Consider the following 114,744-nt stretch of genomic DNA (forward strand, 5'->3'; position numbering starts at 1 on the left):
CTGGCCGTGGCCGCCGTCGTCCTCGCCTGGCGACGGCTCACGGACGTGTGACGGCCCGCGCCCGATGCCGGCCGTCGACACCAGGTGCGGACCGTCCGTCAGTCCATCTGCGTGGCCAGCTTGAGCCGCTCCATCCCCGGGGTCTCGTCCGGCCCGCCGAAGTCGAACGTGACCGATGTCAGCGTGCCGGTGAAGGGGAACAGGCCCCGGTCGGCGTAGTCCGCGCAGACCGGGGACACGCAGTCCATGCCGACGTCGAACGTCTCCGTGCCGCAGCGCATGGGGACCTGCCGGTCGATCCTGGTCCGGGCGACCTGCTCTCCGTCGACGGTGAGGGTGACCACGGCGGGTGCGCCTGGCGTCGGCGAGTCCGGCGCGAAGTCTACGACCACGGTGTGAGATCCGGGGCTCAGCGCCTGCTCGGCGACCGCGTCGTAACGCTCGATGCCGAAGTAGTTGTAGTGGTAGCGCACCCGGCCCTCCCACAGGAAGAGCGTGAACCCGGCGGCCTCGCCCCCCAGCGCACACAGCACGCCTTCTGCTCCCTGGTCCGGGACGACCAGCGGCACGGTGATCGTGTGGGGCACCCCGACCATCTTCGGAGCGGACCCCTCGGGCAGCCGCACCATCCCGGGGTGGAACACCACGTGCTGACGCCCGGCGAAGAAGCTTGGCCGCAGCGTCGTGTCGAGCCGCTCGGCGAACCGGTCGTCGAGCGGCAGCACGTTGTGCTTGGCCGCCTCGGCCATGAACCGGTCCTGCAGGTCGCGGAGCCGACCGGGCTCCTGCGCGGCGAGGTCGACCGCCTGGCTGTAGTCCTCGCTGAGGTGGTACAGCTCCCAGGTGTCGTCCTCGAACGAGTACGAGCCCGACGTCTCCCAGGGCAGCCGGCCGTGCCGGCACGAGGCCATCCATCCGTCGTGGTAGATCGCACGGTTGCCGAGCATCTCGAAGTACTGCGTCTGGTGCCGGCTCGGCTGGTCGGCGGCGTCGGCGCCGAAGCTGTACGCGAGGCTGGTGCCCTCGACCGGCTTCTGCACGTACCCGTTGACCGAGGTGGGCTCACGCACGCCGACGATCTCCAGCAGGGTCGGCACGATGTCCACCACATGGTGGAACTGGGTGCGCAGACCGCCCTGCTCGGTGATCCGCCGCGGCCACGAGACGATCATCCCGTTGCGGGTGCCGCCGAGGTGCGACGCGATCTGCTTGGTCCACTGGAACGGCGTGTCTCCCGCGTGCGCCCAGCCGACCGCGTAGTGCGGCGACGTACCGGGCATCCCCCAGCGGTCCAGGAAGCCCATCGCCTCGTCGATCGTCGGCTGCTGGCCGTTGAGGCTCATGATCTCGTTCGGTGTACCGACCAGCGACCCTTCGCCGGACGATCCGTTGTCGCCGAGGATGTAGATGACGATGGTGTTGTCCAGCTCGCCGATCTCCTCGAAGGCGTCGACCACCCGACCGACCTCGTGGTCCGTCGCCTCCAGGAAGTCCGCGAAGTTCTCGGCCTGCCGAGCGAACAGCGCCCGGTGCGGCTCCGGCTGGCTGTCCCACGACGGGATCTGCTCGGGTCGTTCGGTCAGAAGGCTGTCCTCGGGGACGATCCCCATCCGGCGCTGGTTCTCGTGCACGGTCCGGCGGTACTCGTCCCAGCCCATGTCGAAACGGCCCGCGTTGCGGCCTCGCCAGTCCAGGGGCGGCTGGTGCGGGGCGTGCGCGGCGCCCGGGGCGAAGTAGGTCAGGACCGGCCGGTCCGGCGCGATCGCCTTCTGCGAGCGCACCCAGGCGATCGCGTCGTCGGCCAGGTCGCTGGTCAGGTGGTATCCCTCCTCGGGCCGGCGCGGCGGCTCCACGGGGGTGGTGTTGCGGATCAGCGAGGGGTAGAACTGGTCGGTCTCGCCGGAGATGAACCCGTAGAAGTAGTCGAAGCCCTGGTTCGTGGGCCAGTTGTCGAACGGACCGGCCGGGCTCGTCTGGTTGTCGGGCACGTTGTGGTTCTTGCCCCACCAGCCGCACGCGTAGCCGGCGCGCTTGAGCAGGTCGGCCAGGGTGGCGCAGCTCTTGGGGATGATGCCGCAGTAGCCCGGGTACCCGGTCGCCATCTCCTGGATGACGCCGGTCGCCACGGTGTGGTGGTTGCGTCCCGTCAGCAGTGCCGCGCGTGTCGGTGAGCACAGGGCCGTCGTGTGGAACTGGTTGTAGAACAGGCCCCGCGCGTGCAGCCGCTCGGCAGTCGGCATCCGCACCAGTCCGCCGCTGACGCTCGGCCAGCCGAACCCCACGTCGTCCAGCAGCACGAGCAGGATGTTGGGCGAGCCCGGGGGCGCGGTGGTGGGCGGCGGGAAGTCCGGTGCGGACTCGGACGCGTACGTGTCGATGGTCGCGTTCGGGAAGTCCCACTCCGGTTCGGGCAGGTGGTACCGGTCCAGGTGGAGTGGGTAGGCATCGGGCTGACCTGCGGGCGCGTCGCTCATCCTGCTGCTCCTCCGGCTGGCTCGCACTGTTCCGGCGAGATGAGGCCAGCGTCGGAACCAGCGTCGCGCGCCACTTCACCCACAACGGGTGAGTGCGCCGCCCTGGCCGCCACGCACAGTGCACACCGGACAAAGGTGGCGAGGAACCGGAGGCGAGACATGGCTGTCCCTCGGCAGCAGGCGCAGGGCCCGTCGTGGAGCCCGGGCGGTGTCGACGCCCGGACGCTGTGGGCGGGGGGTGCGGCGACGGCGTTGGTCGTGGCGCTCATCGCGCTGGTGGGCGTCGTCGTCTTCCGGGGGGTGTTCGGCATACCGATCCTCGCGCCCGAGGGGGAGGGCATCTGGGGAGACGCCTCCACCACCTGGCTCGTGGTCGTCGCGGCCGTCTGCGCACTGGTCGCCACGGGCCTGGTGCACGTGCTGCTCGTCACCACACCGCGCGCCCTGTCCTTCTTCGGCTGGATCCTCGGCCTGGCCACCGTTGTGGGTGGTGTGGCGCCGTTCGCGAGCGACGCCGAGCTCGCCAGCAAGCTGGCGAGCGCCCTCGTCAACGTGGTCGTCGGTCTCGCGATCCTCGGTCTGGTCTCCGGCGTCGCGCGGACAGCCGTAGCCCGCGCCGGCCGGAACGGGTGACCCGTGGCCGGCCACACGACCGACGGACGCCCGGCAGCGCGGCGACGGGGGAGCCGCGCCGTCGCCACGCTCGGGGCGGCGTCGCTGCTCCTCCCGCTCGCGATCCTGACCGCCTCGCCCGCGGCGGCGGCCCAGTGGGGAATCAGCAAGACCGAGGTGAGCACCGGCCCGTACGAGCCCGGTGACAACGTGCAGTTCGTCATCACGGTCTCGTGCTCCGACCCGAACGCGGACCCCTGCGCGAACGCGCAGGTCGTGGACTCGCTGCCCGACGGGCTCGTCCTGGTCAGCGCGTCGATCCAGAGCGGTCCGGCCGGCGGCCAGATCGACGCGGACACCGGGACCGACACCGTGACGGCCACCTGGCCGAGCGTGCCGAACGGCGCCCAGGGCCAGATCCTCGTCACGGCGCAGGTGGACCCCGACCTCCCGTTCGCCGCGGACGGCGTGCCGATCACCAACACGGCCACGGTCACCGCCGACAACGCCCCGCAGGCCTCCTCGGAGGCCACGGTCACGCCGGAGGTGCCGCTCGTCCTGGCGTCCGAGACGACCAAGTCGATCGACCCGGCGAGCGCGATCGCCGCACCGGGGACGCCGGCGACGATGACGCTCACCGCGACGAACACCTCGAACGACCCGGTGGACGAGCTCGTCGTGCAGGACCCGGTCGATCCGACGGCCGCGCCCAGTCCGTTCACCTACCTCGGGTACACGGGGGCCGGAGACATCACTCTCCCGCCGAACGCGGACACCGTGACCCAGGAGTACTGGGACGGCACCCAGTGGCTGCCCCTCGGCGACGGCGTGGACCCGGCGACGGTGCAGGGTGTGCGCTACACGTTCAGCGGCGACATCCAGCCGGGGTCGACCGCGACGATCCCGGTCGAGGTGGAGCAGCGCGAGAACGTCACGGACCTCACCGACGCCACGACGGTGACCAACGACGTCTCCTCGTACGTGGTGCACGACGGCACGGAGTCCGAGCCCGTGACGGCCGAGGACACCTACCTCATCACCCCGCCCGACAACAGCGTGACCGCGAGCAAGTCTTTCGACCCGGCGACGGTGAGCGCCGGCGAGCCGACGACGGTCACGCTCGGGGCGACCAGCACCGGCGACCCCACGACGTCGCTGACCATCACCGAGCCGTCGCCGGGCACCCCGAGCCCGTTCGAGGGGGACGATCCGCTGACGTTCACCGGTTTCGGCCCGGAGGGCGACGGGACCGGCATCCAGTGGCCCGCCGACGCCGACACGGCGACCGTCACCTTCACCTGCGCCGACGGTTCCACACCCAGCCCGAGCACCACGACGGCGGGCACACTGCCCAACCCGCCGGCGGACTGCGTGGTGACCGGGTTCTCCGTCGAGTTCACCGGGACGATCGTCACCGGCGGCGAGGCGGCGGTGCCGTTCACCGCCGACACCGACCCCGACCAGGACGCGGACGACGTCACCCACCCCAACGAGATCACCGCGACGATCCCCAACGCGCAGGACACGGCGTCGGCCGACCTGGTGACCCTGAGCGACCGGCTGGCCACCCGGACGGACAAGACCATCTCGCCGTCCACCGTGCCCGCTGTCCCGGGGCAGAGCGTCGTGGTCCAGCTCCCCTCCCAGGTCCTGCCCTTCGGCCCGGACGGGTCGACGACGTCCGCGAACCAGGTGGTGATCCAGGACCCCACGGACCCCGCGGACCCGGGGGAGTTCTGGGACAACTTCACCGCCACCTCCGTGCGGACGACGGACGTGCCCTCCGGCGCCACGCTCACCGTCAGCTACTGGGACGGTGACGCCTGGTTGCCGGCACCGGGCTGTGGCCCGTGGACCGGCCCGCAGACCGTGAGCTGCGACCTGCCCGAGGGCGCACAGGGCGTCCGGTTCGTCTACGACTCCGAGGCCGGGTTCCCGCCCGGTGCCTCCTTCCAGCCCAACTTCACCGCCGCGTACGACGGCCCCGCGGACCGGGACGACCCGATCGCCAACTGTGCCGCCTCGAGCGCCTCGTCCACCACGGTCGCACCCACCGACCCGGCGGAGGGCTGCGCCACGGTCGACCCGTTCCCGGTCGACGGCACGGGCGACCTCGACGCCGTCGAGAAGTCGTTCCTCGGCGGCGACCCGCCGACGGTGCTGGCCCGGTCCGCGGACGACGTGACCGCGCAGATCACCTGGTCCACGGCTGGGTTCTCCGGCGTCGACCCGATGCTTCTCTCGGACATCGCGGACCCCGCGGGCACCGAGGTCGCCGACTCCTTCTACGACGCGTTCGACCTCCTCCGGATGGAGCCCGTGGACGAGTCGGTCGACCCGCTGATCGGGTACGACCAGGTCGAGAGCGTCGAGCTGTTCGTCGACGGAGCCTGGGTCGAGGCCGCGGGCGACCCCTGCCCGCAGGCCTGCGACGGCACGTTCCCCGGTTACACCCTGACCGCGGACGAACGTGCGTCCGCGACCTCCGTCCGGCTCACCTATGTCGAGTCCCCGTCCCGCGCTTTGGGCGGCGACCCGACCACGCCCCAGCCGGGTGAGGGCGTCGCCCGGTCGACGCTCGCCGACGGTCGGCACCTGCGGCTCACCTTCGAGGTGCGGGACGAGCGGCGCAGCGACGGGGAGCCGGTGCTCGGCTCGACGAACGGCACCCTCTACAACACCGCCGATCCCGGCCTCGTCAACGACACCGTCGAGGCGAACGCGACCTTCGAGGGCGGAACCTACACCGACGTGGACGACGCCGACGTGCTCGTCATCGACCGGCCGATCAACGTGAGCGTCGACAAGGAGTGGGCGGGCGGGCCGGTTTCCGTGCCGCCCGCCGACACCCCGGCGCGGTTCTACCCCTCGACGACCGTCACCGTCCGCGGCACGAACGAGTCGCTGGCCAGGGTCGACCAGCTCCGGCTCGTCGAACCGGGCCTGGAGGGCAGCGCCGAGGTGCAGACCGCCGACGGCACCTCCCCGTTCGACGCCTTCACCCTGCGGCAGATCGCGGTGACCCCGCCCGAGGGCACCGAGGCGACCACCGTCACGCTGACGTACGACGACGACACCACCGCAGACCTCACCGAGGCCCAGGCCGAGGCGCTGGCCGTCGACGAGCTCGCCGACGTCGTGGGCGTGGAGGTAGTCTTCGACGGCCGCGTCGTCGCCGGGGCCACCGGCACCCTGGACCTGACCCTTCAGCTGCGCGAGCTGGACCGGTACACGGGCGACCCCGTGACCGTGGCCGGCTACTCACCGGTGCCCGACGTCGCGGCCGCGCAGGTGACCGACCCTGGCGGAACCGCTGACGACGCCCCGCTGGCCTGGGACGACGCGCAGATGGTGCTGCAGGCCCCGGGCATCGGCGTCGATGTCGCCAAGTCGTTCGACCCGGACCAGGTGGTCGAACCCGGCACCGGCCCGGTCCGGATGACGCTCACGGGTACGCCGCAGGGCCTCTCCCGGGCGGTCGAGCTGGTGCTGACCGACGACGACCCACGGTTCTGGAACCAGTACGACTTCGTGGACTTCGCCGGGGCGACCCTCACCGCACCGATCCAGCAGGTGCAGGTCGACGCGTTCACCGGCGGCACCTTCACCGACACCGGCGACGGGGTTACCGTCACGGGCGGCGACTGGGTGACGGGGACGGCGTCGGGCACGTTCGCCCTGCCCGACGGCGTGGCGCCGGGTGACGTGCAGGGGCTGCGCCTCACCTTCACGCGGACCGACGGGTCGATCTGGGAGAACCCCGCGAGCCCCACCCAGAGCGTGCCGATCGACGTCGAGCGCCGCGAGGAGCTGCGCACCGGCGGCCCCGTGCTGCCCGACCTGGCCGCGAACCCGCCAGCGCCCGGCGAGAGCGAGCCGGGAGCGGCGACCAACGAGGTCGACGGGACGGCGACCGGGGCGGACCTCGTCGTCGACCCGGAGACCGGCGGCCTCGTCCCGGTGAGCGACGACGGCGACGCCCAGGCGCAGGTCACCTACGTGCACGCCGAGAACGGCGTGGAGGTCGTCAAGGACTTCGACGGCACCGTGTCCGGGGGCACCGAGGCGCCCGACGCCGTCTTCCCCATGAACATCGCGGTCACCAACACCGGCAACCGGCCCGTGTACGACCTGGTCGTCACCGACCCGATGCCGGTCGACACCGTGGGCACGCAGCTGCGGCTGGCCGACGTCGACGCACCGTTCACCTACGCGCTGGAGGGGGCGGTGCCCGACCCGGCGAACGGGCCGGCACTGCCGACCGACGCCGACGAGGTGACCGTGGACCAGACCGGCGACCTCGAGAGCCTGGAGTTCACCTTCCCGGAGGGCTCGGTGCTCGAGGTCGGGCAGACGTACACGATCACGGTGCTGGTCCGGTTCCGCGTGGGGCTGCCCGCACGGACGGTGGTGAACAACACCGTCGAGGTGGCGGGCGACCGCCCGTGGGACGAGTGCGCCGCCCGCCTGGACGCGGAGTCCGGGGCCTGCGAGGCGGACGCCGACGTGACGAGCATCCCGGCCGGCGTGCTGGCCGAGTCGAAGATGGTCAGGGCGACCGACGGCGACGAGCTGGACGTCGTCGTGGACCCGGCGGCCGGCCCGGGCACGGAGTGTGCGCCTGACGCGGACGGGTTCTACGCCTATCCGTGCACGCCCGTGGTCGCTCCAGGGCACGACGAGACGTGGCGGGTACGTATCGACAACGTGGGCAACCTTCCGATCACGAAGGTCGTCAGCTACGACCGCCTGCCCACCCCCGGCGACACGGGCTCGTACTCCCGGTCGGAGCGCGGGTCGCAGTGGAAGCCGATCCTCACCAACGACCCGCCGCCGACCCTCGTCAACGCGCCGGCCGGCGCGCAGGTCGCCTTCTTCTACACGACCGCCAGCGACTACTGCATGGACGACATCGAGGACCCCGGCGGCGAGCCGGTGTGCCCGACGGACGACGCCGAGGCCGGATGGGTCCAGCTCACCGGGGCCGAGAGCGAGGAGCTGTACGAGACGATCACGGCGCTGAAGGCCGTGCTGACGCTCACCGAGGAGAACCCGCTCCTGCCGGGCGAGTTCATCGCCTACGAGGGCACAACGACCACGCCACCCGCCGCGCCGGAGGCCGGGGACGGTGCCATCGCGTACAACTCCGCCGCCGCCTCGGGCGTGGTGCAGACGGGCCAGGGCAACCTGAACCTGCTGCCCACCGAGGGCACCAAGGTCGGCGTCGCCACGGCGACCGGGTCGCTCCGGGTGGTCAAGCGGGTCGCCGGCGACGGCGCCGCGTACGCGCCCGACTCGTTCGACCTGACCGTGGACTGCACTTCGGCGGTCGGCACCTGGGTCGAGGAGGAGCTCGACCCGATACCGGTCACCGTGTCGCCGGGTACCCCGGTGACGATCGACGACCTGCCCTACGGCGCCGAGTGCACCGTGACGGAAGATCCCGCCGGCGGTCAGACCGAGCTCGTGGTCGGGTCCGTGACGATCGGCCGGGAGCCGGAGGTCGTGACGATCACGGCCGTGAACCGCTACGACCTGGCGAGCCTCGTCCTGTCGAAGGAGGTCGTGACCGACGCCGTCGACCAGGCCGGCGAGCCCGTGCCGTTCGGCCCGTTCGAGGTCACCGTCGAGTGCACGTTCCTCGGTGAGCCGGTCTACGCGACGGGTCACGGACCGCTGCGGCCGATGGCCGTGACGATCGAGGACGGCGAGGAGGTCGTGCTCGCCGGCCTGCCGGTCGGTGCCGAGTGCACCGCTACCGAGACCGGGACAGGCGGCGCGGCCGCCGTCGAGGTCACGGTGACGCACGAGGACGAGGAGCCCGTCCTGACCGAGGGCACCGAGGCCACGACCATCGTGACCCCGGACTCGTCCGACGGGAGCACGAGCGAGGTCACCTTCACCAACCGGTTCGACGTCGGCTCCCTCGACCTCGTCAAGGTCGTCGACGGTGCGGGCGCCGAGGCCTACGGCGCCGGCCCCTTCACGCTCGCGGTGCGCTGCACCCTCGACGACACCGGAGACCGCCCGCGCGTCGTCTACGACGGCACCGTCACGCTCGGTGGTGCCGGGCCGCTGACGGCGCAGGTGCCCGACCTGCCGACCGGGGCAGTCTGCGCCGTCACCGAACCTCGCGACGGCGGGGCGACGACCACCACCGTCTCCCCGCGGCGCGTCGTCGTCGGGTCGGCCGACGCCGTCGAGGTGACGGCCACCAACACGTTCGACCTCGGCGCGCTCACCGTGGACAAGGCCGTGGAGGGCGACGGCGCGGAGCTCTACGGCGGCGGCCCGTTCGAGGTGACCCTCGCCTGCACCTTCGACGGCGCGCCGATCGGCATCCCGGGCGGGGCCACCCGGGACCTGGTGCCGAGTGACCCGGTCGTCTACGACCGGCTGCCCGTGGGCGCCGAGTGCGCCGTCACCGAGACCGCCACGGGCGGCGCCACCTCGACGACCGTGTCCGCCGGGGGCGGCGGCGCACCGGGTACGGCCGTCATCCCGGCCGGCGACCCGGCGGCGCTCACGGTGACGAACACGTTCGACGTCGGGCGGGTGGAGGTGGTCAAGGCCCTGTCCGGGGCGGACGCCGCCACGCACCAGGACGACGTCTTCACCGTCTCCCTGGCCTGCACGCGGAACGTCGACGGCGTGGCCGTGGACGTCGTGGTCCCGGGCGGCCCGACCCGCACGCTTTCCGCCGCCGACGACTGGACGGCGGTCTACGAGGACCTGCCGCAGGGCGCCACGTGCCAGGTCACCGAGACGGACGCCGGCAGCGCCGATGCCGTCACCATCGTGGTCGACGGGATCACCACCGACACGGACCCCGCCGAGGGCGACCCGCGGTCAGCGATGTTCGACCTGCCGGCCGGCGACGACGTCTGCCTGCCCGTCGAGGTGACCAACACGTGGGGCGCGTCGGCCGGCGGCCTGGCTGCGCCCACGCTCACGTCCCTGACCACGGCCTTCGCATCGGACGGCGGCGCGCCGCCCGTCGTCTGTGGCGGCACGGACGACGGCGCAGGAGGCGGTGGCGGCGCCGGGCCGGCTGGTCCGGGCACGCCGCCGGGCCGCCTGCCCTGGACGGGCGCGAGCCCGCTCCCGACGGCCCTGCTCGCCCTCCTGTTCCTCGTGGGCGGCGGCATGGTCGTCACGATCAGCCGCCGGATGCGGGGCCGCCCCGGAAACCACTGAAGCCGGTCGGCGACCGCCGGCCCGCGCCTGCCTGTTCTCGCACCTTGCCCTCTCTCCCTGGAGGTAGTCATGGAACCCTCGTTCGGACCCGTAGAGCTCGTCGCGCTCGCCTTCGACACCCCGCGCATCCCGCCGGCGGTCGCCCAGGCCGTGCTCGACGTCGGCGCGACCGGCGCCGTCACGCTGCTCGACCTCGCCGTGGTGCGCCGCGACCAGGACGGCAACATCGACATCCTGGAGGCGCACGAGCTGGGCGACGAGATCGACCTCGTCGCCGTGGAGCTGCCCGCGTCCGGCCTCACCGGCGACGAGGACCTGCGGGAGATCGCCGAGGCGGTCGACCCGGGCACCTCCGTGCTCGTCCTCGCGGTCGAGCACACCTGGTCGCGCGAGCTGGTCGCGGCGGCCGTCGCCGCGGAGGCCGACGTGATCCTGCACGAACGGGTGCCCGCCGTGACGGTCAACGAGATAGCCGCGTTGGCGGACACCGCGGCGTCCTCGCTCTGAGCGGCGACCCCGACCAGCACGAGCACCATCACGCGCACGAGTACCAGCACAGAACGGAGCATCGACATGGCACCCTTACGACGCTTTGGCCGGCCAGGCCTGATCGGCACGGCCGCGCGCACCGCCGTCATCGCCGGCACCGCCCAGGCCACCGCCGGCGCGGTCAGCCGGCGGCAGGCGGGCCGCGCCCAGCAGCAGTACGAGGCCCAGCAGTACGCGCCCCCGCAGTACGCACCCGCACAGCAGGCGCCCGCCGCGCCGGCAGCCGCGCCGCCGTCGGACGGCGCGAACGACGCGCTCCTGACCCAGCTCGCGCAGCTCGGCGAGCTGCACGGCAAGGGCGTGCTCACCGACGAGGAGTTCGCGGCCGCCAAAGCAAAGCTCCTGGGCTGAGAGAGGATCGACGTGAGGCGAACGACAGCGGTCACGGCAGCGATCACGGTGGGCCTGGTGGTCCTGGGCACCGCGGCGTGCTCCAACGACACGCCCGAGGAGAACACCGAGCAGGCGTGTGCCGCGGCGGAGCGGCTCAGCACCGCGCTGGACGACCTCGACACCACGGTGACGCCGGACGCCACCGTGGACGAGGTCGGCGCGGCGCGCGACGAGGTGCGGCAGGCGTGGCAGGAGCTGGACGACGCCACCACCGACGTGGCCGAGGACCGGCGCCAGGAGCTCGACGACGCGTGGGACGGCCTGCAACAGGCGGTCGACGGCGTCCAGGGGGACGAGACGGTGGCCGATGCCGCCGAGTCGATCCGGGACGAGGCCGCGAACGTCCAGGACGCGCGCCAGGCGATGGTGGAAGAGCTCGGCTGCTGACGTAGGTCACGACGTAGGGGGGCGCCATGAGCGAGCAGCAGCGACGGACCGTGTCCCGCTGGTCCGTCGAGAACGTCGCCGTGGCACTCCTCGCGATCACCGCGGTGCTCACCGCCTGGAGCGGTTTCGAGGCGAGCAAGTGGGGCGGAGAGATGTCCATCGCCTTCTCCCGGGCGTCCACCCAGCGCATCGAGGCCACCCGCCAGGCGACGACCGCCGAGGCGGCGCGGGCGATCGACCTGCAGACGTTCGGCATCTGGCTCCAGGCGACCGCCGAGGACGACCAGGTGCTGGCCGAGTTCACGCGGGAACGGTTCACGGAGCACTTCACGCCCGCCTTCGACGAGTGGCTCGCGGCGCGCCCCCTGAAGAACCCGGACGCGCCGCCGAGCCCCTTCGCGCTGGACACGTACGCCCCGCCAGGTCAGGTGGAGGCGCAGGAGGCCGACGCCCGCGCCGACGAGTACTTCGCCGATGCGCTGGTCGACAACCGCCGCGGCGACAACTACACGCTGCTCACCGTGCTGTTCGCGCTCGTCCTGTTCTTCGGGGCGCTCGCCAACCGGTTCGACTCGGTACGTAGGTCCTGGACCGTGCTGGCGGGCGCGGGCGTGCTCCTGCTGTTCGCTGTCAGCCTGCTCGCCGTCTTTCCCAAGATCGTCTAGGGCGGGGGCGTTCACCTGGTTCAGGTGAGGCCTCGTCCTGCCGCGCCCGCGGATGATCCGGAGGGCCAGACCTGCTACGAGGAGGACCGAGATGGCACGGGAGTTCCAGGGCAAGATCCAGCTCGACGTCCGCGACTCGCAGGGGGACTGGGAGGCGTTCCTCCCGCAGAAGGCGCCCCAGGGCGCGCCCAACGTGCTCGTCGTGCTGTACGACGACACCGGGCAGGCCGCCTGGTCGCCGTACGGCGGGCGCATCCGGATGCCCACCATGGAGCGCCTCGCGGCAGGGGGCCTGACGTACTCGCAGTGGCACACCACCGCGCTGTGCTCGCCCACCCGCTCGACGTTCCTGACCGGCCGCAACCATCACCTCAACGGGTTCGCGACCATCTCGGAGAGCTCCACGGGCTTTCCCGGCTACAGCTCGCACATCCCGCCGTCGAACGCGAGCATGGCGAGCGTGCTGCGCGAGGCCGGCTGGAGCACGTTCTGGGTGGGCAAGAACCACAACGTGCCGATCGACGAGTGGACCATGGGTGCCTCCAAGAAGCGCTGGCCGCTCGGGCAGGGGTTCGACCAGTTCTACGGGTTCATCGGCGGCGAGACCAACCAGTGGTTCCCGTCCCTGGCCGAGGGCAACCGGTACATCGACCAGCCCTACCTGCCCGAGGACGGCTACCACCTCTCCAAGGACCTCGCCGACCAGGCGCTGCGGATGATCCGGGACTCCAAGCAGACCGAGCCGGACAAGCCCTGGTACCTGTGGTTCTGCCCGGGTGCCAACCACGCCCCGCACCATGCGCCCCAGGAGTACATCGACAAGTACAAGGGCGTGTTCGACGACGGCTACGAGGCCTACCGCGAGTGGGTGCTGCCGCGGATGATCGAGCGCGGCATCCTGCCGGAGGGCACCGAGCTCACCGACCTCAACCCGATGCCCGACGGCACCTTCTCCGAGACCGACCGGGTGCGGCCCTGGGCCGAGCTGAACGACAAGGAGAAGGCGATGTTCTGCCGCATGGCGGAGGTGTTCGCCGGGATGTCGGAGTACACCGACGCCCAGGTGGGCCGCATCGTCGACTACCTGGAGGAGTCCGGCCAGCTGGAGAACACCCTGATCTTGTACTGCGCGGACAACGGGGCCTCGGGGGAGGGCAGCCCGAACGGTTCGGTCAACGAGGGCAAGGTCTTCGGCGGCTACCCGGACGAACTCGAGCAGAACCTCGCCATGGTGGACCTGCTCGGTACCCCTGACGCGTACAACCACTACCCGACCGGGTGGGCCGCCGCGTTCTCCACCCCGTACCGGATGTTCAAGCGCTACGTCTACCAGGGCGGCATCAGCGACCCCATGGTGATCCACTGGCCCGCCGGCATCAGCGCCCGCGGCGAGGTGCGTGACCAGTACCACCACTGCACCGACGTGGTCCCGACCATCCTGGAGGCCTGCGGGGTCGAGTTCCCCAAGGTGTTCGAGGGCGTCGAGCAGACGCCGTTGTCCGGCGTCTCGATGGTCTACTCCTTCGACGCGCCGCAGGCGCCGACCCGCAAGGAGACCCAGTACTACGAGATGTTCGGCAACCGCGGCATCTGGCACAAGGGCTGGAAGGCCGTCACCGAGCACGGCCCGGTCAGCGGCCGCGGCCGGTTCGAGGACGACGCCTGGCAGCTCTTCCACACGGACACCGACCGCGCCGAGGCCCGCGACGTGGCCGTAGAGCACCCGGACAAGGTCGAGGAGCTCAAAGCGCTCTGGTTGTCCGAGGCCGCGGCGAACCAGGTGCTGCCGCTGAACGACCTGCAGATCATCGGCAACCCGAAGGACTTCGAGACGTTCGTGAAGATGGAGTTCCACATCCCGGTCCCTCCGAGCGGCCAGTACACCTACTATCCGGGCACCTCCGAGATCCCCGAGCGCTCGGCGGCCAACGTGCACGGCGTCTCCTACAAGGTGCTGGCCGACCTCGACCTGACCGCGGACACGGCCGGCGTCGTCTTCGCGCACGGCTCGCGGTTCGGCGGCCACGCGCTGTTCGTCAAGGACGGTGTGGTGACCTACGCCTACAACTTCCTGGGCATCCCGCCCGAGGACCGGATCTCTGCCCCCGTACCGCGCGACGGCCGGCACGTCATCGGCGTGGACTTCGCCAAGGAACGGATGGGCGAGCACCGCGAGGGCATCGGCCCGCTGCGCCTCTGGATCGACGACGAGGTGGTCGCCGAGCAGGAGATCCGTACCGTCCTGGGCCACTTCTCCCTGTGCGGCGAGGGCCTGTGCATCGGCTACGACAGCGGCGACGCCGTCTCCGCCGAGTACGCCGGCTCCCGGTTCGAGTTCACCGGCGGCACCATTCACAAGGTCGTGTTCGACGTCGCCGACGACGCCTACGTGGACGCCGAGGCCCACTTCCGGGCGGCGATGGCCCGGGACTGACGACGCCGGCCGGACCGACCACCCGGAAGGTCCGGCCCGCGTGCGCCGTCACAGCAGGTGGAAGCTCCGCGCGACCTTGAGCGCCTCGCTGCGGCGGGACGACGCGAGCTTGGTGTAGAGGCTGGAGACGTGCGTCTTGACCGTGTTCTCCGAGACGAACAGCGCTGCGGCGATGTCCGCGTAGGTGGCGCCGCGGGCCAGCTCGTTGAGCACCTCTCGCTCGCGCGGGCTCAGCGCCGGTGGTTCCAGGGCGTTGCGCACCTCGTCGAGCTCGCGGGGCGTCGCGACCACCGACGCGTAGGTCGCGGTGAGGTCCGCACGTCCGGTGCCGGCCCGTGCGAGCTCGCGCAGCCATCGGGTGCCACCACGTCGCTCGGACAGGTTCTGCAGCAGCGTCGCGATCGGCGTGCCCTGGCGGGTCCAGCCGAGGAACGGCGCCGCGTTGCGGCGGGTCTCGGTCACCGCGACTGCCTCGCAGAGGCGTTGCTGCGCGCGCTCGGGTTCGGCCATCGCGTCCAGGAGCTGCGCCTCGCAGGCGAGCGCGAGCGCGCGGGTGGGCGGTTGGGAGTAGGTGGCATCGGCCGAGGCGGCCTCGAACGCGGCGGCGGCCGCCTGGCGGTTGCCGTCACGATCGGCTCGTAGTCCCTGGACCAGTGATGCCTCGCCGACAGCACCGAGACGCTCGAGGGCTCCGTGCAGTTCCTTGAGCGCGTCGCGGTCGCTGGCCAGCGCGGCGACGAACGCGCGCTCGACGAGCAGTGCCACCCGCAGGTGCTCGGGCAGCTGGTCGTCCGTCAGGCGGAGGCATTCTCCGGGGCCCGAGAGGAGCCGCTGTGCTTCCGCGACGTCGCCGGCGACCACCTTCAGGCGGGCGTCGCGGACGCGGAACCAGAAGCGGGTCGTGAGATCTCCTCGGTGGTACGACCGGTCGACCTGCGGGTCAACTTCGGGATCGGGATCGGGATCGGCCGTGAGGTCCGTCATGCCTGCGAGCTCTCGGGCCAGCGCTGCTCGAGCGACGACGTACCGCGACCAGCGCGCCCCGGACGCGTTCGTGGCGTCGAGGACCTCGGTTGCGAGCTCGGCACATGCGCTCTCCCGCCCCCGCATGTACTGCGTGAGCGCCAGGTGACTCAAGGCGCACGTTCCCAGGGAGGGCAGCCCTTGGTTGCGGGACAGCCCCACGGCCAGCGTCAGGCTGCCCTCGGCGTCGGTGAGCTCCCCGAGCCAGTTCTGCGCCACACCGAGCGCGTGTGCGAGGACGGGCAGGACGTCGGCGTTCGCATCCCGCACCGCGGGCCTCGTCTGGGACGCGACCACCACCCGCTTGGCATGTCCGACCGCCGCCCACGCCGGCTCGAGCCCGAGCGCGGCCCGCCACAGCCGCACGCACGCGGCCCGGGGGTCGAGGTTCTCGCCGACCGGCCAGGAGGGCGCCCGGTGCCGTGTCGCATCGAGCAGCCGGTCGCCCCAGTGGCGAGCACCTTCGACGTCGTCCCGGATCCAGCAGTCGAGGGCGACGGCGAACCAGACGTCCGGCCGCTGGTCGACGACGGCCGGCTCCGCTCGGACGAAGCCGGCGACCTCGTCGGACCGGCCCTGGTTCAGCACGATGCGCACGCCGTCCCGGGCGAGGAGGTCCGCCGACTCGGCCGGCGCGCCCACCCGGACGAGCCGACGGAAGGCGTTGGTGAGGTCGCCCCGCGCCATCTCGAGGCCGACCGCGCGGATGACGGTGGCGCGTGCTCGCGCAGCGTCGACACCTCCGTCCGCCAGGCGCTGGCGAACCAGCTCGACGAGGAGCGGATGGACGTCGTACCCGGCGGCGGACGTCTCGGTGCCGTCTCGCTCGGTGCGTGTCACGAGGAGGCCGGTGTCCTCCAGCTCGACCAGCGTCTCCGCCGCCCGCTGGTCGTGAGACAGGTGGGTGGCGGCTGAGGCGCTGACCGCGTCCTCGCCCGCGATGCACAGCAGCAGATGCCGCTGGCGGGGTGTGAGCGTGCTGAACACCTCACCTGCCACCTTGGCCGCGACGGGCGACGTGTCGTGGACGAGGAGGCGCGCCGCGAGCGCCGGGTCGGGAGCGGCCCCCAGGCCCCGGGCGACGAGGACCGTCGCGGAGCACCACCCGGCGGCCTGCCTGGTGACCACGTCGAGGATCGTGCTGTCGCGGGTGTGGGCATGCTCGGCGGCGAGACGTGTGCTCTCGGTGCGGCTGAGCCGGAGCAGGTCTCCCCGCAAGAACGTGAAGTGCCCCATGAGCTCCGGGATCAGTCGTGTCAGAGGGAGGCTCTCGCGGCTCAGCAGGAGCAGCCGCACCGAGTCCGGCGCGTTGCTGAGGCGATCGTCGACGAGGTGCAGGCTCGCGCCGGGCAGCAGGTGCGCGTCGTCGATCACCACGAGCCGCGGATCGGCCGGGCCGGCGGGCCGGGCCTCGTCGAGCGCGGCCCCCAACCGGTCCGGCGACCACGAGCTGTCGGCGTCGATCCAGATGGCGTCCCTCGCGCCGCTCGAGCTCGTCTGCCGCAACCAGCCGACGACGCCCAGCGTCTTACCCGTGCCCGCAGGTGCTGCAAGCAGCGTGACGGCACCCCGCGCTGCCTCGTCGAGCCGTTGCCACAGACGTCGTCGCGGCACGTAGATCCGCGGGAGCGGTGGCAGGCGACGCGCTTCCGCCCGAGGCTGGTCGGTGCCCGGCTCGGTGCCTGCGAGCGTCAGATCCGGCGGAGGTGGTTCAGGGGTACGGCTGCGTACGGCGGCGAGACTCGGCGTGAAGACCATCCGGGCGTCCTCCACTCAGGTGGTGAAGTGGCGGCCGAACCCGCGCCGCCTTGCGTGCGACAGACCTGCAGAGCTGAGACCCGGCCCGGAGAGCTCGACACAGGGGCGCAAGACTCACAATTCATTTCCACAGCAATGATGCATGTGAATTGTCGAGCCCGCCCGAGGGCTGAAACTATTCACCCGGTCGCGACGCATTCCGGGCCGGAGAAGATACAGAAAAACGTACAGTGACCAGGGGTAGCGCGCCGGGACGTCGCCGCTGTTTTGTAACCCATGTGCCGATAGGGCAGTAACAAAAGCTTTGCGGCTCTTGCCGCTCTTGCTCTTGCCACGATGACCGCGCTGGCATCTGCAACATATGCCCACATTGATCTGACACGTGAGAAAAGTGAGTTGTTCAGCCGTGCGGCGCGAGGACCGGCGCGTGGTGCCGGTCCTCGCGCGCTCGTCGGGCCGTCACTCCTCGCCGAAGACCTCGCGGAGCGCGGCCTCCTGGGCGGTGTCGAGGTTGGTGAAGATGAGCTCGGGCTGCTCCTGGCCGGCGAAGGCGTCGTGGATCTTGTCCACCACCGCGTCCGACGTCATGACGAACAGGGCCGACGTACCGGGGGTGATCTCGTCCCGGACGCGGTTGATGAAGCCGTCGTCGATCCCCACGTCCGTCAGGGCGCCGCTCAGGGCGCCGGTGGCGGCGCCGATCGCGGCGCCGAGCAGGGGGACGAAGAACAGCAGGCCGAAGAGCATCCCCCAGAACGTGCCGCCGAGCGCACCAGCACCCGTCGTCGAGGTGAGCTGGCGGGTCTTGGGCTTCTTCGCGCCCTCCTCCCAGCGCACGGTCGCCGCGTCGTGGACGGTGATGAGGTTCTCCCTCGCGAGCTGCTGGATCGTCTCCGACGCCGTCTGCGCGCCCTCCGGACTCTTGAACTTCCAGACGGTCAGCGTTGCCTGAGCCATGGGATGCTCCTTCGATGGGGTGAAAGGCTTGACGCGTTTACTCCAGCCGTCGGGCGATACCGGGGCCTCACCCGTTCCCGGTGAACCGTCAGCCGACCCCGTCCCCGGTGCGCTCCGCCGCCACGGCCTCGTCGAGGGTGGCGTACAGCGGCGGCTCGTCCTCCTGCCCGGCCCGCGCCAGGACGTCGCGGACCTGGCCGATGCCCTCGGCGAGCGCGAGGTCGCCGCCGATGGCCCGCAGGTCGGAACGGAGCTGCACGAGCATCGTGGTGGCGGTCACGTCGATGGACGGCATGGCACGTCCGTCCAGGACCACCAGCCGCAGGCCGTGCACGTCCGAGGCGAGCGTCCGGACCCGGGTCCGGACGTACTCGGCGTTCGCGAAGACCAGCGGACCCTCCACGCGCACGACCAGCACACCTGGCACGGTGGGGTAGTCGGGGTTGCGGCCGGAGTCGACCCAGGGGCGCCCCGGTTCGTCACCGACCGGCGCGAGGACCGCGACGCGGGGTCGGGAGGTGCGGGCCAGCAGCAGCACCAGCGACGCGGCGATACCGATGACGAGCCCCGGCAGGGTCTCGAAGAGGAGGACGCCGAGCAGGGCCGCGCCCGCGGCCATGAAGTCGGCGCGGGCCGTGACCTGGTAGGCGCGCGCCAGGCGTCCGGTGCGCACGCGCCACAGGCGGCGCAGCGAGCGGACGTCGACCAGCTCGACGACGGCCGCGATGACCACCGCCGCGAGCGTCGCCTGCGGCAGCTGCTCGAACACACCGGTCAGGAACAGGAGTGTGAGCACGGTCAGGGCGGCGGCGGTCAGGGGGGAGACCTGGGAGCGGGCACCGGCGCCCGCGTTGACCGCGGTCTTGGACAGGCTGCCGTTGACGACCATGCCGGACAGCAGACCGGCACCGAGGTTCGAGATCCCCAGCCCGGCCAGCTCGCGGTTCGGGTCGATGTCGTAGCCCTCCCGGGCGGCATAGGTCTTGGCGGCACCGAGTCCCTCGGCGAACCCGATGAGCATCACGCCCACCGCCCCGCCGAGCAGCTCGGCGAACTGCGGTCCCGTCACGTCGGGGATCCCGGCCCGCGGCAGACCCGCGTCGATGTGGCCGACGACCGCGAGCCCCCGGTCCTCCAGCCCGAGCAGCGCGGCCGCGCCGATCGCCAGGAGCACCACCACGAGCGAGCCGGGCAGCAGGGGCATCGTCCGGCGGATGACGACGAGCGCGGCCAGGCTGACCAGACCGACAACGAGGGTGAGCGGGTCGATGCCGCCCAGCTGGCCCAGCAGGGCCCAGGTCTTGGCGAAGAAGCTCCCGGAGCCACCCTCCACCCCGATCAGGTCGGGCACCTGGCCGATCATGATCGTGAGCGCGAGCCCGACGATGAAGCCCTTGAGGACCGGTTCGGAGATGAACGCCGCGAGGAAGCCCAGCCGCAGGAGGCCCGCGAGGAGGGCGGCGATCCCGGTCGCCAGGGCGAGCGCGGCGGTCAGGGCGACGGGATCGCCCCCGTCGCGGGCCACGTCCGCGACCAGGCTGGCCGAGAGCGCGGCCGTGGCGGACATGGGGGCCACGACGAGCTGCCGCGAGGTGCCCGCGAGGGCGTAGAGCGCAAGAGCGGGCACAGCCGCGTACAGGCCGACGACCGGCGGTACCCCGGCGATGGTCGCGTACGCGAGCGACTCGGGCACGAGCACCGCCCAGACCGCGAGCCCGGCGATGACGTCCCCGCGCAACCACGAGCGCCGGTACCCGGAGAAGGACGGTAAGAGAAAGCCGGTCATGGATTCCGCCTCCCCGGGCGCCGCACGCGGCCTGCCGGTGTCTGGTCGTGTGGACCGCGACGACGTTAGGTGCGGGTTCCGGGCCGTACGTCACCCGGAAGGGGTGACGGCTCGGTCCGCCGCGTGGGTCACGGTCCAGCCATGGGGGACCTCCTGGTGCAGCTCGCGCCCGAGTTCATCGGCCTGGCCATGACGCCGGCGGCGATCATCGCCTGCTTCCTCCTGCTCGGTTCGGACCGCCCGTACAGAAACGTGGCCGTCTTCGGCGGCACGGTCGTGATCGTCTATGCCGTGATCGGGGCGGCCGCTCTTGCCGCCGGGCGGGCAGCAGGGACGCACCAGACCGAGGAACCCGCGGCGATCAGGGGTTGGATCGGCCTGGGGGTCGGCCTGCTCTTCCTCGCCGGCGGCGTCGCCTCGGCCGTGCCGCGGCGGGCTGACCGCCCCCGGGAGTCCGGCGCGCCGGCACCGGACCTGGCAACGAGGCTGGCGCACCCGCGGCTGCCGACGCTCGTGGGGATCGCCACGGTGCTGGCGCTCCTGAACCCCAACGTCGCCATCTTCGCCTCCGGGGTGAGCACGGTCGTCACGGCCGACGTCACCCGTGGAGCGCAGGCCGCGGCCGTCGGCTTGCTCGTCCTGGCGAGCGTCCTGGACTACATCGTCCCCACCGTCCTGCACGCCGTGCTCGGTGTGCCGGGCCGGCGCCAGCTCGGCGAGATCCGGCAGTGGCTGGTGCGGCACGACCGGCCGATCGGGGCAGTGGTGCTGCTGGTCTTCGGGATCGTCTTCACCGTCCGTGGCCTCGTGCGGCTGCTCGCCGGTTCACCCTGATGCCGGTGGTGCGCCGTCATCGGCCGGACTGACCTGGTGGACCGTCTCGTGGGGGTCGCGGCCCGTGGTGGCTGCGAGCGCGGCCAGCGTGGACTCGCCCAGCCTCGGCGTAGCCGGCAGCACGCGGATTCCGGCGAGGCGCCGGATGACGCCGTCCCGCTCCCAACCACCGACGAGGGCCGGGTCGACGCCGGTGAGGTAGAGCATGCCGTGCGCCTCGTGGAGCAGGCGGGCGTAGTCGCCGGCCACCTTGAGGAACGTGGCGCCGAGCGTGGTGCGTCCGCGCAGGCGCAGGATCACGACGGGGCCTTCCGGGACGGGCGGTGCGGGCGTGGCCCCCGAGCCGGTCGGGGCGGGCACCGGGGTGGGCAGCTTGCGTTGCAGGGTGCGGGTCCCGGCGTAGAAGAGCGAGCCGTACGCGTCGAGGATGACGATGTCTCCGGCGGACACGGTGGTCGGCGGGGGAGTCTCGACGAGACCGCCGGTCGCGTCGGGCTTCAGGCGCACCACCTTCAGGTCCAGGGCTTCCTGGTTCAGCTGCATGATCAGCGACGCGATGACGCCGACGCCGACGGCCTGGGCGACCGGCAGCACGAGGACCGCCGCGAAGGTGCACCCCATGGCGAGCACCGAGATCCGGCCTGCCCTGGCCACCGTGACGAGCTCCAGGGGCTTGATCGCTCCGATCCCGGCGTAGATCAGGACAGCCGCCAGGGTGGGCATGACGACCAGGCCCACGAGGCCGGAGAAGGCCAGGAGGATGACCCCCATCCAGAGGCCGGACGCGATGGCCGCCCAGCGGCTCGCCGCACCGGCCGTGAGGTTCAGCGCGGTCTGTCCGACGGAGCCGCCGACCGGCTGGCCGCCGAAGAGGCCGGCCGCCACGTTCGCGACACCCTGCGCCGTGAAGTCGCGGGCGGTGGACGAGCGGGAGCCGTCGGTGTTGGGTACCGCCTCGGCCACGCCCGCCCCCTGGATGAGCACGAGTGCCGCGACCGCCGCGGCTCCTCCGACCAGCTCCATGCTGAACAGGCTCAGGTCGGGGAGCGCCGGTCCGGGCAGGCCCTGCGGCACGGTGCCCAGGTCGGCGACGTCGGCCACGGACGTGACGCCCAGGACCAGGACGCCGACAGTCGGCACGAGCAGCGCGACCAGGGAGCTCACGACGGACCAGCGCGTCAGCCCGAGGAGCACGAGCGTCCCGAGCGCGACGGCTCCGCAGGCGGCCGAGGCGAGGTCGGTCGTGCCCAGGTGGGTGATCACGTACCAGGCCTTGGTGACCGGCAGCGCGCCCTGGGCGTCGATCCCGAGGAGGTCCGGAAGCTGGCCGAGCACCATGTTGACGGCCACGCCGGACAAGAAGCCGAGCATCACCGAGTAGGAGACGAACCGGATGTACCGGCTCAACCGCAACAAGGCCGCGACGATCATCAGCCCGCCCGCCAGCAGGGTCAGGAGCACCATCGCGTCGGAACGCTCGGCCTGCTCGTACGACACGAGCGCGGAGCCGGCCGCCAGGGCCGCCGCACTGGTGGTGGTGACGACCATCAGGCGCGTGGAGCTCATGAGGCCGCCGGTCACCGGGCCGACGAACGACGCGTAGAGGCCGTGAGCGGGGTTGACCCCGGCCAGCACGCTGGCGGCCATGCCGTCGGGCACGCTGGAGATGGCGCCCGGAAGCCCCGCGACGATGTCCTTGCGGAGGTGCCGCCGTTCGGGCAGCACCTCCGTGGTCCGGCGCCGCAACCGGCGTCCGGCACGGCGTGCCGACTGACGCACCCGGGCGCGGAACAGCTCGCCGAAGCCGTCGTCCGTCGTCTGCTCTTCCGGCCTGTCGCCGGTCATGGGACGCTACCGGGTTCTGTGCGCGAGCGAGGCCGCCGCTGCCTCTCGCTCCAGGTCGAGGTGCTGCTCATCGCTGAAGGCCGCCCCACTGCGCGGAGCCGGCTGCCGGTGCAGCAGAACGGGGTCACGTCTCCCACCTCTTCCGTACGACGGCAGCCGGCCGACCGACCGATGCGAGCGACGGCGGTGCGGCGGTCGTGTCCCAGCGTCGAGGGCCCGGCCTCTCGGGCGGTCACCCTGTTCGGGTGACAGGCCGGGCCGTGGCGGTGCCTAGCGTCCGCTGCAACGCAAGTCGGAGTCGTCACGGTGGAGGTGGTCCGGGTGGGTGCCGCGATCGGTCAGTCGTTGCCCGTCGCCGTCGGAGTGCTGGTCAGCCCTCTGCCGATCGTCGCGGTGGTCTTGATGCTCGTCAGCGAGCGAGCCCGCGCCAACGCGCTCGCGTTCGTCGCCGCGTGGTTCCTGGCTGTTCTCGGGGTCGCCACTGCTACCGCGCTGCTCGCGAGCGCCGCGACACCTAGCGGCGAACCCGCGGCCTGGCGCGCGTGGGCGAAGATCGGCCTGGGAGTCCTGCTGCTGGTCCTGAGCGTGCGCCAGTGGCGCGGCCGGCCGCGTCGCGGCGTGAGCCCGCCGGCTCCGGGGTGGATGGCCGCCATCGAGGGCTTCACGCCCGCCAGGTCCGCCGGGCTCGCCGTGCTCCTCGGCGTCGTCAACCCGAAGAACCTGCTTCTGGTCGTCTCCGGTGGTGTCGCCATCGCCGCCGCCGCACCCGGGGACCCGGGCGCGGCGTTCGGCGCTGCCCTTGTGTTCGCCGTCATCGCGAGCACCGGCATCGCCGCACCCGTGGTCGTGTACTTCGCCATGGGCGACCGGGCCGCCCGGATGCTGGACGACCTGAAGGGCTGGATGATCCAGCACAACGCGCCGATCATGGCGGTGCTGCTGCTGGTCATCGGCGCGAAGATGCTGGGGGACGGCATCTCGGCGCTCTGACGGAGCTTGCCGACCGCGGCTTCGTCCACTGGGCTACAGACCAGTTGTCGGCCCCGCGGAAGCTCGGTGTTCCAGGGATCCGCGGGGGCGGTCGATCAGCGCACGAAGCTCGGCAACTCGTCCCGACCCATCCTGATCGACTACCGCTCCGAACCTTCTAGGTCCTGCTCAGGCGGCAGCTTGCCGCCAGCACAAAGGAGGATCGGTTGTGCGTACGTCAAGGATCGCTCTCTTCGCTGCCACGGCGGCCCCGGTGGGCCTGCCATTGGTCGCCGCGCCGGCCGGCGCGGCAGAGAGCAACGAGCTCTCGCTGAAGCCATGACAGAGGCAACTGAGAGCCCCGCGGCCCCTTCCGACGAGCGCTCTCCGGGCAGCGTGGGCTGGGCCGCGCTCGCGGGCGTGCTCGCCGGTGGCGCCGGGCTGGCCGTCGCGGAGCTCGTCGCCGCGGTCGTCGCACCCGGTGCCAGCACACTGTTCGCAGGTGGCGCCGCCGTGGTCGACGCCGTGCCCCCAGGGCTCAAGGATGTCGCCGTGGAGTGGTTCGGCACCAACGACAAGGCCGTGCTGCTCGCCACGATGGGCGTGGTGCTGGCCCTGGGGGCGGCGCTCGCGGGCTGGCTGGAGCTGCGCCGCCCGCCGGCGGGCGCGGTCCTGGTCGGCGTCGTCGGCGTCGTGGGGGTCGTGGTCGCGTTGCTGCGCCCGAGCGCGACGCCGCTGTGGGCATTGCCCAGCGCGATCGGGCTGGGCGCCGCGGTGCTCCTGCTGCGTGCCGCCGTGGCGCGGCTACGGCCCGTGCCAGGGCGGAGCGAGGCCTCGGCGGGCGAGACTCCGGCCGTCGCGGTGGACCGGCGTGGTTTCCTGACCGTGTCGGGCATCACCGTGGGTGTCGCGGTGCTCGCGCTGGCCGGCTCGCGTGTGCTGTCGATGGGCTCGACCGCGATCAGCGCCGTGCGGGAGATGCTTCGCCTGCCCGCTGCGCGCACGCCGGCGCCGCCTGTGCCCGCCGGGGCTGACCTGAAGCTCGACGACCTGGCGCCGTACGTCACCCCGAACGCGGACTTCTACCGCATCGACACCGCGCTGATCGTGCCGCAGCTGAACCCGCAGGACTGGTCGCTGGAGGTTCGTGGCCTGGTGGACGAGCCGTTCACGCTCACCTGGGACGAGCTCATGGAGCTGCCGATGGAGGAGCACTACGTCACTCTCTCGTGCGTGAGCAACGCCGTGGGCGGCGACCTGGTCGGCAACGCCCTGTGGCTCGGCTACCCGATCCGTGCGCTCCTGGAGCGCGCCAAGCCTCAGGCCGGCGCCGACATGGTGCTCTCCGGCAGCGACGACGGGTTCACCGCGGGCACGCCGCTGGAGGTGCTGCAGGACCCGGACCGCGAGAGCCTGCTGGCGATCGGCATGAACGGCGAGCCGCTGCCCGAGGAGCACGGCTTCCCGGCGCGGCTGGTGGTGCCCGGGCTGTACGGGTACGTCTCGGCCACCAAGTGGGTCACCTCGCTGGAGGTCACCACCTTCGACGCCGACGAGGGTTACTGGACGCCGCGCGGCTGGTCCGCCCTGGGGCCCATCAAGATCGCGTCGCGCATCGACGTGCCGCGCTTGTCCGCGCCCCCGTCGGCCGGCGCTGTCACCGTCGCGGGCGTCGCCTGGGCGCAGCACACCGGCATCAGCAAGGTCGAGGTCCGGGCCGACGGCGGGGACTGGGTCACCGCCGAGCTCGCCGAGACGGTGGGGCCGGACACCTGGCGCCAGTGGCACACGTCGATCGATCTGGAGCCCGGTTACCACAGCCTCGCAGTGCGCGCCACGGACGCCGACGGGCAGGTGCAGACCGAGACCAAGGCGCCGCCGGCCCCCGACGGCGCGTCGGGCTGGCAGACCATCTCGATCACCGTGAACTGACCCCGGGGGCGGAAGGGTCCCCCCGCGACCCTTCCGTCTGCCCGCGACCGGTGCGCGTGCCCCCCAGGAACCGTCCAGAGCAGTTCCTCTTTCAACGCGGCGAGCTCCAACACGGCGAGCCCCCGCTTGTCCGTGCCGAGCTCTTTCTTCAGATCTCCATGACGGAGAAGGGGCACGATCAGAGCAGGGCGCGCAGATCGTCGGCCACGTTCGTGGAGCTGAGCAGGCGGGAGCCGTCGGGCAGCATGATGAGGACGCCGGAGTGCGCTCGCGCGGCGACCTGTGCTCGTTCCCAGGTCAGCACGATCTGGAGAACTACCGCATCGTAGGCGTGGTGGGCGTCGGTTCCCCGGGGCTTCCCGAATCGGCGGCGGAGCTCCTTGTCCACCTCGTTCCGTGCCCGTTCGCGGCCCAGTCGGACGCCGGCGAACGTCGCCACGAACGTGGTGGCGGCGAGCGAGACGATTTCCTCGCCGAGCAACGCCTCGACACCAGGGTCGGAAAGGTCGGCCACGGGCGCCAGCACAGGTCCCCGGCCCGCGCTCCCGTCCCCGGTCGCCCGGGGCACCCTCCCACGGGCGTTGCTGCGGGCGGGACGGATCCTTGCTCGTTCGCGCTCATGCAGAATCAGGGCGGCCGCCTCCTCCGAGGGGCGCCGGGCGAGCGCCGCTAACCTACGCACCATGCGAACGCCGGCGACCCCTCGTCCGATGCTCGGCCGGGAGCCGGAGCTGCGACACCTGGACGAGCTGACCGGCGCGGCGCGGGACGGCCGGGGCGGGGCGCTCGTGCTGCGCGGCGAGGCGGGCATCGGCAAGAGCGCGCTGCTCGAGCACACCGAACGGGCGTCCGCGGGGTTTCGCGTGGTCCGTGCCTCCGGGGCGCAGCTCGAGGCCGAGCTGCCTTTCGCGGCACTGCACCAGCTGTGCCTCCCGCTGCTCGGGCATCTCGCCGAGCTCCCCGCCGCGCACCGTGAGGCACTCTCCGGCGCGTTCGGCCTGACCGCCGTGACACCGAACGTGTTCCATGTCGGGCTGGCCGCCCTGGGCCTGATGGCGACCGCTGCCAGGGACCGCCCCCTGCTGTGCCTGGTCGACGACGCCCAGTGGCTCGACGCGGACTCCTCCCGGGCGCTCGCCTTCCTCGCCCGGCGGGTCTCCGCCGAACCCGTCGCGATCGTTCTTGGGGTGCGTCTACCGCACGAAGCGGTCGAGCTGGACGCTCTGCCCGGCCTCGTCGTCGGTCCGCTCACGGATGCCCACGCGAGGACGCTGCTCGCGGGGCAGAGCCACGAGGTGCTCGACGAGCAGGTCCGGGACCGGCTCCTGGTCGAGGCCCGCGGGAACCCGCTCGCACTGCTCACCCTGCCCCGCGCCGGCGGATTCGCCCCGCCCGACACCGCCTCGGCCCCGAGCCGCGTCGAGCGCAGCTTCGCGGCCACCCTTGACCGCCTGCCCGACGACGCCCGCACCTTGCTCACGATCGCCGGCGCCGACCCGACCGGCGACCCCGCGCTGCTGTGGCCCGCCGCTCAGGCCCTCGGACTCGAGGTCGAGACCGCCGCGGAAGCCGCCACCGCCACCGGTCTGGTCGAGTTCGGCACCCGTGTCCGCTTCTACCACCCGCTGGCGCGGGCCGTGGCCTACGAGACAGCGGGGCCGGCCTGGCGCCGTCTGGCACACCGCCTGCTCGCCGATGTCACGGACCCCCGCACCGACCCGGACCGGCGCGCATGGCACGGGGCGCAGGCCGCGGCGGCGCCCGACGCCGACCTCGCCACAGCGCTGGAGGACTCCGCGTCGCGCGCCCGGGCGCGAGGCGGCGCCGCGGCAGCCGCGGCGTTTCTCGAGCGTGCCGCAGAGCTGACGCCCGACCCGGACCTGCGCGCAGCACGGACGCTGGCGGCGGTGGCAGCACAGCTCGACGCGGGCGCGGCCGACCGCGCCGCCGAGCTGCTCAGCGCCGTCGACGGCACGGGCCTCGACGAGCTCCGGCAGGCCGAGGCCGACCTGCTGCGCGGCCGCATCGCGTTCCTCCGCGTGGGCGACGACAACGGGCCGGCCCACATGTTGCGCGCCGCCTCCCGCCTCGCCACCGTCGACCCCGTGCGCTCGCGCGCGAGCTACCTCGACGCCCTGGAGATGAGCCTCCTGGTCGGCCGGGCCAGCGGCATGATGGACCGGGTCCTGCGCGAGGCGCGGACGGCATCGACGCCGCCCCGACAGGCCGACGTGCTGGACGCCCTGACTGTGCTGGCCACCGAGGGCCACCGTGCCGGGGTACCGCTGCTCCGCGAGGCGCTCGACGGCGCCGACGGCGCGATGTGGACCCGGCACCCGGCGCTGGCCGTCGTCCTGGCGTCCGAGCTGTGGGACCCCCGGCTGCACGCCACGATCGTCGAGTGGCTGCTCAAGAACGGCCGGGCGTCCGGATCGCCGCTCGTCCTGCGTCTGGGGCTTGCCCAGGTCACTTCCGCGGCCGCGCTGGCGGGGGACCTGGACCGGGCGACGTCGGCCGCGGCAGAGGAGGAAGCCATCGCGGACGCGACCGGCGGGCCTCCGATCATCTATCACCAGGTGCAGCTCGCCGCGATGCGCGGGCGGCGCGAGGAGGCGCTCGCCCTGTTCGAGACGGTGACCGCCACGGCGGGCAGCGGCGGCCAGCTCGTGGCCAACGTGCACTGGGCGAGCGCGGTGCTGCACAACGGCCTGGCCGACTACCGCACGGCGCTGGCCGAGGCACGGCGTGCCGTCGACCTGGACGACCTCTTCATCGCCGGGTTCTCCCTGCCCGAGCTGGTGGAGGCCGCCGTCCGGTGCGGCGACCGCACCGCGGCCACCGACGCACTGGACTCCCTGACCGAGCGGACCGAGGCGAGCGGCACGGCTACGGGGCTGGGTATCGCCGCCTACACCAGGGGACTGGTCACCGAGATGGAGGAGCATTACCGCGAGGCCGTCGACCTTCTCGCGGACAGCCGGCTGCTGCCGTACCGGGGGCGGGCCCACCTGCTCTACGGCGAATGGCTGCGGCGTGAGGGCCGCAGGCGCGACTGCCGCCCGCACCTGCGGTACGCACACGAGCTGTTCTCCGGCGCGGGGATCGAGGCGTTCGCCCGGCGCGCAGCCGACGAGCTGCGGGCCACCGGCGAGACGGCGCGTAGCCGGTCTGGCCACAGCCGGGACGAGCTCACGTCGCAGGAGCTGCACATCGCCCGGCTGGTCGCGACCGGGGCGACGTCGAACGAGGTCGCCGCCCGCCTGTACATCAGCCCTCGCACCGTCGAGGCGCACCTGCGCAACATCTTCCGCAAGCTCGGGATCAGCTCGCGCAGGCAGCTGCGGGACCGGGCCGACCTGGTCGGCGGCGCCGCCTCCGACTGAGGACGACCAGTACCTACGTAGTTCTTACCGACGCGATGACCTGGGCCGACACGAGAAGTTCCTCTCATGGAACGACGTACCGTCCTCAAGATCCTCGGAGTCGGCCTCGGCGGGGCGCTCGCCCTCGGCGGAGGCGGCCTGGGGACCTACTACGCGGCCGCCCGGCGGGACACCGCGGGAAAGATCGACCTCGACACCCCGCTGCGGATCCCGCCGCTTGCCGAGGCCACGGCCGTAGCCTCGGGGGCGCTGAGCTTCGCGCTCGGCATCCAGACGGGTGAGACCCAGCTCAAGGACGGGGCGCCTACCCGCACCTGGGGCATCAACGGCACCTATCTCGCCCCGACGATCCGCGCCCGCCGTGGCGAGACCGTCGAGATCGCCGTGCACAACGGTCTGGACCGGGAGACCTCGCTGCACTGGCACGGCATGCACCTGCCCGCCGCCATGGACGGCGGCCCGCACCAGCCCGTGGCAGCCGGGGAGACCTGGACGCCGCGGTGGACCGTCGACCAGCCGGCGGCCACGCTCTGGTACCACCCGCACGTGCACGGCGCGACGGCGGACCACACCTACCGCGGCCTGACCGGGCTGTTCATCGTCGACGACGAGGACACCGACGCGCTGGGCCTGCCGACCACGTACGGCGTCGACGACGTGCCGATGATCGTCCAGGACCGGGCGCTCGACGGCGACAACCAGTTCGTCGAACGGCTTCCGCTGGCGGGTTCGCTCGGCGTGATCGGCGACGAGATCCTCGTCAACGGCACGCTCGGACCGTACCTCGACGTCACGACCCGGCTCGTGCGGCTGCGGTTGCTCAACGCCTCCAACGCCCGGCTGTACAACTTCGGGTTCTCCGACGACCGCACGTTCGCCCTGATCGGCACGGACGGCGGCCTGCTGGCCGCACCATGGGAGACGAACCGGCTGTACCTCTCGCCGGGCGAGCGTGCGGAGATCGTCGTGGCGTTCGAGCCCGGCGAGACCGTCGACCTTCGCTCCTACCCGTCGCCGGACCTCGGCGGCGCGTCCGGGCGGCTCGACGGGTTCGCCGACCGCCTGGACATCTGCCGGTTCCGGGCCGCGGACACCCTCGCCGACGAGACCGCGCTGCCCGCGGCACTCGGAGAGGCGCCCGACCTGGCCGGCGCCGACGTGGCGGCCGAGCGCTCCTTCGTGCTCTCGTCGGACCAGATCAACGGCCGGTCGATGGCCATGGACCGCATCGACTTCGGCGTCCGCGAGGGCACCGTCGAGGTCTGGGAGGTGACCAACGACAACGGCTACATCCACAACTTCCACGTCCACGACGTCCAGTTCCAGGTGCTCACGGTCGACGACGCCGCGCCGCCACCCCACCTGAGCGGCTGGAAGGACACGGTCCTGCTCGTCCAGGGAAGCCGCTACCGGCTGGCGATGCGGTTCACCGACCACACCGACCCGAACGTGCCCTACATGTATCACTGCCACCTGCTGCAGCACGAGGACGACGGAATGATGGGCCAGTTCGTCGTCCTCGCCGAGGGTGAGCAGGTCGGCGCCGTCCCGGCCGGGCACGACCACTCCTGACGCCGGCCCGGCGCGACCGACACCGGCCGCTCCTCGCCGCCTCGCGCAACCGAACCAACCGACACCCACACCACCAGAGACCAAGGACAGTCATGACTTGCACCAGCAAGCCCCGTCGCACCGCCCGGGCCGCCGTCGCGCTCGCCACCACCCTCGGGACGGCCTTCGCCGTCACCGGGTGCACCGGATCGCACGAGGACGCCGCGGCACCGAGGGCGTCGGCAAGCGCGCCCGAGTCCTCGTCCGCCGAGCAGCCGATCGCGGCGGGTGAGCAGTGCGCCGGGACGACCATCAACCGCTCGGCGCCCATCACGAGCTCCGCCGACATCCTGATCGACGCGCCCGTCGATCAGGTCTGGGACGTCCACACCGACGTCGAGCGCTGGGACGACTGGCAGCCCACGGTCCTCACGATCGAGAGACTCGACGACGGCCCGTTCACGTCCGACTCGCAGTTCGAGTGGACCACCCCGGTGCCCGAGACCGCGTTCAGCCCCGCAGACACCATGACCGTCACCTCCAGCGTCCAGCAGCTGGAACCCGGCAAGTGCCTGCTCTGGGAAGGGCCGGGAACCGGCGAGTCGATCCGGATCGACAAGGGGATCCACCTGTGGACCTTCACGGAGACCGACGAGGGCACCCTCGTGCACACCGAGGAGTCCTGGGACGCCGAGCTGCTGGCCGCCCTCGACGAGGCCGACGCCAAGACCGCCGGCGAGCAGCTCGGCGGCGGGCTGGAGGTCTGGCTGGACCTGCTGAAGGCTGAGGTCGAGGCGAGCTGAGACTGCTCAGTCCGATGCCGTCGATGATGCCCTCGTCGCGCATGGCGACCACCTACGCGATCTGGTCGTCGAAGTCGACCTTCTGGTCGCGGCTGACGGGGACGGCTCCGTCAGCACCGCCGACCTCTACGACCAGCACGGCGAGGTGCTGCAGTCCGTCACCACCCAGTTCACGTCCTTCGGCGGGCGGGCAGGGTTCCACGGCCCGGCCCGTCCGGGGTGGACGCGAGGGCTGACACGGTCTCGTCGTTCAGGTCCGCTTCGGAGAGGCCGTCGCGCAGGAGGGCATCCTCGATGCCGATGTTCCGGGCCAGTCCGATCATCTGCCGGTCTTGCACTGCTACTCGGGCGGCCTGTGCGGGTGTGATCAGTCGCAGTGCTTCGCGGAAGTGGATCAGGGTGGGCAGCGCGTCGCTTGGTGTCGGGCACCATGTAGACGCGGAGTGGATCGTCGGCAAGCACGTCAGCAAGGGAAGGGACTGCTGCACGGACAGGTGACAGGCACCTCAGGCAGTGACCAGCCCGCCCGGTCAGCGGGTAACCCTCAGCTTGAGAGCTGGCGCTTGAGGGTCTCGATGTCCCAGACATTGGACATTTGCACGAACTTGCCGTTCTCGACCTTGTAGGTCGTGATCTCGTGCACTTCGATCGGCTTGCCGTTCGGCGCCACCCCGAGCCACTCCTGCACGGGCGTACCGCGGTGCACGGCATGGGTGCCGATGGTGTCGCCGGCGTACACGACCTGCTTCACCTCGACCGTGAGGTCGGGGATGGCGTCCGTGATGCTCGCGAAGTTCGCGATCCCCTGCTCGCGGGTCACGGGGACCCCGTGGGCCAGAACGGTGTCGGCCATGAACTCTCCCACGCGGTCCCACTGGTGCGCGTTGATGACGTCGACGTAGCGGCCGTAGAACTCTCTGATGTCGAACTCGGACACGGTGCTTCCTCTCTGCCCGTTCGACGGGCGGTTGACGCGGGCTTGTCCACCCGCGGCATCCACGCTAGGCCCACCCCCAGGTACGTTGAATAACTAGGAGTCTTCAATTCTTTACGTATCGTCCAGGCGGCGGCCTCTGTACGGCTCGCGTACCGCGCTGCGTCATACCGCGAGGGAAGTCCGCCTCTACCTGCCTTGCGTGGTGGGTTCCAGTGCGGTCGTGAACCGGCGCTGGTACGCGACCGGACTGGATGCAACCTTCCTGACGAAGACGCGGCGCATGCTCTCGTAGCTGGGGAACCCCGCGAGCTCCGCGGCCCGGGTCGCGGTGTGCCCCTGGTCGAGCAGAGCTCTGGCCAGGTCGAACCGGATGTTCTCGACGTACCGGCCTGGGGTGGTGGACAGCTCGTCGTGGAAGAGACGGGTCAGGTGCCGGGTGCTGACATTGAGGTGCTTCGCGAGGGCGCCCAGGGAGTACTGTCCGCCGGGGTTGGCGGTGACCAGGTCGGTGACCGTGCGCAGCGCCGGCGAGCGTGGTGGAGGGCCGTGCAGCGGTGCCGAGAACTGGGACTGGCCGCCGGCGCGTTGCATGTACACGACCAGGGCGCGGGCCACGTCGCGGGCCGTGTCGGGCCCGCGGTCCTCTTCGATGAGAGCGAGCGCCAGGTCGATGCCCGCGGTGATCCCGGCTGATGTGTAGGTGGTGCCGTCGCGGACGTAGATCGCGTCGGGCTCGACGGTGCAGGTCGGGCATCGGGTGGCGAGCTCGTGCGTCGCCTTCCAGTGGGTGGTCGCGCGCTTGCCGTCCAGGAGGCCGGCTGCGGCCAGGATGAACGCACCGGTACAGACCGACACGACTCGTCCGGCCACTGCCGCCGATCTCTGCGCGGCCTCTGCCAGGTCGCGGGGGACCGGTGTACGGGGATAGATGTCGGCGCCCGGGACCAGCAACGTGTCGAAACGCTGAGAGGTCGCCGCACCGTCGACGGCGATCCGGACGCCGATGTTCGATGTGACGTCGGCACCTGCTGGCGAGACCAGGGTGGTCCGGTAGTTCGCACCCAGCCTGTTCGCCTCGGTGAACGCCTGCGCGGGGCCGGCGAAGTCCAGCAGCGTCACCCCGTCGTGAACGAGGATCGCGACGTCGTGGGGCAGGGGTGTGGGCACCGTTCATTGGTAGCACACGGCCGGGGCTGAGCTCTGTCCGGATATCAGGGAGTCCTGGCCGGACGAGGGCGGCGCCGCGCGTCGTCCACCGGCAACCATGGAAACAGGACACCCGGTCCACGGACGACATCCTGAAAGCACGAGGCCATGTCACAGCTCAGCACCGGGCTGGAGATACCCGAGACGGCGGTGGTCGCTGAAGCGACCGTCCTCGTTCGGGAGATCACCAGCCCGTTGATCTATCACCACTCGCGGCGCGTCTTCCTCTTCGGCCTGGCGCATGCGCGCCGGCTCGGCGTCGATCCGGACCCCGAGCTGCTCTACATAGCGGCGATGTTTCACGACGTCGGACTGCTGACGCCCTTCTCCGACATCGAGCAGCGGTTCGAGGTCGACGGGGCCGACCATGCCCGCCAGTTCCTCCTGGAGAGGGGATTCTCGGCGAGCGCCGCGGAGACCGTATGGACGGCGATCGCGCTGCACACCACGCCGGGCATTCCGGGCCGGATGGCCCCTGTGGTCGCGATGGCACACCTCGGCGTCCTGACCGATGTACTCGGGCTCGGCCTGGACGACCTGGAGCACGACCAGGTCGAGGAGATCGTCGCTGCCCATCCACGAGGGGACTTCAAGAACGAGTTCCTGCGGTCGAACGTCGAGGGTCTCCGGCGCCGTCCCGAGACGGCGAACGGCACCGTGAACGCCGACATCCTCGAGCACTTCATCCCTGGGTTCCGGCGCACGACGACCGTCGAACGGATCATCGGCGCGCCGTGGCCGACCTGACAACGACTTTGAGACGTCGAGAGGAACGACCATGAGAGCGATCATCGTGCGAGACCGTGACGCAGGTCTGAGCGGTCTGACCGCTGCGGACATGCCTCATCCCCATGCCGCGGAGAACGACGTCATCGTGCGTGTGCATGCGGCAGGCTTCACGCCAGGCGAGCTCGACTGGCCGACGACGTGGGCCGACCGCGCCGGCCGCGACCGCACGCCCTCCATCCCGGGGCACGAGGTGTCCGGCGTCGTCGCCGAACTCGGCTACGGAACCACGGGGTTGACCGTGGGGCAACGCGTGTTCGGGCTGACCGACTGGGCCCGCAACGGAACCCTCGCCGAGTACGTCGCGGTCGAGGCCCGTAATCTCGCCCCGCTGCCGGCCGGCATCGATCACACCGTTGCCGCCGCGCTACCCATCTCCGGCCTGACCGCATGGCAAGGGCTGTTCGACCATGCCCGCCTCACGACCGGCCAGACAGTCCTCATCCACGGCGCCGCGGGCGGGGTCGGCTCGATCGCCGTCCAGCTCGCGCACGAGGCGGGCGCGCACGTGATCGGCACCGGCCGGGCGGACGACCGAGACATCATCCTCGGGCTGGGAGCCCATGTGTTCCTCGACCTGGCGACAGACGACCTGGCTCAGGTGGGCCTAGTCGATGTGGTGTTCGACGTGATCGGTGGTGACGTCCTCGATGCGTCGATCGCCCTGGTGCGCCCCGGTGGAATTCTCGTCACGATCGCGCATCCGCCCACCGTGCAGCCCGCGGACGGCAGAGCGGTCTTCTTCGTCGTCGAACCCGACCGCGTCCGTCTGGCTGACCTCGCCGAGCGCGTCCGAACCGGGCGGCTCAAGCCCGTCGTCGGCGCCGTACGGCCGCTGCCCGAGACCGCGGACGCGTTCGCACGCCGCCACCGCACCTCCGGCAAGACGATCATCCAGTTCATCGACGAGCACGGAGAAGCACATGTCTGAAACCATCGCCGGGATCACGATTCCGGACACCGAACTCGTCCGCGACGCGACCACCGTCGTGCGGCAGTCCACCGACGACACCCTGTTCCACCACTCCCGCAGAGTCTTCCTCTGGGGGATGCTCAAGGCGGCCGCGCAGGGACTGCAGACTGATCCGGAGCTCGCCTACGTCGGCGCGATGTTCCACGACCTTGGACTCACGTCGTCCTACCGCACCTCGGACCGTCGGTTCGAGATCGACGGTGCCGAGGCCGCCTACCGGTTCCTGCAGGAGCACGGCCGTTCGCACGACGAGGCGCGTGATGTCTGGCTCGGCATCGCGCTCCACACCACGCCCGAGGTCCCGCACCACTTGGCACCGGAGGTGGCAGTGGTCACGCTGGGCGTGGAGACCGATGTGCTCGGCATCGATCTCGACCAGATCACCGAGGCGCAGCGTCTAGAGGTCGTAGCGGCTCATCCCCGGCCCGACTTCAAGAACCGGATCCTGCACGCGTTCTACGACGGCATGGCAGACCGGCCACAGACGACCTTCGGCACCATGAACGACGACGTGCTCGCCCACTTCGACCCCGCCTTCCAACGACAGGACTTCGTGCAGACCATCCACGACAACGCCTGGCCCGAGTGACCACTGTTGTCTCGCTCCGGGCGTGACGGAAGCTCTCATTCCAGGAAAGGAAGCTGCCGCGACAGGACGCGACAGGACCCGAACCAACCTGGGTGCGGGGGAGAGGGCTCACCTGCGCTGGAGCGCTCGAAGTGGAGAGTGGTTCAAGTCTCAGAAACCCTTCAGGCCCGGGATCCGTTGGAATCCCGGGCCTGATGCGGTCGGGCTGACAGGATTTGAACCTGCGACCCCTTGACCCCCAGTCAAGTGCGCTACCAAGCTGCGCCACAGCCCGCGGTGTTCTTGAGCATGCCCAAGGCTACCGGGTTTGGCCCCTTGGGGCCGACGGAAATACTACCCCACCTCGGGGGCTGCGCCCGACCAGAGCGAGCACGCAGTCGCCCGTTGCCCGTTGCCCGCCGCCGGGCGTCCGACGTGCAACCGGCGGGGTACCCACCTACTCGCTCGGCGCATACCGCTCTTCCGGTTCGAACGTGACGCCGGCGTCCGGGTCCAGCTCCAGGTGGACGGCGCCTCGCAGGTCCGTGAGCACGATCATGCTGCTCCCGTCCCGGGGTACCCGGTTGGGCGAGGTCCGCATCCGGGCCGTGACGTCGTGCTGTCCGGCCGGCGAGTCGTAGGTGACGGTGACGTCGAGCTCGGGGTCGCTGTGCAGCCAGAAGCGCACGTCGCCGAGCACGAGGCGGCCGGCGTAGCGCTGCCCGTCGCGGCGGAGCCGGGCGATCGTCTCCTGACGGCGTCGGGCCAGGCGCAGGGCGCCCGGGAGCCGCACCGCCACGACGACACCCCAGAGCGCTGCCAGCACCGCGACGACCGCTGACACCAGGACGGCCTCGGTCCCCGGCACCCCGTCGAGCACCTGCTGCACCCGCTGGTCGGCGTCCAGTGCGAGATCCGCCCCGGCTGCCGCGCCCACGGTGACACCGGCGAGCAGCGGCGCCAGGTAGAACATCGACGCTGCCCGCCGCTGCCCGAGGTTCTCCTGCGCCCGCTCACTCAGGTCGACTGTGGCCAGGACGGCCAGGTAGCCGAGCACGAGCGCCCCGCCGATCAGCCAGCCCGGGCCGATGCCTGGCGTGCACCCGGCCGACGTCGCGCCGCACAGCACCGACGAGCCGGCCAGCGTCGCGGCAGCCCAGCCGACGAAGCACAGCAGTGCCGTCGCGTGCATGCGGGGCGTCACGCGACCGGGGGACCGGCCCGGCGCCAGCCAGGTGATCCGGGACCCCTTGTCGATCGTGGAGAACATCGGGCGGTGCTCCCACCCGTCCGTCGAGGCCGCGTCCCGTGGTGCCACAGCGTCCGTCATGGCTCTCCTCTCGCTCTGCACGTCCCGCGGCGACGGCCGAGCGGAGCTGTTCTGACCCTCGTCGGCCCGCGAACCTGCCTCATCTTTCCTCGTCAGCGCTGGGTTTGACCAGTACATTCGGCCCATGCCCGCCGCCGGCACCGACCGCCAGGACATCGAGGCCTCAGGCATGCCCGCGCTCGAGGCGGTCGCCGCCGTCGTGATCGCCCTCGGCGTCCCGGTCCTGGTGTTCAACTGGTTCACCGCGTACGGCTGCTGGTTGAGCTGCAGCAACCCCGTGCCCGCGAACCAGGTCACCTATACCGTCGTCGCCCTGATCGTCGTGCCGGCGGTCGTCTGGACCATGGTCAGCGCCTGGCGGCGGGAGGCGAGCTGGATCTACCTCTGGCACGGTCCGGCCGCCTTCGTCGCGCTCGCCGTCGTGATCCTGTGTGCGGTGCCGTCGTTCGAGGTGTCGAGTCCCGAGCAGCCCGAGCACACGCCGTGGACCGGCTGCGTCGAGTACTCGGGCGGAGGTAGCGACTGCCCGGGCGGCTGACCGCGCCCGAGCAGCCGGACACCGACGGCAGGATCAGGAACCGCCCACGGTCACCGCGTCGAGAAAGGCCAGCACCGCCCCGGCGAACTGCACCGGGCTCTCGATGTGGCCCAGGTGACCGGTCCCATCCAGCACCGCCAGCTGCGAACCGGGCACCGCCTCGTGGATCATCCGGGCCCACCGCACCCCGCAGATGAAGTCGTCGTCGCCCACCAGCACCAGGGTGGGCATCGACAGGGCGGGCAGTTCCTCTCGCACGTCGAAGGCGGGCCCCTCGCCCCACGCCGGGGCGGCGTACATGCGCAGCGCCTGGCGCCCGGCGGCGAAGGCGGCCTCGTGGCCCCAGTAGTCGTGGAAGTAGGCAGGGGAGATCCTGCGCAGCACCTCCGTCGCTCCCTCGTCGTCGGACGGCGCGGTCTCGCCGGTCAGGCCAGCGACGTAGGTCGCTACCTCGGGGTGGTCGGCGACGTGGCGTCGCGCGTACTTCTCCATGTTCTCGACCGCCGCCGACCAGAACACCGCACCGGTCACGGGCGAGGTGTCGTACAGGAGCAGCGAGGCGACGCGGTCCGGGTGGTCGAGCGCGTAGCGCTGGGCCACGAACCCGCCGTGGGAGTGCCCGAGCACCATGACCTCCGGCAGGTCCAGGTGCTCGACGATCGCGTGCAGGAAGTGGGTGTACAGCCCCAGGTTGTAGCCGCGCGGATCGGCGAGCCGGCCCGACACCCCGGTGCCGACGGGCTCGACGTACACCATCGTCATGCACCGTTCCAGGTCGGGCATGCGCAGGTAGTCCCAGCCGATCCCGGGTCCGCCCGGGTGGACGACGCACACGGGGCCGCTTCCGGCGACGTGGTAACGCTGGTCGATCACGGAGGAGCCGTGCGGGACGGAGATGGTGTGGGTGCCGAGGGAGAGGGCGATGTTCGAGGTCACGCCCCCATGACCGGGTACGGCTCAGCCCTGTGACATCGACACCGCCGCCGTCGACCCCCGCACCACCAGCCGGGTCGCGAGCTCCTCGCGCGGTGCCTCCCGCGGCACGTCCCCACCCAGCCGCAGCAGCATGCGCAGCGCCGCGCCGCCCATCTCCGCGATGGGCTGGTGCACCGTGGTCAGCGCCGGGCTGAGCCAGCGCGCCTCGGGCAGGTCGTCGAAGCCGACGACGCTCACGTCGTCGGGAATCCGCAGGCCCAGCGCGTCGGCGGCGTCGTACACGCCGAGCGCGATGGTGTCCGAGCACGCGAAGAGCGCCGTCGACGCCGGGGTGCCGCGCAGGAGGCCCAGGGCGCCCTCTGCCGCCTCTTCGCGCCGCCAGTCGGTGTGGGCCACGCGGTCGTCGGGCAGGTCGAGGCCCGCCTGCGTGACGGCGGAGCGGAATCCGTCGATCCGCGCCTGGCTGTAGAGGTGGTCACGCTGCCCGCCCAGGACGGCGAGGCGCCGGTGGCCGAGCCCCAGCAGGTGCTCGGCGGCGGTACGTCCGCCGGCCCAGTTGGCGGCCCCGACGCTCGCCACGGACGACGGCGGCTGGCGTAGCGGGTCGAGCAGCACCACCGGCACACGGGCGGCGGCGAGGGTCGCGAGCTGGTCGTCGGTCGTGTCCACGAGGGCAAGGACGGCGCCGCGCAGCCGCCGGGCGAGCAGCCGGGTGAGCCAGGCGTCGTCGGGCGGGCGGGCGACCGAGACGACCACCTCGATCCCCGCCTCCTCGGCGGCCTGCTCGACGCCGCTCAGTGCGCGGTTGGCCCAGGTGCCCTCGATACCACTGAGCACGAGGTCCACGAAGGGCCAGGTCTCCGGCCGCGACGGCGCGTTCCGGCCGGCGCGGCCGCGGTAGCCGAGCTCCGCGACGGCGTCCAGCACGCGGCCGCGGGTCGCGGCCGAGACGTCCGAGCGGCCGCCGAGCACCTTGGACACGGTGGGCACCGTGGTCCCGGCGGCCTTCGCGACGTCGGCGAGCGTGGTCCGACGTGGGTTCGGCATAGGACGACGGTAGTGACGGCAGCAGAAGTTGCGCAACTTATTGGGGGTTGATCCGGCAAAAGTACTCGGGTATCAAAGGTGTGCGGCATCCCATCGGGCCGCAGTTGCGCAACTTTCGGGAGCGGAGCCCATGACGACGACGTCGAACACCAAACGCGCGCTGGTCGTGCGCGGCGGCTGGACCGGGCACGAGCCGGTCGAGACCACCGACTCGTTCCTGCCGTTCCTCGCGGAGCACGGCTACGAGGTCCGGGTCGAGGACTCGACGGCGGTCTACGCCGACGCCGACTACCTGGCCGGCGTCGACGTCGTGGTCCAGACCGTCACCATGAGCACCATCGAGCCCACGGAGCTCAGCGGCCTGATCGCGGCCGTGGCCGCCGGGACGGGGCTGGCGGGCTGGCACGGCGGCATCGCCGACTCCTTCCGGAACAGCTCCGACTACCTGCAGCTCGTCGGCGGGCAGTTCGCCGCCCACCCGCCCAAGGCGCCGCGCGCGGAGCTGGCGGGGGAGGCCGCCGACAACTTCGTACGGCACACGATCGACATCGTGCCCGAGCGTGCCGACCACCCGATCGTCGCCGGGATCTCCGGCTTCGAGCTGACGACGGAGCAGTACTGGGTGCTGTCCGACGACTACAACGACGTGCTTGCGACCACCACGCTCGCCGCGCGGGAGTTCGACCCGTGGCACCGGCCCGTGACCTGCCCGGCGATCTGGACGCGGCAGTGGGGCGCGGGCCGCGTGTTCGTCTCGACGCCGGGCCACGAGCTCGCCGTCGTCGACCACCCGGACGTTCGCACCATCATCGAGAGGGGCATCCTGTGGGCCAGCCGCTGAGGGTCGGGATCGTCGGGGTCGGGGCGATCGCCGGCCAGTACCTGTCCACGTTCGAGCGGCTGGACGCCGTCCGCCTCGTCGCGGTGGCCGACCTCGACGCCGCGCGAGCTGAGGCCGTGGCCGCCGAGCAGGGTGCCCGTGCCCTCACGGTCGAGGAACTGACGACCGATCCCGAGGTCGACCTCGTCCTCAACCTGACGATCCCCGCCGCCCACGCCGAGATCGCCCTGCGTGCCATCGCGGGCGGCAAGGCCGTCTACGGCGAGAAGCCGCTCGCGGTCACCCTCGAGGACGCGCGCGCGATCCTGGACGCCGGTCAGGCCGCCGGGGTGCGCGTGGGCTGTGCCCCGGACACGGTGCTCGGCACGGGCGTGCAGACGGCGCGCAAGGCCATCGACGACGGGGCGATCGGTCAGCCGGTCGCCGCGACCGCGACCATGATGACGCCGGGCCACGAGCGCTGGCACCCGAACCCCGACTTCTACTACCAACCGGGCGGGGGCCCGCTGCTGGACATGGGGCCGTACTACGTGACCGCCCTGGTCACGCTGCTGGGCCCGGTCGAGTCGGTCGTCGGCGCGGCCAGCCACACCCGCACGACGCGCACGATCGGCTCCGGCCCACGGGCGGGGGAGACCGTCCCGGTCGACGTCGACACGCACGTGACCGGCGTGCTGCGGCACGTCTCCGGTGCGCTGTCGACGCTGGTGATGAGCTTCGACTCGGTCGCCACCCGCGCGTCGAACATCGAGGTGCACGGGCAGGCCGGGTCGCTGGTGGTCCCCGACCCGAACGGGTTCGACGGCGACGTGCTGCTGCACGAGCTCGGCGGCTCCTGGGAGACCCTGCCGCCGAGTGCGGGCTACCGCGGTGCGGGGCGCGGCTACGGCGTCGCCGACCTGGCGACGACGCCGTCCGGCGTGCCCGCGCGCGCGGACGGCGTGCTCGCCTACCACGTGCTGGAGGTCATGACGGCGCTGCTCGCGGCGGCCGACTCCGGGACGACGGTCGCCGTCGAGAGCCGGTGCGAGCGGCCGGCGGCGGTGCCGTTGTCGGACGGGCCGGTGCTGGGCTGACGGCGCGGGCCGTCAGCCCGTGCTCTCCCGCTCCACCAGCCGGTGCGGCGCGAGCACCCGTACCGGCTCGCTCTCGTCACCGCCGATCCGCCGCACCAGGGCGTCCATCGCGGCTCGTGCGATCGCCTGCTTGTCCGGCGAGATCGTGGTGAGGCTGGGGTTGCCGTACCGGCCGTCCTCGATGTCGTCGAAGCCGACCACGGCCACTTGCTCGGGCACGGCGATCCCGGCGTCGTGCAGGGCGCGCAGGGCACCGAGGGCGAGCAGGTCGGAGAAGCAGAACAGGGCGTCGGGCAGCGGGCCACCGCGCAGAAGGGCCCGGGTGGCGTCCGCGCCGCCCCGCCTCGTGAACGTGTCGACGTAGGCGACCTGCGCCGTGGCATTCGGCGCTGCGCCCATCGCCGCCTCGAACCCGCTCAGCCGCAGCGAGCTGGAGGAGCGCACCGTGCGCTGGGCGCCGACCGCGACCACGTGCCGCCGTCCGGCGCCCAGCAGGTGCTCGACCGCCTCGCGGGCGGCCACGAAGTTGTCGATGTGCACGTGGTCGAAGCCGGGGTGCGGCTCCTCGCCGAGGAGCACCACGGGCCGCTGGGTGCGCGCGGACCGGCTCAGGTCGTCGTCGGTCAGGCCGAGCGGGCTGACGATCAGGCCGTCGAAGATCGCCTTGGTGTCGGCGCGGGCGAGGAGCTCGCGCTCGCGGTCCCGGACGCCGTCGGTCTGCTCGATCATGAGCGTGTACCCGTGGCCCCGGGCGGCCTCGATGAGCTTGCGGGCCAGCTCCGCGAAGTAGGGGTTGTCGAGGTCGGGGACCACGAGCCCGGCGACGCCGGTGCGGCCGGAGCGCAGCATCCGGCCGATCTCGCTCGGCCGGTAGTCGAGCTCCTCGATGGCGGCGAGCACGCGCTCCCGGGTACCGGCCGCGACGTTGACGGTGCCGCTCACGACGTTCGACACGGTGCGGGCCGAGACGCCCGCGAGGCGTGCGACGTCCTCGCGTCGACCCACGTCGGCCTCCTCGCCTCGTACAGCTCGCCGCGCCGCACGTGCCGGACGGTGTCCTGCACGTGCGGCGACGCTGCTATTGCATCGCGGCAAGCCTACTGGACGGCGTCAGAACCCCGAGTTCCCGCCCTGCCGGTCCAGCACGAACCCCATGTCGTTCAGCAGTCCCGCCGTCCCCGACCCGGACACGGTCGTGTTCGCGAACGACGCCCGCCCCGCGGCGTGCAGCTCGATGCCGTAGGTGCCCGAGCCCGTGATCGCCACCCGGTCGAGGCTGACCTGCTGGATCGACTTCTGCCACGACATCAGCACGCCCGCGTAGGTGCTGTCCTGGATGATCATGTCGCGGATCACCACCGGCGCGTCGATGGCGTGCACGTCGGCGTAGATCCACAGCGCACCGAGCTCGGCGGGCCAGTTGGGCTCGCGGCTGCCGGTGCGGGTCAGCGTGTTGCGTGCCACCGTCGTCGTGCCCGTGAACGGCACCCCGAACCGCGTGCTGATCGCGATGCCCGCGGCCGCGTTGACGGTGTCGGCCACCAGGTTGTCCTCGACCCGGTTGCCGCCCCCGCCGCCGTACACGGCCAGACCGTTGGCCAGCGCCGGGGCCTGGACTGTGTTGAACGAGAACACGCTGCCGCTGACGGCGGCGCCGTCCGACCACATGGCCAGCGAGTCGTCGCCCGTGTTGCGGAACGTCGACTGGGTCACCTGGGCGTTGGTCACGCCCGAGCGCAGGTTCACGCCGTCGGCGTACGTGTCGCGCACGCGCAGCCCCACCGCGAGCAGGTCCCGGGAGCCGGGCCGCACCCACAGGCCCACCTTGGTGTGCTGCACCCAGATGTTCTGCAGCAGGGACTCAGCGGTGAAGTCGCCCTCGATCGCGGCCTGCCCCTCGGCGTCCTCCCGGACCGTGGCCGAGCCGAAGATCGCGACGTCCGCGATGGTGACGCCGCCGCCGGTCGCGTAGAACCCGCCCGCCCGGCCGGTGCCCACGATCACTGAGTGCCAGGGGCCCGCACCCAGCACGGAGACGCCCGAGACCCGGACCGCGTCGTTCACGTGGAAGGTGCCCGCGGGGATCCAGACCGGCACGCCCGCGGCCTTCGCCGCGGCGACCGCCGCCGTGATGGCGGCCGTGTCGTCACCCCCGCCCGACGTCGCACCGTGTGCCGTGATGGAGACGGCGCCCGCGGGCGCCGTGAGCGCGGCCGCGACCCGCTCCGCCTCGATCAGGTCGACGTCGATGTACGCCACGGCGCCCGAGTCCTTCCGCAGCGACAGCACCGTTCCGGCCGCCTGCTCCGGGATCTCGAAACGCAGCTCGTCGTAGAACCGGTGGGCCCCGCCGAGCGACGGGTCGTTGTGGAACGGGTACTCCCCGTACTGCCAGGCGTGCGCCGAGGTCAGCGTCACGTCCTTCAGCTTGGTCCCGTTCGCGTACACGCCCAGGGGCGACGTCTGCCCGGTCCCGGCCGCGTCGTCCGGGATCGAGTAGCGCACCACCACCCCGCTCGCCGGGGCGGTGAGGGTCACGTCCACCTTCTCGCCGACGGTGTCCAGCCGCACCGCGCTGCGCCCGCTCGACTCCGCCTGCACCATGCCGTAGGTGCGCGACGGCGTCAGCCGGGTGCCGGTCGTCGTCCCCGCCTCGGCCTCGTACTGCGTGTACGACGTCGACGCGCCGCGCGCCGCGAGGTCCGTCTCACCCGAGACGGCGATGCTGTCCAGCAGCACGTCGGCCCCGCCGCTCGCGGCCCGGACGCCCACCGTGTTCACGCCCGCCCGCACCGGCACGCTCGCCGTCGTGGTGCGCCACCCGCTGCCCGCGGCGAAGCTCACCTGACCCGTGACCCGGCCGTTGACCAGCAGGTCGAGGGTGCGTCCGCCCGCGGGCGTGCTGAACCGGAACGTGGCGGTCGCGGTGCCCGCCGAACCAGCCTGGACCGTGCGCAGCACGCGCGCGCCCGCCGTCGTGAAACCGCCCACGTAGCCCGTGCCCGTGAAGCCGCCGGTGGCGCTCGCGACGGCGGCGTTGCCGGACCGGTACGCGTTCTCGGCCTCGCCCGGCCCGGCGGGCTGCGGCGGCACGTTCGCCGAGACGTCGAGCTTGTCGATGTTCGCGTTGCCGTTGTCGCCGGAGGCGTAGGTCAGCCGCAGGTCGTGGTTGCCCGCGGTCAGCGTCGCGGTGTGCGTCACGGTGCCCCACGTGTCCCAGCTCGCGGTCGCGGGCAGCGTCAGCTGCGTCAGGCGCGTGCCGCCGTCGTACAGCGAGAGGGTCCGGGCCGAGCCGGTGCCGTTCGCGTACTGGACCGTGAGGTCCTTGGCTCCGGCGCCGGCGACCTGCACCTTGAACGTGACCGACGCCGAGCCGGCGTTGCCGTCCGTGAACCCGCCCACGAACCCGCTGCCGGAGAAGCCGGTGTGGTCCGTGGCGGTCACGGCGCCGCCCGCGAGGGTGGCAGCCTCCGCCTCGAACGTGGGCCCGGGGCCGTAGTCCGCCCCGGTGCTGCCGCCCGAGTCGCTGACGTCGAGGGCGTCGAGGTTCACGTTGCCGGAGTCGGCGGAGCCGAACCGGTACGCGATCGAGTGGCTGCCCGCGGACAGCGTGACGACCGTGCTCTGCGTCGCCCAGGTGGTCCAGCTCGCCGTCGCGGGCAGGGTGACCTGCTGGGCAGCGCCGTCCACCAGGAGGGTCAGGGTCTTGGCCGAACCGGTGCCGTTGGCGTACCGGAGGGCCAGCGTGTGCTGGCCCGACGCCGTGGCCGTCACGGCGAACGTGCTGGTCGCGGAGCCCTTGTTGCCGTCGGTGTAGCCGCCGACGAAGCCTGCGCCGGTGTAGCCGGCGTGCTCCGTGGCGACGACGGCACCGCCTGACAGGGCGGCCTGCTCGGCCTGGTACCGCGTGGTCGCGGCGCCCGCTGGGGCCGCGCCGGCCACGAGGGCGGAACCGGCGAGCGCGAGGGTCGCCAGCAGGGCGAGGCGTCTGTGCCAGGCGGGAAAGGTGCGGGTGGGGGTACTGCGCGGCATGGGATCTCCTTCGAACCGGATGCGCACTGTCTGTGTCGTCTCGTCTGCGAGGTCGTCTCGTCCACGAGTCGGAGGTTTAGCGGTAAACTTCCGTGGAGACGGTACGGCCACGCCGAGTTCCTGGTCAAGGTCCACCTAGGATGCGGCTGGAGCCGGATGCCGACGGGGGAGGTTCGCGTGACCACACGACTGAGCGACATCGCGGACGAGGCCGGTGTCAGCGTCATGACCGTCTCGAACGTGATGAACGGCAAGCGCGCCCGCGTCTCGCCCGCCACGATCGAGAAGGTCCTGGGCATCGCCGCCCGGCTCGGCTACGTGCCGAACATCCCCGCGCGCAGCCTCGCGGCGAACAGCTCGCACATCGTGGCCGCCCTGGTGCCGGTGGGGGAGAACAACAGCCTGCTGGTCAGCCCCCACACCGTCGCCGTCGTGGGCGGCATGGAGACCCACCTGCGCCATCACGGCTACCACGTGCTGCTGCGCGGCATCGAGCACGAGGACCAGGTGGCGCAGACGATCCGCGGCTGGTCGCTCGACGGCGTGGTGCTCGTCGAGTTCCCGGACGAGCAGATCGACCGGCTCCGCGTCGACACCGTGCCCCTGGTCGCCATCGACAGCTACTCCGCCAACCCGCGCACCATCGGCGTGCGCAGCGACGACCACGGCGGCGGCCGCCTCGCGGGCCGGCGTCTGGCCGACGCCGGGCACCGCAGCGTGCTGTTCGCCGGGCCGCCCTACCAGGGCATGGGCGTGGTCGGGCAGCGCTGGGCCGGCTTTCGCGAGGCCTGCCTGGAGGCAGGGCTCGACCCGGACGGCGTCGGCTCCGTCGAGGTGCTCACCTCGTTCGAGGACGGACGGCGCCTGGGCCTGCGGCTGCGCCGCGACCACCCCGGGGTGACGGCGGTGTTCGCCACGGCCGACCACCTCGCCGTCGGCATCATGGCGGGCATCGTGGAGGCGGGTGGCTCCGTGCCCGGCGACGTGTCCGTGATCGGCTTCGACGACCTCGACTTTGCCCGGTACACCACGCCGGGCCTGACCACGATCGCGCAGAACATGCCCGCGAAGGTCGCCGAGGCGTCGCGCATCATCCTGGACGAGATCGAGCGCGGGGCCGCGGCCGGCGACCGCGAGCCTGTCGCGCTCGACGTGCACCTGGTCGAGCGCGGTTCGGTCGGGCCTCCCCGCGAGTGACGCCGTCCTCGCCGTCGCCCTCCTCGCCGTCTGCCGGGGTGGGCGTCGGCCTCGGATATTGGTAACCCATGGGTTACCATTTCTGTGTGGACGTCTTCGGAGCCATCGCCGACCCGATCCGCCGTGAGCTGCTGCTGCGGCTCGCGGACGGCCCGGCGCGCGTGGTGGACCTCGCGGCAGAGCACGCGGTGTCACGCCCGGCGATCAGCAAGCACCTGCGGGTGCTGAGCGACGCGGGGCTGGTGCGGGGGACCGACGAGGGCCGCGAGCGGCGCTACGTGCTCGACCCCGCACCGCTCGCCGAGGTGCGCGAGCTCCTCGGCGCGCTCACCGCGCGTCGGGCGCCGGTCTCCGTCGCGAACCTCGACGCGCTCGGCACCGAGGTGCGCCGGGCCGCGCGGGACCGCCGTCGGGGGACGTCTGTCTCAGGCACCACCGCGAACAAGAACGCGAAGGAGCAGAGCGCATGAACCTGACCGGAACCCTGGAGGACGACGGGCGGACGCTGGTGCTGGTGCGCCGGTTCGGCGTCCCGATCGACGACGTGTGGGCGAGCGTGACCGAGTCGGACCGCCTGGCCCGCTGGTTCGGCACCTGGACCGGCGACCCGGCCAGCGGCACCGTGCTGGTGACCATGAACGCGGAGGCCGAGCCCGGCGCGCCGGCACCGTTCCGCGTCGACGCCTGCGAGCCGCCACGGCTGCTCGCGGTGAGCGCCGAGGACGAGTACGGCAGCTGGCGGCTGAGCGCCGAGCTCACGGAGGAGGACGGCGGCACCACGCTGACCCTGCGGCAGATGGACGCCGATCCGAAGACGCTGCCCGACACGGGCCCTGGCTGGGAGTGGTACCTGGACCGCCTGGTGGCCGCGGTCGAGGGCGGCGAGCCGCCGTCGCTCGCCGACTTCGACACGGACTACCTGCCGCTGGGCCCGGGCTACGCGGTGCTGGCTCAGTAGCCCCGTCACCTCACCGGGGGCCACTCACCAGTGGGTCGGGCCCGAGCCGTCGTCCCGGTGGGCGAGGGTGGCGAGCGCGTCCTTCCAGTGCCCCTCGGACGCCGTCGCGTGCTGCGCGGTGTCGATGTTCTCCTGGGTCACGGTGACGCGGGTGCCGCCGTCGTCGGGCGTGAGCTCGATACGGATCTCGTGGTAGTTCTCGGGGACGTCCGCGAGGCCGCTGAGCGGCGCGAAGTGCGTGAAGTGCAGCAGGCGCGGCCGGTCGACGGCGATGACCGTTCCCTTGTCGGCGAAGACGCGCCCGAAGAAGTGTCCCTCGAACGTGATCGGGCTGCCCGGCTGGTAGTCCGTCTCGACGTTCGCGCCCAGCATCCACCGCGCTCCCGGATGGGTCAGCTCGGCCCAGACCCGCTCGGGCGGCTCGGCGATGTGGGTGCTCGCCGTGGCGGTGTGACGCGGGGTCTCGATGCTCATCGCTGTCCTCCGTGGTGCTCGCGGGTGCTGGGGTAGCGTGCCGACAACCTTATGGTGCCCGTGAATCGGCAGGGCGCATGACGACGGTGAGCCTCGACGGTGGCGAGGGCGCCGGTTCAGTGGGGTCGCGCGGAGGTCCCGCTGTAGCGTCCGAACTCCGCGACGACCTCGTCGGAGGGCGCATCGAGGCCGTCGACACCGATCCTGATCGGTGTGCCGAACCGCTTGCCGGTTCCGTAGGCATCGTCGGCGTAGGCGGCGCGTACCTCGGGTTCGAGGCGGCGCAGAAACCTCTCGGGCCGATCGGCGTGGACGAGGATGAGCCGCTCGTCGACCTGGGACGGGCCGATGTAGTCGGGGTGGTCCTCCGGAACGTCGTCGTCATAGACCTCGTCGTGGTGGAAGACCTCCCAGGAGGTGACGTCGCGCCAGTCGACCCGGAGGCCGCCCCACGCCGTGAAGCCCTGGTCGTCGAGCACGAGTGCCGGAGACTCTTCGGTCTGGCCGCGGCGCCGCCGCCAGGCTGCTACCGGTGCGGCGATGCTGATCGTGATGAGAAGAGCGGCTACGACGTAGGCCATCACGAGCTGGACCGGCGTCAAGGAGGCGGGGCCGGCGGCGTCGAGCGAGGCCCAGATCACGACTCCGACACCGATCACGAGCATGCCTGAGCAGATGGCGGCCGCTCGTGCCGGGTGGGGCGGTACGGGGTGGGCCAGGTGGAACTCGCGGGATGACGACACAGGTCGAAGATAACGCTCTGACGAACCGACCGGATCACCTGGGACTTCATTCGCTACGCACTGCGTTATCGCGCCATCATGCGTCCCAAGGTCGCCCTCAGTTGTTGAGAGCCTTCTGGTGCTCCACCGAATCGTCCCGAACCTGCTCGACCGCCCCGGTGTTGCGCAGGAACACGATGATCCAGCTGAAGATGAGCACCGCCACGACGAGCTCGACCGCCGTCAGGTTGTAGTACCCGGTGACGAACAAGACCGCCAGGACCACGATGCAGGCGACGTAGATGTAACCGAGCAGCACGAACACCCGCGGCATCGACGGAAGCAGCCGGCGCATGCGCGCGACCAGCACGACGTAGATGATCACCATCCCCGTCGCGGAGAGGTTGTGCGCGATCAGGAAGTCGTCGACGGGGAAGATCCCCACGCACGCCAGCAGCACGCCGATGAGCACGAGCGCCAGGCGGACGCGGCGACGTCCGCGCACTTCCCGGGCCGTGGTGTGCGGGAGGTATGCGGTCGCGTAGTTCGCGATGATCGTGACCATCGCGCCGGCGATGACGAGCGTCAGGTTGAACGCCATCGAGGAGACGTCGTCGTTCATCCCGAGGGCGCTGAGGTTCTCCTGCCACCAGAGCGGATCGGTGGCGCTGAGCATGCTGGCGAAGACGCCCACGGTCAGGAACACGGCCAGGACCAGCGACAACATCATCGGGGTGAGGTTCACCGCGGAGAGGAACGCCACGTAGGCGGTCACGGCGAGGGCGACGCCGCCGAGCAGCGCGGCCGACGTCGGGTACGCCGTCGCGCCGATGAAGCTCCGGCTCACGACCGACGCGGCGCCGATCCAGCCCAGCAGCGCGATGACGGCGTGCGCCAGCGACAGGGCCGCGATGTCGAACCAGCGCAGCCGCGGACGGACATCGTCGTCCGCGGACTCGCGCCGGTTCCGGGTGCGTCGCAGGGCGCAGCCGAGGAGGAACGCGACGATGGTGACGAGCGCCCCGCCGATCGCGGCGAAGTCCCCGATCGAGCCTCGGCCGGCGATCGGCACGCCGCCGTCGCGGAACACGAAGAACCCCACCGCGGTCCCCACGACGAAGGCACCCGCGCCGACGAGCAGCGCTGAGGACTCGCGTGACTCGTTGTCGTCGACGGGGCGTCGGAAGATCCGGGGGAGGGGTGTCGGGTCGCTCATGTCGGTTCTCCTTGCCTACCCGCCGCGGGTACTCGCCGCAGGGTTCGGAACCAACATCGTCGATGGCCGGGGCGCCGACGTCACCCGAACAGGATGATCCGTCGGACCCGGGTCACCTCGTAGGCGCGAGCGCCCGCTCGAAGGCCTTGAGCACCGGCTGCCCAGGCCGCGTGTCGAGGATCGCGAAGGCGACCTGCTCGAACCACGGCCGGGAGGCGAGGGCCTCGGCGAAGGTGGTCGCGACCTCGTCCGGGTCGTTGCCGAACACCCCGCAGCCCCATGCCCCGAGCACGAGCCGCCGGCAGCCGTGGGCGGCGGCGACGTCGAGCACCCGGCCGGCGCGGCGGGCCAGCGTGGCGGAGACCTGGCTCGCCACTTCGGGCTGGTTGCGCTCGACGGCGGCACGGTTCGGCGCGGCCGACGTCAGGAAGGTGACGGAGTGGGGCTCGGCGAGCAGGGCGCCGTCGTCGTCCCGGATCACCGGCGTTCCGGGCGAGACGATGACCCGGTCCGTGTACAGCAGCGACGTCTCGCGCCGGTGGTGCTCGTAGAACTCGGGGACGGCGGTCTGGGTCGCGTACAGCGCCGAGCTGCGCGCGACCGCCTCCTCCTGGGCCTGGGCGCCGTTGAGGAAGCCCCCGCCGGGGTTGCGCGCCGAGGCGAAGACCAGGCAGGCAGCGCCCGGGCCGAGGCGCCGTGCGGCGACCAGGCTCGACTCGTGGCGCACCTCGACGGTGGTGGGGCCGGACCAGGGGGTGGCCTCCGGCAGCGGCGCGTCCGGGAGGATGAGGCGCGTGCCGGCGACGGCAGCGGTGACCTGCTCGGCGATGTCGACGCGCCGGCCGTGTGCGCTGTAGCTTCCGTCGCGGACGGCGTCCATGGTCTCTGCCGCGAGGGCGCGGAACCGGTCCCGGCTCCTGTTCGACGAGGTCACGGCAGCAATCCTGGCCGCTGGAAACGGAGCGAGTCAACGTGCCTGCGAGCTGTTGGGGCGGAGGTGAGGTGCGCTTCTACCCAGTCATTGGGCCCGGATATCAGCGTGGTTTCGGGCCCAATGGCTGGGTAGAAGCGCACTTTGCCGACCGCGGTCGTCGGCGTCGTCTGTCGCCGCCCGGCCCGTCCGACGCCCGTAGGCTGCCCTGAGATCGGGGCAGCACGACTGTTGACACCCTGCCCGACCCGCCCCTAATGTCCTCGCTCATACGTAGGAGCAGACCTCCGCATCGCCGCGGCCGATTGCTCATACGTATGAGCATCGCCTCACCAGCGATCGATCCACCTCGACGAAGCGGAAGGGATCTGGCATGGGACACGCACGATCGTTCGGGCGGCGCGTTTCAGCGCTGGTCGTCTCGCTCGTCCTGCTCACCTCGGCCTGCGCGGGCGGCTCGCCGTCCGGCGAAGGGACCGCCGGTGGGCGCGACGACACGATGATCTACGGCAAGACGGACGGCGGCACCACGTTCGTCCACAACTACAACGTGGTCGGCCCGGCGGTCGACAAGGCGCCCAACATGGAGCTGATCTACGAGCCGCTCATGCGCGTCGACTACAGCAACGGCGCCGTGGTCGAGCCCTGGCTCGCGGAGAGCTGGGAGTTCGACGACGCCGGCACCATGCTCACGGTCCACCTGCGCGACGGCGTCACCTTCTCCGACGGCGAGCCCTTCACGGCCGACGACGCCGTCTTCTCGCTGAACCTGCCGATCGAGCAGCCGGAGTTCTCGATCGCGGGCGTCACCTACGAGAAGGCCGAGAAGGTCGACGACCTGACGTTCACCGTCAGGTTCGCCGCGCCGTCGTTCGCCACGGTCAAGCAGTTCGCCAACATCCTGCTGCCGATGGTGCCCGAGCACGTCTGGCGCGACCAGGACCTCAACACCTGGACGAACCCCGAGCCCGTCGGCACCGGCCCGTTCACCCTCGCCGAGTTCAAGCCGCAGCAGGTCACCCTCACCGCGCGCGACGACTACTGGGGCGGCGAGCTGCCGATGTCGACGTACAAGATCATCCCGACCAGTGCTGACGCCGCCAAGGCGCAGCTGCTGCGCGGCGACATCGACATCGCGCAGGGCTCGTGGGCCAACGGCGAGCAGGAGTACACGGCCAAGGACCCTGAGCACAACCTGTACCAGCTCTACCCGAACGGCGGCGCCATGTCGGCGATGTTCAACGCCGGCAAGCCCCCGTTCGACGACGTCCACGTGCGTCGCGCGCTGGCCATGACGGTGGACCGCACCGCCATCACCACCACGCTGCAGCGTCCCGGCACCGAGTCCGGCCCGACCGGGCTGAACGCGACGGTCTACGCCGACTGGATCAACCCCGAGCTCGCCGACCCGTGGCCCGTCGACGCCGAGGCCGCCAAGGCCGAGCTGGCCGACGGCGGCTGGACCGTCGAGGACGGCGCCCTGGTCAAGGACGGCGAGAGCTACCGCCCCACCATCCTGTTCAACAACGACTGGGCCTGGGGCAGCTACGCCGACATCATGATCAACGGTTGGCGCGACACGCTCGGCATCGAGGTCGAGCCCGCCGGGCAGCCCACCGCCGGCTACTACGACGCGATGAACCTCGGCGACTTCGACATCACCGCGGCGTCCACGGGCGGGGCCGGCGTCTACGGCGTCTACGGGTTCCTGGACAGCGACTTCGTGGTGCCGGTCGGGGAGTCGGCCACGCTCAACCAGGGCCGGTGGTCCAACGCCGAGGCCGACGAGATCATCGCCGCGATGGAGAGCACCGACGACGAGGCCGAGCTCAAGGAGCTGGGCCTGCGCATGCAGGAGCTCGTGGTCGACGAGGTGCCGTTCAGCCCGCTGTACGACAACTTCTACTTCGTCGAGATCAACGCCAAGCGCTGGTCGGGCTGGCCCACGCCGGACGACTTCGACCACATCCCGTTCGTCGGCATGGGGCCGGACCTCATCCTGACGATGCTCGACCTCGAGCCCACGGAGGGCTGACCGTGACGACGACGGAGGCGCCGGCCCCGGCGCCGTCGGCCGCGACCGACCCGCCCGCCGCGGTGCGGGCCGTGCGCCGCTGGGGGTTCCTGCTGCGCAGGCTCGGCTTCTACGTCGCGGCCGCCGCCGCCGCGATCGTGCTCAACTTCCTGCTGCCGCGTCTCATGCCGGGCGACCCGTCGTCCGCCATCGTGGAGGAGCTGCAGCGCGTCAGCGGCCAGCAGGTGCCGCCGGAGACCCTGGAGAGCATCCGGGCGATCTTCGGCGACCCCGACCAGAACCTCGCCCAGCAGTTCGTCGGGTACCTGGGGCAGCTCGCGCGGTTCGACCTGGGCGTCTCCGTTGTCAACTTCCCCGTGCCGGTGAGCGAGCTCGTCCTCCAGGCGCTGCCCTGGACGCTGCTGCTGGTCGGCACCACCACCGTGCTCGCGTTCGTGCTCGGCACCGGCCTGGGCGTGATCGCCGGGTGGAAGGCCGGCAGCAGGCTCGACTCGGTCCTCACCCCGCTGACGGCGTTCCTGTCGTCCGTGCCGTACTTCTGGGTCGCGCTGCTGGCCCTGTGGGTGTTCGGGTTCGTGCTCGGCTGGTTCCCCCTGTCGGGCGGCTACGACGCCAACCTCGCCGAGGGCTTCAACCTGCCGTTCCTCGCCTCCGTGCTGCACTACGGGGCGCTGCCCGCCGCGACGATCGTGTTCTCCGCGTTCGGCGGCTGGCTGCTGGGCATGCGGAACATGACGGTCACGACCGTCCGGGAGGACTACGTGCTGCTCGCCCAGGCCAAGGGCCTCTCACGGGGTCGCGTGATCCTGCGCTACGCCGCCCGCAACGCGATGCTGCCGAGCTTCACCGGCTTCGCGATGGCGCTCGGCGGCGTCATCGGCGGGGCCCTGCTGACCGAGACCGTGTTCAGCTACCCCGGCATCGGCTACCTGCTGTTCGAGTCCCTCAACAAGCGCGACTACCCGATGATGCAGGGGGTCTTCCTGATCGTGACGCTCGCGACGCTGCTCGCCAACCTGCTGGCCGACTCCCTCTACGTGGTGCTCGACCCGCGCATCCGGGAACAGGGGTGAGTGCGATGAGAACCGGACTCCTCGGTGCAGGGCTTGTCAGAGGCTGGAAGGTCCGTGTCGGCCTGTCGGTCATCGGCTTCTTCGTCCTCCTGGCCCTCCTCGGGCCCTGGCTGACGGCGAGCATCCCCGGCCTCGACCCGCGCGCCAACGACCTCACCGCCATCGGCCAGCCGCCCAGCGCCACGCACTGGCTCGGCACCACCCAGTTCGGTCAGGACGTGCTGGCCCAGACCATCGAGGGCGCCCGCGGCTCCCTGTTCGTCGGGTTCCTCTCGGCCGTGATCGGCACGGCGCTCGCGATCCTCGTCGGGCTGCCCGCCGGGTACTTCGGCGGGCGCACCGACGCCTGGCTCAACTTCCTGTCCAACCTGTTCATCGTCATGCCCGTGCTGCCGCTCATCCTCATCGTGGCCGGCTACATGCAGGGCACGGGGCTGTGGGTCATCGCGTTGATCATCGGCTTCTTCGGCTGGTCGGGCGGCGCCCGCACCATCCGCGCGCAGGCCATGAGCGTGAGCAACCGCGACTTCGTGCTCGCCATGCGCACCCTCGGCGAACCGCACCACCGGCTCCTGTTCCACGAGGTGCTGCCGCACCTGACCGGCTGGATCGCCGCGATGTTCCTGTCGGGCGTCATCGGCGGCGTCATGACCGAGGCAGGTCTCGCGTTCCTCGGGATCTCCGACTCCGGCGCGATCAGCTGGGGCACCATGATCCAGGCCGCCCAGCAGCAGAGCGCCGTGCTGCGCGGCATGTGGTGGTGGTTCGTGCCGCCGGGCCTGTGCATCGCCCTGGTCGCGACGGCCGCGACGCTGGTGAACTTCGGCGTCGACGAGCTGGCCAACCCCAAGCTGCGCGCGGTGCGGCGCTCCGTGGTGCGCCGCACCCAGGGCCGTGCCGCCGAGACCACCGTAGGGAGCGATGTGTGATGGTCGCCCAGTTCGTGCCTGACACCGACCGGTCCGACGCCGGGACCACCTCCGCACGGGAAGCCGGGGGCGACGTCCTGCATGTCTCCGGCCTGACCGTCGAGTACGTGACCGGCGGCGACCCGGTGCGCGCCTGTGCCGACGTCACCTTCACCCTGCGCCGGGGTGAGATCCTGGGTGTCGCGGGCGAGTCCGGCTCCGGCAAGTCCACGCTCATCACCGCCCTGACCCGGCTGCAGCGCCCGCCCGCCGTCACCACCGCGGGCAGCATCGTGTTCCACCCGCGCGACGGCGGCCCCGCCGTCGACCTCGTCACCGCCAGCCCGAAGACGCTGCGGGCGTTGCGCTGGACGTCCCTGTCCATCGTGCTGCAGAGCGCCATGGACGCCCTCAACCCGGTCATGCGGCTCGGCGCGCAGTTCGCCGACGCGCTGCGCACCCACGACCGGACGCTGAGCAAGGACGACGCCTGGGCGCGCGCCGCCGAGCTGCTCGCCACGGTCGGCATCTCGGGGGACCGGGCGCGCAGCTACCCGCACGAGCTGTCCGGCGGCATGCGGCAGCGCGCCAGCATCGCGCTCGCGCTCGCGTGCGGCCCGGAGCTGGTGGTCATGGACGAGCCGACGACGGCGGTCGACGTCGTCATGCAGCGGCAGATCCTGGCCCAGGTGCTGCGGCTGCGCCGCACGCTGGGGTTCGCCGTCGTCTTCGTGACGCACGACCTGTCCCTGCTGCTGGAGCTCGCCGACCGCATCGCCATCATGTACGCCGGCCGCATCGTGGAGCTCGGCACGGCCCGCGAGCTCTACGACGACCCGCTCCACCCCTACACGCGCGGCCTGCGCGACTCGTTCCCGCCGCTGCATGCGCCCCTGACGCGGCTCACGGGCATCCCGGGCACACCGCCCGACCTGCGTCGTCCGCCCTCCGGGTGCCCGTTCCACCCACGGTGCCCCCGGCGCTTCGAGGGGTGCGACGCGCACCTGCCGGAGCTGGTCACCTCAGGACGGTCCGACGTCGGCGGGCACGCCGTCGCCTGCCGGCTGCACGACCCGACCGTCAGACCCGAGACCACCGCAGGAGGACCGGCATGACCGCGACCACCGTCCCCGCGCCGTCCGCCCCGGGAGCCGCCGAACCCGAGGTCCCCGTGCTGCGGGCCACCGACGTGACCCGGCACTTCACGGTGCGCTCCGCCGTCGGCGCCCGCTCCGTGGTGCGCGCCGTCGAGGGTGCGACGATCGACCTGCACCGCGGCCGCGTCGTGGCGCTGGTGGGGGAGTCGGGCAGCGGCAAGACGACGCTCGCGCGGCTGCTCGCCGGGTTCTACGCACCCACGAGCGGGGAGATCGTGCTGGAGGGCGTGCCGGTGCGGCAGCGCCGCGGGCGGGTGGAGCGCGGCTACCACAAGGACGTCCAGCTCATCTTCCAGGACCCCTTCGGCTCGCTGAACCCGCTGCACCGCGTGCGGCACAACCTGGAGCGGCCCCTCAAGCTGCACCACGGGGTGCGCGGCAAGGCCGAGCTGGACCGGCGGGTGCGGGAGCTGCTGGAGCGCGTGGCCCTGACCCCCGCCGAGCAGTACGCCGACAAGTTTCCCCACGAGCTCTCGGGCGGGCAGCGCCAGCGCGTCGTCATCGCCCGCGCCCTGGCTGTGGAGCCCAAGGTGCTGCTCGGCGACGAACCCATCTCGATGCTGGACGTCTCCATCCGCCTGGAGATGCTCAACCTGCTCGACCGCCTGCGCACCGAGGACGGCCTGGCCCTGCTCTACATCACGCACGACATCGCCAGCGCCCGCTACCTCTGCGACGACGTCGTGGTGATGTACGCCGGGGAGATGGTCGAGGGCGGGCCCAAGGAGCAGGTCATCGCAGACCCGCAGCACCCGTACACCCGGCTGCTGGTGGAGTCCTCGCCCGACCCGGGCCGCGGCGCACGCGACCGGGAGGCCCTGTTCGACGCCGACGCCGACGGCCTGGGCGAGCCGCCCAGCCTGATCGACCCACCGCCCGGCTGCCGGTTCCACCCGCGCTGCCCGTTCGCGATGGACGTGTGCCGCACACAGGCCCCGCCGCGCGCCGACCTGGGCGACGGCCGCTGGGCCCGCTGCTGGCTGCACGCCACCGACCCGACCCTTCCGGAACCCGCCCCGGACCCCGCACAGGAGAACCAGTGACCACCACCCCGCGGCGCGCCCGGGCGCCCCGCCAGTCCGACGTCGCCCGGCTGGCCGGCGTCTCGCAGTCCGCCGTGTCCCGCGTGATCGGCGGCGACACGGACGCGGCCCGCATCCCCGAGGCCACGGTCCGGCGCATCCAGGACGCGATCAAGGAGCTGGGCTATGTGCCCAACCCGACGGCCCGCAAGCTGCGCACCGGCCGCAACCGCCTGCTCGGCGTGCACACCTTCGAGGCCGTGTTCCCGCGGGCACGCGAGGACTTCTACTTCGAGTTCCTGCTCGGCATCGAGGAGCGCGCCGAGGAGATCGACCACGACCTGGTGCTGTTCACCTCCACGGGCGGCAGCGACGGGCGCCGCCGCGTCTACCGCGACGGCGTCAACCGCCTCAACGTGGCCGACGGCGCGGTGCTCCTCGGCGTCGCCGCCGACCGGGCCGAGCTGGCCCGGCTGGAGGCCGACGGCTACCCGTTCGTGCACATCGGCCGCCGCGAGGTGCCCGGCACGCGCATCACCTGCGTCGTGCCCGACTACGAGTCGGCCGCCGCCGCCATCGTCGACCGGCTGGCCGACCTGGGGCACGAGCGGATCGGCTACCTGAGCAGCGGGATCGACGAGGAGTCGTACGCCGACCGGCGGCGCGGGTACGAGTCGGCCGTCGCACGGCGCGGGCTGCGGGACGTCTCGCCGGCGAGCCCGGGTTCGGCCGACGGTGATCCCGCCTGGCTCGACGCCGTGGCCGACGGCGCGGTCACCGCCGTCGTCGCCGACGCCGAGTGGCTGGCCAGCCCGCTGGCCGAGCGGCTCGCCGAGCGCGGGCTGATCGTGCCGCGCGACGTGTCCGTCGCCGTCCTGGAGGGTGTGGGACCCGACGCTCCGGTGCGCTGGGACTGCCTGCAGATCCCGCGCCGCGAGGTGGGCCGCCTCGCCATCGACACGCTCGTCGGCATGCTCGACGAGGCCGGGCAGCCCGTGACGGACGTGCTCGTGCCGTGCGTCGTCGTCGCGGGCGAGACCGTGGCCGGCCCGAAGAAGGGGAGTGCCGAATGAGCAGGGGTATGACCGAACGCAAGACCGACGTCCTGATCGTGGGCGGCGGCATGGGCGGCGTGGCCGCCGCCCTCACCGCGGCCCGGCTGGGCCGGCGCGCGGTGCTGACCGAGCCCACCGACTGGCTCGGCGGCCAGCTCACCGCGCAGGCCGTGCCGCCCGACGAGCACACCTGGATCGAGGACCGCTACGCCCCGCCCGGGTACGCCGAGCTGCGCCGTCGCGTGCGCGACTACTACCGGCGCAACTACCCGCTCACACCGCTCGCCGCCGCGGACCCGCTGCTCGACCCCGGCCTCGGCATCGTCAGCCACCTGTGCCACGAGCCGCGCGTCGCGGCCGCCGTCCTGGAGGAGATGATCGCGCCCTGGCGCGCCGGCGGGCAGATCGAGCTGCTGCTGTGCCACGAGCCCGTCGCCGCCCACACCTCCGGCGACGAGGTCGACGCCGTCACCCTGCGCGACACCCGCGACGGCACCGAGACCATCGTCCAGGCCGCCTACGTCGTCGACGCCACCGAGCTCGGCGACCTCCTGGAGCTCGCCGACGTCGAGCACGTCATCGGCGCCGAGGGGCGCGACGAGACCGGCGAGCCGCACGCCCCCGCCGTCGCCGACCCCCTGGACCAGCAGGCGATCTCCTGGTGCTTCGCGCTGGAGCACCGGCCCGGCGAGGACCACACCATCGGCCGCCCGGCCGGTTACGACCACTGGCGCACCGCCGTCGCCCCCTTCTGGCCCGGACCACAGCTCTCCTTCGACGACGTCGTGCCCATCACCCTGCAGCAGCGCACCTGGCGGCTCTTCGAGGCCGACCACGCCCTGGGCGCCCACTTCCCCCTGTGGACCTTCCGGCGCGTACTGGCCCGCGACAACTTCGCCGACGGCGCGGTCCGCGACGTCACGATCGTCAACTGGCCCCAGATCGACTACTGGGAGGCGCCCCTGCTCGGCCCCGGCGTCGACGACGCCGCCCGCGCGGCGGCGCTCGCGGGCGCGCGGGACCTGTCGTCCTCGTTCCTGCACTGGCTCCAGACGGAGGCGCCCCGGCCCGACGGCGGCACCGGCTACCCGGGCCTGCGCCTGCGCCCCGACGTGACCGGCACGCCCGACGGCCTGGCCAAGACCCCGTACATCCGCGAGGCCCGGCGCCTCCGGGCGGAGCTGACCGTGACCGAGCGGCACGTGGGCGTGCAGGCCCGGCCCGACGGCGCCGGCAGCGCGGTCTTCCCCGACACCGTGGGCCTGGGGCGCTACCGGATCGACCTGCACCCCAGCACCGCCGGGCGCTCCTACGTGGACATCGAGGCGTACCCGTTCCAGGTGCCGCTGGGGGCGCTCGTGCCCGTGCGGGTGGAGAACCTGCTGCCCGCGGGCAAGAACATCGGCACCACGCACATCACCAACGGCTGCTACCGGCTGCACCCCGTCGAGTGGGGCATCGGCGAGGCGGTCGGTGCGCTGGTCGCGTTCTGCCTCGACCGCGGACTGCCGCCGCGCAAGGTGCGCAACGACCCCGCACGGCTGGCCGACTACCAGCGCCTCCTGACCGACACGCTCGGCACCACGCTCGCGTGGCCCGACGACATCCGCACCCACCGCGAGTAAGGGGGAGGTGACCAGAGGCAACTGACCGAACTCACTGACTTCGGTCCGCTGCACCGAGACCGGTCAGTCGACCGACCGGTCTCAGGGCAGCCGACCGATCTCATTTGTGCCACCTCTTGTGCCATGCCTTGTGCCATGCCCTGCACCAGCTCGACCGCTCGTTCGACGAAGAACGGAGAACCATCGTGCTGCGAAAAATCCTCTTCAGGGGCCCCAGGCCCCGGCCCGCCCCAGCTCTTCACACCACCGCGCCCGACGACGTGCCGACCTCAGCCCGCGCCGACGTGCCGTCCACTGTTCCCGCCGTCTCCCGCCCGGCCGCGCGGCCGCCGCGGCGGGGACGGGCAGCGGGCCGGCACGCGGTCGCCGCGTCGGCGCTCGCGCTGGTCGTGGCGGCCCTGGGCCTCGCGGTCCCGGCGTCGGGTGCGCCCGACGCGGCCCCCGCCGCCGTCTCCCGCCTCGGCACCGCGGGCAACAAGATCGTCAACGCCGCCAGCACCCCCGTCCAGCTCCGGGGCGTGTCCGTCCTGGCGCCCCGCCACAACGCCGAGTGCCCCGAGTGCCACCCGAAGCCGATCTCCGACGTGATCGACATGACCGTGTCCGACGGCTGGCAGTCCGACGTCGTGCGCCTGCCCGTCACGGTCTGGGGCTCGCTCAGCGTCGAGGACAACGTGGCCCAGTACGTGGACCCCTACGTGCAGCAGGCCGTGGAGCTGGGCATCTACATCATCGTGGACCTGCACTACGTGTCCGACTACGGCAGCACCGGGGTGCCGCAGTCCACCGTGTCGGAGTTCTGGGACTACGTCGCGCCCCTGTACGCGGACGTGCCGAACGTGATCTACGAGGTCTTCAACGAGCCCGTCGCCCCGGCGAGCTGGGCCACGTGGAAGGCGTACATCCAACCGGTGGTGGACGACATCCGCGCCGTCGCGCCCGAGACGCTGCTGCTCATGGGCGGCCCCCAGTGGAGCACCTACGTCAACCAGGCCGCGGCCGACCCGATCGCGGGCAACGACATCGCGTACGTCTACCACCTGTACCCCAACCAGGGGGACGCCACGGCGGCCAACCTGGACGCCAAGTTCGGCAACGCGGCCCAGCAGATCCCCGTGATCCTCACCGAGTTCGGCTGGAACCCACCGGGCGAGTTCTCCGACCCGGTGGTCACCCAGGGCACGACGTCGGGGTGGGGCATCCCGCTGCGCCAGTACCTCGACGCCCGCCCGCACATCAGCTGGACCGCGTGGCTCTTCGACAACTACTGGAAGCCGCAGATGTTCGACCACGACTGGAACCTGCTCGGCGGCGAGCACCAGGGCGCAATGATCAAGGCGTGGCTCGCGGACCAGCCGTACGCGTCGCCGTGCGCCTCCCACGCGGCGGTGGGCGCGACGGCCGTCGCGTCGTCGTCCGGGAGCGCGACCAGCGGGGCGGACAAGGCGGTGGACGGCGACTGCACCAACGCCGGGCGCTGGCTCTCGGCCTCCGGCGACACCACGCCCACCCTGACGATCACGCTCGACGCACCCACCGTCGTCGACCAGGTCGACGTCTACAGCGGGTTCGTGGGCGGGGGCTCGGTCAACGTGCTGCGCGACTTCACGGTCGAGGTGCACACCTCCGCCGGGTGGCAGCGGGCCGCCGCCTTCGACGACAACACGCTCGGCCTGGTCAGCGCCCCGGGCCCGGCGGCCGCCGTCGACCAGGTGCGGCTGGTGATCACCGACCCGTCGAACTACACGCCGGACGTGGCCAGGGTGTTCGAGGTCGCGGTCCGCGCGGCCTAGCGGCACGTGTCAGACGTACAGGTCACCCGAATGACCTGTACGTCTGACACGGCGGCGGGCTGGACGGCGGTGCCGCCCGCCCGGGTGGCCGTCGGCGACCAGGCGCCGGTCCAGGGCGCTGCGGTTCCAGGAGACCTGGCGCACGTCGATGAATGCGCGGATGCACTCGGCGCAGCCGTCCAGGTGCCTCTCCAGTCGCCGGCGGCGGTGGGGGAGCAGCCGCCCGGCGAGGTAGTCGTGGATCGCGGCGCGGGTGGAGCGGCACTCCGGCCGTCGCCCGGCGCTCGCGCCGGCCGCGGGGCGGTTCCCCGGCGGGAGGTCCGGCAATCCGGACAGCGCGGTGCGGAGCCTGGCCACCTCGGCCTGGCGTGCACCCGTGATCGTCACGCGGAACTGCCCCCTCTGTGCAGAGTGTCCGGTCTGCCCGGCCGGGCAATAGTGCCACTGCCGACCAGGAGTTGCGCAAACGAGCACGTGATACCGCTGACAGCGAACCGGGAGCCGTGTCAGCGCCGTGTCAGCGTCGTGTCCGCGGGGCCGGACAGCATCCTCGGCATGGACAACAGAACCGGCCCCACGGCCTTCGTCGAGGACACGCGAACCAACCGCGTCGCCGAGCTGCTGCTCGCCGAGCGCCACTCCCTCCCGCTGTCGATCGCCCTGCACCTCGTGCCCGGCGTGCTGATCGTCGCCGTCTACCTGCTCGTGGCCCAGCCGCTGGTGCGGGCCATCGACTACCCGTCGTTCCTGGGCTGGGCGATCGCCCTGGTCATCGTGCTCTACCCGCTCCAGCTCGGGCTGCTCTGGCTCGGCCGCTACCGCACCGGCCGGTGGTCGCTGCGCGGTGTGCTGGGTTACCTGGACAAGCCGGTCCCGCGCGGCCGGCTCGTCGCCATGGTCGCGGGCCTGATCGTGTGGTTCGTGGCGGTCTCCTCCGCGCTCACCGTCCTGGACAGCGCCGTCTTCGAGGCCTTCTTCACGTGGCTCCCGTTCGACGACGTCGGCGCCAGCGCCACCACCTACCTGGAGGGCAACGACCGCACGGTCATGATCATCACGCTGGCCGCGTCCATCCCGTTCACCGGGTTCACGCTGCCGCTCATCGAGGAGTACTACTTCCGTGGGTTCCTGATGCCGCGCCTCGCCCACCTGGGCGCGTGGGCGCCGGTGCTCAGCACCGTGCTCTTCTCGCTCTACCACCTGTGGTCGCCCTGGGTGTTCCTGTCCCGCGTGATCTTCTTCTTCCCCGGCCCGTGGTTCGTCTGGAAGAAGCAGGACCTGCGGCTGTCCATCGGCATGCACGCCGGCACCACGCTGCTCATGGCCACCGGCGGCACCGTCGCCCTGATGCTGGGGGTCATGTGATGAGCGACCTCGCGATCGCGGTCTCGGGACTGCGCAAGACGTTCAAGGACAAGGTCGTGCTCGACGGCATCGACCTCGACGTCCGGGCCGGCACCATCTTCGCACTGCTCGGCCCCAACGGTGCCGGCAAGACGACGACGGTGAACCTCCTGACCACCCTGACCCGAGCCGACGGCGGTACCGCTCGCGTCGCCGGCCACGACCTGGCGGCCGAGGCGAAGGCCGTGCGCGCCGCGATCGGCGTGACCGGCCAGTTCGCCGCCGTCGACGAGCTCCTGACCGGGACCGAGAACCTGCAGCTCATGGTGGACCTGAGCGGCCGCGCCGCCGCCGGGCCGTCCGTCACCACGCTGCTGGAGCGGTTCGAGCTGACCGAGGCGGCCCACAAGCCGGCGTCGACCTACTCGGGCGGCATGCGCCGCAAGCTCGACCTGGCGATGACCCTGGTCGGTGCCCCGGAGATCATCTTCCTCGACGAGCCGACCACGGGCCTGGACCCGCGCAGCCGCCGCACGATGTGGTCGATCATCCGCGACCTGGTGGCCGACGGCGTGACGATCTTCCTCACCACGCAGTACCTGGAGGAGGCCGACCAGCTCGCCGACCGGGTCGCCGTCCTGGACCAGGGCCGCATCGTGGCCGAGGGCACGCCCGACGAGCTCAAGCGCCGCATCCCCGGCACCCACGTGCGGCTGCGGTTCGCCACCCTCGACCAGCTCGACGCCGCCGCGCGGGTCCTGACCGACGCCACGCGGGACGACGACGCGCTGAGCCTGCGGGTACCCGGCGACGGCGGCACCCGGTCGCTGCGGACCCTGCTGGACCGGCTCGACGAGTACTCCCTGAGCGCCGAGGAGCTGTCCGTGCACTCTCCCGACCTCGACGACGTCTTCCTCGCCCTGACGGGCCACGGCACCGAGAAGCAGGCAACAGAGAAGGAGGCCGCCCGATGAGCGCCCCGACCCACGCGCTGGTGATGCTGCGCCGCAACTTCAAGCACGTCGCCCGTAACCCGACCGCCGTGTTCAACGCGGTGCTGATGCCGATCATCATCCTGCTGATGTTCGTCTACATGTTCGGCGACGCCTTCGACGTGGGCGTCGACTACATCGACTACGCGACGCCCGGGCTGATCCTGCTGGCCGTCTGCTACGGCCTGGGCTCCACCGCCACCGCGGTGAACTCCGACATGACCAAGGGGATCATCAACCGGTTCAAGGTCATGGACGTCTCGCGCAGCGCGGTGCTGACGGGCCACGTCGTGGCCAGCCTGCTGACCAACGTCGTCGCCGTGACGGCCCTGCTCGGCGTGGCGTTCCTGCTCGGGTTCGGCCCGGCGGCGAGCGGCCTGGACTGGCTCGGCGTGGCCGGCATGGTCGTGCTGCTCGGTTTCGCGACCGGCTGGCTGACCGTCGCGCTCGGCCTGGCGGCGAGGTCGCCGGAGACGGCGGGCCTGGCATCCGTGCCGCTGGTCATGCTGCCGTTCTTCAGCAGCGCGATCGTCCCGGCCGACACGATGGGCCCCGGGCTGGCGCAGTTCGCGCGGTACCAGCCGTTCACGCCGATCATCGAGACCGTACGGGGCCTGCTCGCGGGCACGCCGGAGCTCGGCACCGCGCTGGTCGCCGTCGGCTGGTGCGTCGGCATCGCGCTGGTGGGCTACCTGTGGGCGGGCGCCACGTTCACGAAGCGAGCGTGACCGCGGCGAGCCGCTCCCAGTCCGGTGCGGGCATCGATTCCGATCCCGGCTCCCGCCCCACCCGAGCCGCCTCGGCGAACCCCGTGTCGCCGAGGCGGCTCCGTGCCGCGGCCTCGACCCGGATGATGTCCGGCATGGCGCGGTAGTCGCGCCGCTCGTGCACGGCAGCGCTCGCCCCGAGCAGCCGCGCGGCCTGCTCGGGCTCCCCGAGCCGCAGCGCCAGGTCCGCGACGCCCACCAGCGCGACCGCGACCATCGGCGCGTGCCCGGTCTCCACGGCCGCCCGGAGGGCCGCGGCGTGGTGGGCGCGCGCCTCGTCGATGTCGGGGGAGAGGTAGCCGAGCTGGTCGCGCAGGACGGCGCTGATGTGCGCCCCGTCGGTGTCCTCGCCCCAGATCTCCGCCGCGGCGGTCAGGTGCTCACGCGCCTCGTCGGCCGCTCCGCGCCAGCGGGCGAGCTCCGCCCGGGCCAGTTCCAGCGCGCCCAGCGTGCCCGGCCACGTGACCCGGCGCGCGTGCCGCTCGGCCTCGGCCATCGCGGCGGCGCTCGCGTCCTCGTCACCCAGCAGCCAGTGCAGGTGGGCCAGGCGCGACCTGATCAGGATGACGTCGTCGAGCGCGCCGATCTCGGTGACGACGACGGCCGCCTGCTCGTAGTGTGCGCACGCCGCGGCGAGGTCGCCGCGCGCCGCGAGCTGGTCGCCCAGCTCGGACAGCGCGAACGAGATGCCGAACCGTTCGCCGAGCGCGCGGAACTCCGCGAGCGCCTGGGCGAGGTCCGCCTCCGCCTCCTGCTCGTCCTGGCCGAGGAGGAGCCGCAGCTTGCCGAGGTGCAGGCGGGCCAGTGCGCGTACCCAGGGATCCGGGTCGTCGAGCACGTCGGTCCAGGCGGCCAGGCCCTCGTCGGGCGCCACGAGGAGGCGTTCGAGCGGGATGGTCAGCGGCAGCGCGGGGTGCCGCCCCTCGGCGTCCTGGCTGAACCGGTAGGCCTTGTGGATCCAGTCGGCGGCCGTGTGCTCGTCACCCAGGCCCACGCTCAGGAAGGCCGAGAGCAGGGCGTACACCCAGGCCCGGACGTCGTCGGGCACGTCGCCGGGCAGCCTGGTGGCGGCCAGCAGCAGGTCCATGCCCTCGGACTTGTGCCCGCTGAGCCACCAGTACCATCCGGAGCCGGCCGCCAGCCGCATCGCTTCCGGGGCCTCGCCGGCCGCGAGGGCACCGCGCATCGCGGCCGTGAGGTTGTCGTGCTCGACGGTGAGCGTGGCGAGCCAGTCGAGCTGCTCGGCGCGACGCAGGTACGGCTCGGCGGTCTCGGCGAGCTCGGTGCACCAGGCCAGGTGGGCGCGGCGGGTCTGCTCGGCCTCCCCGGCCTCCGCGAGGCGCTGCGCCGCGTACTCCTTGATGGTGCCGAGCATCCGGTAGCGGGGGGCGTGCGCGGTGCCGTCCGCGACCAGGAGCGACTTCTCGGTCAGCGCGGTGAGCAGGTCGAGCACGTCGTCCGGCGGCACGTCCGTCGCCGGGTCGGCGCAGACGTGCTCCGCGGCGTCCAGGCTCGCCCCACCACGGAACACGGACAGCCGGCGCAGGACGGTCCGCTCGGCGTCCGACAGCAGCTCCCAGCTCCAGTCGACCATGGCGCGCAGCGTGCGGTGCCGGGGCAGGGCGGTGCGGCTGCCGCCGGTCAGCAGCCGGAACCGGTCGTCGAGCCGCGCGGCGAGCTGGTCGATGGACATGGTGCGCAGGCGGGCGGCGGCCAGCTCGATGGCCAGGGGCATCCCGTCCAGGGCGCGGCAGACGCGGGCCATGGTCGCCAGGGTGCCGGCGTCGCCGGCCAGGCCCGCGCGCACCGCGCCCGCCCGGTCGAGCAGCAGCCGGACGGCGGGCGCGCACCCGATCTCGCCGGCGGCGGCCGCGGCGTCCGGCAGGGCAAGGGGCAGCACCTGCCACAGGGCCTCGCCCGGGATGCCGACGGCCTCGCGGCTCGTGGCCAGGATCCGCAGCCGCCGGCACTCGCCGAGCACCCGCTCGGCGAACCGCGCCACGGAGTCGATCACGTGCTCGCAGTTGTCCAGGACCAGCAGGGCCTCACGGTCGCGGACGGCGGCGACGAGCCGTTCGGTCGCGTCCAGGGTGGATCCCTCGCCGAGCAGGGCGTCGCGGAGCTCGAGCGCGGTGAGCACCGCCTGCGCCACGTCGTCGTCGGGCCCGAGCGGGGCGAGCTCGACCAGCCACGCCCCGTCGGGGAGGTCGGCGGCCAGGAGGCCCGCGGCCTCGGTGGCCAGCCGGGTCTTGCCCGCACCGCCCGGTCCGACCAGGGTTGCCAGCCGGTGGTCCGCGACGAGGCCACGCACGACGGCGAGGTCGGCGTCCCGGCCCACGAAGCTGGTCAGCGCGGCCCGCACGTTGGTCCGGCGGGTCGCCGCCCGCGGGGCCAGCTCGCCGCGCAGCAGTGCGACGTGCAGGGCCGACAGCTCCGGCGAGGGGTCCACGCCGAGCGCGTCGGCCAGTGCCTCGCGCGTGCGCTGGTAGACCTCCAGCGCCTCGGCGTCGCGCCCGGTCTCGGCCAGCGCGCGCATGAGCGTGGCGACCAGCCGCTCGCGCACGGGGTGCTCGGCGACCAGGTCGGTCAGCTCCGTGACGGCCTCGGCGCCGTGGCCGAGCCCGAGCTCGGCGTCGAACCGGTCCTCCAGGGCCGTCAGGCGGAGGCGGTCGAGGCGGGTGACCGCGACGCCGAGGTTCCCGCCCCCGACCTCACCGTCCGCCCCGCCGACGTCCTGCAGGGCGGGGCCCCGCCACAGCGCGAGGGCCTCGCGCAGCATCCGGACCCGGCCGGCGACGTCGGCGTCGCGCGCACGGGCGACGAGGCGCTCGAACCGCACGGCGTCGACGGCGTCGGGGTCCACGAGCAGCCGGTAGCCGTTCACCTGACCCTCCAGGACGCCGTCCGGCAGCACCTTGCGCAGCCGCGAGACCAGACGTTGCAGCGCGTTGGTCGCGTCGGACGGCGGGGCCTCGCCCCAGATGCGGTCGACCAGGGCGGACCGGGGGACGACCCTGCCGGGGTCGAGCGCCAGGGTGGCCAGCAGCGTACGCAGCCGCGCGCCGGGGACGTCGGCGGGCACGCCGTCGTCCCCGATGACCTCGAACGATCCCAGCATCCTGATCAGCACCGGCAGATCTTGGCACATGGTGCCGGTGCTGCGGGTGCCGTGGAACCATGACGCCATGAGCGCACGCGTCGGGATCATCTGGAACCCCAGCAAGACCACCCGGGAGAGCCTCGAGACGGCGCTGAGGAAGGCCGCCTCGGCCGGGCGCTCGGACGTCGACCAGCAGTGGTTCGAGACGACGCCGGACGACCCGGGCCAGGGCGCCGCGGCCCGCGCGATCGAGGCCGGCGCCGACGTGCTCGTCGCCGCGGGCGGGGACGGGACGGTCCGGGCCGTCGCGGAGCACCTCGCGGAGTCCGGGGCCGACGTCGACCTGGGCATCGTCCCGCTCGGCACGGGCAACCTGCTGGCCCGCAACCTGCGGGTCCCGCTGCTCAACCCGGCCGCGGCCTTCCGGCGGGCGCTCACCGGCGAGGCCCGGGCCCTGGACGTGGGCTGGCTGGAGATCGACCTCGAGGGCGGCACCGAGCGGCACGCGTTCGCCGTCATGGCCGGGTTCGGTCTCGACGCCCACATGATCACCGAGACCGACGACGACCTCAAGGACAAGGTGGGCTGGCTCGCCTACGTCGAGTCCCTCGGGCGGGCGCTGTCGGCCAGCGGCACCCTCGACGTCCGGATCACGGCTGATGGCCGGGAGCTCGACCGCAACAGCGCGCACACCCTGCTGGTCGGCAACTGCGGCATGCTCCAGGCCGGGATCACCCTGCTGCCCGACGCCGACCCCGGCGACGGCGAGCTGGACCTCCTGGTCCTGAGCGCCGACGGCGCCGCCGGGTGGGTCGACACGCTGCGGAACATGGTCTGGGACAACGGCATCAAGCGGGTCCTCGGCGGCGGGGCCTCGGCCGAGAGCAGCGAGAGCGCCACCCACGGCCGCGTGCGCAGCCTGCAGGTGGAGCTCGCGGAGCCCCGGGTCTTCGAGATCGACGGCGAGGACCTGGGCGAGACGACCCGGGTCTCCGTCACCGTGCAGGAGGGTGCGGTGCGGGTGCGCTGACCGGCTCCAGGAACGGCGCCAGCAGCCCCGGGACGGCGGCGTCGGCCAGGGCCAGGCCGTCCGCCTCGGCGGCGTCGCGCACGGCGTACGCGCCGGAGCCCGCCGCTGTGGTCGCGAGCACGGTGACGAGTCCGGCGCGGCGCTGGAACACGGACTGCCGCACGGTCCAGCCCACGATGCCGCGGCGCTGGAGCGCCACCGTGGCGCGGCGCACCGTGCCGCTGCGCGCCACCAGGTAGCGCTCGGTCAGGGCGTGGCCGAGCGCGCGGTACGCGTCCAGCGCCAGCAGCACCGCCACCGGTACGAGCACCAGCGCGCTGGACCACGCGATGTGCAGCAGCACGGGCGTGAGCAGCACGCCGAGCAGCACCAGGACGGTCTCGGTCGCGAGCACCGTGGCCAGCGCCCAGCGCAGCCGGCGCCCGCGCGCCGCGACCGGGTGCCCGCGCAGCGGAACGGCCGTGGGGGAGTCCGGCTCGCGCAGCACGTCCGCGGCGACCCGGTCGGCGAGCTCCTCGGGCGCGACCGGCAGCAGGATCTGGCTGTCGGTCTTGTCCTCCTCGCCCTGCGCGAGCCCCGTCGCGACGGCGTCGACCCGTGCGCCGCCCGCGAGGCGGGCGGCCAGGGGCTCGACGACCTCGACGCCGCGCAGCCGCGCCTCCTCCAGCGTGATGGACCGCGTGGTGAGCAGGCCCCGCCGCACGTGCAGCGTGCCGTCGGACTGGCGGTCCAGCGTGTGGTTCCACCAGGACTCGACCCACAGCGCCACGGTCGCCACGCCGCCGGCCACGAACAGGCCCACGCCCATGGCCACCGCGACGAGGACCGCTGGTGCCAGGCCGAACCACGACCCGATCGCCTCGAACAGCTCGTCCTGCAGGCCGAACCACTCGGACACCTGGATCAGGCCGCCCGCCGCGGCGGCGCCGAGTGCCGGCGTCAGGAAGGACAGCGGGGCGAACCGGATCCAGCGACGGTCGAACCGGACCAGGGTGCCGTCGGGACTCCCCTCCTCGCCGGCCGTCCCGGAGCCGGCCGCGGAGACCTCGGGCCGCGCCGCGTGCGCGAGCAGGGTGGCGCGCAGGGCCTCGGCGTCCGTCCGCCGCAGCGGCCACAGCGTGACCGACCCCTCCGTGCCGGCCTGCTCGCCGGTACCCACCCGCACGGTCGCGGCGCCGAGCACGCGCAGCACCGGGTCGGCGGTGAGGTCCACGGTGCGGATGCGCTCGCGCCGCAGCGCGAGGCGCTTGCGCACCACGACGCCGGTGTGCACGTGGAACCGTTCGTCGCCCACGCGGTACCGGGTGACGCGCCACATCCACTCGCCGGACGCGGCGCCCGCGAGCACGACGAGCACCACCGGGGGCAGCACCCAGGCGAGCGCGAACCCGATCCCGTTGCCCACGGCCAGCCAGTAGCCCGTGATGAGCGCGGCGCTCCCGGCGGGGACGAGCGTGTAGGCCGCGGCGGCCAGGACGGCGCGGCGGTCGAGGCGTGCCCAGCCGGCGTGCTCGGCGTCGGCTGCGGCGTCGACCTCCGGGCCCGGGCCGACGGCGCTCAGGTCGCGTCCTCGGGCGTGGCCTGGGTGGCTACGGTCAGGCCCGCGGCGAGGTCGGCGGCCGTCTCGGCGTCGAGCCCCTCGATCTTGACGGCGCCCCGGGCGGACGCCGTCGTCACGGTGAGCGTCGCGAGCCCGAACCGCTGCTCCAGGGGCCCGCGCGCGGTGTCGACGGTCTGGATCCGGGACAGCGGCGCGACCCGCCACTCCTGGAAGAACCAGCCGGTGCGCGTGTACACGGCCTCGTCGGTGACCTCCCAGCGGTGGTGGCGGAACCACAGCCGCGGCAGGGCGACCGCGGCGGCTGCGCCGAGCACCGCGATGATCCCGGCGGGCAGGAGGAGCCAGAAGCGGGCGGGCGCGATCAGCGCGCCCAGCACCACCAGGACCACGACCGGCACCGCGGTCAGCAGCACCCACTGGAGGGCCCACCAGCCCACGGCGCGCGGGTCCACTGCGTGTCGTGGGGGACGCAGCCGCACGGCCGCGCTCGGATTCTCGTCGGTCGTCGGCAATATCACCCGCCCATGGTCCCAAGCCCGGTGGCCTGCGGCAACGCTATTGGGCGTGGTCCGGGGCAGGGCGCGGCGGGAGGTGCCGATGAGTCCCGTACCCCACTCCGGTCTCTTCCTGCAGCACCGGTTGCATCCCCTCGACCAGAAGGAGCACGACCATGGACCCGACCGAAGGCCCGGCGGTGACCGAGCTCGATGTGCTTCGTCCCGGCGACAGCGGCTACGACAGCTCCCGCGCGGTCTGGAACGCGATGGTGGACCACAAGCCTGCCGTGGTGGTCCGCTGCCGCACGGCCGGCGACGTCGTCGCTGCGCTGGCCCTGGCCCGGCGCGACGGCCTGGAGGTGGGGGTGCGCTGCGGCGGCCACAGCGTCGTCGGGCACGGGGTGCCGGACGGCGGCCTGATGATCGACCTCACCCCGATGGGCGCCGTCCGCGTGGACCCGGAAAGCCGGCGGGCGTGGGTGCAGGGCGGTGCGCTGCTCGGCGCGCTCGACGCCGCCACGCAGCCGTTCGGCCTGGCCACCACGGCCGGCAACGTCTCGCACACCGGCGTCGGCGGCCTCACGCTGGGCGGCGGCATGGGCTGGCTCGCCCGCCGCTGCGGGCTGGCCTGCGACAACGTCGTCGCCTACGAGGTGGTGACGGCGGCCGGCGAGATCGTCCGCGCGTCCGCCGACGAGCGGCCCGACCTCTTCTGGGCGCTGCGCGGCGGGGGCGGCAACTTCGGCGTGGTCACCCAGTTCGAGTTCCGGCTGCACGACGTCGGCACGCGCGCCCTGGACGTCCAGCTCGACTTCCCGGCCGACGCCGCGGCGGCCGCGGCGTTCCGCTGGCGTGACCTCAGCGCCGACGCCCCGCGGGAGGCCACCTACACCGCGCACGTGCACGACGGTGTCGCGTCGTTCGGCTTCGTCTGGGTGGGTGACCCGGCCGAGGGTCGTGCCCACGCGGCGGTGCTCGACGCGCTGGGCACGCCTGGAGGTCGGCGGGTCACGGAGCTGTCCTACCTGGACCTGCAGACCCGCGAGGACGACACGGCGGGCCACGCCGTGCGCCGCTACTGGAAGGGCCACTACTTCAGCGACCTGCCCGACGCCGCCCTGGAGGCGCTGCTCGCCCACGGCCCGGACGTGCGGGCGGGCCTGCAGGCGTACGGCGGCGCCATCGCCGAGGTGCCGGACGACGAGGCCGCGTTCAGCCAGCGCGCCACGCGGTTCGAGTACGTCGTGGCCACGGGCTGGACCGACCCGGCCGAGGACGCGCGCCGCATCGCCGCCGCGCGCCACGACGCGGCCCTGCTGGAGCCGTACGCCAGTGGCGTCTACGTCAACGTGCTCGCGGACGACGGCGTCGCCGGCGTACGCCGGGCCTACCCGCCGGCCAAGCTGGCCCGCCTCGCGGCGGTCAAGCGGGAGTACGACCCGGAGAACGTGTTCCACCTCAACCAGAACATCCCGCCGGCGTGAGCGACGGGTGGTGGCGCGTCAGCTCCTGAGCCAGGTCAGAGCGCCCCGCCCGCCGCGCGCGGGGCCGCCGCCGACTCGCCCGAGTCGCCGATCGTCTCGCGGGCCACGTAGTTCTCCAGGTCGAACAGGTTGTCGCCGGCGCGCCTGGCCACGGTGACCAGGGTGTTGGCCGCGGCGACCTCCTCGACCTGCTCCTCGAGGAACCACAGCAGGAACTGCTCGCCCAGGGCGTCGCCCTCGGCGCGGGCCGCGTTGAAGATGGCCTCGATCTGCCGGGTGACCTGCTGCTCCTGGTCGAGCGCGAGCTGCAGGGGCTCCAGCACGTCCGTAAAGTCGTTGCGTACCTCGGGCGTGCCCGGGATCGCCACGGGCAGGGACCGGTCCAGGTGGTACTGGACGATCATCATGCCGTGGTTGCGCTCCTCCAGCGCCTGCCGGTAGAAGTGCGCGGCGAGCTGGGGCAGGTCGTGGCTGTCGAACCAGACCGCGATCGCCACGTACTGGAGGTGCGCCGCGAACTCGTGCCCCACCTGCTCGCCCAGCAGCCGCAGGTACTCGGAGTTCTCCTCGTGGGTCGTCATGGGGCCAACGCTAGGTCATCCACCGGGCGTCATCTCGCGGGCGTCGTCTCCCGGGGCGCGCGGCGGCACGTCAGAGCGCGGGGGCAAGGCTGCGCGCGGTGTCCAGCAGCGTGGTCTGCGCCGGGCGGAACGACATCCCCAGCAGCCGCCGGGCCTTGTCGTTGCTGATCGCCAGGGGCGACAGCTCGCCGACGGCGGGCTGCTCCACCGTCGTGATCTCCGCCCCGAGCTCGCGCCGCAGCAGCTCGATCACCCAGCCCCAGGTCACCACATCGCCGCTCGTGAGCAGGATGCGCTCGCCGACCGCGGCCGGCGTCGTCATCGCGCGCACGTGCGCCTCGGCGACGTCGCGCACGTCGACGACGCCGAACCGCATCCGGGGCAGCGTCGCCAGGTCGCCGGTCAGCATGGCGCCGACCGCGCCGACCGACGTGGACAGCCGCCCGCCCAGCACCGGACCGAAGATGCCGGTCGGATTGAGCACGGTCAGCCCGAGCGGCGTCCGCGCGCCGGTGTCCTGTTCGGCGACGAAGTCCCAGGCGGCCCGCTCGGCCAGCACCTTCGAGCGGATGTAGGGGTCGTTGGGGTGGTCGAGGTCGGTCCAGTCGCGCTCGTCGTACGGTCGCTCGTCGGGCCGTGCGGCGAGCGGGCCGTACCCGACCGCGGCGAACGACGACGTCAGCACGACCTGCGCCGCGCCGGCGTCCCGTGCGTGGCGCAGCACCCGGAGCGTGCCCTCGACGGCCGGCACGATGACCTCGTCGGCCCGCTCGGGCGGTACCGACAGGAACGGCGAGGCGACGTGGTGGACCACCGACACGCCGGCGAGGGCCTCGGCCCAGCCCGCGTCGACGTCCAGGGAGGTCACGACCGTCTCCAGACGGTCGCCGGGGTCGACGCCGGCCACACGCACCAGGTGCCCGACGGCGTCGGCGCGACCGGCGTCGCGTACGGTGGCGCGGACGCGATACCCGCGCTCCAGCAGGGTGGCGACAAGGTGGCCACCGACGTAGCCGGTGCCGCCGGTCACGAGGACCGGGTTCTCGGACGGCGCGGTTTCGGGCATGACAGGTCCAGGCATGGTGCTGCTCCTCGGATGGGTGCGGGTGTCTACGGAAGTACGGGGAGGGGCCGCGGGCTCAGAACCGCGACATCGCCGAGAGCGTCCGGTCGGTCGCCCGCCGCTCGGCGTCGGCGTCGCCGTCCACGCGGGCCTGCCACAGGTCGGCCTTGGCCCGCAGGTACTCCAGGCGTACGCCGAGGCGGGCGATCTCGGCCTCGACGCGGTCGGCGTGCGCGGCGAACAGGGCGGCCTCCTCGGCGGCGGCCGCCAGGTCGCCGGGGGCGAGCAGCGCCAGGTAGCGCCGCATCTCGCCGACGGGCACGCCGGCGCCGCGCAGGCAGGACAGCGCCTCCAGCGTCTCGACCACCTGCGGCCCGAACCGGCGGTGCCCGCTGTCCGGGTCGCGCTCCACGTGCGGGATCAGCCCGATCTGCTCGTAGTAGCGCAGCGTGGACGGGGCCAGCCCGGTGCGGCGGGCGACCTGCTGGATGGTGAGTGCCCGTTCCGGCGATGCTGCTGTGGTGGCCATGTCCCCAGCCTGCGACACCTCGAGCGCTTGAGGTCAACTGTGCCGCCGATCACGCCCATGCCGGGTTCGGCCTTGCTTTACCGGCGCGCGCACGGCAGAGTCGGCTGTGACGCACCTCACGACGGGGTGAGGCGCGTCACCACCTTCGCCGGTCCACGGCGAAGGCTGGGCGAACCATCGCGCGGCGCGGCGCCGGGACTAGGGTTCGGCGGCCGCCCGGACCGTGGCCCGCGCCAGCTCCTCCCGGACCGTGGCGACTCCGCCGAGGCCGAGCTCGAGGTGCTGGTCCAGGCACTCCTGCCAGGCGTCACGAGCCTCCGCCCAGCGGCCGACGTCGCCGAGCAGGGCGGCGCGCCGGCGCTCGGCCGCCACGAGGTCCTGCCGCATGTCGAACGCCCGGAACCGGACCGCGGCCTCCTGGTAGCAGGTGATCGCGCGCTCCGGGTCGCCGAGCCGCGCGTGAAGCAGGCCGAGCGTGTCCCACACGACCGCGCGGGTGGTGGGGTTGTCGGCGTCGTTCAGCAGGGCCAGCGCCTGCTCGGCGAGCGGCAGGGCGCGGACGAGGTCGCCGTCGTGCGCCAGCGCCCACGCCAGGATGTTCAGGGCGTGGGCCTCGTAGTAGGCCTCGCCCGTGCGGCGGCCGTGCACCAGGGCCTGCTCGGCCTGCCCGACGGCGTCGGCACTGCGGCCCCAGCGCACCAGGTCGCCCGCGTAGCCCTGGTGGGCCATCTGGAGCGCCCGGGGGTCGTCCAGGTCCGTGGCCAGGTCCACGGTGCGCCGGCGCAGGTCCTCGCCCTGCGCCGTCCGGCCCGCGACCGCCGCCATGGCCGCCAGGTAGCGCACGCACCACAGCTCGGCCGGGCGGTTCCCTGTACGCGTGGCGACGTCGCGCGCCGTGACCAGCCCCGCCCACAGCGCGTCGCGGAGGTCGGCGTGGTACGACAGCGTGCTGTAGAGCGCCCAGACCAGCGACACCGTCTCGGCGTCGAGCCCCTGGACGCGGGCGGCGGCGTCGACCACGGCGAGCAGGACCGCGCCCTCGGACCGGAACCAGGCGGCCGGCTCCTGGTCCGGGACGCGGACCGGGCCGGGATGGGTGACGAACGCCTGCGGGACGCGCGCCGGCCACCGGCGCCGGTCCATCTCCAGGGCCACGCCGAGGTACCAGCGCGTCAGGCGCCGCAGCGCCGCGTCCCGCCGCTCGGGTGGCTCGTCCAGGCGGGCACGCTCGCGCGCGTACTCCGCGACCAGGTCGTGCATCGCGTACCGGCCGGGTGCGTGCTCGGTCACGAGGTTGACGCGCACGAGCTCGGCCAGGGCGCCGTCGGCGGTGCCGGGTTCCCTCGCGAGAGCGCCGGTCGCCGCCCGCGAGACGTCGGGTCCGGGGTGGAGCCCGAGCAGCCGGAACAAATGCGCGCCGTCCGGGGACAGCGCCCGGTACGACGTCGCGAACACGCTGCGGACGTCGGCCATCGCGTCGTCGTCGCCCAGCGCGTCGAGCCGGGCGCCGCCGTCGGCCAGCTCATCGGCGACCGCGGAGAGTGGGAACGCGGGCCGGGCCAGCACCCGGGCCGCGGCGATCACGATCGCGAGCGGCAGGCCCGCGCACCGCGCGACGATCCGGCGCGCCGCCTCCGGCTCGGCGACCGTCCGCTCGGGCCCGACCCGCAGCGCGAGCAGGTCGAGCCCCTCGCCGGGCGTGAGCGTGCCCAGCGCGACCCGCCGCAGGTCCTGCACGGGGGCCAGGCCGCTCAGCGTGGCGCGGCTGGTCACCACGGTCACGCTCGCGCCCGGCCCCGGCAGGAGGGCCCTCACCTGGTCGGCGTCGCGAGCGTTGTCCAGCACCACGAGCAGGCGCCGGCCTGCCACGACGCCCCGGTACAGGGCGAGCTGGGCCTCCTCGGACGCCGGCACGCGGCCCTTGGCCACGCCCAGCGCGTCGAGGAATCCCCGCACCACCGTCGCCGCGGGCACCGGGGCCGACGCCGGGTCGAACCCGCGCAGGTTCGCGTAGAGCTGCCCGTCGGGGAACCGGTCGGCCACGCGGTGCGCCCAGTGCAGCGCGGTGGCCGTCTTGCCCACCCCGCCGGCGCCGTCGAGCAGCGCGACCCGCGGCGCGGCCTCGTCGTCCAGCAGACGGTCGAGCTCGGCCAGGGCGTCCGTGCGCCCGCTGAACGCGCGGGGGGCGAGGGGAAGCTGGCGGGGGACCAGGCCGGGCCGTGCTGCTTCGCCCTGTCTGAACTGGCCCTCCGTGATCTCGCGGCGCAGCCGCCGGACCGCCTCGCCGGGGCCGATGCCCAGCTCGTCGGCGAGGGTCCGCTCCAGCGCGGCGTAGGCGTCGAGCGCCTCGGCGCGCCGTCCACCCCGGACCAGAGCCGTCATGAGCAGGGCCCAGAAGCGCTCCTGGAGGGGGTACCGGCTCGTCAGGTCCCGGAGCTCGGCCACGTGCTGGTCGGTCCCGTCGCCCGCTCCGTCGTCCACCTCGTCCGCCATCGCCAGGTCCAGCTCGATCCGGCGGGCCAGCGCCGTCAGGCGCTGCTCGTCCAGCCGCGGCGCCTCGACCGCGTGCAGCGTCGCCGAGGCGACCCCGTCGAACGCCGGGCCGCGCCACAGCCGCAGCGCGGTCACGAGCCGCCGCCGCTCGACCGCGGGCGCGTCGCCCGGCCGGGCCCGCACGAGGTCCGTGAACGCCGCGACGTCGACCCGCTCCGCTGGCGTGGCGAGCCGGTAGCCGCCCGGGACGGTCTCCACGGCGGCTTCGCCCAGGGCGGTGCGGAGCCGGCGAACCAGCACCTGCAGCGACCGCTGTGGGGCGGCGGGCAGGTCCTCGCCCCACACCACGTCGACCAGGCGCTCCACGGTCACGGGCTCGCCCCGGCCCACGGCGAGCCCGGCCAGGAGGGAGCGGAGCCGGTCCGGCAGCCGCACCGGCTCGTCGTCGACCCAGACGGCGAACGGTCCCAGCAGGGCGACCGTGACCGCGGGCCGGTCGGCGTCGTCCGAGCCGTCCCCGTCGTCCCCGTCGTCCACCCGGCCATCCTGCCGGGTCCGGACCGGACAGGAAAGCGCAGGTCGGACCGGGTGCGCCTGAAAGCGGTCTGAAACCGGCGCCGAGTGGAATGGCTGGATGCTACGCATCCACTTCACCACGCAGGACCTGCTGCGGGTGCGGCTCGCCCCCGGGCCCGACCCGCTGTGGGAGGCGGTGCTGAGCGCGCACCAGGTCAACGTCGCGCACGGCCCGCTCGTCTTCGGGCAGTGGCGCTCGCAGGTCGTGTCCGGGCTCACCCGGGAGGCGCGCTCCTATCTGGGGCTGACGCCGCCGCGCGGTTACACGCCCGACTTCCTCACGCCCGCGGGCGGGTCCACCGACTTCGGCGAGGGCCTGGACACGATGCTGAGCACGCCGTCGGCGCGGTTCCGGAACGAGCTGGAGCTGCTGAGCCGACGCCGCGAGGTGCCCCGCTGGGCCGCCGACCTGCACCGTTCGACGGTGGCCCGGCAGCGGCTGGGTGTGGCCGCCAAGGCGTTCCACGACCAGGCGCTGGCGCCGCACTGGACGGCGGTCCGCGGCGCCGTCGAGGCCGACGTCGCCGCCCGCGTCCGCACCCTGACCAGCGGCGGCACGCAGGCGCTCCTGGCGTCGGTGCACCCGACGATCACCTGGCACGACCCGGTGCTGTGCGTCGACACCGCCGCCGACCGCGACGTGTACCTGGAGGGCCGGGGGCTCACCCTGCAGCCGGCGTTCTTCTGCTGGCGCGCCCCCATCTCGCTGGCCGACCCAGAGCTCCCGCCCGTGCTCGTCTATCCCGTGCCGCACGGGCTGTCCTGGCTCCAGCCGGCCGGCGGCGGGCACCGCGAGCGGGCGCTCGCCGCGCTGCTGGGGCGCACTCGGGCCGCGGCCCTGTCCGCCCTGGCCTACGGAGCCAGCACGAGCGAGCTGGCCCGGCACATCGGCGTGTCCGCGCCGTCGGCGTCCGAGCACGCGTCGGTGCTGCGTGACGCCGGGCTGATCGCGTCGCGGCGCGAGCGCAACAGCGTGTGGCACACGCTGACGCCGCTCGGTCAGGCGGTGCTGGACGGGGGCCGGGAGCTGGTCGCCGCGGGGACTCCGGATCGGACCGCCTCGGCGTCGCGGCGGGTGGTCGCCGCGCGGTGGGGCTCTCCTGCGGCGTCGTAGGCGGCGGCGAGCTTGTCGAGGGCCTCGGCGAGGCCGGTCTCGCGGCCGAGGGAGCGCAGGTCCTCGGTATAGGCGCGCAGGGTGTCGGCCGAGGCGCCGGGCTCGCCGCGGTCGCGCTGGATGTCGCCGATGAGCTCGCGGGTGTAGGCGCGGATCCAGAGGTCGTCGGCCTCGGTCAGGGTGTCGAACGCCCGCTGCGCGGCCGCCAGCGCGTCATCGAGCCTGCCCAGTCGGCGCAGGTACAGGCCGACCGCGGACTCCGTGCGGCCCTCGCCGACGCGGTCGCCCGACCGGCGGAAGAGGTCCAGCGCCTGCGTCGCCCGGTCCAGTGCCTCGTCGGTGCGGCCGAGCTCGGCGAGCACGGCCGCCATCGTGTTCAGCACCCAGGCGCGTGCGTCGTCGGCGCAGCTCTCGGCGAGGGGCAGGGTGGGCTCGATGGTGCGCCAGGCGTCGTCGAGCCGTCCGAGCCGCAGCAGCGCGTGCGTGATCCACCGGCGGCACGCGACCTGCTCCGGCAGGTCGCCGAGCGTCTCCAGGGCATCGAGCGCGAGGTGCCCCGTCTCCAGGAGCGTCGGGATCTGGCCGCGTGCCCACAGAAAGGCGCGCAGGCAGCGCGCGAGCCGCCACGTGTACTCGGGATTCCCGGTCGCGGCGGCGCGGCGGACCATGCCGACGAAGACCGGCCCCTCGTCGTCGAACAGGGCGAGCCCGGCGTCGTGGCCGGTCGGCGCGATGGTGCCGACGACGCCGTCCGGCACGGCCCCGAGCCTGTGCCGGTCCTCGGTGGGCGCCAGCGCCTCCTCGGCCTGGTGCGCCGCGCGCAGGTAGTGCTCGAGCATGCGCACCGTGGCGGCGCCGGTGTCCTGCGGTGGGTCGGCGGCGACGAGCTCGTTCGCGTAGTCCATGAGCAGCTCGTGCATGGTGAACCGCCCCGGCGCCAGCTCGATCAGGAGGCTCGCGCGCTCGAGCTCCGCGATCGCGGCGCGGGCGCGCTGCTCCGTGACGGCGCCGAGGCTCGCGACGCCCGGGACCGTGAGGTGCGGCCCGGGGTGCAGGCCGAGCAGGCGGAACACCCGTGCTGCGTCGTCACCCAGCGCGCGGTAGGACCACGAGAAGACGGAGCGGGCGGGCCGGTCGGCGTCGGCGGACAGGGCCGCGATCCGGGAGTCGTGCCGGTGCAGCTCGCGCACCACGGCCGCGAGCGGCGACCCGGGCCGTCCGGCCGCGCGCTCGGCCACGATCACGTGCGCCAGCGGCAGGCCTCCGCACAGGGCGAGCAGCTCGTCGCCCGCGGCCGGTTCGGCGGCGAGCCGGGCGGCGCCCAGCCGGGCGGCCAGCACGTCCTCGGCCTCGGACGGCGTCAGCGTACCCAGCGCGACGCGGGCCGCACCCTCGACCGCGACCAGCCCGCCCAGGCGGTTGCGGCTCGTGACGACGACGACGCAGCGCCGGCCGCCCGGGAGCAGGGGCCGCACCTGCTCGACGTCGCGCGCGTTGTCGAGCACCACCAGTACCCGGCGGTCGGCGAGCACCGAGCGGTACAGCGCGGTCTGGGCGTCGGCGTCGTCGGGGATGCGGCCCGCCGGGATGCCGAGGGCGTCGAGGAACGTGCGGACGGCGACCTCCGGGGCCAGCGGCGTGTTGGTCGGGAAGTAGCCGCGCAGGTTCACGAAGAGGGTGCCGTCGGGGAAGCGGTCGGCGGCGCGGTGCGCCCACTGCAGCACGGTCGTCGTCTTGCCGATGCCGCCGGGGCCGTCCACGACGGCGATCCCGGGAGCGTCGTCGAGCAGCGCGTCCAGGGCGGCGAGGGGCTCGGCGCGGCCGCGGAACGCGGCGTCCGGGGGCGGGAGCATGCGAGGTGGGCTCGGCTGGGCCGGATCGTCCGCGAGGAGGCCGCGGTGGACGGCCTGGGCCTCCTCGCCGGGCTGGGTGCCGAGCTCGTCGCGGAGCGTGCGGTACAGGTCCTGGTAGGCGGCCAGCGCGTCGGTGCGGCGGCCGGCTCGGTCGAGCACGGCCATGAGACGCACCCACAGGCCCTCGCGCAGGGGGTGGAGTCCAACCAGCTCGCGCAGGCCGGCGGCCAGCTCGTCGAGGTCGGGGGCGGGGGTGCTGGTCGTGGTGTCCGTTGCGGCTTGGCCGGGGTCGGACAGTGCGACGTCGGCGGCACGTTCCACGGCTTGGAGGGCGGTCTCCAGCAGGCGCGGGCGGTCGTCGGCGATCAGCACGTCCGAGTCGACGGCCTCGAAGGGGAGGCCTCGCCAGTGCCCCAGGGCCTCACGCAGGAGGCGGTATTCCTCGGTGCGTTCCTGCGCCGCGTTGCTCCGGGCGAGCACGGTCTCGAAGCGGTGCAGGTCCACGGCCTCGGGCGGGACGTCGAGGGCGTAGCCGCCGGGAGTGGTGCGGACGGCGTCGGCGCCCGTCGCCGCGCGCAGCCGGGTCACCAGCACCTGGATCGCCTTGCGGGTGTCGGCGGGGCGGTCCGTGCCCCAGACCGCGGCCGCGATGCGCTCGGTGGACACGGCGTGCCCGACGTCGAGGGCGAGGACCGCCAGGAGGGTGCGCAGGCGGGAGCTGAGGGGGAGGGGCGCGCCGTCGATCGTGACGACGAACGGGCCGAGCAGGCGCACCGACAGCGCACGGGTGCGCTCCGTGCCCGGCATGTTTGCTCCCTTGCGTGATCGTCCCCGTTCAGTATCGGGGGTCGGGGCGGCAGGGCCCTCGCAGCGTCGGCAGGGCCGGGGTGTGCAGGCGTCAGTTCATGCGGACGTGAACGGTAGCCGCCGGTCGAATCGAGCGTCGGGTGCCTGGAGCGGTGGCGTCAGGTGGAGTGTGTCCAGGAGAGGTCGGCGCGGCGGAGCCGGACTGGTGCTCGACCTGCCGTCCGGCGGGGTGATTGCTGTGCTGGGCGTGGTTGGCGGGGTGGTGGGCTCGGTCGGTAGGGGATCGTGCCGTGGGCCGGTGCGATCTGGCAGCCGATCGAGTAGCGGCTGCGTGGGATGCGACCGGGCGCGGGGCCGGTCATGCCGACCGCGGGGGTCCAGGGCGGGGTGGCGGTGCGGTCGCGGGTCGGGGTCGCGTCCGGAACGTCGTCGGGCTCGCCCGACGCCGACGCGGGAGGCACCGTTGCGGGGTCTTCGGCCGGGTCCGGGTCGAGGGCGGGACCCGACACAGCGCTTGCTGGCGCGCCGGTGGGCGCTTCGGCATCTGCGACGGGTGCCGGCCCGCCTGCTGCCATGCTGCCAAGCCCGGTCGAGCTCGCGATCGATTCCGCCTCACGCGCTGAGGCAGTGGCACGCACCGAGGGCGCGTCAGGAAGGGCGGACGCGTCACGCGCGGGTGCCGTGTCCCGGCCCGGTGTCGTGTCGCTGGTCCTTGCTGGGGCTGGTGGTGTGGGCGCGACTGAGACATAGGTGTGCCCGGTCGGGGTGATGGTCTCGACCGCATGCCGACCATCGAGCTGGGCGGTCTTCTGTCGCCAGCCGGGTGCCTGCTTCGCGTGATTACACCTCGCGCACAGGCCCTGACCGTTGTCGAGACTCGTCGGGCCGCCCTCGGCGTGCGGGGTGATGTGGTCGGTGTGCCGGACCGGGGCGTCGCACCACGTGGTGGCACAGATGCCCTGTTCCCTCGCCCGCAGCAGGCTCGACAACCCCGGTGGGTGGAACCGGGACGTGGACGTCGTGGCCAGCAGGCGCCCGTGGGGGTTGACGTAGATCGAGCGGAGCCAGGCGGTGTCGGTCTCGATCGCGTGCGCGGCCAGGTTGCGGGCCACCGGGGCCGGGACCACGCCCACACCCGCTGGGGCACCCTCGACCACCACGGCGGGCTGATCGCTACCGGCCAGGAGGGTGTCATCCGAGACCAGCAGGTTGATCGTGACCGGCACATCCGCCGCGTGACCCGGTTCGCGTCCGGTGGCGCGTTCGATGAGGGTGTCCGCCATGATCTGACCAGCGCCGCGCTCGTCACCCATGGCCTTCGCAGCCTCCGCACTGGTCTTGAGCTGAGCGTAGGCCTGCACGCCCTGCGCCATCGGCACCAGGGCCGTGAGGTAGACCATCAGATCCGGTGCCGGACGAATCGACACCCGGCGTTCCGAGACCGCCTTCGCGTTCCGGTTCACGCACGCGTGCACGTCGAGCCGGGCGGCGAGTTCCTTGATCCGGGCGACCAGTCGTCGGGTGCTCATCCGGGACAGCTCGGCTACGTGGGTGGGGCCGCAGATCTCCTCGTCGATCAGGGCCCGGTGCTCCAGGGACAGGTGGGACGTCTCCCGCACCAACAGGGTGGCCCGCCACTGGGACAGCACCCCGGTCTGCAGCGCGGTGAACGTGTGGGGCATCTGGGTGACCCAGATCCGGGAGGTGGACACGAACCCGGCCCCGGCGTGCGGGCTGACCCGCAGTGCCGCGCCGACCTGGTTCGGCACACCGCGCCCACGCCGCTCGGCACGGATGCTCTGCCGGGCTTCGTCGGCGCGGGTCGCCTCGTCCAACGCGACCGTCAGCCTGGCCTGGGTCGCGGTGACCGCGTTCTTCACGGCCTCGAGTTCACCGAGCAGGTCCACCCACTGGGCCTGCACCACTCCGGGTACGCCGGCGGGAGTGTCAGTGGCACCAGGCAGGATCATCTCTGCCAAGGCTTGTCGCACGGCCCGCACCGCCGTGCCATCGACGACATCGCCAGACACGGCCGCGCCGGACGTCTCGGTACCGCCGGGCAGCACCGGCCCGTTCCCGGGCAGCACCGATCGAGCAGCCTCCCTGCCTGCTCGTTCTGGCACCTCACCCGTTCGCGTCATGCCATCAACATATCGCACGCCTGTATGCACCGCTCGTCGAACCGGCCCCATCTGCCGAGAGCAGAACCCGGCCGCTCGTCTTGTGGAAACTGCTGGAACTCAGCAGTGAGGGGCTGCCAGGGCAGCCCTCGTTGTCGCTCGCGTCCCGGGCTCTTCCTGGGGAGGACATGCCCGCCCTTCGTGCAAGGCAGGGCCGGACGTGACCAACCTGACCCGACAGGATCGAGCGCCACGCAGCCCGGTCGTTCGAGCCTCCACCTCACCCCACCCGCCGTCGCATCCTCACCTCACCGCCGTCGCATCCTCACCCCAGCGAACCGGCCCCCGTCACTACCTCCAGGTGGTGCAGAGGCCCGCCCCAGGCTGCGTGGTCGGCATCGGGCAGCGCTGCCGCCAGCACCGGCTCGATCGAACCGCCCGACGAGACGATCGGCGCGGTCCCACCCTCCGGGAGGCGATCGAGGATCTGCCGCCGTCCGGACCGCCCTACAGCCAGTCGTGCTCCCGCGCGTACCGCGCCGCCTCGTGCCGCGTGCGGGTCTGCGTCTTCTGCATCGCGTTGGAGAGGTAGTTGCGCACCGTGCCCTCCGCGAGGTGGAGCTGGGCCGCGATCTCGGCCACCGAGTAGCCCTTGCCGGTCACCCGCAGGACGTCCACCTCACGCTCGGTCAGCGGGCAGTCGTCGATGACGGCGAGCGCCGAGACGTCCGGGTCGATCCACCGCTTGCCCTCGTGGAGTGCCGTGATGACCGTCGTGATGTGGGCCGGCTCCGCGGACTTGCTGACGAAGCCCTGGACGCCGAGCCGCAGCGCCTTGCGCAGCACCCCCGGCCGGGCGTGCCGGGTGAGCATGAGGATCACCTGGTCCGGCTGCGCGGCCCGGATCTCGCCGACGGCGGCCAGCCCGTCCACCCCGGGCATCTCCAGGTCGATGACCAGGACGTCGGGCCGGTGCTGCAGCGTGGCCTCGACGGCGGCCGCGCCGTCCTCCGCCTCGGCGAGCACCGTGATGTCGCCCTCCAGGGGCAGCAGCGCGGCGAGCGCCTTGCGGAGCAGCGCCTCGTCGTCGGCCAGTACCACCGTGGTCATCTGCTGCCCTCCAGAACTGTGGCGGACGGCGCCGCCGTCCCGCCAGTGATTGTCTCAGCGGCCCCGCGCCCGGCCCCGGTCCGGGCCCTGTTCCCGTACGACGCCGTCGTCCGGAACCGCCCCGCGTGCTGCTCCACGGTCAGCTCGCCGCCGTCCTCGGCGACGCGCTGCCGCAGGGCGGACAGCCCGCTGAGCTCGGGCGCCGGACCGGGCCGAGCACCGTCGTTGACGATGTCGATGCCCGTCCCGGTGAGGGTGATGCGCACCCAGGTCGCCTGGGCGTGCCGCAGGATGTTCGTCGTCGTCTCGCGCAGCACCTGGCCGAGCAGCTCGGCGGTGCGCGGGTCGGCCTCGGCCGGGCGGTCCACGCGGACGGCGATGCCCGCGGCCTCGAACAGGTTCTTCGCGTTCTCCAGCTCGACCGACAGGTTGAGCCGCCGCTGTGCGTGCGCCAGGTCCTTGGTCTGCGAGATCGTGTCGGCCACCAGGGTGTGGATCTCGCGCAGCTCCTCCTGGGCCCGCTCCGGGTCGCGGTGTACCAGCTTCTGCGCCAGCACCGTCTTCAGCTTCACGACGTGCAGCGTGTGGCCCTGGATGTCGTGCAGGTCGCCCGCGAACCGGATGCGCTCCTGGGCGACGGCCAGCTCCGCCTCGCGCTCGCGCGTCTCCTTCATGAGGTCGAGGTACCTCTGGTTGCCGTACAGCAGGGGCGTGGCCACGACGAAGGCGCCCGTCGGTATCAGCATGTAGGCGACCAGGTCGCCCACGACGTCGGCCTGCGACACCAGCAGGCGGCTCGCACCCGCGGCCGCGATGAAGGCCAGCAGCCCGAGCCCCGCGGCGATCCGGTGCCGCGGCAGCTGGGGCACCACGAGGGAACCCACGACGCCGATGCCGTAGAACGCCGTACTGCTGCCGGCCACCAGCGCCCCGAACAGCCACACGGCCGCGCTGACGGCCAGGCAGGGCAGGGCGACCCGCGCGAGGTCGTCCGCCGTCCACCGCTCCATCGCGACGATCGCCGCCAGCGTGCCTGCGACCAGGGCGGACGTGCCCCACCAGGTCTGGTGGTCGATCAGCACCAGCACCACACCCGCGAGGGCGATCGGCGGGACCTGCAGCACGAGGTTGAGCCGGCGCAGCCGGCCCTGGGAGGCCTCGTTGTGCTCGGACAGCGCGGTCCGCCGGGTCCTCACCACTCGGGGTCCATCGGCACTCCAGATCGGGTCGGGCGGCAGGTCGGGTGGGCAGGTCGGGTGGGCAGGCCGGTTCGGGCAGCTCAGGTTGGGCAGGTCCAGTATTCGTCCCCGGCCGTGCCCCCACCAGTGACACAGCGTCACGACCGGCCACGACGAATGTCATGCCGGGCCGATGACGCCTCCGCACTGTCGGGCGGGTGAAATCCGGGATGTGATCTAGCCGCAGCCGAGAACAGCCGCACCGAGAACTGCCGCACCCGAGAACCTGGAGGAGCACGTGAGAACACGCGCCACGGTCACGACCGTCTCAGCCCTCGCCGCCGTCGCCCTGACGGGAGCGATCGCGGTCCCGGTCGCGACGGCGACGTCGGACAGGGGGCAGGGCGGGAGCGCCGCCGCCGTCGCCACCGCCGACGATCCCGTCACGCACGAGGAGAACGACCGCGTCCCGGAGGGTGCCGCCTGGACCCAGCACTACTTCCCGTCCTCGGACGGGTCGGACGTCGAGCTGCACGCCGACGTCCTGCTCCCGGAGGGCCTGGAGAAGGACGAGCAGGTGCCGGTGATCCTGTCGGCCGGCTCGTACTTCGGGCACTCGGGCGAGATCTTCGACGAGGAGCACCCGCACACCGGCCCCTCGGACCGGTTCGGCGACCTGGTCGAGGGCCTCGACCTGTTCGACCGCGGCTACGCGCTGGTCCTGGTCGACACCCGCGGCTACGGGGGATCGACCGGCTGCATCGACTTCGCGGGACCCGGCGAGCAGGCCGACGTCGCCGCCGCGATCGACTGGGCCGCCGGCCAGTCGTGGTCGACCGGCTCGGTGGGCATGTACGGCAAGTCGTACGACGCCGTCACGGGCCTGATCGGCAACAACCTGGACCAGGACGCCCTCAAGGCCGTCGTCGCCCAGGAGCCCATCTGGGACATGTACGACCGGATCCGGTCGAACGGGATTCCGCGTCAGGAGGGCATCATCGCCCCGAACACGTACAACACGATCGCCACGCTGCCGCAGCTGCCGGACGACGACGAGCGCTACCTGAAGAACTCGAGGTACGAGGAGACGCACCCCGAGTGCGTGGCGGCCAACACCGCGAACAGCCTCATCGCGAACCCCGACACCGAGTACTGGAAGGACCGTGACCTGGCCGCGCACGCCGTCGGCACGGACACCCCGCTGTTCGTGACCCAGGGCTTCCTCGAGTGGAACACCCGGCCCGAGGGCATGGCGGAGTACCTCACCAACCACGAGGGGCCGCAGCGCGGCTGGCTGGGTCCGTGGGATCACGTGCGCGGCAACGACACCAACCCGGACGGCTCCCTGAAGATGGGGCGCGAGGGCTGGTTCGAGGAGATCGGTGCCTTCTACGACGAGCACCTCAAGGGCGTCGGGCCGACGACGGAGTACCCGGCGTTCGCGATCCAGGACAACACGGGTGCCTGGCGCGGTGAGGACACCTGGCCCGTGGTCGACCGGACCGCGAAGGTGCACCTCGGCGACGGCTCCTACACGGACGACGGAGGCGCCGAGGAGGGAGGCGACCCGGCCGTGGCGAGCTTCTTCGCCTGGTCGGCCCCGGTGCGGCAGGACACCCGCGTCGTGGGCACCCCGAAGGTCGCGCTGAACGCCCGGGGAACCGGCAACGTGCTGGTCGAGCTGCACGACGTAGCCCCTGACGGTACGGCCGTCCCGTTCGCCGAGCAGGCCGCGACGGTCGCCGACGGCAGGCTCTCGCTCGACGTCGAGTCGACGGACTGGACCCTGGCCGAGGGCCACCGGCTCGCGGTCGAGATCGGTACTGTCCAGGCGGGCTCCTGGGTGGACACGCCGTCCGGCCAGGTCATCACGGTCAGGGACGCCCGGCTGGACCTGTCGCTGGACGACCCGGCCGGCGACGCGCCCACCGAGGGCGGGCGCGCCACCTGGCTCGACACGTACCTGGCCGCCTACACGGCCGAGCTGACGCCGGGGAAGCCCGTGTTCGCGGTGCCTGCGCCGCGCGGTTGAGGCGAGCGTCGAGGCTGAGCGTCGAGGCTCAGTTGTCCCGGCTGCGCGTGTCGGTCGTCCCGGTCCGACGCGGCCGCCGGGTCAGCAGGGCGTCGTGCCCACGGGGCCGACCCACCGAGTGGACCACGTCGAACGCACGCCGCAGCGCGGCCTGCGTGACGCCGGTCTTCTCGTCGTCGGCGCGGAGCGCTGCCATGACCTGTTCGGCCGCCAGGCGGAGCGGCACGTCCACCTTCTGCGCTACCTCGGTCAGCATCTCGGCCGCCGCGTCCTCGTCGACACCACGCACCGCGACGATGATGCCCTTGACCTGCTCGATGACGGCCTGGCTGACGAACGCGCGGTGGACGGCGCCGTCGGCGAGCCGGTCCAGGGCCTCCTTCTGGACGGGCGTCACGTCGACGACGTAGCCGACCAGCTCGGGGGAGTGGTCGAGCGCGCTGTGCGTGCCCTCACCCGTGACGACGACGGAGCGGGTGCGGCCGTTGCGCGACACGATGCGGTGCGCGCAGGCGAAGGGGCGGCCCAGCCGCAGGGCCTCGCCGGCGGCGCGGACCACGCGGCCGCGGTCGTCGGGGTGCTTGCGCGAGCGCAGCGCGTCGAGGCCTGGCTCCACCTCGTCCCGCTTCCAGCCGTGCATCGCGTACACCTCGTCGGACCACCACCACGTTCCCGACGTGACCCCGACGCGGTAGGTGCCGACCACCAGGTTGGTGCCGAGTCCTAGCGTGCGCACGAGGTCCGCCGCCGAGAACTGGTGGGGGAGGGCGGAGGGGCCATCGGCATCGCTCGCTGCTGTCGTTCGCGGCTTCTCGGTCAAAGGCACATGAACCTCCCAGATCCAGATGGATCTGGAGCCGCTTCATGACTCCAAGCCAAATACAATACCCCAGTTCGGGCGATTCCGACAGTACGGACGTCAAAGTCGCTGGTGAGGCCGGAATTCGAGATTGCTTTTGCGCTGCGTATCCCTGCGCTTTTCCGGGACATTCCGCAATTCCGGTCCAGCGACGGGTCGCGGCTCGCGGGTCGGCCGGGTTGCGAGTCGGTGACGCGGGCCTACGTTGATGAGTGGTCATGAAGCGGCCAGTCCTGCACGCCTTGTCGCGCCAGCGCTCAAGCCAGAAGCCGAGCGAGAACGGGAGTCCGAGCATGAGCCATCGGGGCACGAGCCATCCGGACCACAGCCAGACCGATCACAGGCAGACGGACCCGAGGCACACGGACCAGAGCGTGGGCAGCCTGGTCGGCGAGATCAGCCGCGACGTCTCGACGCTGATGCGGCAGGAGGTCGCGCTCGCCAAGGCGGAGGTGGCGGATTCCGCCAAGCGGGCCGGGAAGGGCGTCGGCATGTTCGGCGGCGCCGGCGTCGCGGGCCACATGGTCCTGGTGTTCCTGTCCCTGGCCCTGTGGTGGGCCCTCGGCACGCTGGTGGGCGGCGGCTGGTCCGCGCTGCTCGTCGCGGCCGTCTGGGCGGTGATCGCCGGGGTGCTCGCGCTGCGCGGCCGCGCCGAGCTGCGGGCCGTCGAGGGCCTGCCGCGGACGACCGAGTCGGTGCGGAAGATTCCCGACGCGTTGCACGGGCACGACGGGCTGCACGGAGCTGACGGCTCGCACGGAACCGAAGCCGTACACGGACGGGAGAAGAACTCATGAGCGCCGGCGATCCCGAGGAGATCCGCGAGGAGATCGAGCGGACGCGCGACGAGCTGAGCAGGAACGTCGACGCGCTCCGCGACAAGGTGAGCCCGGGTCAGGTCGCCCGGCGTCAGGCGGAGCGTGTGCGCGCGGGAGTCGCCCGGGTCAAGGACCGGGTGCGGCACTCGGAGGACGAGACCGCGCCGGACGAGACCGCGCCGGACGAGGTAGCTCCGGACGAAGGCGTGCCGGACGAGGTCGCGCCGGACGAGACCGTGCCGCACCAGGTCGCGCCCGAAGCCCTGGCACGGGACCAGATGGCACGGGACGAGCACGCGTGGCGGACCGACCGCCGCACCGACTGACCACTGGGTCGATGAGGGGGCTGGCATGACTGACATCGACGACTCGTCGGCGCGGTCCGGCGCTCCGGCACCGGACGACGGGCGCAAGCCCGACTCCCCGCCCGACCTGCGCCGGGGAACGTGGAAGTACGTCGCACGCAACACCGTGCGCCAGTTCACCCGGGACGAGTGCCTGGACCTCGCCGCCGCGCTGACCTACTACGCGGTGCTGGCCGCGGCGCCGGCGCTGCTCGCGCTGGTCTCGGTGCTCGGACTGGTGGGGGACGGCGGGCAGGCGGTCGAGCGGGTGCTCGACACGGTCGGCGGAGTGGTGCCGCCCGACGCGCTGGCGATCGTCGAGCCGCTCGTCCAGAACGCCGCGTCGGGCGGCGGCCGGGCCGGGCTGACCCTCGTCGTCGGTGTGGTCCTGGCCCTGTGGTCGGCCTCCGGGTACATCGGGGCGTTCGGCCGGGCGATGAACCGGATCTACGGGATCGACGAGGGCCGGCCCGTGTGGAAGCTCCGCCCGGTGATGCTGCTGGTCACGCTCGTCGCGGTGGTGATCGCGGCGCTCGTCGTGGCCGCGCTCGTCCTGAGCGGCTCGCTGGCCCGCGCCGTGGGCGACGCCGTCGGCCTGGGCGACACGGCCGTCACGGTGTGGAACATCGCCAAGTGGCCGGTCGTGCTGGCGCTGGTCATCGTGCTGGTCGCGATTCTGTATCGGGTCACGCCCAACGTGCGCCAGCCCCGCATGCGGTGGATCAGCGTCGGCGCGTTCGTCGCGATCTTCTCGTGGGTGCTCGCGTCCGCAGCCTTCGGCTTCTACGTCGCGACCTTCTCCAGCTACGACGCCACCTACGGGTCGCTGGCCGGGATCATCGTGTTCCTCCTCTGGCTGTGGATCACCAACCTCGCGCTGCTGTTCGGTGCCGAGCTGGACGCCGAGCTGGAGCGGGGCCGGGAGCTGCAGGGCGGGATCGCCGCCGAGGAGACCGTCCAGCTCCCGCCCAAGGACGCCCGGGCGAGCGAGAAGCGCGAGGCCAAGCACCTGCGCGAGGTCGAGCGGGGCCGCGAGATCCGGGTCGCGGCGACGCGGGGCGGGGCAGGGGAAGAGGCCGCTGCGAAGAGCCCGGACGACGACAGCTAGCGCTCCCACGCCTCCGCGCTGGTCCGCACCCGGAAGGCCCGCTCCCGCGCCCAGGCGTGGAACCGGTCGAACAGCTCGACCTGCGCGCGCGCCTGGTCCAGGAGCTCGTCGAGCCGCCCGGCGTCCAGGCCGACGTCGTCGGTGTGCTCCCGCAGGGTCTGCCAGCCACCGATCTTCCCGAGCACCGCGGACCGCATGAGCTCGGCCTCCAGCACCGCCGTCATCGGCGACCGGTCGGTCAGGCGGCCGTTGAGCTTGAGCCGTCCCGCCTTCTCGCCGACCCACGCCGCGACCTGGCGGTGGCGGCGCCGCGGCACGCCGAGCGTGGCCAGCAGGTCGCGGTAGAGCTCCCGCTCGCCACGCAGCTGCTCGGTGGCCTCCGCCAGCTCCGCGTAGAACGGTGTGTCCGCGTAGGTGCGGGTCATCAGCTCCAGCCGCTCCAGGCCGGCCGTCGCGCCCGTGTAGTGGTCGGAGAGGTAGAGGCCGAAGAGGTAGTGGTCCATGGAGTCCGGGATGCGTGACTCCTCGCCCAGCCGGCGCGGCACGGGGACCACGGCCTCGCCCGGGGGCCGGGGGGTAGCCGGGCGCATCGGCGCCGACCCCGTGCCCTGGCCCACGGCCATCCCCGCCAGCAGGTCCTCCAGCGCTTCCGCCGCGGTCCTGCGCGGCGTCCACCCGAGTTCGGACCGGATCCGGGTCGCGTCCAGGACCGGCACCGCCATCGCCATGTCGAGCCAGCCCGGGTCGGTGCGCACCACGTGCCCCGCGTAGGCGGCCGCGAGCGCGCCCCGGACCACGGACGGCGACACCTCGAGCAGCCGGCCGTGGCCCGCGATCCGGGCGAGGTCCCGGCCGCTCAGCACGTCCCGGGCGGCCACGTTGAACGCCCCGCGGGCACGCTCCCTGACCACGCGCGCGTAGGCGTCGGCCACGTCGTCGGCGTGCACCGCCTGCAGGCGCAGCCCCGCGGGCAGCGGCAGCACGGGCGGCCGGCCGTGTCGCAGCAGGCCCACCGGGACGAGCGGGCCCAGGAAGTACCGCACGATCTCCTGGGCGGCGTCCGCCTGGAAGGTCAGCGCGGGGCGCAGCCGTGCCACCGCCACGTCAGGGTGCGCGCTCTCGAACTCGTCCAGCACGCTCTCCTGCGCGGCCTTGTCCACGCTGTAGTGCGACGTCCGCACACCCGACGTCGCCCAGTCCTCCCGCCGCGGCTCGTCATCGGTCACGGGGGAGTAGGCGCCCACCGAGGACGCGACCACGAGGTGCGGCACCCCGGCCCGCGCCACCGCCTCGGCCACGCGCCGGGTGCCCTCCACGTTGGTGCGGCGCAGCAGCTCGCGCTCCCGGTTGGGCTGGATCAGCCACGCCAGGTGGACCACGGCGTCCGCCCCGCGGAACTGCTCGGCGAGCCGTTCGACCACGGCCTCGTCCATCTCCTCCGACCCGACGTCGACAGCCGCCCATCCCGCGTGCGCGTACGGCTCGGCGCTGCGGTCCGGCAGCCGCCTGGCGATGCCCAGCAGGGACGTGACCTGCGGCTCGACGTGCAGGACGCGCAGCAGCGCGGTCCCGACATTTCCGGTGGCTCCGACCACGACGACCCGCATGGGTCAACCGTGGCACCGGGCCCGACCGCTCGCATCCCGCGATAGCCTGCGATCGATGAACAGGTCCCGCACCAGCGTCGGGCAGGCCCTGGCCCGGCTCGGCGTGCGCGCCGCCGACTACGCCTGGGCCGCCGACCGGCAGGCCCGCCACCTCCTCTGCCGCGCCACCGTGCCCAGCGCGCTGCCCACGGGACCCGGCGGGGCCGCGCCCGTCGTGCTGCTGCCCGGCATCTACGAGACCTGGGAGTTCCTCGGCCCTGTGGCGAGCGCGCTGGCCCGCGTCGGCCACCCGGTGCACGCCGTGCCCGCACTGCGGCACAACGCCCGACCCGTCCCCGAGTCCGCCGACGTCGTCGCGGCACACCTGGAGCGCGCCGACCTGTCCGGCGTCGTGCTCGTCGCGCACAGCAAGGGCGGACTCATCGGCAAGCGCGTCATGCTCTCGCCCACGGGTGCCCGCGTGCTCGGCATGGTCGCCGTCGCCACACCCTTCTCCGGCTCCAGCTGGGCGCGGTACATGCTCTCGCGGGCGCTGCGGTCGTTCGACCCACGCGACCCCGTGCTGCTGGCGCTCGCGGGCGAGCTGCTGGTCGACGACCGCATCACCGCCGTCTACCCGCGGTTCGACCCGCACATCCCCGAGACCGGCCGGCTGCCCGGTGCGCGCAACGTCGAGCTGCCGCTGGCGGGACACTTCCGGCCGCTCGGCCAGCGCCTGCTCGTCGAGACGGTGGTGCGCGAGGTCGCCCGGCTGGAGGCCGGGCGCTCGGTGGGGTGAGCGGTTGGGGTGAACCCCTCTCGGCGTGGTCCACTGGGATGTGCTCACCGTCCGCCACACCTCGCCGCGGCGGCTCGACGTCGGCCTGACGCTCGGCCCGCTCGGGCACGGTCCGGGCGACCCCACGTTCCACCGGGCCGCCGACGGGTCCGTGTGGCGCACCTCCCTGCTGCGCAGCGGGCCGGTGACGCAGCGGTTCGTCCCGGCCGGCCCGCACGACGTCGTCGTGCACCACTGGGGCGACGGCGCGCGGGAGGCGGCCGAGGCGCTCCCCGTGCTGCTCGGCGAGCACGACGACGCGGCCGGCTTCGAGCCGCCGCCGCAGGCCGCCCTCGCCCACCGCCGGGCGGCCGGGCTGCGCATGGTGCGCAGCGACCGGGTGCTGGAGGCGCTGGTGCCCGCCGTGCTGGAGCAGCGCGTGCAGACCGTCACGGCGCACCGGGCCTGGCGCTGGCTGGTCGCGCGGTACGGCGCCCCCGCGCCGGGGCCCGCCCCCGAGGCGCTGCGCGGCGGCCTGCGGGTGGTGCCCGACGCCGGGACCTGGACGCGGGTGCCCGTGTGGGACTGGCACCGCGCCGGCGTCGACCCGGGGCGGGCGCGCACCGTCGCGCGGTGCGCCGCGGTGGCCCCGCGGCTGGAGGAGGCGGCCAGGATGCCGCCCGCCGAGGCTCGCGCGCGGCTGGAGAAGGTGCAGGGTATCGGCGTGTGGACGTCGGCCGAGGTGGCGCAGCGCGCGTTCGGCGACGCCGACGCCGTCTCCGTCGGCGACTTCCACCTGCCGGCCGCCGTGGGCTGGGCGCTGACGGGCGAGCGCACCGACGACGACGGCATGCTCCGGTTGCTGGCGCCCTACGCCCCGCACCGACACCGGGTGGTGCGGCTGCTGTCGCTGTCGGGGCGCGCCCGGGCGCCGCGCCGCGGGCCCAAGCTGCCGATCGCGGACTACCGGGCCTTCTGAGCGGCCTATCCGGTCTGCGCCGCTAGCTCGCGCAGCGGCCCGACGACACCGGGGTGTCCAGGGCGGTGGCCTGCTCCGCGACGGGCCGCAGCTCGGCGTCGGTCATGGCGAACCCGACCTCGACGTCCGACTCGGCGCGCGCGAAGATGACGCCCGCGACCCGGCCGTCCGTGGTCAGCAGCGGCCCGCCCGAGTTGCCCGGGCGTACCTGCGCGGCCAGGGAGTAGACCTCACGAGGGCTGGCGCCCTCGTCGTACACGTCCGGCACGGGGGTGGTGCTCACGCTGAGCACGCCCGCGCTGCGGGACGTGAACGGGCCGCCGTACGGGTAGCCCTGGACGGCGGCGCGGTCGCCCACCGAGAGGGTCCGCGCGATGGGCAGCGGGTCGGCGGACAGGTCCGGCACCGCGACGACGGCGAGGTCGTCCACGGGGTCGTAGTAGACGACGCGGCCCTCGCGAGCGGGCTGGTCGGGCAGCTCGACCACGGGCCGGTCCACGCCGGCCACGACGTGCGCGTTGGTGACCAGCCGGTCGGCGGCCACCACGAACCCGGAGCCGGTCGAGCTCTTGCCGCACGCGTACGCGATGCCCGAGATCCGGGCCACCGACCGGGACGCGGCCTCCAGCTGGGGGTTGCCGAGGTCGACGGCGGGCACCACCGGCTCCTGGCGCGGGACCATCAGGATGTTCAGGCGCGGCAGCCCGTCGTCGAGCACCATCGCGCGCATCTGGGCCAGCGGCCGGCCCACCGCCGGGGGTGTCAGGTGGTCGATGGTGCGCAGCACCGCGGACGACGACACCGCGGAGGAGACGCCGGGCGTGCCCGTGGCGGAGACCGCGTTGCCGACGAACGACAGCGCCAGGGCCACGACGACGACGTTCGCGGCGCCGCCGAGGAGTCGCTCGAGCGGCCGCAGCGCGGTGCGGTCCACACCTCGGCGCAGGTCGCGGCCGAACCCGGCCCCGAGCGAGGCGCCGAACAGCGGGAGCAGCACGGCCAGCGCGATGGACACGGGGCCCCGCCACTCCGAGGAGGGCAGCACGTCGTTCACCGCCGGCACCGCCCAGAAGGCGGCGAGCCCGCCGAGGATCAGGCCGATGAGGCCGCCGAGGGTGGCCAGCAGGCCCCGGCTCAGCCCCGCGCCCAGCGCGATGAGCAGGGCGACGATCAGCACGAGGTCGACGAGGGTCACGGGTAGACGGTAAGGGGTGAGGCCGGGGCGGAGGCGCCGCCACGCGTTCCCGTCACCCGATCCGCGAATCCGTGCCACGTTCACAGCCAGAACGTTCACACCCGGTAGGGAAAACCCGTAACTGCGCGACCATCCGTTGTGCGGTCTCGGCGGCCGAATATACGGTTCGGGCCACGCGCGCGTAAGACACAGCGATGACCGCCCGGCAGTCCCGCCCGGCGGGATGATCACGTCGAGGGAGCACCCCGATGCGTCGTGCACTCAGATCCAGCATCCCCAGCAGGTCCCCCGGAGCCTCCAGGACCCTGGTCACGGCCGTCGCCGCCGTGACGCTCGTCCTGTCCGCCTCGCTCGTCGCCTCGGCAGCGCCGCCGAAGGTGTCGGACGCCGGGGCGGAGCCGGCTGAAGCCCAGGGCACTTCGGCTGCCGCCGCCGCCCTGACCTGGTCCGACGAGTTCAACGGGGCCGCGGGCAGCGCCCCGAACGCCGCGAACTGGAACCACGAGACCGGCGCCGGCGGCTGGGGCAACAACGAGCTGCAGAACTATGTCAACTCCCGCCAGAACTCCGCCCTGGACGGCAACGGCAACCTCGTCATCACGGCCCGGCAGGACGGCAGCGGCGGCTACACGTCGGCCCGCCTGACGACCAAGGGCAAGGTGCAGCCGCAGTACGGCCGCCTGGAGGCGCGCATCAAGATCCCGCGCGGCCAGGGCATCTGGCCGGCGTTCTGGATGCTCGGCGGCCAGTTCCCGGGCACGCCGTGGCCGAACTCGGGCGAGATCGACATCATGGAGAACATCGGCCGCGAGCCCCACCTGGTGCACGGCACGCTGCACGGCCCGGGCTACTCGGGCGGCAACCCCATCACCGGCCAGTACATGCACCCGCAGGGCTGGTCGTTCGCCGACGACTTCCATACGTTCGCCGTGGACTGGAGCCCCAACTCCATCACGTGGCTCGTGGACGGCAACGCCTACCAGACGTTCACGCCCGCCAACACGGGCGGCAACCCCTGGGTGTTCAACCAGCCGTTCTTCTTCATCCTGAACGTCGCCGTGGGCGGCAACTGGCCCGGCTACCCCGACGGGTCCACGCAGTTCCCGCAGCAGATGCTCGTCGACTACGTGCGCGTCTACGACTCCCAGGGCGGGGGCGGCGGCCGCACCGGCACGATCCGGGCGAGCAACGGCATCTGCCTCGACGTCGCCGGGGCCGCCACCGCCAACGGCACACCGATCCAGCTCGCGAACTGCAACGGCAACGCGGCCCAGCAGTGGACGGTCGGCACCGACGGCACGGTCCGCGCGCTCGGCAAGTGCCTCGACGTCGCAGGCGGGGCGACGGCGGCGGGCACCGCCGTCCAGCTCTGGGACTGCAACGGCACCGGCGCCCAGCAGTGGGCCTCGACCAGCGGCACGCTCGCGCTGCGCAACCCGCAGTCGGGGCGATGCCTGCAGCCCGTGGGCCGGGTGCAGAACGACGGCACCCGTACCCAGATCGCCGACTGCGACGGAAGCACGGTCCAGCGCTGGACCCTGCCGTGATCTGGGTCTGACGCTGCCCTGACCTCACCCCGCCACCCGCCACCGAGGTGCGCTTCTACCCAGTCATCAGGCCCAAAAAACGGCATGATTCCGGGCCCAGTGACTGGGTAGAAGCGCACCTCTGCTTCGCACGGGTCACACGTGCAGGGAGATCACGACGGCGAGGGCGCCCAGGCCGATCGCCACCCCGACGGCGCCCGTCAGCGCGAGCAGTCCGGCACCGGGGGAATCCGGACCGGGGCCGCGGACGGGGACCGGCGTCCGTCGCGCGTGCCGGCGTCGGGCGGCGATCCAGAGGTACCCCGCCAACCCCGTCCCAGCCAGGCCGGGCAGCAGCCAGACGGCGTGCCCGAAGAGCGCGGGCAGCAGCCGCGCGCCCACCAGCGAGACCGCGGCGACCGCGAGCGCCGTGCGGCGCCACGCCAGCTCGGTGCGCTCTGGCTGCAGCCCGGGGGCGGGCGCGAGGCCGGCGCCCTGCGCTGTGCCCGAACCGGCGCCCGGCCCCGTCATCGCAGCAGCACGCCGAGCAGCACGAGCACGCCCACCACCGAGACGACGAGCGCGAGGACCACCCCGACGATCGTCGCCGGGAGCGGCGAACCGCTGCGCAGCGCCCGCTCGATGCGCATCCACCAGGCCCACGCGACCAGGGGCAGCAGCGTGCCCGCGACGATCAGCACGATCGACGCCGCGAGCCGCAGGCCGGGCTGGAGGTCGAGCCCCAGGGTCTCCAGGGCGACTCCGCCCGCGACGAGCGCGAGCGAGGTGCGGATCCAGGCGAGGAAGGTCCGCTCGTTGGCGAGGGAGAACCGTGCGTCGGGCTCCGAACCGACCCCGAACACCGCCCCGGGGAACCGGCGCCCCGTACCTGCGACCGTGCCCTCGCTCATTCCCGGCCCTCGCTCATTCCCTGATGGTCCCCCTGGACCGGCACGCCCGCACCAGCGGGACCCCACCGCGGCCGCGGCGGACCAGCGCGTACCGTTCGGCCGACGTCGCCGACCGTGACGTCGTCGACCTGTGACGTTCTCGACCCGTGACGTCGTCGACCACAGCGGTTGCTGCCAAGATCGGGCCCGGTCTGGCGGAACCTGCTGTGCTCGTCGTCGCCAGCACGAAAGAGCGCCGCAGACGGGGGCTGCCAAGCCCTGCCTGCGGCGCTCGGTGAGTCATTCGTAGAAGTGCACAGTTTTGCGAATGTGTTCTGCGTAGTCGTAGATCTGGTCGAGCGACTCGATCGCATGCCGAGTCTCGACCTTCTCGTGATCGAAGAGGCCCAGGTACTTCTGTCCGGTGTTGAAGTGGAGCCTCGCGATGGGCTTGCGGTTGTTGTCGTCGAGCAGGACGCCCATGTAGCTCTTCGTGTCGCGCTGAACAATCCGAGCTGGAGGTACCTCGCTGCATGCGATCGCGCGGACGATCTGGAACGCTTCGATCTCCTCGAGGGTCGTCTCGAGCCCGCGTTCTGATCCGGGGTTCGACTCGTCGAGCTCGGTCTCCACCGATGCCTCCGCGGTGAGGTCAGTGCTGCCGACCGTCGCGTACACCTTGCCGCCGAGAGCGGCCTTGATCCTGTCGTTCACCTGGTCGGCGAGAAACTGCTGCATCGCCTTTGCGACGAGGACGCGGAACTGCTCGCGAACCTTCTGCGTGAACGAGCCCTCGTAGACGCGGCCTGTCAATCCCTTGACCCACTCGTCGTCCGCGTCACGGAACTGTGCTCCGAGGGTTCGCTTGAGCGCTCCGATGTACTTGAGCTCCTCGGCGGCGCTGACCACGGAGTCGACGTCAAAGGTCTCCTTGGTCAGCTTTTGGACCTCGGGGATGAGTGACTCGTCGAGCTCCAGCAGGTCCAGCTGGAGGAACGGCGTGTCGTCCATCCGGTTGGGCCGGTCCAGGTCGGTGAAGAAGTGGTAGCGCTGACCGTTCGTCAGGATGGCGATCCGTGCGTTCGCGACCGCGAAATAGCGGAAGAGCTGGGAGGCATGGTTGAGCGTGAGGGGCGCGCCGATGGCCTTGGCCTCGATCAGGATCTGGACCTCGCCCTCCTTGACGATCGCGTAGTCGATCTTCTCGCCCTTCTTGGTCCCGATGTCGGCCGTGAACTCCGGTACCACCTCGTCGGGGTTGAAGACGTCATAGCCGAGGACATGCGCGATGAATGGCATGATAAATGCGTTCTTGGTCGCCTCCTCCGTGGCGATGTTGACCTTCTGCTGCTCAATCTTCGTTGCGAGTGATGCAATACGCTCTGCGATGTCCATGTGCGGGCCTCTGCTCTGATGACCGGTCACTCCTGAGGGCCAGATGCTAGTCGCCAGGAGGTAGTGAGGAAACGGAGAGCGGGCTGCAGAACAAAGGATCACCCGGGTGATCTATTCATGATTTGGTCTGGTGTTTCACCGCCCATACGCCAGTTGGCCCTGGGCTGATTTGATGGAGCGCTGCGACCGGGCTCGTGTTCGTTTCTCGATCTGGTGGAGCGACGAGAACCACCCGAAAAGGAGGTGGTGACCGCCGCCGCCCGCCCGCACACTTGCCCGATGATCGACTCGACCGCCGGCGGAGGCCGCGCCGCCGAAGGTCCCGTGTTCGGCCCTCGCATCGGCGTGGGCCGGGAGGCCGAGGTGTACGCCTGGGGCGCGGACGCCGTCGTGAAGCTCTACCGCGACGGGTTCGACGGGCACCGGGCCGAGGCTGCGGCCCTGGCCGCGCTCGCCGGGCACCGCGTGGCGCCCGACCTGGTCGAGGTGGTGGAGCGCGAGGGGCGGCCCGGTCTGGTACTGGAGCGCGTGGCCGGCGCCGACATGCTCGACGTGCTGCGGCGCCGGCCGTGGCAGGTGCGTTCGCTCGCCCGCGTCCTGGCCGAGACGCACCTCGCCGTGCACGAGGTCGCGGCGCCGGCGGACCTGCCCGACGTCCGCCAGGTGCTCGCCGCCCGGCTCGGGGACGCGTCCCTGTCGCGGGAGCTGCGGGGGTTCGCGCTGCGCCTGCTCGACGGGCTGCCGTCGGGGGACCGCCTGTGCCACGGCGACTACCACCCCGGCAACGTGATGGTCTCCGGCGAGCGGGTCAGCGTCATCGACTGGCCGAACGCTGCCCGGGGCGTGCCCGAGTCCGACCACGCGCGGGCGGTCCTGCTGCTGCAGTGGGCCGACGCGCTGCCGGCCGGCGGGCTCGTCTCGCGCGGGTTCGTGGCGGCCGGGCGGTCGATGCTCACCCGCGGCTACGCGCTCGCCTACGCCGACGGCGCCGACCGCCCGCTGCGGGACCTGGAGCACTGGCTGGTGGTGCACGCCGCAGCCCGGCTGTCCGAGGGCGTGCCCGAGGAGCGGGCCAGGCTCCTCGACTGGCTCGTGCGCGCGCTGCACGCTTTCGAGGCCTAAGTTTCTTCGCTTTGCGTTGGCGCAAAGCGAAGAAACTTAGGCCTCGAAGGTGAGAGCCGCCCCGGGCGTCCCCGCCCTGTTCAGCGGGACGCCGAACCGTCGCCCGCGTAGCGTTGCCACAGGAGGTGCGTCATGAGCGACTCACGTGCGGCAGCCGGCGGCGGCGCCATCTACGGGCTCGGCGTCATCGGGGCCTGGGTCTACTTCTGGCAGCAGGCCGACGGCTTCTGGGAGTTCATCTGGGCCATCGTCCAGGGACTCTTCTGGCCGGCCTTCATGGTCTACGAGGCGTTCTCGGCGCTGGGCGGCTAGCCCTTCTCTCGGCGTGCTCGACTGCCCCGCCGGCCCCACCCGGCCCGCCCGCCCCCACCAGCGCCCGGGCCTCCGCGCGCGCCGTCGCCGCCGGGACCACGTGCCCCGTGCCGAACGCCCGGGACAGCGCCCCGCGCAGCCGCTCGGCGCCGTGCAGGCGCCCGGCGCCGTCCGTCCGGCCCGGTGCGGCCGCGACGGGGACGACGGCCAGCCGCGCCCGCTCGGCCGGGTCGGCCTGCTGGTGGACCTCGGCGTACCCGCCGTTGCTCATCCGCACGATCCGGCCCGTCTCGTGCCCGTGCAGCGCGATCTCGCGGTCCTTGCGCTGCAGCCCGATGCACACCCGCCGGGTGACCTCGAACGCCAGCGCCGGCCCGACCAGCAGCAGCACCTGCAGGAACGTGATCACCGACTCGAAGGTCACATTGAACTCCGTCGAGACGATGTCGGCGCTCGCGGCGCCCCACAGGATGCCGTAGAAGAGCGCCCCCGCGACGCCGATACCGGTGCGGACCGGGAAGTGGCGGGGCCGGTCCAGCACGTCGTGCCGGCCACGGTCCTGCGTGACCCACGCCTCGACGTACGGGTAGACCACGAGCAGCCCGAACCACAAGGCCACCACCGCGAGCGGCACGAGCGTCGCGAAGGTCACCGTCCAGCCGCCCCACACGGTCTCCCAGCCGGCCGGCACCAGGCGCAGGGCACCGTCGAGGAACCCCATGTACCAGTCGGGCTGGCTCCCCGCGCCGACCTCGCCGACCGACGCCGGCCCGTAGGACCAGACGGGGCTGATCGTGGACGTCGCACCGAGCAGCACCAGCACCGAGCCGGTGATGCCCATCATGCCGAAGGCGCGGAAGGCGGCGTCGGGCCAGAGGCGCAGGCCGAGGGTCGGGACGGGCTCGGGCCGGAACTGCTTGGCCTGGCCGTCCCGGAGGGCAAGAGCGGCCCGGGCGACGAGGACGACGACGAGCAGCCCCGGGGCGATCGCAACGTGCAGCGGGTAGAGGTTCTCGATGATCTGGCCGGGGAACGGCCCGCCGAACATCACGCCGGCGATCCAGGTGCCGATGAACGGGACGCTCAGCACCACGCCCTCGACGATGCGCAGGCCGGTGCCCGACAGCATGTCGTCCGGCAGGGCGTACCCGCTCCAGCCGGCGGCGAGCACCAGCACGAACGCCGCCACCAGCAGCACCCAGCTCAGCTGCCGCGGACGGCGGAACCCGCCGCTGAAGAACGTGATCAGCAGCTGCATGATGATCGAGGCGGGCATCACCAGCGCCGCCCAGTGGTGCGTCTGCCGCAGCAGCAGGCCGCCGGTCTGTTCGAACGAGATGCGCATGGTCGAGGCGAACGCCTCGGTCACGGTGGCACCCTGCAGGGGCCCGTACGGCCCGGTGTAGGTCACCAGCTCGTTCGACGGCGTGTAGGTGAACGCCAGCAGGATGCCGGTCACGGTCAGCACGACCAGGCATGTGAACGTCACGACGCCGAACAGGTTCGACCAGTGCAGCTGCACCCGCCGCTCGCCCAGGGCCGCGATCCGCTTGCGGATCGCGGCCGCCCGGCGGGAAGGGGTGGCCCGACGGCGGTCGCCGGTCCGCCGGCTCAGGTCAGCCCGCATCGCGCACCACGCTCAGCTCGGGCCGGCCGGCGGCGGCTGCCTCGTGGGCGATGGCGTCGGCCTCGGCTTCGACGTCCGCGAACGGGTCGCCGCCGGCGAGGAACGCCGCGCGCGGCTTCTGCACCGTGGACAGCGGGATGATGTCGCGGCCGAACAACACCGCCGACGCCCAGACGAGCAGCACGCGCACCTTGCGCTCCCACGTCGGCACGGCCAGCACGTGGTAGCCGCGGTGCATGATCCAGGCCGGGAAGCCCTTGATGACCAGCTTCTTGTACTGGAAGATGCCGTGCCCGATGCCGAGGGTGGCGACCGTGCCGAGGCTGTGGTGCAGGTACGGCCTGACCTTCTTGCCCCGCAGGTCCGCGACCAGGTTGGCCGCCAGCAGCTTGCCCTGGCGGACGGCGTGCTGAGCGTTCGGCACGGTCCGCGCACCCGGCACGGGGGAGGCCAGGTCGGGGACGGCGGCGTTGTCACCGGCGGCCCAGGCGTCCGGGACGGGCGCCTCGTCGGTGCCGACCCGCAGGTCGGCGCGGACGCGGACCAGGCCGCGCTCGTCGACCGGCAGGTCGGTGTTCCGTGCGACGACGGGGTTGCTCCCGTTGCCGGCGGCCCAGATCAGCAGGCCGTTGCCGTACGACTCCCCGGTGGAGAGCATGATCCGGCCCTCGGCCGCCGACACGACCTGGGTGCCCAGGTGGATGCGCCCGCCCCGCTCCTGCAGGTGGCGCACCACCCAGCGGCCCGGCTCGTCCGTGACCTCCGGCAGGATGCGCTTGTTCGAGTCGACGAGGTGGAACGCCAGGTCGTCACGGCCGAGCTCCGGGTAGGACTTCAGCAGCGCCGTGGCCAGCGACAGCAGCTCGCCGAACACCTCGACCCCGGTGAACCCGCCACCCACGACGGTGACCGTCAGCAGCCGACGGCGCTCGGTCCCCGGCGGGAGCAGCGCGGCCCGGTCGAACGCCGTCAGCAGGGCGTCGCGGATCGCGACCGCCTCCTCCACGTGCTTGAGGCCGATCGCCTCCTGCTCGATGCCCGGGACCGGGAACGTACGGGTCACGGCACCCGCCGTGACGACGATCGTGTCGTAGCCGACCTCCCGCAGGGCGCCGTCGTTGGTGCGGACGGTCGCGGTGCGGTTCGCGTGGTCGATCTTGGTGGTCTGGCCGGCGATGATCGTCGTGCGGTGCAGGTGGCGGCGCAGCGACACCATGACGTGGCGCGCCTCGATCGAACCGGCCGTGACCTCGGGCAGGAACGGCTGGTAGGTCATGTAGCCGTGCGGGTCGACGAGGGTCACCTCCGCCTCGCCCCTGCGGAGCTTCTTCTCCAGGCCCCACGCGGTGTAGAAGCCCGCGTAGCCACCGCCGACGATCAGAATCTTCTCCATGACACCCTCCTGGTGGTCTTACCAGTTCGACAAGACAGCGCGGCCGGATGTGACGTGGTGGTGGTCACAGTGCAGGTCAGGCAGGGGCCCGTAGGCACGGACAACTCGAACCTGGATCCGGTCCCGGGGCGTGCTCACGCTGAGGGGGACCGGCCACCCGGCCGGCGTCGGACCAGCCGTGAGGAAGACAGCCGTGAGCAGGACAGCCATGAGCAGGACAGCCATGAGCAGGACAGCAAAGAAGAAGACGACCGGGACCAGCGGCCCCGTCAGGCACCGCGCCCGTCGGTACACCGACGTCGTCGTACCCGACCTTGGCGGACGCCGCGCCCTGGTGACCGGCGCGAGCGACGGCATCGGCCTCGCGCTGGCCGAGCGGCTCGCGCGGGCCGGGGCCGAGCTCGTGCTGCCCGTCCGCAACCCCGCCAAGGGCGAGGCCGCCGTCGCGCGGCTGCGGGCCGCGGTGCCGGACGCCGTCGTCGGCACCCGGCCGCTCGACCTCGCCGCCCTGGACTCGGTCGCGGCGCTCGCGGCCGACCTGCTGGCCGACGGTCGGCCGATCGACCTGCTGGTCGCCAACGCCGGGGTGATGACGCCGCCGACCCGGCACACGACCGCGGACGGCTTCGAGCTCCAGCTCGGCACCAACCACCTGGGGCATATGGCGCTCGTGGGACGGCTGCTGCCGCTGCTGCGGGCGTCCGGCTCGGGCACATCCGACGGCCGGCCCGGCGGAGCCCGCGTGACCACGATGTCGAGCGCCGCGGCGCGGTTCGGCGCGATCGACTGGGCCGACCTGAACAGCGAGCGCGCCTACTCGCCGGTGCGGGCCTACAACTTCTCCAAGCTCGCCCAGCTCATGTTCGCGCTCGAGCTGGACCGGCGCAGCCGGGCCCACGGCTGGGGCATCGTGAGCAACGCGGCCCACCCCGGCACCACCTACACGGGCCTGTACGCGGCGGGCCCGGCTCTGGGCACTGGCACGGGCACTGGCACGGGGACGAGCACCGCCGAGCCCCCGCGGATGGACGCCGTCATGCGCCGCCTGCTCGGCCTGGGCGTCATGGTGCAGCCGGTCGAGATGGGGATCCTGCCCGCCCTGCAGGCGGTCACGGACGTCACGGCGGAGGGCGGGACGTTCTACGGGCCGGACGGCGTTGGCCACTTCACGGGCAGCTCCGCACCGCAGCGCGTCTACCGTGCGGCGACCGACGAGGCCGCCGCGAGCCGGCTCTGGGACGTCTCCGAAGGCCTGACCGGCGTCCGGTTCCCGGACGGCCCGGTGGGGTGATCGAAGGACCACGAGCGCACGAGCAGCATGAGCACGAGAGCGAGACGACGATGGACCGCCAGCAGCTGGCCGACTTCCTCCGGACCCGTCGCGAGGCGCTCCAGCCCGAGGACGTCGGGCTGCCGCGCGGGCCGCGCCGGCGCACCAGCGGGCTGCGGCGCGAGGAGGTGGCGGCGCTGAGCGGCGTCTCCGCCGACTACTACAGCCGCATCGAGCAGCAGCGCGGGCCGGTGCCCTCGGAGCAGGTGCTCGGCGCCATCGCGCACGGCCTGCACCTGACCCTCCAGGAGCGCGACCGCCTCGTGGAGCTGGCGGGGCACGCGCTGCCCCGCCGGGTCCACCGCGGGGACCACATCAACGCCGGGATGATGCGCATCCTGGACGGACTGGCGGACGTGCCCGCCCAGGTCGAGAACGTGCTGGGCGAGACCCTGCGGCAGACCCGCCTGGCGGCGGCGCTGCTGGGCGACGAGACGTCGTACACCGGGCCCGACCGCGTGCGCGCCTACCGGTGGTTCACGGATCCCCGGGCCCGGGTCCGGGTGCCCGAGGAGGACCACGACCACCACAGCCGCACGCTCACGGCGCGCCTGGCGGCGCTGCACGCGCAGACCGGGCCCAGGTCCCCGGCGGGAGAGATCGCGGCGAACCTCCGCGGCCGCAGCCCGGAGTTCGCGGCGCTGTGGGACGAGCACCCCGTCGTCGGCCCGTACTGCGAGCCCAAGCGCATGAACCACCCCGAGGTGGGGCTCCTGGAGCTGCACGGGCAGACCCTGCTGGACCCCGACCAGAACCAGGCCCTGACGGTCTTCACCGCGGTCCCGGGGACGGAGAGCTACGAACGGCTCCAGCTCCTGTCGGTGGTGGGCACGCTCTGAGCACGCCGACGCCGGCCGGGCTGCTGGAGGGCTCCCGGCCGGCGTCGTCCCGCGGGTGTCGTCGGCGGGGCGTCAGTCCGACGTCGCCCGCACCGCCGCGATGATGGTCTCGGCCACCGTGACCGGGTGCGAGACGGCGAGCGCGTGCGACGCCCCCGGCACCTCGGTCGCCGTGCGGGCGCTGGCACGCTCGGCCATGAACCGGACCAGCTCCGCCGGGATGTTGCGGTCGGACTCGCCGTACACGACCCACGACGGCAGCGTGCGCCACGCCGGCACGGCCGCGGGCAGGCCGTCGGTGAGGGCGGCCTCGGTCACCGGCCGCTGGGTGGCGGCCATCAGGTCGGCGAGGTCGGCGTCGACGTCGGCGGCGAACTGCTCGCCGAACACCTCCGGGCGGATCGCGAGCTCGTTGCCGCCCGTGGAGACCGGGTAGGCCTTGAGCGCCGCGCCCAGGGTGCTGCCCGGGAACTTGGCGGACAGGTCGAACGCGTTCTCGCCGGTGTCCGGCGTGAAGGCCGCGACGTACACGAGTCCCACGACCTTCGGGTTCGCCGCGGCGGCCTCGGTGATGACCATGCCGCCGTAGGAGTGCCCGGCCAGGACGACCGGCCCGGGGATGGACGCGACGACGTCGCGCACGTACTGGGCGTCGCCCGCGACGGAACGCAGCGGGTTGCCGGCGGCGACCACCGGGATCATCTGCTGCTGCAGGTGCCCGACGACGGCGTTCCAGCTCGAGGACTCGGCGAACGCCCCGTGGACCAGGACGACGGTGGGTGTGGTCATGACTGCTCTCCCTTGCTCGGTGCTGCTGGGCTGTGGGTGTTGCTGGGCTTGCTGGTCTTGGTGGTGCCGCTGGTCAGGGCCTTGCGCAGCACGTGGACGGCCTGCTCCAGCGCCGCGGTGGTGGCCGCGGTGCCGCGCAGGGGGTTCAGCATCAGGAAGTCGTGGATCGTGCCGTTGTAACGGACCGTCGTGGTCGGGACGCCGGCGGCGATCAGGTGCCGGGCGTACGCCTCGCCCTCGTCCCGGAGCACGTCGTTCTCGTCGACCACCAGGAACGCCTCGGGCAGGCCCGCGAGGTCCTCGGCGGTGGCCCGCAGCGGGGACGCGGTGATCTCGCCGCGCCGCTCCAGGTCCGGCAGGTAGGCGTCCCAGAACCACGCCATGGCCTTGGCCGTCAGGTGCGGACCGTCGGCGAACTCGCGGTAGCTCCCGGTGTCCTGCCCGGCGTCGGTCACCGGGTAGTACAGCGACTGGTGCACGAAGGTCACGTCCCCGCGCTGCTTGGCCAGGATCGCCAGGGCGGCGGTCATGTTCCCGCCCACCGAGTCACCGACGACGGCGAGCCGGGAGGCGTCGAGGCCCTCCGCCGCGCCCTCGCGGGTGATCCACCGCGCGGTTGCGTACGCCTGCTCGATCGCCACGGGGTACTGCGCCTCCGGCGACCGGGTGTACTCCACGAACACCACGGCCACGCCGACGCCCACGGCCAGCTCGCGCACGAGGCGGTCGTGCGTGCCCGCGTTGCCGAGGATCCAGCCGCCGCCGTGCACGTAGAGGATGGTCGGCAGCAGGGGCTGCGAACCGTCCGGCGACTCGTTCGGCGGCTCTGTCGGTGATCCGGTCGGCGATCCGGCCGGCGATCCGGCCGGCGATCCGGTCGGCGATCCGGTCGGCAGGAGGTCCGGCAGGAGGTCGGGCCTGCTGGTCGCGCTGTGCCTGCCGGGCTGGCTGTGCTGGCTGCTCTGGCTGCTCTGGCTGTCCTGGGTGTACGCGCGGTTCGTGCCGAGGGGCTTGACGATGCGCACCCGGACGTCGCCGACGTCGGCCGGGACGATGATCCACTTCTCGTCGACGTCGGGCTTGTCGACCGGTGCTGCCTGAACGTCGTCGAGGAGCTTGCGGGCTCCCTCGACACCCAGCTCGTAGAGCAGCGGGGGCTTGGCGGTCGCGTCGGCGAACGCCTGGGCCGCCGGCTCGAGGACGTGCTCGCTCATGTCTGTCTCCTTGCGTTGGTTGCGCGTGAGTTCGGTCGTTCGTGGGTTCGACTGCTGGTGGGTGGCACCCGCGTCCGCGGCTCGATGGTGTCGATGCATCTCGATGGGTGTCGCATGCCGGATCGCGGCTCGGCCATCGCAGGACAGGGGGACCGGGCCGTGTTTTTATCGGCCTCACACGTACGACCGGTCGGGGGCGCCGGCTGTGACAGCCGCTCGTCCCCGAGGTGATGGCATGACCGCTTCAGGTGCCCCAGAACCGGGTTGTTCCGAGCCGGAAAGTGCCGAGCCGGAGGAGGCAGGCTCGGACAGGTCAGGCCCGGACAGGTCAGGCCCGGGGAGTGCGGGGCTGGACGCGGCGGTGGCCGTGTTCACCGAGGTCCGCCCGCAGCTGTTCGGGATCGTCTACCGCATGCTCGGGTCGACGGCCGAGGCCGAGGACGTGCTGCAGGAAGCCTGGATCCGCTGGCACACCACGGACCGGTCCGTCGTCCGGAACCCGCACGCGTTCCTGACCACGACGACCACGCGCCTGGCCATCAACATGCTGCGCAGCGCCCACACCCGGCGCGAGACCTGCGCGGGCCCGTCGCTCCCCGAATCGGCGGACACCGGCCACGACCCGGCGCTCGGCGCGGAGCGTTCTGAGGCCCTCGACGTCGCGGTGCTGGTGCTGCTCGAACGGCTCACGCCCACCGAGCGCGCCGCCTACGTGCTGCGCGAGGCGTTCGAGTACGCCTACGCCGACATCGCGGAGATTGTCCAGCTCTCGCAGGCCGCCGCGCGGCAGCTCGTCAGCCGGGCGCGCAAGCACCTCGCGTCCGGGCGGCGCAGCGCCGTGCTCGCCGACAAGCGGCGGGCGCTCCTGGAGGCGTTCGTCGCCGCGGCCCGGTCCGGCGAGCTCGCGCGCCTGGAGCGGCTGTTCGCCCAGGACGTCGTCGACCAGGCGGGCGGCGCCGGCCGGGCGGACGCCGTCGGCCGGGCGGGCGTCGTCGGCCGGGCGGGCGTCGTCGTCGAGCGTCCTGCTGTGAGAGCGCCAGGCGTGCTCGGCCCGGCTGTGAGTGTGTCAGGCGTGCTCGACCCGCCCTTGCTTACCCCGCCCGTGCGTACCCCGCCCGTGCCGACCTCTGCTGTGCGTACGCCGACCGCGCGCACTCCGGCTGTGCCTTCGCCCGTCGTGCGTGCCCGCGCCGCGCCGGCCCCCGTCGTCGGACGGTGGGCGGTCGTGCGGCTCGCGCAGGCCTTCGCCCTGCCGTTCTGGGCCGACGTCGCCATGACGGCGCTGGGGTGACGCGCGTGCCGGCGGGCCGCTGGTCCCGCCGGCACGCGCCGTCCGACTGTCCGGGCTGCCGGGATGTTCCGGGCTGGTGCTCCCGTCGTGGCTGAATGTCCGATGGGGGCATTGCAGGGTGGTTCGTGATGCGCTGATCGTGGCGTGCGTCGTCGTTCGCTCCTGAGGTTCTGTTCAGGCCGCGAACTTCTGCGCGTCGGAGCGAGCTTGAAACGATGCAACCTCGTGGCTTGAACAGAACCTCGGAGGTCGGCCGACGCTAACGGCGGCGTCACCGACGACACGCCACACCAGATCACCGGCTGCGACGACGCCGCGGGTCAGTGCAGCTAGGCCGCAGCTAGGCCGCCGGGTCGAACGGGATGCCCGCCGGCTTCATCCGCTCCAGCCAGTAGGTGAAGTCGCCGTCGTCGATCTTGATGGTGGCGCCGCCGAAGTCGGCGGTCATCAGGCGGTCCCGCAGCGACGTGCTGGGCCAGCCGTCCCAGCCGACCAGGGGTGGGTAGCGCCAGGTGCCGTAGTGGTTCTCCGGCGGGTCGTCGTTCCCGTTGGCGAGCCGGAACAGGTGCGTGCTCGGCCCGTCCTTGTGGTAGACGATCTTCGGGTGCGACCCCTCGAACCGGACCTGTGAACGGGGGTAGGTCGCCGAGCCGCTGTGCTCGGTGATCGACACGTGCTCCACCTGGTTGGCCGACTGGTCGACCCACACCACGACGTGCTCCCAGTCGTGCCGGTGGCTGCCCACCGCGACCGGACCGTCCATGGTCTGGTCCTTCTCGAAGTAGCTCGCGTACATCACGGCGCACCAGCCGTTGTTGCACTTCTCGCGGGAGTAGGTCTGCGACGCGTCCAGGTCCCACTGGTCGCGGCAGTTCCCGTTGACGGCGCCGCCGATGGCGAGCCCTGTCGCCAGCGTCCCGTCGGGCCCGATCGCGGACGTCGCGTAGCAGCCGTCGCCGTCGTAGTCGTAGGCGGGGGAGAAGGACTGCTCGGTCCCGGTGGCGTTCTGCGGGAGGTTGGGCGGCGGGTCGGCCTGCGCGACCACCGCCGGGGCGGCGAGCGCCAGCACCGTCGCGAGGATGCCGACGGCGGCGGCCGCGACTCGCGGGAGGGCCTTCGGGGCGGCTCCCGGGACGGTTGGGGCGGCTCCCGGGACAGGGGAGTTCGGGCGGTCCGTGCGTTCCATGGCGGGCCTCTCGTGAGTCCGTGCGGAGCGGGTGAAAAGCCGGGCAGACGGATGCTATTGCCGCAGGGTGGGCCGGGCAATGAGGGTGATTGCTTACCCCGCCGCGCATCCCGTTGACCGCACACCGCCAGGGTCGCTATGTTCTTTGTGGGCACAATCGTTCGTATTGCGAACACTCGACGGCGAGAAGACAGACAAGCGAGGACCCCACCCGAGCGTCCTGTTCCACCCGGGCACCCCGAGAGCACCCCGTACCACCGAGCACCCGTTCAAAGGAGAACTCCAGTGCGACGTACCCTTCCTGTCTTGCCCGCCTCCGCCGCTGCTCGCGCCGTGCCCGCCGCTCGGGCGACTCGCGCCGCTCGCGCCGTGCCCGCCGCGGCGGTGGCGGCAGCCGCGGCCCTGCTCCTGGCCGCGTGCGGTGGCCCGTCCGAGGCAGGTACGGGCGCCGGTTCCGGGGACGGCAGGGTCGACGGCGGGCTGGTGCCCGTCAAGGTGGGCGTCATCCCGATCGTCGACGTCGCACCGGTCTACCTGGGTGTCCAGGAGGGTTTCTTCGAGGAGGAGGGCCTCGACGTCACGCTGGAGCTCGCCCAGGGCGGGGCCGCCGTCGTGCCCGCCGTGGTGGCCGGCGACTACCAGTTCGGGTTCAGCAACGTCACGTCGCTGCTGGTCGCGTCGTCGCAGGGGTTGCCGCTCAAGGCGGTCGCGCCCGGCAACTCCACGACGGGCGTGCCCGGCGAGGACTTCAGCGCCGTCGTCGTCCCGGAGGACTCCGACGTCGAGGACGCCGCCGACCTCGCGGGCCGGACCGTCGCCGTCAACACCCTGAACAACATCGGCGACACCACGATCCGAAAGGTCGTGGGCGACGCCGGCGGCGACGCGGACGCCGTCGAGTTCGTCGAGATGGGCTTCCCCGACATGCCGGCCGCCGTCGCCGGGGGCCAGGTCGACGCCGCCTGGATCGTCGAGCCGCACCTGACCAGGGCGCTGCAGGACGGCGCCCGCGTGGTCACCTCCAACTTCGCCGAGACCGACCCTGAGCTGCTGATCGCCGCGTACTTCACGTCCGACCAGCAGATCGCCGCCGACCCGGACACGGTCGAGGCGTTCACGGCCGCGATGGAGAAGTCGCTGGCCTATGCCGAGGAGCACCCCGACGAGACCCGCGCCGTCCTGGACACCTACACCGAGATCGACCCGGCGGTGAAGGACGCCATGGTCATGCCCCGGTTCGCACCCGGGCTGGACGCGGCGTCGTTCCAGGTGCTCGCCGACCTCGGCCTCGAGCAGGGCATGTTCGACGAGGCCGTCGACACGAGCGCGCTCCTGCCGTGAGCCGTGCTGGTGGTGCCCGCCGGGTCGGCACCGTGCCCGCCGCCCTGCACGCCGCCGTGCGTGTCTGGGCGCTCGGCGGCGCGGGGGTCGCGACACTGCTCCTGGTCGTCGAGCTCGTGCCCCGGCTCGGCATCGTCGACGCGCGGTACCTGCCGCCGACGTCGCAGATCCTGGGCGCCCTCGCCGAACGCCTCGGCCGGGCCGAGCTCTGGACCGCGCTGGGGCAGACGCTGACCACGTGGTTCACGGGGCTGGCGATCGCGCTCGTGGCCGGGGTGGCGCTCGGCGTCGTCATCGGGTCGGTGCCGTGGCTGCGCGCTGTGACGGCGTCGACCATCGAGTTCCTCCGGCCGGTCCCGTCGGTCGCGCTGATCCCCGTCGCGATCCTGCTGTACGGGACCGGCATGGCATCGACCCTGCTGCTGGTGGTCTACGCGAGCTTCTGGCAGGTGCTGGTGCAGGTGCTGTCGGGCGTGCAGGACGTCGACCCGGTCGCCTCCGACACGGCGCGCTCCTACCGGTTCTCGCCGCTGACCCGCATCCGCACCCTCGTGTGGCCCACCACGCTGCCGTACGCGATGACGGGCCTGCGGCTCGCGGCGAGCGTCGCGCTGATCCTGACCGTGACCGGCGAGCTGCTGATCGGCACCCCCGGGATCGGTCGCCTGCTCGGGGTGGCGCAGTCCTCTGGCGCGGTCGCGTCGATGTACGCGTACGTGCTGGTCGCGGGCCTGCTGGGCGTGGCGGTCAACCTCGTGGCCCGCGCGCTGGAGCGCCGGACGCTGTTCTGGCACCCGTCGGTGCGCGGGGAGGCCGTGTCATGAGCGGCACGGGTGGCATGAGGGGCACGAGCGGTGTGCGCGGCAGGGTGCACGCCGAGGCTCGGACCGGGGCCTGGGCCGGCCTCGGCCGGGTGCTGCGGTCCGTGCTGCTCGTCGTCAGCCTGCCCGCCGTCCTGCTCACGGCCTGGTGGGTGCTGACCGACGGCAGCACGTCGTACTTCAACCCGCCGCTGCGCACGATCGTCGGCACGTTCGGCGAGACCTGGTTCGGGTCGCCGTTCGCGGAGAGCCGGTTCGTGCAGGACGTCGTCCCCTCGGTCCTGCGGCTGCTCGCGGGATACGGGATCGCGCTGGTGGTCGGCGTCGTCCTCGGTGTGGCGATCGGGTCCTCACGCGCCCTGCGCGCGTACGCCGAGCCGGTGCTGGAGTTCTTCCGGGCCATCCCGCCGCCCGTCATGGTGCCGATCCTGATGTTGTTCCTCGGCATCGGCACGTCGATGAAGATCGTGGTGATCGCGACCGGCTGCCTCTGGCCCATCCTGCTCAACACGGTCGAGGGCGTGCGCGGCCTGGACCCCGTGCTGCGCGACACCGCCCGCGCCTACCGGCTGGGCCGTGCGGCGACGGTGCGCCACCTGGTGCTGCGCGGGGCGAGCCCGCAGATCGTGACCGGCGCCCGGCAGGCGCTGTCGATCGGGATCATCCTGATGGTGATCAGCGAGATGTTCGCGGCCAAGGACGGCCTGGGCTTCTCGATCGTGCAGTTCCAGCGCAGCTTCGCCATCCCGGAGATGTGGAGCGGGGTCATCCTGCTCGGCGTCGTCGGCGTGCTGCTGTCCCTCGTCTTCCGGGCCGTGACGAACGCGACCCTGAGCTGGTACCTCGGGTACCGGCAGTCCCAGCACGGAGGTGCCTGAGATGACCGGCCCAGACGGTTCTGCCACAGCACGTTCTGCCACAGCACGTTCTGCCACAGCACGTTCTGGCACAGCCCCGGGCGGTGCGCGCCTCGACGTCCGCGGCCTGCGCAAGGTCTATCCGGGCAGCGGCAGATCCGGCAGCGGCAGATCCGGCAGCGGCGGAGCTGGTGCGCCCGTCGAGGCGATCGCCGACCTCACGTTCGAGGTGCGCCCGGGTGAGCTGGTCTGCGTCGTCGGACCCTCAGGTGCCGGCAAGACGACGCTGCTGCGCTGCATGGCGGGCCTCCTGCCCGCGACGTCGGGCGAGGTGGTGCTGGGGGAGTCCGCGATCACCGGGCCGCCCGAGGGGATGGCGGTGGTGCTGCAGGAGTACGGGCGGTCGCTCTTCCCCTGGATGACGGTCGCCCAGAACGTCGAGCTGCCGCTGAAGGAGAAGGGCGTCACGAGGCGACGCCGGGCCGAGCTGGTGCGGGAGACCCTGGCGGCGGTCGGCCTGGGCGACGTCGACGGCGCGTACCCGTGGCAGCTGTCCGGCGGGATGCAGCAGCGCGTCGCGATCGCGCGGGCCGCCGCCTACGAGCCGCGGGTGCTGCTCATGGACGAGCCGTTCGCCGCCGTCGACGCGCAGACCCGGTTCGACCTGGAGGACCTGGTCCGCGCGCTGTGGAAGCGGCTGGGCATCACCGTCGTCTTCGTCACCCACGACATCGACGAGGCGATCTACCTGGGCGAGCGCGTCCTCGTCCTGTCGGCCCGGCCCACGGTCGTGCTGGAGGACGTCGCGGTCGGCCTCGGTCCGGACCGCGACCAGCTCGAGACCCGTGGCACGGCCGAGTTCGCCCGGCTGCGCACGCACGTGTACGAGCTGGTGCAGCAGGCGAAGCAGGGGGTGCGCAGCCTC

At 72.7% G+C, this 114,744-nt stretch carries 94 protein-coding genes and 1 tRNA gene (2 of these 95 only partly in view); 53 read left to right on the forward strand and 42 right to left on the reverse strand.

What is annotated here, in order from left to right; genetic code table 11:
* A protein-coding gene (locus ACH47X_RS19110) for an ABC transporter permease (RefSeq protein ID WP_397406107.1) crosses the window boundary here: on the forward strand, positions 1 to 51 show its final stretch. The gene continues 744 nt to the left of window position 1, outside the view; 51 of the gene's 795 nt are visible here — the last part of the coding sequence; the start codon falls outside the window, past its left edge; the stop codon is at positions 49 to 51.
* 47 nt (positions 52 to 98) lie between these two features.
* On the opposite strand, the gene ACH47X_RS19115 is transcribed toward ACH47X_RS19110, so the two are convergent.
* The gene (locus tag ACH47X_RS19115) at positions 99 to 2,474 is read right to left on the reverse strand and encodes an arylsulfatase (protein WP_397406108.1); all 2,376 of its coding nucleotides are present in this window, start codon (positions 2,472 to 2,474) and stop codon (positions 99 to 101) included.
* 159 nt (positions 2,475 to 2,633) lie between these two features.
* Here ACH47X_RS19115 and ACH47X_RS19120 point away from each other — a divergent pair, with 159 nt between their 5' ends.
* From ACH47X_RS19120 to ACH47X_RS19150, 7 genes are all read left to right on the forward strand, one after another.
* Complete coding sequence (locus tag ACH47X_RS19120) at positions 2,634 to 3,107, forward strand: DUF6069 family protein (protein WP_397406109.1); 474 nt, start codon at positions 2,634 to 2,636, stop codon at positions 3,105 to 3,107.
* 3 nt (positions 3,108 to 3,110) lie between these two features.
* Entirely contained in the window at positions 3,111 to 10,283 is a 7,173-nt protein-coding gene (locus ACH47X_RS19125; RefSeq protein WP_397406110.1) for a DUF5979 domain-containing protein, read from the forward strand.
* Positions 10,284 to 10,352: 69 nt separating this feature from the next.
* Positions 10,353 to 10,790, forward strand: a complete 438-nt coding sequence (locus tag ACH47X_RS19130; protein ID WP_397406111.1) for a DUF6325 family protein — start codon at positions 10,353 to 10,355, stop codon at positions 10,788 to 10,790.
* A gap of 66 nt (positions 10,791 to 10,856) precedes the next feature.
* Complete coding sequence (locus ACH47X_RS19135; RefSeq protein ID WP_397406112.1) at positions 10,857 to 11,183, forward strand: SHOCT domain-containing protein; 327 nt, start codon at positions 10,857 to 10,859, stop codon at positions 11,181 to 11,183.
* A gap of 12 nt (positions 11,184 to 11,195) precedes the next feature.
* Positions 11,196 to 11,612, forward strand: coding sequence for a hypothetical protein (locus ACH47X_RS19140; RefSeq protein WP_397406113.1), 417 nt, complete (start codon positions 11,196 to 11,198; stop codon positions 11,610 to 11,612).
* A 26-nt stretch (positions 11,613 to 11,638) separates the two neighbouring features.
* Positions 11,639 to 12,277, forward strand: coding sequence for a hypothetical protein (locus ACH47X_RS19145; RefSeq protein ID WP_397406114.1), 639 nt, complete (start codon positions 11,639 to 11,641; stop codon positions 12,275 to 12,277).
* 91 nt (positions 12,278 to 12,368) lie between these two features.
* Complete coding sequence (locus tag ACH47X_RS19150) at positions 12,369 to 14,711, forward strand: arylsulfatase (protein ID WP_397406115.1); 2,343 nt, start codon at positions 12,369 to 12,371, stop codon at positions 14,709 to 14,711.
* Between the two features lie 48 nt (positions 14,712 to 14,759).
* Here the strand turns inward: ACH47X_RS19150 and ACH47X_RS19155 are convergent, their stop codons facing one another.
* From ACH47X_RS19155 to ACH47X_RS19165, 3 genes are all read right to left on the reverse strand, one after another.
* Complete coding sequence (locus ACH47X_RS19155) at positions 14,760 to 17,348, reverse strand: LuxR C-terminal-related transcriptional regulator (RefSeq protein WP_397406116.1); 2,589 nt, start codon at positions 17,346 to 17,348, stop codon at positions 14,760 to 14,762.
* A 603-nt stretch (positions 17,349 to 17,951) separates the two neighbouring features.
* Entirely contained in the window at positions 17,952 to 18,449 is a 498-nt protein-coding gene (locus ACH47X_RS19160; RefSeq protein ID WP_397406117.1) for a DUF1269 domain-containing protein, read from the reverse strand.
* Positions 18,450 to 18,537: 88 nt separating this feature from the next.
* On the reverse strand, positions 18,538 to 20,235 hold the full coding sequence (locus ACH47X_RS19165) for a SulP family inorganic anion transporter (RefSeq protein WP_397406118.1): 1,698 nt from the start codon (positions 20,233 to 20,235) through the stop codon (positions 18,538 to 18,540).
* A 141-nt stretch (positions 20,236 to 20,376) separates the two neighbouring features.
* On the opposite strand from ACH47X_RS19165, the gene ACH47X_RS19170 reads away from it, so the two are divergent.
* Positions 20,377 to 21,069 (forward strand): GAP family protein, encoded by a 693-nt coding sequence (locus ACH47X_RS19170; protein ID WP_397406119.1) that lies wholly within the window; start codon positions 20,377 to 20,379, stop codon positions 21,067 to 21,069.
* Here ACH47X_RS19170 and ACH47X_RS19175 read toward each other — a convergent pair.
* Positions 21,061 to 22,914: a SulP family inorganic anion transporter gene (locus ACH47X_RS19175; protein WP_397406120.1), complete on the reverse strand. Its 1,854-nt coding sequence runs from the start codon at positions 22,912 to 22,914 to the stop codon at positions 21,061 to 21,063. The two genes, ACH47X_RS19170 and ACH47X_RS19175, sit on opposite strands and share 9 nt — an antisense overlap.
* A gap of 321 nt (positions 22,915 to 23,235) precedes the next feature.
* Between ACH47X_RS19175 and ACH47X_RS19180 the strand changes: the two genes are divergently transcribed.
* The gene (locus tag ACH47X_RS19180; protein ID WP_397406121.1) at positions 23,236 to 23,904 is read left to right on the forward strand and encodes a GAP family protein; all 669 of its coding nucleotides are present in this window, start codon (positions 23,236 to 23,238) and stop codon (positions 23,902 to 23,904) included.
* Positions 23,905 to 24,222: 318 nt separating this feature from the next.
* Positions 24,223 to 25,815 carry a molybdopterin-dependent oxidoreductase gene (locus ACH47X_RS19185; RefSeq protein ID WP_397406122.1) on the forward strand — a complete coding sequence of 531 codons (1,593 nt, stop codon included), beginning with the start codon at positions 24,223 to 24,225 and terminating at the stop codon, positions 25,813 to 25,815.
* A gap of 178 nt (positions 25,816 to 25,993) precedes the next feature.
* On the opposite strand, the gene ACH47X_RS19190 is transcribed toward ACH47X_RS19185, so the two are convergent.
* Positions 25,994 to 26,329, reverse strand: coding sequence for a hypothetical protein (locus ACH47X_RS19190; protein WP_397406123.1), 336 nt, complete (start codon positions 26,327 to 26,329; stop codon positions 25,994 to 25,996).
* A 169-nt stretch (positions 26,330 to 26,498) separates the two neighbouring features.
* Between ACH47X_RS19190 and ACH47X_RS19195 the strand changes: the two genes are divergently transcribed.
* The 3 genes from ACH47X_RS19195 (at position 26,499) to ACH47X_RS19205 (ending at position 31,552) form a co-directional block, all read left to right on the forward strand.
* Complete coding sequence (locus ACH47X_RS19195; RefSeq protein WP_397406124.1) at positions 26,499 to 29,198, forward strand: AAA family ATPase; 2,700 nt, start codon at positions 26,499 to 26,501, stop codon at positions 29,196 to 29,198.
* Positions 29,199 to 29,264: 66 nt separating this feature from the next.
* On the forward strand, positions 29,265 to 30,770 hold the full coding sequence (locus ACH47X_RS19200) for a multicopper oxidase family protein (protein ID WP_397406125.1): 1,506 nt from the start codon (positions 29,265 to 29,267) through the stop codon (positions 30,768 to 30,770).
* A gap of 92 nt (positions 30,771 to 30,862) precedes the next feature.
* A complete protein-coding gene (locus tag ACH47X_RS19205) occupies positions 30,863 to 31,552 on the forward strand; it encodes an SRPBCC family protein (RefSeq protein ID WP_397406126.1) in 690 nt (229 codons plus the stop codon).
* A 170-nt stretch (positions 31,553 to 31,722) separates the two neighbouring features.
* On the opposite strand, the gene ACH47X_RS19210 is transcribed toward ACH47X_RS19205, so the two are convergent.
* From ACH47X_RS19210 to ACH47X_RS19220, 3 genes are all read right to left on the reverse strand, one after another.
* Positions 31,723 to 32,040, reverse strand: a complete 318-nt coding sequence (locus ACH47X_RS19210; RefSeq protein WP_397406127.1) for a hypothetical protein — start codon at positions 32,038 to 32,040, stop codon at positions 31,723 to 31,725.
* Positions 32,041 to 32,096: 56 nt separating this feature from the next.
* Positions 32,097 to 32,489, reverse strand: a complete 393-nt coding sequence (locus ACH47X_RS19215; protein WP_397406128.1) for an ester cyclase — start codon at positions 32,487 to 32,489, stop codon at positions 32,097 to 32,099.
* A gap of 186 nt (positions 32,490 to 32,675) precedes the next feature.
* The gene (locus ACH47X_RS19220; protein WP_397406129.1) at positions 32,676 to 33,656 is read right to left on the reverse strand and encodes a GlxA family transcriptional regulator; all 981 of its coding nucleotides are present in this window, start codon (positions 33,654 to 33,656) and stop codon (positions 32,676 to 32,678) included.
* A 147-nt stretch (positions 33,657 to 33,803) separates the two neighbouring features.
* Between ACH47X_RS19220 and ACH47X_RS19225 the strand changes: the two genes are divergently transcribed.
* From ACH47X_RS19225 to ACH47X_RS19235, 3 genes are read left to right on the forward strand one after another with little or no spacing between them, the layout of a single operon-like run.
* A complete protein-coding gene (locus ACH47X_RS19225) occupies positions 33,804 to 34,442 on the forward strand; it encodes an HD domain-containing protein (protein ID WP_397406130.1) in 639 nt (212 codons plus the stop codon).
* 31 nt (positions 34,443 to 34,473) lie between these two features.
* Entirely contained in the window at positions 34,474 to 35,412 is a 939-nt protein-coding gene (locus ACH47X_RS19230; protein ID WP_397406131.1) for an NADP-dependent oxidoreductase, read from the forward strand.
* The gene (locus ACH47X_RS19235; RefSeq protein WP_397406132.1) at positions 35,405 to 36,043 is read left to right on the forward strand and encodes an HD domain-containing protein; all 639 of its coding nucleotides are present in this window, start codon (positions 35,405 to 35,407) and stop codon (positions 36,041 to 36,043) included. Before ACH47X_RS19230 ends, ACH47X_RS19235 begins: the two co-directional genes overlap by 8 nt.
* 200 nt (positions 36,044 to 36,243) lie before the next feature.
* Here the strand turns inward: ACH47X_RS19235 and ACH47X_RS19240 are convergent.
* Positions 36,244 to 36,317: transfer RNA gene (locus tag ACH47X_RS19240), tRNA-Pro, on the reverse strand.
* A gap of 162 nt (positions 36,318 to 36,479) precedes the next feature.
* On the reverse strand, positions 36,480 to 37,352 hold the full coding sequence (locus tag ACH47X_RS19245) for a hypothetical protein (RefSeq protein WP_397406133.1): 873 nt from the start codon (positions 37,350 to 37,352) through the stop codon (positions 36,480 to 36,482).
* 124 nt (positions 37,353 to 37,476) lie between these two features.
* On the opposite strand from ACH47X_RS19245, the gene ACH47X_RS19250 reads away from it, so the two are divergent.
* Positions 37,477 to 37,890: a hypothetical protein gene (locus ACH47X_RS19250; protein WP_397406134.1), complete on the forward strand. Its 414-nt coding sequence runs from the start codon at positions 37,477 to 37,479 to the stop codon at positions 37,888 to 37,890.
* Positions 37,891 to 37,923: 33 nt separating this feature from the next.
* On the opposite strand, the gene ACH47X_RS19255 is transcribed toward ACH47X_RS19250, so the two are convergent.
* Both ACH47X_RS19255 and ACH47X_RS19260 read right to left on the reverse strand, forming a co-directional pair.
* On the reverse strand, positions 37,924 to 38,826 hold the full coding sequence (locus tag ACH47X_RS19255) for an alpha/beta fold hydrolase (protein WP_397406135.1): 903 nt from the start codon (positions 38,824 to 38,826) through the stop codon (positions 37,924 to 37,926).
* A 21-nt stretch (positions 38,827 to 38,847) separates the two neighbouring features.
* Positions 38,848 to 39,873, reverse strand: coding sequence for a LacI family DNA-binding transcriptional regulator (locus ACH47X_RS19260; protein WP_397406136.1), 1,026 nt, complete (start codon positions 39,871 to 39,873; stop codon positions 38,848 to 38,850).
* Between the two features lie 130 nt (positions 39,874 to 40,003).
* Between ACH47X_RS19260 and ACH47X_RS19265 the strand changes: the two genes are divergently transcribed.
* Both ACH47X_RS19265 and ACH47X_RS19270 read left to right on the forward strand, forming a co-directional pair.
* The gene (locus tag ACH47X_RS19265; RefSeq protein WP_397406137.1) at positions 40,004 to 40,714 is read left to right on the forward strand and encodes a ThuA domain-containing protein; all 711 of its coding nucleotides are present in this window, start codon (positions 40,004 to 40,006) and stop codon (positions 40,712 to 40,714) included.
* A complete protein-coding gene (locus ACH47X_RS19270; RefSeq protein WP_397406138.1) occupies positions 40,699 to 41,790 on the forward strand; it encodes a Gfo/Idh/MocA family protein in 1,092 nt (363 codons plus the stop codon). Before ACH47X_RS19265 ends, ACH47X_RS19270 begins: the two co-directional genes overlap by 16 nt.
* Positions 41,791 to 41,802: 12 nt before the next feature.
* On the opposite strand, the gene ACH47X_RS19275 is transcribed toward ACH47X_RS19270, so the two are convergent.
* Together ACH47X_RS19275 and ACH47X_RS19280 are read right to left on the reverse strand one after the other, a co-directional pair.
* Complete coding sequence (locus ACH47X_RS19275) at positions 41,803 to 42,795, reverse strand: LacI family DNA-binding transcriptional regulator (protein WP_397406139.1); 993 nt, start codon at positions 42,793 to 42,795, stop codon at positions 41,803 to 41,805.
* Between the two features lie 105 nt (positions 42,796 to 42,900).
* Positions 42,901 to 45,822 carry a CBM35 domain-containing protein gene (locus ACH47X_RS19280; RefSeq protein WP_397406140.1) on the reverse strand — a complete coding sequence of 974 codons (2,922 nt, stop codon included), beginning with the start codon at positions 45,820 to 45,822 and terminating at the stop codon, positions 42,901 to 42,903.
* 177 nt (positions 45,823 to 45,999) lie between these two features.
* On the opposite strand from ACH47X_RS19280, the gene ACH47X_RS19285 reads away from it, so the two are divergent.
* From ACH47X_RS19285 to ACH47X_RS19295, 3 genes are all read left to right on the forward strand, one after another.
* The gene (locus ACH47X_RS19285; protein ID WP_397406141.1) at positions 46,000 to 47,019 is read left to right on the forward strand and encodes a LacI family DNA-binding transcriptional regulator; all 1,020 of its coding nucleotides are present in this window, start codon (positions 46,000 to 46,002) and stop codon (positions 47,017 to 47,019) included.
* An 86-nt stretch (positions 47,020 to 47,105) separates the two neighbouring features.
* Positions 47,106 to 47,489 carry an ArsR/SmtB family transcription factor gene (locus ACH47X_RS19290; protein WP_397406142.1) on the forward strand — a complete coding sequence of 128 codons (384 nt, stop codon included), beginning with the start codon at positions 47,106 to 47,108 and terminating at the stop codon, positions 47,487 to 47,489.
* Positions 47,486 to 47,977: an SRPBCC family protein gene (locus ACH47X_RS19295; RefSeq protein ID WP_397406143.1), complete on the forward strand. Its 492-nt coding sequence runs from the start codon at positions 47,486 to 47,488 to the stop codon at positions 47,975 to 47,977. The genes ACH47X_RS19290 and ACH47X_RS19295 overlap by 4 nt, the downstream gene beginning before the upstream one ends.
* A 24-nt stretch (positions 47,978 to 48,001) precedes the next feature.
* Here ACH47X_RS19295 and ACH47X_RS19300 read toward each other — a convergent pair whose 3' ends face one another.
* The 4 genes from ACH47X_RS19300 to ACH47X_RS19315 all read right to left on the reverse strand — a co-directional run bounded on the left by ACH47X_RS19300 (position 48,002) and on the right by ACH47X_RS19315 (position 51,323).
* Positions 48,002 to 48,451 (reverse strand): SRPBCC family protein, encoded by a 450-nt coding sequence (locus ACH47X_RS19300; protein WP_036967124.1) that lies wholly within the window; start codon positions 48,449 to 48,451, stop codon positions 48,002 to 48,004.
* Positions 48,452 to 48,567: 116 nt separating this feature from the next.
* Positions 48,568 to 49,194, reverse strand: a complete 627-nt coding sequence (locus tag ACH47X_RS19305) for a hypothetical protein (protein ID WP_397406144.1) — start codon at positions 49,192 to 49,194, stop codon at positions 48,568 to 48,570.
* A 97-nt stretch (positions 49,195 to 49,291) separates the two neighbouring features.
* Positions 49,292 to 50,389, reverse strand: coding sequence for a DUF998 domain-containing protein (locus tag ACH47X_RS19310; RefSeq protein WP_397406145.1), 1,098 nt, complete (start codon positions 50,387 to 50,389; stop codon positions 49,292 to 49,294).
* Positions 50,390 to 50,501: 112 nt separating this feature from the next.
* On the reverse strand, positions 50,502 to 51,323 hold the full coding sequence (locus tag ACH47X_RS19315; protein ID WP_397406146.1) for a TIGR02452 family protein: 822 nt from the start codon (positions 51,321 to 51,323) through the stop codon (positions 50,502 to 50,504).
* Positions 51,324 to 51,693: 370 nt separating this feature from the next.
* Between ACH47X_RS19315 and ACH47X_RS19320 the strand changes: the two genes are divergently transcribed.
* From ACH47X_RS19320 to ACH47X_RS19355, 8 genes are all read left to right on the forward strand, one after another.
* A complete protein-coding gene (locus ACH47X_RS19320) occupies positions 51,694 to 53,355 on the forward strand; it encodes an ABC transporter substrate-binding protein (RefSeq protein WP_397406147.1) in 1,662 nt (553 codons plus the stop codon).
* Between the two features lie 62 nt (positions 53,356 to 53,417).
* A complete protein-coding gene (locus tag ACH47X_RS19325; protein ID WP_397406222.1) occupies positions 53,418 to 54,428 on the forward strand; it encodes an ABC transporter permease in 1,011 nt (336 codons plus the stop codon).
* Positions 54,429 to 54,433: 5 nt separating this feature from the next.
* Positions 54,434 to 55,357, forward strand: coding sequence for an ABC transporter permease (locus ACH47X_RS19330; RefSeq protein ID WP_397406148.1), 924 nt, complete (start codon positions 54,434 to 54,436; stop codon positions 55,355 to 55,357).
* Positions 55,357 to 56,451 (forward strand): ABC transporter ATP-binding protein, encoded by a 1,095-nt coding sequence (locus tag ACH47X_RS19335; RefSeq protein WP_397406223.1) that lies wholly within the window; start codon positions 55,357 to 55,359, stop codon positions 56,449 to 56,451. Before ACH47X_RS19330 ends, ACH47X_RS19335 begins: the two co-directional genes overlap by 1 nt.
* A complete protein-coding gene (locus ACH47X_RS19340; RefSeq protein ID WP_397406149.1) occupies positions 56,448 to 57,536 on the forward strand; it encodes an ABC transporter ATP-binding protein in 1,089 nt (362 codons plus the stop codon). Before ACH47X_RS19335 ends, ACH47X_RS19340 begins: the two co-directional genes overlap by 4 nt.
* A complete protein-coding gene (locus ACH47X_RS19345) occupies positions 57,533 to 58,588 on the forward strand; it encodes a LacI family DNA-binding transcriptional regulator (RefSeq protein ID WP_397406150.1) in 1,056 nt (351 codons plus the stop codon). Before ACH47X_RS19340 ends, ACH47X_RS19345 begins: the two co-directional genes overlap by 4 nt.
* Positions 58,589 to 58,596: 8 nt before the next feature.
* The gene (locus ACH47X_RS19350; protein WP_397406151.1) at positions 58,597 to 60,195 is read left to right on the forward strand and encodes an FAD-dependent oxidoreductase; all 1,599 of its coding nucleotides are present in this window, start codon (positions 58,597 to 58,599) and stop codon (positions 60,193 to 60,195) included.
* Positions 60,196 to 60,455: 260 nt separating this feature from the next.
* Complete coding sequence (locus ACH47X_RS19355) at positions 60,456 to 61,988, forward strand: cellulase family glycosylhydrolase (RefSeq protein WP_397406152.1); 1,533 nt, start codon at positions 60,456 to 60,458, stop codon at positions 61,986 to 61,988.
* 9 nt (positions 61,989 to 61,997) lie between these two features.
* Here ACH47X_RS19355 and ACH47X_RS19360 read toward each other — a convergent pair whose 3' ends face one another.
* Complete coding sequence (locus ACH47X_RS19360) at positions 61,998 to 62,375, reverse strand: zf-HC2 domain-containing protein (RefSeq protein WP_397406153.1); 378 nt, start codon at positions 62,373 to 62,375, stop codon at positions 61,998 to 62,000.
* Between the two features lie 168 nt (positions 62,376 to 62,543).
* On the opposite strand from ACH47X_RS19360, the gene ACH47X_RS19365 reads away from it, so the two are divergent.
* From ACH47X_RS19365 to ACH47X_RS19375, 3 genes are read left to right on the forward strand one after another with little or no spacing between them, the layout of a single operon-like run.
* The gene (locus tag ACH47X_RS19365) at positions 62,544 to 63,353 is read left to right on the forward strand and encodes a lysostaphin resistance A-like protein (protein ID WP_397406154.1); all 810 of its coding nucleotides are present in this window, start codon (positions 62,544 to 62,546) and stop codon (positions 63,351 to 63,353) included.
* Positions 63,353 to 64,306 (forward strand): ATP-binding cassette domain-containing protein, encoded by a 954-nt coding sequence (locus ACH47X_RS19370; protein WP_397406155.1) that lies wholly within the window; start codon positions 63,353 to 63,355, stop codon positions 64,304 to 64,306. The genes ACH47X_RS19365 and ACH47X_RS19370 overlap by 1 nt, the downstream gene beginning before the upstream one ends.
* Positions 64,303 to 65,052: an ABC transporter permease gene (locus ACH47X_RS19375; RefSeq protein ID WP_397406156.1), complete on the forward strand. Its 750-nt coding sequence runs from the start codon at positions 64,303 to 64,305 to the stop codon at positions 65,050 to 65,052. Before ACH47X_RS19370 ends, ACH47X_RS19375 begins: the two co-directional genes overlap by 4 nt.
* Here ACH47X_RS19375 and ACH47X_RS19380 read toward each other — a convergent pair.
* The gene (locus ACH47X_RS19380; RefSeq protein WP_397406157.1) at positions 65,036 to 68,299 is read right to left on the reverse strand and encodes a BTAD domain-containing putative transcriptional regulator; all 3,264 of its coding nucleotides are present in this window, start codon (positions 68,297 to 68,299) and stop codon (positions 65,036 to 65,038) included. The two genes, ACH47X_RS19375 and ACH47X_RS19380, sit on opposite strands and share 17 nt — an antisense overlap.
* Here ACH47X_RS19380 and ACH47X_RS19385 point away from each other — a divergent pair.
* Entirely contained in the window at positions 68,277 to 69,221 is a 945-nt protein-coding gene (locus ACH47X_RS19385) for a diacylglycerol/lipid kinase family protein (RefSeq protein ID WP_397406158.1), read from the forward strand. The two genes, ACH47X_RS19380 and ACH47X_RS19385, sit on opposite strands and share 23 nt — an antisense overlap.
* Here the strand turns inward: ACH47X_RS19385 and ACH47X_RS19390 are convergent.
* Together ACH47X_RS19390 and ACH47X_RS19395 are read right to left on the reverse strand one after the other, a co-directional pair.
* Positions 69,187 to 70,626, reverse strand: a complete 1,440-nt coding sequence (locus ACH47X_RS19390; protein WP_397406159.1) for a PH domain-containing protein — start codon at positions 70,624 to 70,626, stop codon at positions 69,187 to 69,189. The two genes, ACH47X_RS19385 and ACH47X_RS19390, sit on opposite strands and share 35 nt — an antisense overlap.
* 152 nt (positions 70,627 to 70,778) lie before the next feature.
* Positions 70,779 to 71,234 carry a PH domain-containing protein gene (locus tag ACH47X_RS19395; protein ID WP_397406160.1) on the reverse strand — a complete coding sequence of 152 codons (456 nt, stop codon included), beginning with the start codon at positions 71,232 to 71,234 and terminating at the stop codon, positions 70,779 to 70,781.
* A 218-nt stretch (positions 71,235 to 71,452) separates the two neighbouring features.
* On the opposite strand from ACH47X_RS19395, the gene ACH47X_RS19400 reads away from it, so the two are divergent.
* Positions 71,453 to 72,763 (forward strand): FAD-binding oxidoreductase, encoded by a 1,311-nt coding sequence (locus tag ACH47X_RS19400; RefSeq protein WP_397406161.1) that lies wholly within the window; start codon positions 71,453 to 71,455, stop codon positions 72,761 to 72,763.
* Positions 72,764 to 72,798: 35 nt separating this feature from the next.
* Here the strand turns inward: ACH47X_RS19400 and ACH47X_RS19405 are convergent, their stop codons facing one another.
* From ACH47X_RS19405 to ACH47X_RS19420, 4 genes are all read right to left on the reverse strand, one after another.
* Positions 72,799 to 73,344 (reverse strand): ferritin, encoded by a 546-nt coding sequence (locus ACH47X_RS19405; RefSeq protein WP_397406162.1) that lies wholly within the window; start codon positions 73,342 to 73,344, stop codon positions 72,799 to 72,801.
* Positions 73,345 to 73,414: 70 nt separating this feature from the next.
* Positions 73,415 to 74,425: an NAD-dependent epimerase/dehydratase family protein gene (locus tag ACH47X_RS19410; protein ID WP_397406163.1), complete on the reverse strand. Its 1,011-nt coding sequence runs from the start codon at positions 74,423 to 74,425 to the stop codon at positions 73,415 to 73,417.
* 58 nt (positions 74,426 to 74,483) lie between these two features.
* Positions 74,484 to 74,936 (reverse strand): MerR family DNA-binding transcriptional regulator, encoded by a 453-nt coding sequence (locus tag ACH47X_RS19415; protein ID WP_397406164.1) that lies wholly within the window; start codon positions 74,934 to 74,936, stop codon positions 74,484 to 74,486.
* A gap of 198 nt (positions 74,937 to 75,134) precedes the next feature.
* Positions 75,135 to 77,966 (reverse strand): AfsR/SARP family transcriptional regulator, encoded by a 2,832-nt coding sequence (locus tag ACH47X_RS19420; protein WP_397406165.1) that lies wholly within the window; start codon positions 77,964 to 77,966, stop codon positions 75,135 to 75,137.
* A gap of 97 nt (positions 77,967 to 78,063) precedes the next feature.
* On the opposite strand from ACH47X_RS19420, the gene ACH47X_RS19425 reads away from it, so the two are divergent.
* Positions 78,064 to 79,119: an ArsR/SmtB family transcription factor gene (locus tag ACH47X_RS19425; protein WP_397406166.1), complete on the forward strand. Its 1,056-nt coding sequence runs from the start codon at positions 78,064 to 78,066 to the stop codon at positions 79,117 to 79,119.
* Here the strand turns inward: ACH47X_RS19425 and ACH47X_RS19430 are convergent.
* The 4 genes from ACH47X_RS19430 to ACH47X_RS19445 all read right to left on the reverse strand — a co-directional run bounded on the left by ACH47X_RS19430 (position 79,005) and on the right by ACH47X_RS19445 (position 86,208).
* Positions 79,005 to 81,779, reverse strand: coding sequence for an AfsR/SARP family transcriptional regulator (locus ACH47X_RS19430; RefSeq protein ID WP_397406167.1), 2,775 nt, complete (start codon positions 81,777 to 81,779; stop codon positions 79,005 to 79,007). The two genes, ACH47X_RS19425 and ACH47X_RS19430, sit on opposite strands and share 115 nt — an antisense overlap.
* A 158-nt stretch (positions 81,780 to 81,937) precedes the next feature.
* The gene (locus tag ACH47X_RS19435) at positions 81,938 to 83,749 is read right to left on the reverse strand and encodes an HNH endonuclease (RefSeq protein WP_397406224.1); all 1,812 of its coding nucleotides are present in this window, start codon (positions 83,747 to 83,749) and stop codon (positions 81,938 to 81,940) included.
* Between the two features lie 657 nt (positions 83,750 to 84,406).
* On the reverse strand, positions 84,407 to 85,009 hold the full coding sequence (locus ACH47X_RS19440; RefSeq protein WP_397406168.1) for a response regulator: 603 nt from the start codon (positions 85,007 to 85,009) through the stop codon (positions 84,407 to 84,409).
* Positions 85,006 to 86,208 (reverse strand): sensor histidine kinase, encoded by a 1,203-nt coding sequence (locus ACH47X_RS19445; protein WP_397406169.1) that lies wholly within the window; start codon positions 86,206 to 86,208, stop codon positions 85,006 to 85,008. The genes ACH47X_RS19440 and ACH47X_RS19445 overlap by 4 nt, the downstream gene beginning before the upstream one ends.
* 277 nt (positions 86,209 to 86,485) lie before the next feature.
* On the opposite strand from ACH47X_RS19445, the gene ACH47X_RS19450 reads away from it, so the two are divergent.
* Entirely contained in the window at positions 86,486 to 88,219 is a 1,734-nt protein-coding gene (locus ACH47X_RS19450) for a CocE/NonD family hydrolase (protein ID WP_397406170.1), read from the forward strand.
* A gap of 28 nt (positions 88,220 to 88,247) precedes the next feature.
* On the opposite strand, the gene ACH47X_RS19455 is transcribed toward ACH47X_RS19450, so the two are convergent.
* Positions 88,248 to 88,955, reverse strand: a complete 708-nt coding sequence (locus ACH47X_RS19455; RefSeq protein WP_397406171.1) for a PAS and ANTAR domain-containing protein — start codon at positions 88,953 to 88,955, stop codon at positions 88,248 to 88,250.
* A 416-nt stretch (positions 88,956 to 89,371) separates the two neighbouring features.
* Between ACH47X_RS19455 and ACH47X_RS19460 the strand changes: the two genes are divergently transcribed.
* From ACH47X_RS19460 to ACH47X_RS19470, 3 genes are read left to right on the forward strand one after another with little or no spacing between them, the layout of a single operon-like run.
* On the forward strand, positions 89,372 to 89,875 hold the full coding sequence (locus tag ACH47X_RS19460) for a phage holin family protein (protein WP_397406172.1): 504 nt from the start codon (positions 89,372 to 89,374) through the stop codon (positions 89,873 to 89,875).
* Positions 89,872 to 90,222, forward strand: coding sequence for a DUF3618 domain-containing protein (locus ACH47X_RS19465; protein ID WP_397406173.1), 351 nt, complete (start codon positions 89,872 to 89,874; stop codon positions 90,220 to 90,222). The genes ACH47X_RS19460 and ACH47X_RS19465 overlap by 4 nt, the downstream gene beginning before the upstream one ends.
* 25 nt (positions 90,223 to 90,247) lie before the next feature.
* The gene (locus ACH47X_RS19470; RefSeq protein ID WP_397406174.1) at positions 90,248 to 91,348 is read left to right on the forward strand and encodes a YihY/virulence factor BrkB family protein; all 1,101 of its coding nucleotides are present in this window, start codon (positions 90,248 to 90,250) and stop codon (positions 91,346 to 91,348) included.
* On the opposite strand, the gene ACH47X_RS19475 is transcribed toward ACH47X_RS19470, so the two are convergent.
* Entirely contained in the window at positions 91,345 to 92,955 is a 1,611-nt protein-coding gene (locus ACH47X_RS19475; protein ID WP_397406175.1) for an NAD-dependent epimerase/dehydratase family protein, read from the reverse strand. The two genes, ACH47X_RS19470 and ACH47X_RS19475, sit on opposite strands and share 4 nt — an antisense overlap.
* Before the next feature lie 55 nt (positions 92,956 to 93,010).
* Here ACH47X_RS19475 and ACH47X_RS19480 point away from each other — a divergent pair, with 55 nt between their 5' ends.
* On the forward strand, positions 93,011 to 93,733 hold the full coding sequence (locus tag ACH47X_RS19480) for an esterase/lipase family protein (protein ID WP_397406176.1): 723 nt from the start codon (positions 93,011 to 93,013) through the stop codon (positions 93,731 to 93,733).
* 25 nt (positions 93,734 to 93,758) lie between these two features.
* A complete protein-coding gene (locus ACH47X_RS19485) occupies positions 93,759 to 94,691 on the forward strand; it encodes a DNA-3-methyladenine glycosylase family protein (protein ID WP_397406177.1) in 933 nt (310 codons plus the stop codon).
* A gap of 22 nt (positions 94,692 to 94,713) precedes the next feature.
* Here ACH47X_RS19485 and ACH47X_RS19490 read toward each other — a convergent pair whose 3' ends face one another.
* Positions 94,714 to 95,886, reverse strand: a complete 1,173-nt coding sequence (locus ACH47X_RS19490; protein WP_397406178.1) for a MarP family serine protease — start codon at positions 95,884 to 95,886, stop codon at positions 94,714 to 94,716.
* Between the two features lie 248 nt (positions 95,887 to 96,134).
* Between ACH47X_RS19490 and ACH47X_RS19495 the strand changes: the two genes are divergently transcribed.
* Positions 96,135 to 97,433, forward strand: coding sequence for a family 16 glycosylhydrolase (locus ACH47X_RS19495; protein ID WP_397406179.1), 1,299 nt, complete (start codon positions 96,135 to 96,137; stop codon positions 97,431 to 97,433).
* Positions 97,434 to 97,568: 135 nt separating this feature from the next.
* Here the strand turns inward: ACH47X_RS19495 and ACH47X_RS19500 are convergent, their stop codons facing one another.
* The 3 genes from ACH47X_RS19500 to ACH47X_RS19510 form a co-directional block, all read right to left on the reverse strand.
* On the reverse strand, positions 97,569 to 97,943 hold the full coding sequence (locus ACH47X_RS19500; protein WP_397406180.1) for a DUF202 domain-containing protein: 375 nt from the start codon (positions 97,941 to 97,943) through the stop codon (positions 97,569 to 97,571).
* A complete protein-coding gene (locus tag ACH47X_RS19505; RefSeq protein WP_397406181.1) occupies positions 97,940 to 98,323 on the reverse strand; it encodes a YidH family protein in 384 nt (127 codons plus the stop codon). Before ACH47X_RS19505 ends, ACH47X_RS19500 begins: the two co-directional genes overlap by 4 nt.
* Positions 98,324 to 98,602: 279 nt before the next feature.
* Entirely contained in the window at positions 98,603 to 99,697 is a 1,095-nt protein-coding gene (locus ACH47X_RS19510; RefSeq protein ID WP_397406182.1) for a type I restriction endonuclease, read from the reverse strand.
* Positions 99,698 to 99,976: 279 nt separating this feature from the next.
* On the opposite strand from ACH47X_RS19510, the gene ACH47X_RS19515 reads away from it, so the two are divergent.
* Together ACH47X_RS19515 and ACH47X_RS19520 are read left to right on the forward strand one after the other, a co-directional pair.
* Positions 99,977 to 100,819, forward strand: coding sequence for a phosphotransferase (locus tag ACH47X_RS19515; protein WP_397406183.1), 843 nt, complete (start codon positions 99,977 to 99,979; stop codon positions 100,817 to 100,819).
* 132 nt (positions 100,820 to 100,951) lie between these two features.
* On the forward strand, positions 100,952 to 101,131 hold the full coding sequence (locus ACH47X_RS19520; protein WP_020015117.1) for a hypothetical protein: 180 nt from the start codon (positions 100,952 to 100,954) through the stop codon (positions 101,129 to 101,131).
* On the opposite strand, the gene ACH47X_RS19525 is transcribed toward ACH47X_RS19520, so the two are convergent.
* Together ACH47X_RS19525 and ACH47X_RS19530 are read right to left on the reverse strand one after the other, a co-directional pair.
* Positions 101,094 to 102,758 carry a cytochrome bc complex cytochrome b subunit gene (locus ACH47X_RS19525; RefSeq protein ID WP_397406184.1) on the reverse strand — a complete coding sequence of 555 codons (1,665 nt, stop codon included), beginning with the start codon at positions 102,756 to 102,758 and terminating at the stop codon, positions 101,094 to 101,096. The two genes, ACH47X_RS19520 and ACH47X_RS19525, sit on opposite strands and share 38 nt — an antisense overlap.
* Complete coding sequence (locus tag ACH47X_RS19530) at positions 102,748 to 104,151, reverse strand: NAD(P)/FAD-dependent oxidoreductase (RefSeq protein WP_397406185.1); 1,404 nt, start codon at positions 104,149 to 104,151, stop codon at positions 102,748 to 102,750. Before ACH47X_RS19530 ends, ACH47X_RS19525 begins: the two co-directional genes overlap by 11 nt.
* A gap of 223 nt (positions 104,152 to 104,374) precedes the next feature.
* Here ACH47X_RS19530 and ACH47X_RS19535 point away from each other — a divergent pair, with 223 nt between their 5' ends.
* Positions 104,375 to 105,442, forward strand: a complete 1,068-nt coding sequence (locus tag ACH47X_RS19535; RefSeq protein WP_397406186.1) for an SDR family oxidoreductase — start codon at positions 104,375 to 104,377, stop codon at positions 105,440 to 105,442.
* A gap of 50 nt (positions 105,443 to 105,492) precedes the next feature.
* Positions 105,493 to 106,320: a helix-turn-helix transcriptional regulator gene (locus ACH47X_RS19540; RefSeq protein ID WP_397406187.1), complete on the forward strand. Its 828-nt coding sequence runs from the start codon at positions 105,493 to 105,495 to the stop codon at positions 106,318 to 106,320.
* 72 nt (positions 106,321 to 106,392) lie between these two features.
* Here ACH47X_RS19540 and ACH47X_RS19545 read toward each other — a convergent pair whose 3' ends face one another.
* Entirely contained in the window at positions 106,393 to 107,109 is a 717-nt protein-coding gene (locus tag ACH47X_RS19545) for an alpha/beta fold hydrolase (protein ID WP_397406188.1), read from the reverse strand.
* Positions 107,106 to 108,323 (reverse strand): alpha/beta hydrolase fold domain-containing protein, encoded by a 1,218-nt coding sequence (locus ACH47X_RS19550; protein ID WP_397406189.1) that lies wholly within the window; start codon positions 108,321 to 108,323, stop codon positions 107,106 to 107,108. The genes ACH47X_RS19545 and ACH47X_RS19550 overlap by 4 nt, the downstream gene beginning before the upstream one ends.
* A gap of 361 nt (positions 108,324 to 108,684) precedes the next feature.
* Between ACH47X_RS19550 and ACH47X_RS19555 the strand changes: the two genes are divergently transcribed.
* Complete coding sequence (locus tag ACH47X_RS19555) at positions 108,685 to 109,614, forward strand: sigma-70 family RNA polymerase sigma factor (RefSeq protein ID WP_397406190.1); 930 nt, start codon at positions 108,685 to 108,687, stop codon at positions 109,612 to 109,614.
* 340 nt (positions 109,615 to 109,954) lie between these two features.
* Here the strand turns inward: ACH47X_RS19555 and ACH47X_RS19560 are convergent, their stop codons facing one another.
* Positions 109,955 to 110,800, reverse strand: a complete 846-nt coding sequence (locus tag ACH47X_RS19560) for an NPP1 family protein (protein ID WP_397406191.1) — start codon at positions 110,798 to 110,800, stop codon at positions 109,955 to 109,957.
* Positions 110,801 to 111,106: 306 nt separating this feature from the next.
* Here ACH47X_RS19560 and ACH47X_RS19565 point away from each other — a divergent pair, with 306 nt between their 5' ends.
* The 4 genes in view from ACH47X_RS19565 to ACH47X_RS19580 are tightly spaced (at most 1 nt apart) and all read left to right on the forward strand, a layout consistent with a single transcriptional unit that may run on beyond the window.
* Complete coding sequence (locus ACH47X_RS19565; RefSeq protein WP_397406192.1) at positions 111,107 to 112,141, forward strand: ABC transporter substrate-binding protein; 1,035 nt, start codon at positions 111,107 to 111,109, stop codon at positions 112,139 to 112,141.
* A complete protein-coding gene (locus ACH47X_RS19570; protein WP_397406193.1) occupies positions 112,138 to 112,965 on the forward strand; it encodes an ABC transporter permease in 828 nt (275 codons plus the stop codon). Before ACH47X_RS19565 ends, ACH47X_RS19570 begins: the two co-directional genes overlap by 4 nt.
* Positions 112,962 to 113,840 carry an ABC transporter permease gene (locus tag ACH47X_RS19575; protein WP_397406194.1) on the forward strand — a complete coding sequence of 293 codons (879 nt, stop codon included), beginning with the start codon at positions 112,962 to 112,964 and terminating at the stop codon, positions 113,838 to 113,840. The genes ACH47X_RS19570 and ACH47X_RS19575 overlap by 4 nt, the downstream gene beginning before the upstream one ends.
* Before the next feature lies 1 nt (position 113,841).
* On the forward strand, positions 113,842 to 114,744 hold the 5' portion of the coding sequence (locus tag ACH47X_RS19580) for an ABC transporter ATP-binding protein (RefSeq protein ID WP_397406195.1). It continues 45 nt past the right edge of the window; 903 of the gene's 948 nt are visible here — the first part of the coding sequence; its start codon is at positions 113,842 to 113,844; its stop codon lies beyond the right edge, outside the window.

The organism is Promicromonospora kroppenstedtii (assembly GCF_044389675.1).
GTDB classification, from domain to species: Bacteria; Actinomycetota; Actinomycetes; order Actinomycetales; family Cellulomonadaceae; genus Promicromonospora; species Promicromonospora kroppenstedtii.

What these genes read in the sequence shown, in the direction of transcription:
- ACH47X_RS19300 (WP_036967124.1), bottom strand. Translation starts at nt 48,451, where the DNA reads ATGAGCATCGAGACCCCGCGTCACACCGCCACGGCGAGCACCCACATC.
- ACH47X_RS19205 (WP_397406126.1), top strand. Translation starts at nt 30,863, where the DNA reads ATGACTTGCACCAGCAAGCCCCGTCGCACCGCCCGGGCCGCCGTCGCG.
- ACH47X_RS19120 (WP_397406109.1), top strand. Translation starts at nt 2,634, where the DNA reads ATGGCTGTCCCTCGGCAGCAGGCGCAGGGCCCGTCGTGGAGCCCGGGC.
- ACH47X_RS19195 (WP_397406124.1), top strand. Translation starts at nt 26,499, where the DNA reads ATGCGAACGCCGGCGACCCCTCGTCCGATGCTCGGCCGGGAGCCGGAG.
- ACH47X_RS19185 (WP_397406122.1), top strand. Translation starts at nt 24,223, where the DNA reads ATGACAGAGGCAACTGAGAGCCCCGCGGCCCCTTCCGACGAGCGCTCT.
- ACH47X_RS19160 (WP_397406117.1), bottom strand. Translation starts at nt 18,449, where the DNA reads ATGGCTCAGGCAACGCTGACCGTCTGGAAGTTCAAGAGTCCGGAGGGC.
- ACH47X_RS19430 (WP_397406167.1), bottom strand. Translation starts at nt 81,779, where the DNA reads ATGCCGGGCACGGAGCGCACCCGTGCGCTGTCGGTGCGCCTGCTCGGC.
- ACH47X_RS19415 (WP_397406164.1), bottom strand. Translation starts at nt 74,936, where the DNA reads ATGGCCACCACAGCAGCATCGCCGGAACGGGCACTCACCATCCAGCAG.
- ACH47X_RS19165 (WP_397406118.1), bottom strand. Translation starts at nt 20,235, where the DNA reads ATGACCGGCTTTCTCTTACCGTCCTTCTCCGGGTACCGGCGCTCGTGG.
- ACH47X_RS19375 (WP_397406156.1), top strand. Translation starts at nt 64,303, where the DNA reads ATGAGCGCCCCGACCCACGCGCTGGTGATGCTGCGCCGCAACTTCAAG.
- ACH47X_RS19575 (WP_397406194.1), top strand. Translation starts at nt 112,962, where the DNA reads ATGAGCGGCACGGGTGGCATGAGGGGCACGAGCGGTGTGCGCGGCAGG.
- ACH47X_RS19310 (WP_397406145.1), bottom strand. Translation starts at nt 50,389, where the DNA reads ATGAGCGACCCGACACCCCTCCCCCGGATCTTCCGACGCCCCGTCGAC.
- ACH47X_RS19225 (WP_397406130.1), top strand. Translation starts at nt 33,804, where the DNA reads ATGTCACAGCTCAGCACCGGGCTGGAGATACCCGAGACGGCGGTGGTC.
- ACH47X_RS19515 (WP_397406183.1), top strand. Translation starts at nt 99,977, where the DNA reads ATGATCGACTCGACCGCCGGCGGAGGCCGCGCCGCCGAAGGTCCCGTG.
- ACH47X_RS19370 (WP_397406155.1), top strand. Translation starts at nt 63,353, where the DNA reads ATGAGCGACCTCGCGATCGCGGTCTCGGGACTGCGCAAGACGTTCAAG.
- ACH47X_RS19235 (WP_397406132.1), top strand. Translation starts at nt 35,405, where the DNA reads ATGTCTGAAACCATCGCCGGGATCACGATTCCGGACACCGAACTCGTC.
- ACH47X_RS19365 (WP_397406154.1), top strand. Translation starts at nt 62,544, where the DNA reads ATGGACAACAGAACCGGCCCCACGGCCTTCGTCGAGGACACGCGAACC.
- ACH47X_RS19280 (WP_397406140.1), bottom strand. Translation starts at nt 45,822, where the DNA reads ATGCCGCGCAGTACCCCCACCCGCACCTTTCCCGCCTGGCACAGACGC.
- ACH47X_RS19115 (WP_397406108.1), bottom strand. Translation starts at nt 2,474, where the DNA reads ATGAGCGACGCGCCCGCAGGTCAGCCCGATGCCTACCCACTCCACCTG.
- ACH47X_RS19530 (WP_397406185.1), bottom strand. Translation starts at nt 104,151, where the DNA reads ATGGAGAAGATTCTGATCGTCGGCGGTGGCTACGCGGGCTTCTACACC.
- ACH47X_RS19135 (WP_397406112.1), top strand. Translation starts at nt 10,857, where the DNA reads ATGGCACCCTTACGACGCTTTGGCCGGCCAGGCCTGATCGGCACGGCC.
- ACH47X_RS19540 (WP_397406187.1), top strand. Translation starts at nt 105,493, where the DNA reads ATGGACCGCCAGCAGCTGGCCGACTTCCTCCGGACCCGTCGCGAGGCG.
- ACH47X_RS19505 (WP_397406181.1), bottom strand. Translation starts at nt 98,323, where the DNA reads ATGAGCGAGGGCACGGTCGCAGGTACGGGGCGCCGGTTCCCCGGGGCG.
- ACH47X_RS19400 (WP_397406161.1), top strand. Translation starts at nt 71,453, where the DNA reads ATGGACCCGACCGAAGGCCCGGCGGTGACCGAGCTCGATGTGCTTCGT.
- ACH47X_RS19145 (WP_397406114.1), top strand. Translation starts at nt 11,639, where the DNA reads ATGAGCGAGCAGCAGCGACGGACCGTGTCCCGCTGGTCCGTCGAGAAC.
- ACH47X_RS19245 (WP_397406133.1), bottom strand. Translation starts at nt 37,352, where the DNA reads ATGACGGACGCTGTGGCACCACGGGACGCGGCCTCGACGGACGGGTGG.
- ACH47X_RS19130 (WP_397406111.1), top strand. Translation starts at nt 10,353, where the DNA reads ATGGAACCCTCGTTCGGACCCGTAGAGCTCGTCGCGCTCGCCTTCGAC.
- ACH47X_RS19470 (WP_397406174.1), top strand. Translation starts at nt 90,248, where the DNA reads ATGACTGACATCGACGACTCGTCGGCGCGGTCCGGCGCTCCGGCACCG.
- ACH47X_RS19495 (WP_397406179.1), top strand. Translation starts at nt 96,135, where the DNA reads ATGCGTCGTGCACTCAGATCCAGCATCCCCAGCAGGTCCCCCGGAGCC.
- ACH47X_RS19425 (WP_397406166.1), top strand. Translation starts at nt 78,064, where the DNA reads ATGCTACGCATCCACTTCACCACGCAGGACCTGCTGCGGGTGCGGCTC.
- ACH47X_RS19440 (WP_397406168.1), bottom strand. Translation starts at nt 85,009, where the DNA reads ATGACCACGGTGGTACTGGCCGACGACGAGGCGCTGCTCCGCAAGGCG.
- ACH47X_RS19175 (WP_397406120.1), bottom strand. Translation starts at nt 22,914, where the DNA reads ATGACCGGCGACAGGCCGGAAGAGCAGACGACGGACGACGGCTTCGGC.
- ACH47X_RS19330 (WP_397406148.1), top strand. Translation starts at nt 54,434, where the DNA reads ATGAGAACCGGACTCCTCGGTGCAGGGCTTGTCAGAGGCTGGAAGGTC.
- ACH47X_RS19200 (WP_397406125.1), top strand. Translation starts at nt 29,265, where the DNA reads ATGGAACGACGTACCGTCCTCAAGATCCTCGGAGTCGGCCTCGGCGGG.
- ACH47X_RS19265 (WP_397406137.1), top strand. Translation starts at nt 40,004, where the DNA reads ATGACGACGACGTCGAACACCAAACGCGCGCTGGTCGTGCGCGGCGGC.
- ACH47X_RS19295 (WP_397406143.1), top strand. Translation starts at nt 47,486, where the DNA reads ATGAACCTGACCGGAACCCTGGAGGACGACGGGCGGACGCTGGTGCTG.
- ACH47X_RS19340 (WP_397406149.1), top strand. Translation starts at nt 56,448, where the DNA reads ATGACCGCGACCACCGTCCCCGCGCCGTCCGCCCCGGGAGCCGCCGAA.
- ACH47X_RS19460 (WP_397406172.1), top strand. Translation starts at nt 89,372, where the DNA reads ATGAGCCATCGGGGCACGAGCCATCCGGACCACAGCCAGACCGATCAC.
- ACH47X_RS19405 (WP_397406162.1), bottom strand. Translation starts at nt 73,344, where the DNA reads ATGACGACCCACGAGGAGAACTCCGAGTACCTGCGGCTGCTGGGCGAG.
- ACH47X_RS19435 (WP_397406224.1), bottom strand. Translation starts at nt 83,749, where the DNA reads ATGATCCTGCCTGGTGCCACTGACACTCCCGCCGGCGTACCCGGAGTG.
- ACH47X_RS19150 (WP_397406115.1), top strand. Translation starts at nt 12,369, where the DNA reads ATGGCACGGGAGTTCCAGGGCAAGATCCAGCTCGACGTCCGCGACTCG.
- ACH47X_RS19465 (WP_397406173.1), top strand. Translation starts at nt 89,872, where the DNA reads ATGAGCGCCGGCGATCCCGAGGAGATCCGCGAGGAGATCGAGCGGACG.
- ACH47X_RS19170 (WP_397406119.1), top strand. Translation starts at nt 20,377, where the DNA reads ATGGGGGACCTCCTGGTGCAGCTCGCGCCCGAGTTCATCGGCCTGGCC.
- ACH47X_RS19510 (WP_397406182.1), bottom strand. Translation starts at nt 99,697, where the DNA reads ATGGACATCGCAGAGCGTATTGCATCACTCGCAACGAAGATTGAGCAG.
- ACH47X_RS19535 (WP_397406186.1), top strand. Translation starts at nt 104,375, where the DNA reads ATGAGCAGGACAGCAAAGAAGAAGACGACCGGGACCAGCGGCCCCGTC.
- ACH47X_RS19480 (WP_397406176.1), top strand. Translation starts at nt 93,011, where the DNA reads ATGAACAGGTCCCGCACCAGCGTCGGGCAGGCCCTGGCCCGGCTCGGC.
- ACH47X_RS19550 (WP_397406189.1), bottom strand. Translation starts at nt 108,323, where the DNA reads ATGAGCGAGCACGTCCTCGAGCCGGCGGCCCAGGCGTTCGCCGACGCG.
- ACH47X_RS19335 (WP_397406223.1), top strand. Translation starts at nt 55,357, where the DNA reads ATGGTCGCCCAGTTCGTGCCTGACACCGACCGGTCCGACGCCGGGACC.
- ACH47X_RS19260 (WP_397406136.1), bottom strand. Translation starts at nt 39,873, where the DNA reads ATGCCGAACCCACGTCGGACCACGCTCGCCGACGTCGCGAAGGCCGCC.
- ACH47X_RS19320 (WP_397406147.1), top strand. Translation starts at nt 51,694, where the DNA reads ATGGGACACGCACGATCGTTCGGGCGGCGCGTTTCAGCGCTGGTCGTC.
- ACH47X_RS19380 (WP_397406157.1), bottom strand. Translation starts at nt 68,299, where the DNA reads ATGATCCCGACGCGTGCGCTCATGGCGTCATGGTTCCACGGCACCCGC.
- ACH47X_RS19525 (WP_397406184.1), bottom strand. Translation starts at nt 102,758, where the DNA reads ATGCGGGCTGACCTGAGCCGGCGGACCGGCGACCGCCGTCGGGCCACC.
- ACH47X_RS19520 (WP_020015117.1), top strand. Translation starts at nt 100,952, where the DNA reads ATGAGCGACTCACGTGCGGCAGCCGGCGGCGGCGCCATCTACGGGCTC.
- ACH47X_RS19385 (WP_397406158.1), top strand. Translation starts at nt 68,277, where the DNA reads ATGAGCGCACGCGTCGGGATCATCTGGAACCCCAGCAAGACCACCCGG.
- ACH47X_RS19350 (WP_397406151.1), top strand. Translation starts at nt 58,597, where the DNA reads ATGACCGAACGCAAGACCGACGTCCTGATCGTGGGCGGCGGCATGGGC.
- ACH47X_RS19560 (WP_397406191.1), bottom strand. Translation starts at nt 110,800, where the DNA reads ATGGAACGCACGGACCGCCCGAACTCCCCTGTCCCGGGAGCCGCCCCA.
- ACH47X_RS19545 (WP_397406188.1), bottom strand. Translation starts at nt 107,109, where the DNA reads ATGACCACACCCACCGTCGTCCTGGTCCACGGGGCGTTCGCCGAGTCC.
- ACH47X_RS19410 (WP_397406163.1), bottom strand. Translation starts at nt 74,425, where the DNA reads ATGCCTGGACCTGTCATGCCCGAAACCGCGCCGTCCGAGAACCCGGTC.
- ACH47X_RS19250 (WP_397406134.1), top strand. Translation starts at nt 37,477, where the DNA reads ATGCCCGCCGCCGGCACCGACCGCCAGGACATCGAGGCCTCAGGCATG.
- ACH47X_RS19475 (WP_397406175.1), bottom strand. Translation starts at nt 92,955, where the DNA reads ATGCGGGTCGTCGTGGTCGGAGCCACCGGAAATGTCGGGACCGCGCTG.
- ACH47X_RS19500 (WP_397406180.1), bottom strand. Translation starts at nt 97,943, where the DNA reads ATGACGGGGCCGGGCGCCGGTTCGGGCACAGCGCAGGGCGCCGGCCTC.
- ACH47X_RS19230 (WP_397406131.1), top strand. Translation starts at nt 34,474, where the DNA reads ATGAGAGCGATCATCGTGCGAGACCGTGACGCAGGTCTGAGCGGTCTG.